The organism is Chryseobacterium gregarium DSM 19109, assembly GCF_000430845.1.
Taxonomy (GTDB): domain Bacteria; phylum Bacteroidota; class Bacteroidia; order Flavobacteriales; family Weeksellaceae; genus Chryseobacterium; species Chryseobacterium gregarium.
The window spans coordinates 1-115,343 of record NZ_AUMU01000006.1 but is presented as its reverse complement, the minus strand read 5'-3'; the positions used below and the strand labels follow the sequence as shown (position 1 = coordinate 115,343).

Below are 115,343 nucleotides of genomic sequence, written 5' to 3'. Positions count from 1 at the left end.
GAAAGAATGTTACCGTTACCAAACTTAAGGAAATCCAGCTTTTTTCCCATGTCATCCATATGGTGAGTGAAGTTACCGCCGATCTACCGGAAAACACGAAACCGTTTGAAATGGTAGCCACTACTTTTCCGCAGGGAACATTAAGCGGGGCACCCAAACATAAAGCGCTGCAGCTGATTGACCAATATGAAAAAGATTCCCGCGGATATTACGGCGGCTGTATCGGAATGATCGGGCTGAACGGTACCTGCAACCAGGCGATCATGATCCGGACTTTCCTGAGCAAAAACAATACTTTGTATTATCAGGCCGGTGCCGGCCTGGTGGCAAAATCGGATCCTGAAAGCGAACTGCAGGAAGTCAACAATAAACTGAATGCCCTGAAAAGAGCTGTGGAAAAAGCAGAAAAGCTGGTTGACAGTTATTAAAAAAACAAAACAATGAACAGCAATATAAAACAAATGAAAGTATTGGTCTTTGATAATTACGACAGCTTTACCTATAACCTTGTCCAGATTATTGAACGGGTGCTGCAAACCAAGGTCGATGTTGTGAAAAATGATGAAATAAGTCTGGAAGACATCGGGCGGTATGACAAAATCGTACTGTCGCCGGGTCCCGGGATTCCCGAAGAAGCCGGAATTTTACTGGATGTCATTAAAAAATATGCTCCTGAAAAAAGCATTTTGGGAGTTTGCCTGGGACAGCAGGCCATTGCAGAAGCCTTTGGAGGAACGCTGATCAACCTTTCGGAGATTTTTCATGGGGTCGCTACGCCTGCTGAGTTGGTAAAAGAAGATACTAAACTTTTCAGGAACCTGAAAAGCGGGCTTGAAGTGGGACGGTATCACAGCTGGGTGGTGAACCAGGACGGTTTCCCGGAAGAACTTGAAGTCACAGCAGTGGATAAAGACGGAATGATTATGGCCTTACAGCATAAAACCTATGATGTGCATGGAGTGCAGTTTCATCCGGAAAGTATTTTAACGCCGCAGGGTGCGGTGATCATTGAAAACTTCCTGCTGAATTAATTAAACCCTATTATTTATTAATCATGAAAATCATCAGCTGGAATATTGCTAGGCCAAAAGTGAATCAGCATTCCAAGATTTCTTTTATTAAAAATATCATTGAATCTCAGGAGCCCGATCTTATTGTCCTTACTGAAACCAGCCGCTGCCTTGAGTTTGGGAAAGCATATTATGAATTACACTCTGAGACGCTACCCGTTTTTCATGAAGATCAACTTTATGAAGAAAAAGAAAACCGGGTAAGTTTTTTCAGCAAGTATCCTATTGAAACGCAGTACAATACTTATGATTCCTATACAAGTATCTGCGGAAGTATTACTACAGATCTTGGCCCAATCATCATGTATCTGAGTATCATAGGAAGTTTCGGAGGCAGAGATTCTCATTTTACTCATGATCTGAATTATCAGAAAGAAGAAATAAAAAACATGAAAGGAAATATTTGTTATTCCGGCGACTTCAATATCTCATTTTCAGGATGGAAATATCCGAATAAAAAAGTGATTGAGGAAACAAAAGCATTTTTCAGCCACCACGATTTGGAGATTCTGACAGAAAAGAATGAGAACAGTGCCGTCCATATTGTTATGAACAGCAACTTTTTAAAAGATAAAACGGTAACACAGCACATGATCCCGATTGACCGGAAAATTTCTGATCATCATTTGGTAATCTGTACCATTGAACCTATAAACCTTTAGATATGAAAGACATCCTGCAATATTTATTTAATCATCACACTCTGTCTAAGTCCGAGGCCAAGGCGATTATGATTGAAATTGCCCAAAATAAATTCAATGATACGGAAGTTACGGCTTTTATCAGTATTTTCCTGATGCGGAATATCACGCTAAAAGAGCTTGAAGGGTTCCGTGAAGCCCTTCTGCAAATGGCAGTTCCCGTGCATATTGATGCCGGTGATGCGATTGATATCGTAGGAACCGGCGGTGACGGAAAAAATACGATCAACATTTCTACCTTGGCCAGCTTTGTCGTGGCAGGAACCGGGCAGAAAGTAACCAAACACGGCAATTACGGCGCTTCAACGGTTACGGGATCCTCAAACGTCCTGGAAGAGCTGGGCTATGAATTTAAAAACAATTCAGACCGGCTGCAGGAAGACCTGGACAAAGCCAATATCTGCTTTCTGCATGCGCCTTATTTTCATCCTGCGCTGCAATCCGTCGGAGCCTTGAGGAAATCCTTAGGGTTAAGGACTTTTTTCAATCTGTTAGGCCCTCTTGTAAATCCGGCAAAGCCGCAGTTTTCAATAATCGGAGTATACAATCTGGAAATTGCACGGCTGTACCAGTACCTGCTGCAAAAAGAAGAACGCCATTTTACACTCGTTCACGGGATGGATGGCTATGATGAGATCAGTCTCACGCATGACAGTAAGATCATCACTAAAGACGGTGAAGAAATGTATTCGGCTGAAGATTTAGGATTTGCTTCCGTTACACAGGAGAGCATACAGAGCGGTAAAACAACCCATGAGACGGCAGCTATTTTTAAAAATATCCTGCTCGGAGAAGGCACGGAACAGCAGAATTCCGTAGTGCTCGCCAATGCAACGGTAGCCCTTTCCCATACCGGGAAATTCGGGAGTTACAGCAATTGTGTGGCTGTGGCAAAGGAGAGTTTATACGGAGGGAAGGCTTTAAGAAGCCTGGAACTGCTGCTAAACTAAGAGCTTCATTAAAAGGTTCAATTTTAAAAAAAACACAATGAATATACTAGAAACCATCATACAGCGAAAAAGAGAAGAAGTTTCAGCATCAAAATCAACGGTTTCCGTTCAGCAGCTGAAAGATTCTGATTTGTTCGGACGGAAAAGTCTTTCTCTGAAAGAAAACATCATCACCGGAAGCGGAATCATTGCAGAGTTTAAAAGAAAATCGCCTTCAAAAGGGATGATCAATAATATAATTTCTCCGTTGGAAGTCGTTTCAGCCTATGAAAAGTCCGGGGCCAGCGGAATTTCGATTTTAACGGATCGTGATTTTTTCGGAGGAAGTTCTGAAGATATCATCAGGGTGAGGGAAAACATTGCGATCCCGATACTGCGAAAGGATTTTATGATCGATGAATACCAGCTGTATGAAGCCAAAAGCATCGGTGCCGATGTCATTTTACTGATTGCCGCCTGCCTGTCACCTTCCCAGGTCAATGATTTTACAGGTCTGGCACACGAACTGGGCATGGAAGTCTTGCTGGAGATCCATACTGAAGAAGAGCTGGGACATCTTAACCCGGATATTGACTTAGCCGGCATCAACAACCGGAATTTAAAGGATTTCAAAGTAGATCTACAGCATTCCGTTAATTTAAAGAACCAGCTGCCGGAACCTGTTTTATCCGTTGCAGAAAGCGGAATTTACAGCGTGGAAGATTTTAACTATTTAAAAGAACAGGGCTTTGACGGCTTCCTGATGGGTGAATATTTTATGAAGAACGAAAATCCGGGAGCAAAGTTTGCCGAATTTATTTCCAATGTATCAATATAATAATGTACCCGTTTAATAATGAATGAAACCCAACAAGCAAAACTCAAAGTTTGTGGTTTGACAAAACTGCATCAGATTCATGAATTGATTTCTATGCATGTGGATTTTCTGGGGTTTATTTTCTATGAAAAATCGCCGAGGTATGTTTTGAACCATTTGAACCTGAAGGAAATATCAGAAGTTCAGCATTATGGAAAAGTGGGTGTCTTTGTCAATGAACACTTGGATAAAGTAGTTGAAATATCAGAAAAGGCGGGCCTGAATTTTATCCAGCTTCACGGCGATGAAGATGAGTGTTTCATTGCTGAACTGAGAAAAAAATTACACCCGGGAACCGGAATAATCAAAGTGATCAGGATGGGAAACCGGGATATGGGAGATAAAAAATCCATACAACAACGTATGAATGACTTGCTACGTAATGTTGATTATCTTCTTTTTGATACGGATTCAAAAGCTTTCGGAGGGACCGGAAAAACTTTCGGCTGGACTCTGTTGAATGAAATTAATATTCCACTTCCTTATTTTCTAAGCGGCGGCATTTCGGAAGAGAATATTAAAAATATGGAAACCCTGAATCAAAAACCTTTTGCCGTAGATATCAATTCAAAATTTGAAACCGGGCCAGGAATTAAAGATGTTAGCCGGATACAAAAATTCAGAGGAAAATTTGAAATATCATGAGACTGAAATAAAATTTTAAGATATACCCTCAGTACAAAAATTGAATAAATCATTTAAAAAAATTACAAAATGAACTATAAAAACCCGGATCAAAACGGATATTACGGAGCATTCGGAGGGGCCTTCGTTCCCGAAATGCTCTACCCGAATGTGGAAGAACTTCAAAATAAGTATTTACAAATCATAGAATCCGAAGATTTCCAGGCTGAATATCAGGATCTGCTGAAAAATTATGTGGGACGTGCCACGCCATTGTATTTTGCGAAAAATGTAAGCGAAAAATATAAGACCAAGGTGTATTTGAAACGTGAAGACCTTAATCATACAGGGGCACACAAAATCAACAATGCTTTAGGACAGGTCTTGCTGGCTAAGCGTCTCGGAAAACATAGGATTATCGCAGAAACGGGAGCCGGACAGCATGGTGTCGCAACGGCAACGGCCTGTGCATTTTTAGGTCTTGAATGTATTGTATACATGGGTGAAGTCGATATTGCAAGACAGGCTCCGAATGTAGGAAGAATGAAAATGCTGGGAGCTGAAGTCATTCCGGCAACGTCAGGTTCGAAAACCCTGAAAGATGCCGTGAACGAAGCTTTGAGGGACTGGATTAACAACTCAACCACAACCCATTATGTGATCGGGAGTGTGGTCGGTCCACATCCGTTTCCTGATCTGGTGGCGAGATTTCAGAGTGTGATTTCAAAGGAGATCAAAGAGCAACTGTATGAACAGACGGGAAAAGAAAACCCGGATTACGTAATGGCCTGCGTAGGCGGAGGAAGCAATGCAGCAGGGGCTTTTTACCACTTCGTTGAAGAGGAAAATGTAAAGCTTATTGCTGCAGAGGCAGGAGGTCTGGGCGTAGCTTCAGGAAAGTCGGCAGCGACAACTTTCCTGGGGACTTTAGGGGTTTTACACGGAAGCAAAAGCCTAGTGATGCAGACCGGCGACGGCCAGGTCATTGAGCCCCACTCTATTTCTGCAGGACTGGATTACCCGGGAATCGGGCCTTTCCATGCGCATTTATTTCAGGAAAAGCGCGCGGAATTTTTCAGCATTACCGATGAGGAGGCTCTGGAATCTGCTTTTGAACTGACCCGGCTGGAAGGAATTATTCCCGCACTGGAAAGTGCCCATGCACTGGCGGTCTTAAACAAGAAAAAATTCAATGAAGATGATGTTGTGGTCATCTGCCTGAGCGGCCGTGGCGACAAGGATATGGAAACGTATTTAAAAAATTTGTAAAATGTAAAAAGTATTGATGTAAAATGATTTTAAATATTTTGCATACATTAATACAATAGATATGAAAAAACTAAATATATATTTCACCGCAGGGATTCCTGAATTGGAAGATACTGCCGATATTATACAACTGATCCAGGATTCAGGAGCGGACATGATTGAAATCGGCATGCCTTATTCCGATCCTGTAGCGGACGGACCGGTTATCCAAAAAGCGCATGAACTGGCCTTATACAATGGAATGACCATCGAAAAGCTGTTTTCCCAGCTAAAATCTGTGAAAGATCAAATCCGGATCCCGGTTATCTTAATGGGATATATCAATCCGGTTTTAAGCTTCGGTTTTGAAAATTTCTGCAGGGCATGTTCCGACAGCGGTGTTTCGGGACTGATCATCCCTGATTTACCGCCCGTGGAATTCGAGAAAAATTATCAGGCTTTGCTGGAACAATATAATCTGAACTTCACTTTTCTGGTAACCCCGGAAACGTCTGACGAAAGAATTATGTACCTTGATTCTTTAAGTTCCGGGTTTCTGTACGCGGTAAGCTCCTCATCCACCACCGGAAATACAAACGCCGTATTGAAAAATGACGGATACTTAAACAGGCTTGCATCATTACCTTTAAAAAATCCTCTGATGATCGGTTTCGGAATCCAATCTAAAGAAGATTTTGAAAATGTTACGGAAAAAGCAGACGGCGGAATCATCGGAACTGCCTTTGTGAATATTTTGCTGCAGGATAGAAACTGGAAGAACGAAGCTATAGATTTCATCCATTCCATCAAAGCGTAAAAATCACTAAATTTGTATCATTAAACAAAGGAATGAACACACATCAGAATAAGACCGTAGCATTTGAAGATCTGGGGATAAAAGAATATCAGCCGGCCTGGGATTATCAGGAACAGCTGATGAAAAATATCATCGATACAAAAATCAAAAACCGTGATCTCCCGGCTGAAGAGCATCTCATCACCTCTAACCATTTTCTTTTGGTGGAACATCCGCATGTGTATACTTTAGGAAAAAGCGGGCACGAAGAAAATATGCTGGCCGGAATGGAACAGCTCAAGGAAATCGATGCTACTTTTGTAAAGGTCAACCGCGGCGGTGATATTACCTATCACGGGTACGGGCAGATTGTGGGCTACCCTATCCTTGACCTTGAAAATTTCTTCACGGACATTCATAAATATATGAGGAACCTGGAAGAAGTCATCATCAGGACCATTGCCGAATACGGACTGAAAGGGGAACGTTCTCCCGGAGAAACCGGCGTCTGGCTGGATGTGGGAAAACCGTATGCGAGAAAGATCTGTGCCATGGGCGTAAAAGCTTCCCGCTGGGTTACGCTGCACGGTTTCGCACTGAATGTGAATACGGACATGCGCTATTTTGAATACATCATCCCCTGCGGAATCAAAGATAAACAGGTGACTTCTTTAAAAAGAGAACTGGAAAGAGAATTGACTCCCGAGGAAATGGAAGATATCAAAGCGAAGATCAGGAAGCATTTTGAGGAGGTGTTTGAGGCTGAATTGGAATTAAAATAAGCAATTTAGTTTATGCAGTAATTCAGTACTTTACAAATGATAATCCTTATTTGAAATTATATGAAAACCTCGTTATAAGCGGGGTTTTTAACATTTTCCATAGTGCCAATAACACTGATCTTAACATTAATTTAAATAAAATTAACACAATTAAATTGTACGCAATTCAATTTGGCAGCATTTTTGCATCATGGTATTTCAATAAAAATAATTAGAAAAATGTCATTAATAGAAGACCTGAACTGGAGACATGCCGTAAAAGCATATGACCCAACGAAAAAAGTATCTGAAGAAGACCTGAATAAAATTTTAGAAGCCGCAAGACTGGCCCCAACTTCATCCGGGCTTCAGCCGTTCCGTGTTGTTGTTGTGGAAAATCAGGAATTAAAGGAAAAAATGGTTCGGGGTGCGCTTAATCCTGAAGTGATGAGAGACTGTTCGCATGTTTTGGTTTTTGCCGCCTGGGACCGTTATTCTGATGAGAAAATTGATCAAGTATATGATCTTCATACCGATGTAAGAGATTTGCCAAGAGGAAGATTCTCAAGCTATACCGATAAGATCAAAGAACTGTATGGCGCACAGACGCCCGAAGAGCATTTTGCCCATACGGCAAGACAGACGTATATTGCATTAGGCCTTGCCATGGCTCAGGCAGCGGAACTGAAAATCGACACGACGCCTGCAGAAGGTTTCAGCAATGAAGTGGTTGACGAAATTTTAGGATTAGGGGAACTGGGGCTGAAAAGCGTTTCGCTCCTGTATATCGGATATAAGGATGCTGAAAACGACTGGCTTTCCCACATGAAGAAAGTACGGATTCCTATGGAAGAATTTATCATCAGGAAATAATTTTCACCTCATTTTTTTGAATTATGAAAGATCAGAACCCACCCAGATTAGGAAATCAGCTCTGTTTTCCGCTGTATGTCATTTCAAAAGAAATTACGGGACTCTACCGGCCTTTTCTTGATGAGCTCGACATTACCTATCCACAGTATCTGGTGATGATGGTTTTGTGGGAAAATGACGGACTGACCGTGAACCAGATCGGTGAAAAACTGTATCTCGACAGCGGAACGCTCACTCCCCTTCTGAAAAGGCTTGAAAGCAAGCACCTGATCATAAGACAGAGAAAAAAACAGGACGAAAGGGTGGTTCAAGTGTTTCTGGCTGATGCCGGAAACCTGCTGAGGAAGCAAGCCTGTGAAATCCCCGGAAAAATCCGGGATAAACTGGACCTTACAGAAGATGATCTGGCAGAACTTAAAGAGACCATTCAAAAAATATTAAGCAAAATAGAAAATAAATGAAGACCTTATACACCACAAAAGTAACTGCCAAATGCGGCAGAAACGGCCATTTGAAAAGTGAAAACGGCATCCTGGACCTGGATGTTAAAATGCCCAAAGCATTAGGCGGCGCCAATGATGATTTCACCAACCCCGAAATGCTCTTTGCAGCAGGATATTCTGCATGTTTTGACAGCGCACTGAACAGAGTGATCAGCTTATCGAAAGTAAAAACTGGAGAAACAACGGTGACTGCACAGGTCAGCATCGGACAGCTGGAAAACGGAGGTTTCGGTTTAGCCGTTGAACTGGATGTCAACATTCCTGAAGTTTCCATAGAGGAAGCCCAGTCTTTGACGGAAAAAGCCCATGAAATCTGTCCCTACTCCAATGCGACACGAAATAATATTGAAGTGAAGCTTTCGGTGACGAATCATTAAGCTTCCTTAGTTTAATTATATAAACTCTGTTTCTTTTGGGAACAGAGTTTTTTATTCAAATAAGTGAGAATTTAAGTTACTTTTTAAACAGAAATTTTTATTTTTGAAATTATTGATCTGTGAATTCAATGCTTAAACTTAATGACCTATGAAAAATATACTGATTCTCATATTAACATTGATTACCACTGTCTTCAAGGCTCAAAATAAAAACAAAACCGATGAAATAAATGTCCTGTTTATCGGCAACAGCCTGACTTATTTCCATGACATGCCGCAAACCGTCCAGAAAATGCTTAATGAAACAAACCCTAATATCAAAATTGATCAAAGTACCTTTCCGGGACAATCCTTATCCGGTCATTTATCGGAGATCATTACATCCAGAACGGAAAACGGAATTAATACCAGACCAAAAGAACCGGGCGAAATTACAGAAACAGAGAAAAAAATTGCAGCCAAAAGATGGGATGTAGTGATCCTGCAAACAGGGGGAGTCGGTATTTTAATTCCTGAAAACCGTGAGATGAAAGTGAATAAAGCCATTGCAGCAATTAGAAAATTGGTTAATAATCCTAAATGTGAGTTTATACTTTTCAGCACCTGGCCAAGTAAAAATCAATATCCTCAACAATATTGCTATCCATCCTCAATGATAGACGAATCGATAAAAAAAGATAAATGCTGCTCACCGGTTCTGGAAAATTTAACGCAGGAAGCCAGAGTAATTAATGAATCTTATGAACTGGTAGCAAAAGAAAATGATTTAATTAAATCAGATAACGGAAGTAAATTCTTTGAAATCCTAACCCGACATCCCGAAGTAGAACTGTATGAAGATGAAAGCCATCCCAATATATATGGAGCTTTTTTAAATGCCTGTATCTTTTATAAGATGCTAACAGGGAAAAAAGCATCTGATCTAAAATATATCGGAGCAATAGATCCTAAAACAGCGGAATTATTGAAAAATATTTCAGATTAATTATTAATACCCCATAATTTTTGCTACCTTCTCATATTTTAATAATAAATGTTCAAATTAAAAATTACCACACTTGTCATTACAATTTGTTTCTTTTTCAAGGCTCATTCACAGAAGACCTATGCTTTTTTCGGTTCATTCAACCGGGATAAAAATACGGAAGGAATTTATGTATATGAATTAGATACCATCAGCGGGAAATTATCTGAAATAACCACCTTCAAAGGCATTTTAAATCCATCATTCCTTACCTTATCTCCGGATGGAAAATACGTTTTTGCGTGTACGGAAAGCAAAACTCCCAATGGAGGAAAAGTAAGCAGTTTCGAATTCAAACCTGAAAATAAAACGCTGGCTTTTATCAACAGCCAGAAAAGTGGTGGCGAAAATCCGGTATATGTCACCGTTCATCAAAATGGAAAATGGCTCATTAATGCCAATTACACGGAAGGAAGTGTCTCCGTATATCCGGTTTCGGAAAACGGAGTCATACAGCCATATGTACAGAATTTTCATTTTTCCGAAGGAAGTATCAATTCTGACAGGCAGGACCGTTCCCATATCCACGCTGCTGTATTTTCACCCGATTCCAATTACCTCTTTTTGCCGGATCTGGGAGCTGATAAAATCAGAATGTATGCATTCGACAATAACAGGGATAGGCCGTTGCAGGTATCAGAGCCTTCTTTTATAAAAGCTCCTTTGGGGAGCGGGCCAAGGCATTTTACTTTTCATCCGAACGGAAAATTTGCATACTGTATCGAAGAAATGGGAGGAACTGTAAGTGCCTATGCCTATGAGAGCGGAAATTTAAGGTATATCCAGAGGATCAATACCCATTCTGAAAAATATAAAGACCATTTTGAAAGCTCTGATATTCACATTTCTCCGGACGGCCAATACCTCTACGCATCAAACCGAGGAGATGAGAACAATATTGCCATATTTTCCATTCTGAATGACGGTACCCTGAAAACAGTCGGCTATCAGTCTACCAAAGGAAAACACCCTAGGATTTTCGGTCTTGATCCCAGCGGAAAGTTCCTGATTGCCACGAATGCCGGAACCGATAATGTTGTCGTTTTCAGGCGGAACGCTGAAACAGGATTATTAAAAAGAGCAGGCAAGAAAGTGAAGATAAAAAATGTTTCATGTGTACAGATCAGGAAATATTAGTTACCTCGTCAGAGAATCACTGCTCTTATAAGCATCCACTTTTATATACTCACCACTTCCCTCTTTTCCTTTTTTATCTGAAATCAGAATGCCATACAGGTGGTCAATTTCATGCTGGAAAATAACGGCCGTAAAGCCTTCCACCATTTCAGAGTGCTTCTGCCCTTTCAGATCAGCATATTCCAGCTGGATGACTTGGCTCCGGTAAAACAGGTCCCTGAAATCAGGAATTGACAAGTCGCCTTCCGGACCGAGGTTCTGCAGTTCAGATTTCCAGGTGATCACAGGATTGAGAAAATATTCCAAAGGCTCGCCTATTTTATCAAAACGCTGAACCCAGATGACTTTTCTGTTGATCCCGACCTGTGGCGCGGCGATCCCTACGCCGCCGTCTGTTAAAAGAAGGGATTCTTTCATTCTGTTCACCAGTATTGCCGTGTTTTTATCAAGCGGATCAATATCTTTGGACAGGCTTAACAACGTCTGATGCTGATGTTCTTCCGTGGTCTGATAAACAGGCAATGCCGATGTTACATCTCCCTGGCTGATTAAAGAAATTTCAACTGAAGTCAGCTTTTGAGCATTAATAAAACCGGTAAAAAATATAAAGAGTAAAGAGATTTTTTTCATTCTTGCTGGAATCTTAAACAAAGATAAAAGATGTTTTTATGTTTCGGCTAAAGCCATTTGAATTATTCCATTAAAAACAGACCAGAGTTCTTTTCTAAGAATACATTCTTTATCTGTCTTATCCTGCTGGTTAAGCAGGTTGCTCCTATTTTTAAATAAATAATCTGTGAAAATCCGTGGGAAGAATTTTAATAGGTCTTCGTCATATCAGCCGGAATTATCAGATTAAAATCGGTTGGTTTATACTCTTTTTCCGGGATTTTCAGTTCAGGATCTTCCGATTCAAATACAGAGATTACCGCCATCTTCAGGGTTGGGTTTTTCTGCCTGATGTACCAGTAAATCCCGCCGAACTCTTTGCTGTGGTAGTTCCCGTTGTAATGAATAAACGTCTTACCGGCCTGAAAATTCTCCAGAATGGATTCTGCCATCGTAGCATCTTTGATGGCCTGGGCAGCAATAAAATTCATCGTTTTGGTTCCGTCGGCATGATCGCCCATCATGGTTTTCATTTCAGGATACCCCGGAGTATCCAGAGTGACTTTGACCGGTAACCGGGCCATATAGGCCTTGTCTTTTTCAGGAAGCTTATTAAGTGACTCTAATCCTTCTTTTGCGGTCTGGGAAGCATATCTTCTCGGGACATTCGTGGCTACAAAATTTAATTTTTTAGCTTTGGCAAAATCTACCAAAGGCTTGTAATCGGTCGGGAAATTATTCCACAAACGTGCTGAATCTTTCAGGGTCTTGGCATCCATTGTCCCGTTAAGGTATTGATTCAGCTGAGACTGGTTGTCCCTTTCAAACATTTCGGCCCCCAGAATAAGCTGCCCGTTTTTCTTTTGATGCAGGGCTTCCGTAATCTTCAGCTGAAGCCAGTGGTTGATCGAACTGTTATGGTTTTCTCCAAAAAAAACCACATCATAATCCACCAGTTCACTGATTAGTTTATCCGTTTTAATTTCCTTTCCTTTTTGATTGTAAAACTGATAGGCTTTGAAAGCCTGGGCATGTAATGAACAGAAAGTGGCGAGCAATATTGTTACTAAAATACTTTTCATTTTTATTTTACCATTTAATTAACCTTTTTTATCATCCGAAATAATCCGGCTTGGACCTTTCAGGCATTCTTTAATATACTTTGCTTAGATCCGCACAGGATGGCAGACTGAATGGATATTGATTGATTGAATCTAAGAGCCTGTTCAAATTTATTTTACAAAACAATTTCCCGAAGATGGTGGACATTACCCAGATGTTCATATGCATGTAAAAAATCAGCGATAATATTTCTCAACATAAACTTTAAAAGGTTTTATAAAGTTTTGATACTAACCTTTAAACCGGCTCTAAAATAAGTATTTATTAAAGATATTTTATAACCTCGACATTAAATAAAAAGCCGCCCTGCAAAAAACAAAGCGGCCTTAATAAAAAAACGATCTAACTATTATTTTTCCAATCCGGCTACCAGGTCTTTCCATTCCTGAAGCTCAGGGATTCCCGGCTTTCTTTTTCCAAAGAACTGAACGATGAAATCGCCTTCTTTGTTGAATACTTCGATAGCAGTTACTTCTCCATCCTCAGTCGGTTTTTTCACGATCCATGCCTCAGCGATTTTTGTCACATCAAGATGTAGGTTGAAATCAGGATCCATAACGTTGAACCACTGCTGATGCCAAAGCGTTTTCTTCACATTTCCCGTGTGGATCTGAATAATCCCTCTGTTTCCGACAAAGATCATGATCGGAAGCTGTTTTTCAGAAGCATCTTCCAGTACGTTCACTACTTTTGCATTGTCGATTTTTTTGGCAAAACCTTCAGGAGCAAGTCTCAGAGCCTGTGTTCTGCTTACCCCGAATTTTCTGGTCATCATGAAAAAGTCATGCGTATCTTTTAAAGAAGTCCATGCCTGCTGAAACCCTTCCACATCAATTTCCGAATCTGCTTTTTCAGGAGCTTTGGGAGCTACCGTCTCAAATTCGAAAGCCTGGTTCTGGTCTTCTGCCCTGAATTTTTCTACAGTAGCATCGAAAGCCGCTTCTTTGCTGTCTTTTGTTACATAAATCTTGTGTAATGCCAGGCCGTCTTTTCCAAAGAACTGAAGACTTTTCTTGTCACCTTCCACCACTGCAAAAGCAAACTTCCAGTGGTTCAGGAAAATCCTAAGGTCAATTTCTTCCCCTACGAAAAGCTGTGCATGCGGGCTGCTGAAATCCCCATTCAGGTAAGCCCCTTTTCTTTCATGAACACACTCGTCATTGCGGGTAAGGGCCATTACTTTTCCTAACTGTTCAGCTTCCGTCAGAATATTCTGAAATTCCGGTCTGAGTACGGTTACCCCTTCTCCGATACTGGTAGCCAGCAATTCCGCTTCGCTTACGGCAAGTTCCTGCGCCGCGTTTCTGATTCTCATATTCGGGTTTTCAGCTTTAAGAGCTTCCCATTTTTCTTTTAATTCATTTACTAATGTGCTCATTATTTTATTTTTTTATGGTTAGAATTGTATAATTTCTTGTTATGGTTTCGTCTGCGGTCTTGCTTTTTACCTGTTCTTCCCTTTCAGAGATTTTCATTCTCGTAAAACGGCTCTGTGATACGGTTTCTTCCATTTCTAAAGTACTGTATAGGGTAAAATCAAATTGGGTAAAGGGCAGCCTCTCCATGAATTCTTTCTGTCCGAAAGTCAGGACAAAGATTCCTTTGTCTTTCAGTACCCTGTATACTTCATTTAAATACTGAACAGGCTCTTCCCAAAAATAGACGGTATTTACCGTGAATATTTTATCAAATGTTTTATCTGAAAAAGGCAGTTTTTTTCCTTCATACCACACAAAATCCACCTGATCTTCATACTCCTGATTTAATCTTCCGGCTTCATGATGCATGGTTTCTGAAATATCAATACCTGTATACCTTAAGTTTCGGGCTTTCTTTATAAGATATTTAACATGCGCCGCATTGCCGTGACCGATTTCCAGGATCGTTTCATCATCTTCTATCAGAAGTGTTTTGATGCTTTCAATGGTCATCCCGATGTTGGTATCATTCATTATCCCGGCGATTTCAATCCCTTTTTCACCCTGTGGATTGGCCAACTGCCGTGCTAATTTCTTTAAATCTTCTTTTTCCATTTTATCCAAAAATAATCATCGGGTTATGAGTAATCGGATGCGCGCAGATGCTACACGGAAAATTATAGGCACTGCTGATATTTTCAGCGGTAAAAACTTCGTCCGGCGTTCCGAATGCGGCAACTTTCCCTGATTTCATCAGTAAAATTTTATCTGCATATTGTGCGGCTAAATTCAGGTCATGAAGCACGACAATCGCAGAATTGTTTTTTTTGGTGAATTTTTTAATGATTTCCAATGCTTTGTACTGGTGTTTAACATCCAGGTTGTTCAGGGGTTCATCCAGAAAAAGAAGTTTATGGGCAATCTCGTTCTGCAGCTGTGCCAAAACCCGGGACAGGTGTACCCGCTGTTTTTCACCGCCCGACAAGGTATTGTATTCCCTGTCTTTTAAATGAAAAATATCGGTTTCATACATCATATTGTTCATCGCTTCGTGGTCTTCCTGTCTCGGCCGGGACTCAAAGTATGGGTAACGGCCCATCATCACGACATCTTTTACCTCCAGCGGAATATCATTGCTGTTGTGCTGAGAAAATTTCGCCTTGTGTTTTGACAGTTCTCTTACTTCCCAGTCACTGATGTTTTTATTTTTAAATATAATCTCCTGCTTTGATTTTACTTCATTCGCCAAAATACTCAGCAGGCTGGATTTTCCGGCTCCGTTCGGACCTACGATGGCTAGAAACTCACCGTATTCCAGTGAAACATCGATTCCCTCCAGGATATGGAACTCTTTGTGCCGGTAACTGATCTGATGTGCCCTGATCATGCCAGTGATTTTTTGGATTTAATTAAGATGGCAATAAAAATCGGCCCTCCCATCAATGCCGTCAGGATCCCGATCGGCAGTTCCGAAGGTTCCACGATGCTTCTGCTGAACGTATCTGCCGTCAACAGCAAAATACTTCCGCAGACTGCTGATAACGGCAGGATAAATGCGTAGTTCGATTTAAATAAAAGCCTTAAAATATAGGGTACGATAAGGCCTACAAAACCGATGGTTCCCGAAAACGCTACACAGGTCCCGATCATCAAAGCCGTCATGATAATAATCTGTTTTTTTAACCTTTCTACATTAATTCCCAGATGCTGTGCATCTTTTTCGCCCAGCATCATGGCATTCAATGCTTTTCCTTTCGGCAGTAACATACTGTACGAAATTATTAAAACAATGACCAGGATGATATTTTTGGTCCAGGTTGCCGCTGCCAGGCTTCCCAAATTCCAGAACGTAAGATCCCTCAGCTGCTCGTCTTTCGAAATATAGATCAGAAATCCTGTAATTGAAAATCCGATGGCCGTAATAGCAACGCCGGTCAGCAACATCATGACCACATTGGTTTTCCCGCCGCTTGTGGAAATCCTGTACACCAGTAGCATGGATAGCAAAGAACCGATAAACGCAGAGATCCCAACCAATGAAAACTGCACGGCTTCGGGCACATACTGCTGAAAATGGCCTCCCAAGACAATCGCAATCGCGGCCAATAAAGTTGCTCCCGAAGTCAGCCCGATCAGGTCTCCCGTTGCGAGTGGGTTTTTAAACAATCCCTGCAGGCCTGTGCCTGAAACGGCAAGCATGCTCCCGATCAGGATGGCCATGATAATTCTGGCGGCACGCACGTCCCAGACTACATATTTATCGCTTAAGGGCAAATCCGGATCCTGCCGCATCAGTTTTCCCAACACATCGAAAGCAGATTTCCCTCCGAAGTCATATACTCCGGTGTTAAGTGACCATACTGCTATTATGACCAGCAGCAGGACACTTATGATTATATAAAAGTATAATTTATTTGGTGTTTTCAATTAACAGCTTGTTTAATCCTACAGCAGCCTCTCCCAGTCTCGGTCCGAAACCGGAAACCAGACCTCCGTCCATGGCAATGATTTTCTTATTTTTTCCTGCATTGGTTTGTGAAACACCCGGCATTTTCAGTGCACCTTCGTTTCCACCGGCACCTTCCAGTCCGCTCGTGAAGAAAAACAGGACGTCCGGATTGGCTTTTACTACAGCTTCAGGCGTTAACGGTTTGAAATCTTCGAAATCATTCACTGCATTTTCACCGCCGGCCAACTCGATTAATGAAGCCATCGGCGTATTTTTACCCGATACCATCAGCATCGGCCCTCTTGCATAGATGAACAGTACTTTCGGCTTTTTAGCGATCGGCTGGATTTGTTTTAAATCAGCATCGATTTTATCATTAAGTTTCTGATAATCGGTATTTCCGATTGCTTTTGCCACATTGGCAATCAGTTTTTTGGTTCCGTCAACGGAAAATTCCTGTTTGAAGACCTGTGTTTTGATGCCTGAAGACTTGATTTTCCCCATTAGTTCAGGGTTGATGTCTTTATCAGAAGCTAAAATCAAAGTCGGCTTCACCGCCATAATCGGCTCAATGGTTATTGATCTTACATGTCCCAGATCTTTAGCCGTTGCTTTCAGAGATTCCGGATAGGTGCTTGTTACATCAGTGCCTACGATTTCCTTTTCGTGACCTAAAGCAGCTACGATTTCTGTAATTCCACCGTTCAGCGTTACGATTTTATTATTGGATTTTGGGGTTTCCGAACTGACTTCCGTATTGTTTCCGGTTTTGGCACTTTGTTCTTTATTACACGAGTACACTGCCGCCAGCACAGAAACTGCGAGAATTATTTTCTTCATGATATACTATTATTTGATTTATTTATTATTTAAAAAAAATCTTACAAAGGCTTATATTCGAAAGAAGGAAAACCTCTTTCTCCTTTAATACCCTGATTGTCCGTTTCGGCTTTGACAAGTCTGGTAAATCTCAGTTTAAAATAATATCCGTTAGCATCTTTAATTACGTAGAACCGATCTCCATATACTTCAAGACCATTTACTCCTACGGGGTTTCTCCAATTTGCCCCGATGATACGCTGGTCATTATAGATGAGTTTTGACTGATCGATATCAGAAGCTTTAAAGTTATTATAGGCCTCTACTCCTGATGCCGGCGAAGGTATTACCACCTCATAAACACCTGTACCACCGACATTATTCGTTGTTGCAAAGTCTGCATAAATATAGCTTCCTGCCCCATTAATTGTATTTGTAAATACAGTAAAGCAAAGATCCCATTTTTTCTTTTCCGGCTGAATGGTGATTTCTTTCTTGTTTTTTAAACTGATAAAATTATAGTTATAGGCCGAATTTTTATTTACGACAATCTCATAGTAATTACTTCCATCAATATCAGCAGATTTTACTTTATATCCCTCTCCTGCAAGCAAAATTTGTACTTTTTTCCAACCTCTGCTGTCACCACCTGTAGAAACAGAACCATTAGGTACAGTACCTGTATAAATTTCTTTTCCCATATTGACAAGATAGATTCCGTTTTCAGAATCAACCGCTTTGATCCCTTCAATTGCAGTAGTTCCTGTAGGAAAGTCGCCTTTAACATCATCTATATAAATTTCATTCGCCGGGTTAAAATTTGCCACCTGCACCTGAGTTTTCAATGTAGAAACAGTAGCTTCTGTTACCTGATTGAAATCTGTAACATTAGGAATTTTGGCGGCAGCCATCATAATTGATGAATTTAATACAACCTTAAAAGCAGATCCTGAATAAAGAGCTAAGTCCCAATCAGTTCTTTTTGTAAGGGTTTGAACCGGTCCTTTTGTGGCGGGATCTATTTCACTTAAGTCAATCCAAACCTGATTCGGCTGTGTTGCTCCACCGACTTTAGGGTCTGCAATAGCCCCTTCAAAAGGTGCCACCGCTACGGGATCTTCATGGTCATTAATACAAGACTGAGATATAAAAGATGCTCCTACCAATAAGCAAAATAGTATTTTTTTCATTTCTAATTTATTTAAAAATTATAATTTAGTCTGGCAAAGTAACTTCTACCATAGAATAGATTCTGCTGATTGGCAGCTGCATTGTGACTGTTCCCGGATTGGATTGTATTGGTTACACTCGTCACGTCTAAGATATTTTTGACTCCTGCACTTATTTCAAAATGATTTTTAAAGAATGGCTGACTCACTGTGAAATTCAGCATATTGAAATCACCGATTTCCCCTAATATATATTGTCCCGGGTCTAAAGGATTATTTTTTTCTCCCTGATGCGTGTAACGCCTTTGCTTTCCGGTATATTTATAATAGAGTGCAAACAAAGTTTTTGACGACGGTAAAGTATAGTTAGCAGCAAGATTTGCTTCAGCATAATAATTATAGTTGTCAGGTGAAGTAATATTTCCTGTATTTAAAACCTGGGAAATCCCCATTACCGAAACACCTGCATTCAATGTCAGATCTCCTTTTTTTACATTAACGCCGCCGCCAAATAATAAGGATCTGTAATTATCTATATTCAGAAAAGTGATCTGCAGCGGGCTGTTATTGATAATTACATCTTCAATTCTGTTCTTTACATTCAGGTACATCCCTGACAGGCTGAAATTAAATTTCCAGTTATCAGAATCTGTTAATGCATAATCCCAAAATGCAGCTGCGGAATACCCTGTCTCCGGCTTTAAACTCTCATTTCCCCTTATATCATGATTGTTATCTACTACAAAAGTGTATAACTCATCGTAAGTCGGGAACCTATTGGCAGAACCGAAAACAGTACGAATGTCCGAATTCTCAGACGTTTTAAACCTTAAAGTCCCTGAATAATTATATTGTGAATTAAATCTGTTGCTTAAAGCCAATCTTACTCCCGGGCGGAATGACAGCCAGTCATTGATCTTCCATTCTGCTGATAAGAAATTGGCATAATTAAAGATAGAACGTTCAATACTCCTTCCGTTATTATTACTTTCAAAAGTTGTTGCATCGGCAAAACCTTTAGTCCTGTCTAATTCATATCCAAGCTGGAAATTAATCTTTTCATTATCTAAGAAATTACTGAACATTCCCCTTGAGTAGAGCACGTCGGATTTATAGAAAGTAATTTCGGAATCCCTTGATATTTCCTGCCTGTTGGGAATATCATAGGTATATATCTGTGATTTTCTTTCCTGACTCTGATAAGAAAAATCGCCATTATAATTGATCCTTCCCAATTTGCTCTGGATATTAAACTGATGAATCCATCTTTTGGTATTATAATCTTTATCGTTTGCAGTATATGTTCTATTACCACTGCCGAGAGGCAGTTCGCTGATTAAAGGATTGTAGTAGTTTATTTTCTCTGTAAGAAAATTTAATTTGTAAAAGAAACTTGTATTATTTTTACTGTACCGTATAGTCCCGTTTGTTGTAAGCTGATCTTTTGGTTGCCAATCATAGCCTCGCAGACCGTCATTGCTCTCGTTAAAATATTTATATCCTTGAAGAAAACCTTTATAACCCTGAAAATCATTATGATTAATATCTGCAGAAACAGACCAGTTTTCATTGATTCTATATCCCAGATTTAAAGACTGAATATGACGTCCATTTCCCTTTTTAAACCAATCATAGTCTTTTCCAACAGTTTCTTCCTGTAAAGATGCTAATACTGTAAATTTCTTATTATAGCTTTTCTTCGTAATAATATTTATCACTCCCGCAACTGCATTATTACCGTATTCAACTCCCATTGAACCTTTTACAACCTCAATTCGTTCAATATTATTAACGTTGATTTTTGTAAGATCAACGAGATTCCCCATCCCTTCATCGCTTACGACAGGAATATTGTCAATAAGAATCTTTGTATATTCACCACTAAGCCCCATAATATTGGCGCTGGAGTTTCCTGAGCTTTTATTCGGTTCTATTAATATATTAAGATTCTGATTCAGAACATCAGCTACATTGGTAGCGGCCATATTCTTAATTTGCTGCGCATCTATGACTTCAACTTTATAAATGGATTTATTGACAGACTGCTGGGTATATTGCCCGGTAAGGACAACCTCTTCTATCTTACTCTGACTAAGAGAATCTTTTTCCTGTGCATTCATCCATAGAACAGTGGATAATGATAGAATGGAAAGCACTTTCTTCTTCATAGATGCAAAAAATTTCGACAAATATAATGTTTTATTTAGAACAATTAAAAATAATTAATTAATTTTGTGGAATAATTCTAAATAAAAATAACGTTATGAAATTAAGACTACTTTTAGGGACTTTACTATTTACTGCTCTATCAGCACAAGCACAGGTGAACACAATTAATGAAAATTTTAACAGCTTTACACTAGGTCAGGGACAAACTGTTTTTCCACAAAATCAATGGACAACAATTTTTCCTGCGGCTGTGGGAAACCCTGCTCCAATGATGAATGTGATCGCTAACGGTTCATCAGATAATTTTATTCAGTCATATTCCGGAGCCAATCAGAATAGTCCGCAATATCTGATTTCGCCAATGATTGTTGCACCTACGGGAAATACTACCTTAAGTTTTAAAGCAAGAAGAAATACTGGCTCTGCACCAGGTACAGTGCAAGTAGGATTGGCTTCTAATCCTGCAGACATGACTACTTTTGTAGCTCTAGGAAATGCAACATTCCTCTCCAGTGATGTATTCCAAACTATTTCTGTTCCTGTAACCGCTTCAGCTTCCCAGTATATTGTATTCAGGTTTGTAGGTCCTCTTGCTCCCCATACGGTATTGGAAATTGATGATGTAGTATATTCAGCTTCAACCAGCTTGGCAGTTACAGATGCTTTAAAATCAAAAGATGACGTTCAGTTTGCGGTGACTTCTGATAATACCGCACTGCAGTTCGTTACCAAGAAAGATCCTAAAAATATTCAGATTTATTCGTCAGCAGGACAAAAAGTTACCGGCGGTAAGTTAAGCGGACAGAGATTTGATATCAGTGGGTTACATACCGGTGTTTATTATATCATTGTAGAAACAGCCGAAGGCTCTGCAGTAAAATCAAAATTCATTAAAAAATAATTGATCAGCACCCATATGCTGGCCGGCTTATGATTCTTTCATAAGCCGGCTTTTTATATACGGCATAACAGATAATAACTTACCCGAAATCTATCCTTAAAAGTATAAAACACGATAAAAATCATGTTTTTATTTAGAACAATTAAAAATAATTATATAGTTTTGTAGAATAATTCTAAATAATAAATAACATTATATCGGATGAGAACAAAATTACTTTTGGCAACAATGCTTGCTGCAGGCATTCAGCAGACGGTTTTTGCGCAGGTTGATGCAAACGGTTACAACACAGTAAATATGACGATGGGAGCAAACTATCAGAACCGTGTATTTTTTGACCTAAGCGCGAACAATATGATCTCCCAGCCTGCCAATACCTGGGATATTGCTTTCTATAGAAATTCAGGCATGAATTTTGGGACGAGGATCAATGATGCTCAAAATATAGAAGTATATCAGGCTTCAAACAACCCGGGCGACTGGAACGCCATTACGTCTAACAGTGTTTCTGCATACGGAGCGCCTTTATATAATCTTGATAATACGACAGCCATCCAGGAAGGTGCATTTGAGCAGGGAACTGCTACTTACGGATGGGGAGAATACAACCCCGGGAATCACCATGTAGAAGGAAAAGTAATCTTCATTTTAAAATATGCTTCAGGGATTTATTATAAATTTATGATTGATGATTATTTCGGAGGCTATACTTTTAAATATGCCAAATGGAATACCACCAATAATTCATGGGATGCCACCGTTTCAAAAACAATTGCTAACGGAAGCGATGATGCATTCTTCAATTATTTTTCTTTTGCAACAGAGGATAAAGTAAGCAATATGGAACCTTCCAAAACCAGTTGGGACCTGATGTTCACCAGATACTGGACCGATTATTCGTATACCAATCCGAATACAGGGCAGCCTGCAACCATGAAATACAGAATGGCCGGGGTGATTCAGAATTCAAATATTACGGTAGCTAAAGTACAGCCCGAAACACAGGCCACATCTACCTCATCGCTGCCTGCTTCCACAGCATTCTCAAATAATATTACAGCGATCGGGCACAGCTGGAAACCGACCATGGGTATTTACAGTGATGTAGTGTATTACATCAAGCAGGGTTCTGAATATTACAGGATATATTTCACATCCAATGAAGGAAGTACTACGGGAAATATGTACTTCAAGTACAAAAATATCACTTCTGTATTAGGTGTTACGGATATAGCCTCCAAAAAAGCATCATTCGGTATTTACCCGAATCCTGCACCAGCTGATCAAAAGGTTACGGTCTTGTTTGATATTAAAGAGAAACAGAACAGCAAAGGCTATGTAGAAGTGTATGACCTTTCCGGAAAACAAATATATACTTCGGAACTGACCAATCAGACCGGTTTCTATAAACAGGATCTCAACTTATCCCACCTTACTTCAGGAAATTACCTGGTAAAAATTACTTTCGGCGGTCAGACAGAGACTAAAAAGCTGATCATAAAATAAAATCTAAACTTTAATACTTTCTATTTTTTCTAAAGAAAGGCTGCTCATCATGATGAACAGCCTTTCTGTTTTTTTATCCGAACCCTTAAAGCGAAAGCTTTCTGCCATATGTCCCCTCCTTTATCTCAAGCTATAAAATTTTAGATCCTTTATATACCTGTGTGGAACTTTCCAGTATTTTTGAAACATCCCTGCGAAAATCCAGTAAGTGATCCTGCCCGTTGTGGCGGTTCAGGTGCTCTTCAGTTTCCCACAGCTCCACCATGAAAAAAGTCCCTTTCGTTACCTTATCTTCAATCAGGTCGTATTGCAGACAGCCTTCTTCTTTCCGGGTTTTCCTTACCAAAGCCTGAAAAAGTTCCACCGCTTCCATCAGATAGTTTTCATTGAATTTGAAAAGCGCGACAACATGTACGTTCATATGATTTTTTTAGAGTGTAAATGTAGAATATTTTCACACCAAAGATCTGTTTCATATCTGTATTTTTACAAAGGATCGTACATTCAATATTAAAATACAGATTTATAAACCGTTATGGAGCTCATCACAATGACAAGAGTTCCGATCAGAATAAACATTCCTTTTACAGGAAGCTTTGCAGTAAGCATAGCAGAAAACGGTGCGGTAACGATTCCGCCGAGCAGAAGCCCCAGTATAATATTCCAGTGCTGGATACCCAGGGTGAAAATAAAGGTAACGGCAGCCGTAAAGGTTAAAATAAATTTTGCTACTGTAGAACTTCCGACGGCAAATCGCGGGGTGAAGGAATTTTTAATTAATGTTCCCGTTACCAACGGACCCCAGCCGCCGCCGGCAAAAGAATCAATAAAGCCTCCGATTAACCCAAGCCTGGTCAGGTTGGTTTTCTTTTTCAGCTTTTTATCGTGTTTCGTTTTAAATGCATTCGACAGAATCTGAATACCCAGGTATAAAGTATAAAAAGAAATGAGGGTTTTGGTGATTTTGGAATAATATTCCCCGAGATAGGTTAAAGACAAGGCCCCGATCACCGCTCCGAATACAGCCGGTATTGCCAGTCTTTTCACCAGACTCTTACTTACGTTTTTCAATCTGATGTGGCTCAGGCTTCCTGCAGCAGTGGTAAAACTCTCTGCAGAATGGATGCTTGCGCTTACGGCGTGCGGCGGAATATTCAGGAATAAAAGCGTTGTGGTGCAGATTACTCCGTAACCCATGCCCATGGATCCGGCTACAATTTCAGCCAGAACACCTACCAACAGCATCCAGTAGAAAATGTAGCTGTCCTTTGCCAAAACAGTGAACAGTTCATCCAGATATCCAAATTCATACATGGACAAAACAGCAATCAGCAATACCGCCGCCGTTGTAAAAAACAGATTAAGCCTGAGTTGAACTTTCTTAGAGATGACCATTGCTGTTTGATGTTATTTGAGGTATTAAAAACAGTATGAAATTATACTGATCTTATGAATGAATATTAGTTTTGAGATTCTTCCCGGGGTTCTTAAGTATATAATGTATCCGGATTATAAAATCATGACTGCTCCTACGGTCGAATGGCTGGTTTCATCAATCAGAATGGCATTTCCCGTATTTTTACTCTCTTCAAAACGGTCAAAAACCAATGGAGAGGCTGTTTTAAGATGAACTTTGACGATTTCATTGAGTGTTATACCTTCTGAAACCGGTATCTTTTCCAGTGTATTGACATCAATTTTATATTCTATCTGTTTTATAATGGCTTTTAAGACCCTGCTTTTATGCTGGATGAAATATTTATTTCCTTCATTCAGGTTCTTGGTATCCAGCCAGCAGACCACAGCTTCAATCTCGTTTTCAACCTTCGGAAGGTCTCCGGACTGCACCAGAAAATCGCCCCGGCTGATATCAATATCATCTTCGGTATGTAAAACGGCAGGCTGGCCGGCAAATACGGATTCCACTTCACGGCCTCCGGTTTCAATCTTTGAAATCTGCGTCTGGATATTTTGGGGAAGCACCGTAACCGCATCCCCTTTCCGGTACATCCCTGAGATCACTTCTCCGGCATAGCCTCTGTAATCATGCAGCTCATCTGTCTGCGGACGGATAACATACTGTACCTGGAATCTCGGGCTTTCAAAATTACGGTCTGTATGGATGTTGACATTTTCAAGGAAATCCAGCAGCATCTCACCCTGATACCAGGGCATATGGTCTGATTTTTCCACGATATGGTCACCGTGAAATGCCGAAATCGGGAAATAGCTGATCTGCTCCAGACCCAGCTTCCTGGCCACCAGATCATACTGGGCCCTGATATCATTGAAAACCTCTTCGGAATAGTCTACCAGATCCATTTTATTTACCGCTACCGCTATATAGGGGATCCGCAGCAGAGAGGCAATGATTGAATGTCTGCGGGTCTGCTCAATTACTCCCTGTCTTGCATCAATCAGGATGATCATCAACTGCGAATTGGAAGCTCCGGTAACCATATTCCGGGTGTACTGGATATGCCCCGGTGCATCAGCAATAATAAACTTCCTTTTAGGGGTGGAGAAATAGCGATAAGCCACATCAATGGTAATCCCCTGCTCCCGTTCGGCTCTCAACCCATCGGTTACAATGGCAAGGTCTATCCCGTTTTCATTCCTGTTTTTCGATTGTTTTTCCAGGGTTTCGAGCTGGTCGATCAATATATTTTTACTGTCATACAGAAGCCTTCCGATCAGGGTGCTTTTTCCGTCGTCTACGCTTCCTGCAGTGATAAATCTTAATATGTCCACGTTTGGTTTATTAATAATGAGTAATTAGTAACGAGTAGTTTTTTCAAACCGCTCATCTGTTTATCATTCTATGTAAGCAATGAGTGAAATATACAGTAAGTCTTTTATTACTTATCACCTATTGCCGATTACTTATTTCATTTAAAAGTATCCTCCTTTTTTCCGGTCTTCCATGGCGGCTTCCGTTACCTTGTCATCAATCCGGGTCTCCCCTCTTTCTGAAATCCTCGAAGCCGTAATCTCACTGACCACCTCATCCAATGTTACCGCCGAACTCTCAACGGCAGCCGTGCAGGTCATGTCTCCGACCGTTCTGTAACGGACTTTTTTATTCACAACGGTATCATGTTCATCGATCCGGATAAAATCCGAAACCGCAATCAGCTGACCTTCAAATTCAATCACATCGCGGTCATGCGAAAAATAGATCGAAGGCAGTTCAATATGTTCCTTTTTAATATAATTCCATACATCCAGCTCTGTCCAGTTGGAAATCGGGAATACCCGCACATTTTCCCCTTTGCTGATTCTTCCGTTGTAGATATTCCAGAGTTCAGGGCGCTGGAGTTTCGGATCCCACTGCCCGAATTCGTCACGGACAGAGAAAAACCGTTCTTTGGCCCTTGCTTTTTCCTCATCCCTTCTCGCTCCACCAATACAGGCATCAAATTGGAATTCTTCGATCGTGTCTAACAGTGTGTGGGTCTGCAGCCAGTTTCTGGAAGCAAATTTTCCTTTAGGTTCTGTCAGGTTTCTGGCTCTGATCGTATCTTCGACTTTCCGTACAATCAGTTCCGCATTGATATTTTCCGCTATATAATCCCTGAATGCCAGTGCTTCCGGAAAATTGTGTCCCGTATCAATATGCACCAAAGGAAACGGGATTTTCATGGGAGCAAACGCTTTAATGGCCAGATGGACTAAGGTAATGGAATCTTTTCCGCCACTGAAGAGCAGGGCCGGCTTTTCAAACTGTGCCGCCACTTCACGCATCATATAAATACTTTCTGCTTCCAGCTGGTCCAGATAGTCTAGTGTATAGGTATTCATTATTTGAAATTTTAGAATTAATGGGTATGCAGTCCGCATTCTTTATGTGAGCTTTCCCACCACCAGCGTCCGGCACGGGGATTTTCACCTTCGGTAATTGCTCTGGTACACGGCTGACATCCCACGCTGATAAAACCTTTTTTATGTAAAGACAATTCCTGTACGTTATGCCGTTCCAGGTAATCGAGAACTTCCTGATAGCTCCAGTGCAGCAATGGATTGTATTTGTACAGCTTCCGCTCTTCATCCCATTCGATCACCGGCATCTGCTCACGGTTCTCCGACTGTTCCGAACGTAAACCAGTAATCCATATTCCGGCATGCGCAAGCGCTCTGTTTAAAGGTTTAACCTTACGGATAAAACAACACTCCTTCCTGTTTTCTACAGACTGATAGAATGCATTGATGCCTTTTTCATTGACATATGCCTCTACATCCGCAACAGCAGGAAAATACACTTCTGTTTTCGTTCTGTACCTTGAATTGTTTTGGGAGAGTAATTCATAATGCTCATTAAAGAGCCTTCCCGTATCTAATGTGAAAACCTTTACAGATAAGCCCGCCCTGAAAATCATATCGGTAATGACCTGGTCTTCCTGACCGAGTGAGGTGGAAAAAACAGCGCCTTCCGAAAATCTGGACGAGACCAATCTAAGCCCCTCTTCTGCCGGAAGCTGTTCCAATATGGCTGCATCTTCTTTTGAAATCATAATTTATTCATTTGAAGTGATGCAAATATCTGACAAAATAATTAGCCTACCAAATGAGTAGACTATTATTTGAGCTAATGCAAAATTAATCTACCAGATCCATCAGGCTTTTGCTCTCCAGGATACTGAGTGAGGCATCCCGAACCTCGATCAATACGTCATGTAAACCGCAATGGTCTTCATTACAGTCGTCACATTTTTCGTAAAAGTTCAGGCTTACACAGGGAAGTAAGGCAATGGGGCCGTTGACCAGCCGGATAATCCGGGCCAGGGTCACATTTTCAGGATTCTGCTTTAGCAGATAGCCCCCGCCCTTACCCTTTTTACTGTCCAGGATATCTGCTTTTTTAAGCTCAAGCAGAATATTTTCTAAAAATTTCAAAGGGATTTTCTTGCGGTCTGCAATTTCTGAAATAAGAACAGGACCGTCATTTCTCTTTTCTACAAGGTATGACAGTGCTTTAAAAGCGTATTGGGATTTTTTGGACAGCATTACAACAAAAATAAGAAAATTGTTTGGAATATGACAGAAGATTGATTATAAGATAAAAACACAGACTGGATGTTAAGGACAGAGATGGCCAGTTCTTTATTTTCGGCCAAATCACTATATTTGTTGTATGTTCAGTAAACAGGAAGCACAGCAGTTAAAAAAAGAATTTTGGACCGCTTTTGGAAAGTCTTTTCCGAGAAAATGGATTCTGTATGATACCAAAGTGAAAGATTTTTCATTCAAGTTTTATGCAGACAATAAAAAGGCGGAAGTTTCTTTGGAGATCGAAATGAAAGATGAGGTTTTACGGAATGCCTACTACGAGAAAATCTGGTCGCTGGAAGATATCCTGAAAGACTATGTCGGGGAATTTCAGAAAGATGAACATTTTACACTGGAGAACGGAAAGATCATCAGCAGGATCTGGGTAGAACAATACGGCGTTTCTATTTTCAATAAAAATACCTGGCAGCAGATTTTTGAGTTTTTTGTAGAAAAGATGGATGGTTTTGAAAGGTTCTATTATGAATATGAGGATTTTATAAAAGATGTTTAAGGATATACCTCAGATCTTGTTAAAAAAAGTTCCGATACCTGATTCCGAAGAAGGAAAAACCGCTTCAGAATGATAGAGCCTGCCTAAATTTATTTCAAAAATAACTTCACATAGGATTAGATAATCACTTAGATTTCATGGATACTTAAATCCGCAAATCGAAAAAAAAGAGGATATAAAAGAAAAATATACATAAAAGCTTCTATATTAATTCAAACTTCCGTTTAAATATTTTCCGTAATTTAGTAAACAAGAAAGTATGATTGAGTGCCTGATCATAGCATTTTCAGCAAGTTCAATCGTATATTTTTAAAAATCAAATCACAAAATATCTAAATATAATGGAAAATAATCCCGTATTTCTTGCAGACGGTGCAGATTCTGAAATGCTTGAAGCCTACCGAAAAGCTCAGCAAACATTTAAATATTTCTGGAGGGAACAGTCATGGGAATACAGGAGAATTATTCCGGCACTGGCCGTTTCCTGTGTGAAAGTTGCTTTTTCACAGGAGGATCCAGCATCTGAACATCCGATAGTGGAACACATGTGGATCAATGATATTGATTTTGACGGCGACTGTGTGAAAGGTTATCTTATTAACGAGCCGAATGACTTAACCAATATTCAGGTCGGAGATTATGTAGAAGTGCCGCTGAATGAAATCAGCGACTGGCTTTTTGCCATTACTCCTGCTGCAAAGAAATCAGCGGGACTTTCAAAATTATTTTCATCTTCCGCCGGCCCCTTACCGAAAGTATACGGAGGATTTACGATTCAGAAAATGCGCTCCGATATGTCGCCCGCTGAAAGGAAAGATCATGACAATGCATGGCAGCTTGATTTCGGAGATTTCAATGATATTGAAGTGGTCTACGAACAGAAAGAAAAGCCGGAAAACCTGGTTGAACATCCGATGAGCAGGAAGATGCAGGAAGATTTTATCAAGTTTTTAAAAGACTATCCCGATGAAATGACAAATGCAGATGAAAACGGATTAACAATTCTTCATAAGGAAACGATTGCCGGGAATTTAAGTTCCGTAGAGGTTCTGCTCAAAGCCGGAGCTGACAGAAGTTTAAGGACAAATAATGGCAAAACGGCTTTGGATTTTGCTCAGCAGCTGAATTGGGAACATCTGATTCCGGTTTTGGAAAATTATTAAAAACTAAATAATAAAATCGAATGATACCTGAATTTCTTAGTGAATTTAAAGACCAGCTTGAAAAATATAAACTTGAAACAATAAAAATTAATGCCGTACCGCTGGCAGACCATGAATCTCTTCAAATTCATAACAGCAAGTTTTTAGGTAAGCCGTATGTACCAAAAAGCATGGAATATCCTAAAGACAAACAGAATAATCCGATGATTCTTTGGGCACAGATTAATTTTGCAGAAACTCCTGAGTTTGCAGATTATCCTGATCATGGGATTCTTCAGTTTTTTGTATCTGCAGATTGGTTTGATATGGATGATTATAAAGTTATTTTTCATGAAAGCACTTCTGAAGAATTCCAAACCGATTTTTCTTTTCTAACAGAGGATATGTATGAAGAATCTCCGATATATTCTGAACATAAACTCATTTTCAAAAAAGAAACCGAATATGGAAGCTCTGAAGATTTCAGATTCGATATGCAGTTTAATGGTAAGGATCATTGGGACTTTTATGAAACCCTTGATAAAGCCCAAAAGAAACTCTTTGATAAAATCTTAAGCGGAGACGGTCATAAAATGGGAGGTTATGCTTACTTTACCCAGGCAGATATCAGGGACTATAATGAAAAACTAAAACAGGATGTGCTTCTGCTGCAGATTGACACAGATGAAGAAATTATGTTTGGAGACTCCGGCGTTGCCAATTTTTTCATTAATCCTGAAGATTTAAAAAACAGAACCTTTGAAAAAGCCTGGTTCAATTGGGATTGTTGTTAGCCAAAATTTTTAATTATTGAGCTATTGATTAAATAATCATCCTAAATCATTTTACCAAATGGCAAATGCTGAAAAAATTTCTTTCCTTAACTTGCATTCATGAAAGAATTGTTTGATTTTATTTTAAGATTCGGAAACCTTAATCAGCAACAGATCGATTTTATCGCAAGCAAGGCACAGGAAACAAATATTCCCAAAGATGAATATTTTTCTGAGGCAGGGAAAATTGCAAAACAGGTCGGGTTTATCGCAGAAGGAATTCTTAGAGTGTGCTATTACAACAATAAAAGTGAGGAGATCACCAAATACTTTATTGAAGAAAACAACCTGGTGGTAGATCTGGAAAGTTTTGACAATCAACTGCCTTCAGTTGCGTATGTAGAAGCAGTTACGGACTGCAGACTGATTGTATTTTCAAGAAAAGACTGGCTTGAGCTTCTCCAAACGATTGTCGGGTTCGATGCGATTGTCCATAAAATTATTTCGAGGGCTTTAATGCAAAAAGTGGAACGGAGAAGTCCGCTGGTTTCAGAAGACGCCACTACCCGGTATCTTAAATTTCTGGAGATCTACCCTACGGCTGCCAACCGTATCCCGCTTTCTTATATTGCTTCCTATCTGGGTGTAACCCAATCTTCTCTGAGCCGGATCAGAAAGAATATCAAATAGATGTAAAGATTTAGACTTCAGATGCAGAATTAAATCTATTTTGAATTAAATAATTCATGATTTCTAATCACTTTTTGCCAAATGGCAAATGTCATCCTGATTAATTGACGGAATTTTACACCATTAATTAAAAGAAATATGAAAACAGTATTAATTACAGGAGCCAACAGAAGCATCGGTCTTGAAACCGCAAAACAACTTTCCGAAAAAGGACTGTTTGTCTATCTGGGAAGCCGCAGCCTTGAAAATGGTGAAAAAGCAGTACAGGAATTGCATGAAAAAGGATTCCAAAATATCAAAGCTATTGAAATTGATTCCACTAAACCGGAATTGATTACTGCAGCTAAAAATACGATTGAAAAAGAACAGGGTAAACTGGATATCCTGATCAACAATGCCGGAATCCTGGGAATACAGCCTCAGACAGCTGCGGATACTTCAGTAGAAGGCATCAAAGAAGTTTTTGAGACCAATTTTTTTGGCGTGATCAGCGTTACCCAGGCTTTTCTGGACCTGCTTAAAAAATCGGACAGCCCGAGAATCAGCAACATCACTTCCGGACTGGGCTCATTGACCCTGCACAGCGATCCGGACTGGAAATATTACCACGTGAAAAATGCAGCTTACGGCCCTTCCAAATCAGCTTTGAATGCCTATACCATTGTTTTAGCGTACGAACTGAGGGATTTGCCATTTAAAGTAAATGCCATTGATCCCGGCTATACCGCAACGGACTTCAACCATCACAGCGGACCGGGTTCTATAGAAAGCGCGGCATCATTCATCATTAAGCACACCTTAACCGATGAAAATGCACCGACCGGACAGTTTTACAGCAATGATATCGAGGATGAAACGGGAGTCAGTCCGTGGTAAGAACTAATTTATATTAATCAGTAAAGAGAAGCTTCCGGGTTTCTCTTTATTTTTTTACCAAATGGTAAAGATTCGGAAATTAAGAAAAAGTATATTGCAGGAATGAAAGAGTTTATTGATTATCTGCTGAAATTCGGTGATCTGAACGAACAGCAGATCAGCTTTATTACCGGAAATGCCATTGAAACGCAACTCAGGAAAGACGCTTATTTTGCAGAAGCGGGGAAAGTGGTCAGGGAGATCGGATTTATGACTGAGGGTATTCTGCGGAACTATTATTACAACAGCAAAGGCGAAGAAATCACCAAATATTTTGTAGAAGAGAACAATATGGTGATCTGCAAAGCCAGTTTCGATAATGAGGTTCCTGCCACTTCCTATCTGCAGGCGGTTACCGACTGCAGGCTTATTACTTTTCCGAAAAGAAACTGGGAAGAAATCTCTGCTACGGTCATGATCTGGGACAGCCTAATGCAGAAAGTAGTTTCCAGGGCTTTAGTAAGGAAAGTGGAAAGAATCAGTCCGCTTATTTCCCAGGATGCCACAACCCGTTACCTGGAGTTTCTCGAAAATTATCCGGGCCTGGCCAATCGGGTCCCGCTTTCCTATATTGCATCCTATCTCGGGATTACCCAGCAGTCACTCAGCAGGATCAGAAAAAATATACGGTAACCAATTTTAATACAACTTTTACGATTTTTTATCTACAGCATTCATTACCGGTAAGGATGATCGTTCTGTAATGATACCATGAAGCAAATTCAGTAAAATAAAACTGTAATTAAGCATATAAAAGCTAAATTTATTATCTTTAAACAACAATTCGTAAAACTTCATTGTTCAACAAGCCACAGACCGTAAGTAGCGAATTGATTGAAACCGCCCCATGAAATCAAAGTCCCATTTTACCGCATTGCTGACCTATACTCCAATGGAAGAAGGAGGAAGACCTACGCCGGTGTCGTCAGGTTACAGACCCGGGTTCAAATTCCCGTTTGATGAAAACCTGTTTACAGGTATACAGAAATTCGCCGGAACAGACCTGGTTTTTCCCGGTGATACGGTAAATGCCGAGATCACCTTACTCAATCCGGAAAAACTTACAGGAAAAATTTATGAAGGAATGGATTTCGATTTTTTTGAAGGCCCGAAACGGATCGGCCACGGCACTATAACGAAATTGTATATCCAAATCTGAAAAATACCTGCAATGACCGATGGGCTGCCTTTGAAAACTTTAAAACTGTTTAAGCTTTCATTTAAATTGGGGATCCAGCCTAATTCAAAAAGTAAAAAATAGTATAATTATTTTAAAGCCTATTTAAAATTGTATACACTCAAGTTTCATTACAGCAATTTTTAAGAGTTATGGAAGAACACTTTAGATGAAACGATTTACCGGAAACTTAAAATAACTTAAATGTTTTTAAATAAGTTTAGACAGACTTATTTATTAAAAGTGCATTTCATAACACAATTCAATTGCTTTTTCACGATTCGCTTACATCATGTGTGGATTGGGCTACATTTCAAAATCAGGAACTTACCATCTTTGTACCATCATTTAAACAAAAAAATATTTAAAAAATGGAAACAAAAAAAGTATGGTTCGTAACAGGAGCATCAAAAGGTTTAGGATTAGCTTTGGTTAAAAAATTACTGGAACAGGGTTACCGTGTGGTGGCGACAAGCAGAAATTCCCAATCTCTAATTTCCGAAATCGGAGAAGCATCAGAGAATTTTTTACCGCTTAAAGTGAGTCTGACAGATGACCAGGATGTAAAATCTGCGATTGCAAAAAGTGCAGATTATTTCGGACAGATTGATATCATCGTTAATAATGCGGGCTACGGGCAGATCGGAACGCTGGAAGAACTTTCAGATGAAGAAGCCAGAGCCAATTTTGATATCAATGTGTTCGGGACACTGAATGTAATCAGGCATGCAATGCCTTACCTCCGTAAGCAAAGATCAGGACATATCTTCAATATCTCTTCGATCGGAGGATATTCGGGAAACTTTCCGGGCTGGGGAATTTACTGTGCGACAAAATTTGCCGTTGCCGGATTGACTGAATCGCTGGCAGAGGAAATCAGAGATTTCGGAGTGAAAGCCACCGTAGTGTATCCCGGATATTTCAGAACCGATTTCTTAAGCAAAGAATCAGTGAAAACGCCTGAAAATATAATTGCGGAATACGAAGCGGCAAGAAATTCTGAACAGGCCCACATGGATGAAATCAACGGAAACCAACCCAATGATCCTGATAAAGGCGCAGAAGCCATCATCAAAATCAGTGAAGAACAATATCCGCCTGTGCATTTCCTATTGGGAAGCGGCGCTTCTGAAGTTCTGGAGAAAAAATTTGAAACGATGAAAAGTGAAGCTGGCAGGTGGGAAAGTCTGACACTGTCTACGGTCATCTAATCGTTTTCTTTTGCCTTAACACAGAAAATCAAGACTGGGAAACTTCCGGTAAACATGAACTCTGTTCTCTAAAAATTCTAAAACCCGCATGGATTCTATATTTCTGCTTCGGTAAAATATTTTCCCCGCATTCGGACAGCATTTTTTTAACGCTAACAGAGTTCATTTTCTTACCGCTGCATTTTCCTAAGCCGAGGTAATAGTTTAGCATAAATACTTTTTACATTGTACTTTTCACAAAAACATCTAACTTAGTCATTATGAAAGAGACTTTCCGTTTTAATTCTATTTCTGATTTCCATGCTTTCTGCAACCTTCCCGGCCCGGAACATCCGCTGGTCAGCCTGATTGACTACAGTAAGATTAAATATCCGGTGGATGACAATGAACTGAAATGGATCCAGAATTATTACTCGATCGGGCTGAAACGAAATGTCAATGCCAAGTTTAATTATGGGCAGCAGGAATATGATTTTGATTCCGGGGTCTTATGTTTTGTTTCCCCGCTTCAGTTCTTAAGAATAGAAATGAAGCCTGAAGTTGAAATAGAACCTACCGGATACTTACTGCTGATCCACCCGGATTTTCTTTGGGGGACTTCCCTGATCAAAAAAATAAAATCGTATGAATTTTTCAGCTACCAGATCAATGAAGCGCTTTTCCTTTCTGATAAAGAAGAGAAAATCATTGTAGGACTGTTTAAAAATATTGAAAGGGAATACCAGAACAATATGGATAAATTCACGCAGGAACTGATTGTGGCCCAGCTCGAATTATTCCTGATTTATGCAGAACGTTTTTACGAGCGTCAGTTTCTTACCCGGAAAAAATCCAGCCATGAACTGCTGGTGAAATTTGAAGAAGTCCTGGACGGATATTTCAAAACCGGAAACCTCATTGAACACGGCATTCCTTCCGTGAAAACCATTGCCGGAGAAATGAATATCTCGGCCAATTACCTTAGCACCCTACTACGCATCCATACCCAGCAGAACACGCAGCAGCATATCCAGAATAAAATTATTGACACGGCAAAGGAACGCCTGAGTACCACTCATTTATCGGTCAGTGAAATCGCGTATGAGTTAGGATTTGAGCATCCGCAGTCTTTCAGTAAGCTGTTTAAGCAGAAGACGAACCAGTCGCCGGGTGAGTTTAGGAAGTTGTTTAATTAAATAATAATTTTTCCAACAAAAGAAAATATCTATAGCAAAAGAAATTATTAAAATGAAAGCCAAATAATTGATTCTTTATTATATTTAACGTCTAAGGAATATGAAGAGTTAAACTCAAAACTATTACAATGTATAGAGGTGATCACAAATTATTGCTTCTTTTAGAACAAGATAATAGCAAGTTAGATTCTATAAAATATATTCCTTTGAAAGAAATTGACAAATTTAAAAGACTATTTTTTAAACTTCATAATATATTATATCCTGCAATTTTGATTAATTGATATTTAAAATAGAAAATTAAAATTGATTGAGAAGTTCTGAGAGTTCAAAGTGAAGAATCAATTTCCAAACTTGAAAATGTTTTAATAAATAATACCGATAAAATATTTAGAAATCCAATATTACTATGAAAAAAATAGGCTTACTTTTTCTGATCCTGATCTTCGGAACCGGATTTGCCCAAAAAATAAAAAAAGAAGAAAAAGCAAAAGATAAATTTGAATCACGGCAGCCGCAGGATATGTCTGTTCCGCCTCAACCCATGATCACTTTTTCGGCCCAGTACCCTGGCGGAAATAAAACTTTCATCAGTAATGTTGGTAAAAACCTGAACATAGTTGCACTTAAGCCTTTGAATAAAGATTTAAAAACCAAAATTATCCTTAAGATCGGAAGTGACGGGAGTGTCATCAATATTTCCACTTACGGAGATGATGAAGTTTTTAACAGTGAAGTTAGAAAAGCGGCTCAAAAAGCGACCCAAGGTATTAAATGGGAAGCCGGGAAAAATAACAAAGGCGAAAAAATAATCGACATCGTCAGTCTCCCGTTTAAGTACTCAAATATTTAAAGCAAAATATATTTAGTCTTGTAGATTTTATATAAAAAAGAGAAACCTTACAGTTTCTCTTTTTTTCTTATTCAAACTTCCTCTTTCTTAACCAGAAGAACAATCCTCCCAAAATACCGATAATGGCTAAAGGAAGCAGCAAATTAAACCATTGCCAGTAATTTCTTTCTTCATTGATCAGGTAGCGGTCCAGCAGCCGTTCTTCGATATTGCGATTTCTCAGTTCCATAAGATTGCTGTCGTCCAAAAGGTAATCCAGTGCATTTTTTAAGAACTGTTCATTTCCGAAACGTTCCTGTGTCAGGACATCCATTCCCAAGGGCATCGGTTTTCCGTTCACCACTTTATTTCTTGCCACATCTCCGTCGGCGATCACGATCATTTTATTTTCAGGACTTGACACTTTAAAACCGGGATAGGATTTTCTTTCGATCCTTGAAGCATAGGCAGAAGTAAATTTACCCTGCAGGGCCACGGCGAAAATTTTAGGCGTGCTTGGTTTTTCCATCTGTCCCAGACTGTCGACACTGTTGATTTCCTCCAGGCTTACATAATTCGGGACCTGTTTCAGAGATGTTCTTTCACTCGACTCAAACAATACCGAAGTTTTAATATTTTTCCTTCCCAGGGTATCAATCGAAGTCGGGAACTCGAATTTTACAGGATTGATATTTTTAGTAATCGGATTTTCATCTTCTGCAATGCCTAAAGGAAAATATGGCCACGGCTGCGTCGAATACTGGGCATTCCCGGCGACTTCCCCGGCCACAAACTTCAGTTTGGCAAACTTCTTTACATCTTTTACCAGAGCAGGGTTGATCCTGATCCCGTAATTAAAGAAAAAATCCGTCAGATTCAGGTCAACCGGATAAGGCATCAGCTTTTCAGAACGCATTAAGGTATCCATTTCTGCATTCACGGCATCGATCATCCAAAGGGTTTTTCCGCCGTTCATGATGTATTGGTCAAGAATTACCTTTTCCCCATCAGTAAATGCTTTTCTGGGCTTTGCAATCACCAGGGCACTCATCTGTTTAAGCAATGGGACATCCGCTAATGAAAGTTCGGTCCGGTTTTTAGGAATAATCGGACCAGCATCATAATTTTCCAGGGCCAGATTCATAAATCCCTGGAATTCTCCCGGGCTTAATTCGTCCTGATTCACGAGAACACCCACTTTCCTGAAAGTGTCGTTGGTGGCTATTTTTAGTTTTGAAATAAAATTGTATTCCAGGTTTTCAATGGATTTGTTAAGCAATTCGGCATTATCCGAATAGTTCTGCTCTACAACCAGCGGCACGGTTACTTTTGTTTTCCCGTTTTTAATCAGGGCATACGGATAAATTTCGATCTGTGAAGTCTTCCCGCTTTTTCTGTCGTCCAGAACAGACGGGTATATTCCATGGGACAATAAACTGTCTTTCGGGATTTTTGTTTTAATCGGGTCAATGAATTTAAAATCCACATTTGAATTCACCTTCCTGAAGTTCTCCAGTATGAACTTAGTCTCGCCCTGAAGCTGTTTGAAATCCGCAGGGAAATCACCTTCCAGGTACACTTCGACCATGATCGGTTTTTTAACGGATTCCAGTACTTTAATACTGCTTTCAGAAAGCGTGTATCTTTTTTCTTTGGTTAAATCCAATCTGATTCCTGAAACCGCCAGGATTACGGCGAGCGGCAACACCACAAAAAGCAAAATTCCTAACGGGGATCTGAACTGTATCTTCTTCATACTTTTACTTCTTTTTATTGATAAAATGATTGGACAACACCAAGGTTACGCCGATGATCAAAACAAAATAAGCGACATCCTTAAAATCAATAAGTCCTCTGGTAAATCCCAGGAAATGCTGGTAAAAGCCGATATTCTGCAAAATAAAATCTGCACCGCCCAGTAATTTATAACTGGCCAGCTGTTCGATTCCGAAATACATGATGAAGCACATGAAAACCCCAAGCAGATAAGCCATAATCTGGTTCTGGGAAACAGAAGACGCCAGGATTCCGACACCGGAAAATGCGGCAATCAGGATCATCAGTCCGATATAGCTTCCGAATGTCATTCCCAGGTCAATATTTCCGGCAGGAACGCCTAAAACATACACGGTATACAGGTAAATCAATGACGGAATCAGACATAAAATCCCAACGATCCAGACCGAAAGAAATTTTCCGAATACCAGGTCTGAGACTTTCAGCGGCTGGGAAAACAGCCAGTTTAAAGTGCCGGTCTGCTGTTCCTCAGCGAAAGTTCTCATTGAAAGTGCGGGAATGATAAACATCAGGAACCAGGGCACCAAAACAAAGTAGCTTTGCAGAGAAGCAGTCCCGATCTCAAAAATATTGGAATCATTATCGAAAAAAAACAGAAACAGCGTCGCAATCAAGCTGAACGCCGCAATGATCAGCCAGGCGCTCCAGTTCCCGAAATAGCTCCAAAGTTCTTTTTTTAAAATTGCAAACATGTTTTATAGTTATGAGTTGTAAATCATAAGTTATGAGTGGTGATGAGCTTATCATTCATCACTCTTAACTTATCATTTTATTTATTTCTTTTTATTCTTATTCACCAGTTTAACCGTCATCATAATCAGAAATACCAGAACGAAAAATCCTAAAATTAATTGCCACCAGTATTCAATGACCTGAGATTTTAAGATCACTGTAAATACGACGAGAAACAGAATAAAGGTAGCGATCTCATTGGCCTGTCTCAGTTTGATATTTGCCGTATCGAGTTCAGTTCCGTTGAGTTTCTTTAATTCCAATACTTTTTTCCAGCACCAGTAATGGTAGATCGCAAGACCGATAAGAAAGGTAAGTTTCAGATGAAACCAGGGCATTTTCATCAATCCAGTATTCAAGAAAATCATGACCAGTCCGCAAACCGCCATGATGATTCCGGCCGGAACGGTAATGATGTTCCAAAGCCTTCCTGCCATAAAAATATACTGTTCTCTTAAAATCCTCTTCTTTTCCTCCGGAAATCCATCGGTATCTTTATAGTACACGAAAATCCTGACGAGATAAAAAATTCCCGCAAAATAACTGACCATAAAAATTATGTGAAGCGCTTTTATTATCGTATAAAGCATTTTACCTATTTTTTTAAAGAAATACTATCGGTTTTATTACCGTTAAAATATTTCTTAATGTATAAAAGTTCTCCTTGATCATTATAAAATTTCCAGTCTCCGAAATAAAACCAGTGGCGTTCTTCTTTTGAAATCTCGAATTTACTCTGACCTTGTTCCATCATTTTTCCGTTGGGAAAATATCTTTTGGTGTTTGTAATATTTTTTCTGATTTTATCTTTCTGGAAAAGTTGATGATTTGAGAAAGTCTTCCAGACACCAATTTTCTCTCCTTTCTTATATTTTCCGATGGAAATCAGAACCCCTTCATCTGAAGAGTATTCTTCTTCCCATTTTCCGTTTCTTTTATTGGTGTTGTTATCATCTTTTACATATTGATTAATTTTAGTTTTACATGAAACTGAAAATACACAATACAGTAAAAACAATAATTTTATTTTCATAGGTTACTGCACCACCGTAATATTGGATTTGTCCTGCTTTAACCTGATTTTTTTCGCTCCTAAATTGGTGTAATATTTTTCCAGTTTATTTAAATGATCGTCGCTTGTTTCCTTACCTTCTATCTGGTAGCCATAGTCGCTCCAGATGCGGATGTAAAATAAATCTTTTACTAAAACCCGGTAATTGGGCTGTTCAAAATTCTTGGTAAGATAATTATCCAGATCTTTTTTCGTATTAAACTGATATACATAAACCCCTCCGTCATTCAAATTATCTTTAGGATCATCATAAACAAAACAATAGATTTTTTTGATTTTAGAAGCAATTTCTTTATCTGCAATTTTAGAAATGACACTAGGGTTATCCGTTACAAAAGGAACTTTGGTAATCCCCGCAGCTTTCATTTCCTTATTTATTTTTACGGGTTGCATCCCTTGCAGCTCAACATTTTTAAGATCAAGATCCATAATGTTTTGTGCAAAAAAACTCTGAAAGCAGACAAAACCGAGAATCAGCAATAATTTTTTCATAAGACTCCTTTTAAGAAATTACATCAAGCTCCTTTCCTACTTTTTCAAATGCCGCAATGGCTTTATCAAGGTGTTCTCTGGTATGTGCCGCGGAAAGCTGGACCCTGATTCTCGCTTTTCCTTTCGGTACTACAGGATAGAAGAACCCGATCACGTAAATGCCTTCATCCATCAGCTTTTCCGCCATTTTCTGGGCTAAGGGTGCATCATACAACATCACCGGAACAATCGCAGCATCACCATCGGGAATATCAAAGCCTTTGGCTTTCATTTCCTTTCTGAAATATTCTGCATTTTCCATTACCTGATCACGGAGAGAAGTATCTTCGGAGATCATATCCAAAACTTTCAGAGCTGCCCCTACAATTCCGGGAGCCAGTGAATTGGAAAACAAGTAAGGTCTTGAACGCTGTCTCAGCATATCAATGATTTCCTTTTTACCGGAAGTAAATCCGCCCAGGGCACCGCCCAAAGCTTTCCCCAGCGTAGACGTAATGATGTCTACCCTGCCCATCACCTCATTGGCTTCATGGGTTCCGCGGCCTGTTTTCCCGATAAAGCCGGTAGCATGGGAGTCATCTACCATAACCAATGCATCATATTTATCTGCAAGGTCACAAACACCTTTCAGGTCTGCAACAATTCCGTCCATAGAGAATACACCGTCCGTTACAATAATTTTGAAGCGGTGGCTTTTTTCAGAAGCGGCAATCAGCTGAGCTTCCAGATCTTCCATATTGTTGTTTTTATACCGGTACCTTGCCGCCTTACAGAGACGGACCCCATCGATGATTGAAGCATGGTTCAGTTCGTCTGAAATAATCGCATCTTCTTCCGTAAACAAAGGTTCGAAAACCCCGCCGTTGGCATCGAAGCAGGCTGCATATAAAATAGTATCTTCCAGTCCTAAAAATCCAGCAATTTTCTGCTCCAGCTGCTTGTGGATATCCTGAGTCCCGCAGATGAAACGAACAGACGACATTCCGTACCCGTGGGACCCGATCATGTCCTGGGAAGCTTTCATTACTTCCGGATGGTTGGATAATCCCAGATAATTATTGGCACAGAAGTTCAGCAGCCTTTTCCCATTGGCTTCTATTTCCGCACTCTGCTGGGAAGTAATAATCCTTTCTTTTTTGTAAAGGCCGTCATATTCAATATTCTGCAGTTCGTTCTGTAAGTTTTCAAGATACTTTTTAGAGATCATTTTCTGATAAATTTTTGGTATGCTAATTTAATAAAAAAAAGCCGTTTCAAACTTATGAAACGGCTTGGTTATTTGATGATCGTAAACTTTGTTATTTCTTGATAAATTTAATGTTCCTCTCTTTTATCTTAAATACATAGATTCCGGGAACGAGCTCTGAAATATTAATGGCCTTTTCAGGTACGCATATTCCCTTTCTCACTAATTTTCCGTCGGTGAAGTAAATGGTGAAGTCTGCCGGTTTATCAATTCCTTTGATATACAGCTCGTTTTTCGCAGGATTCGGATATAATGCAAACGCTTCCTTAGCCGCCTCAGCAGTTCCTAAACTGGTGTCCATTGTCACCGTAGAATTTCTTTCCAGGATCTGATAATCATAATTGAATTCCACACTGGCAACCGGGAAGGTTACCGACTGTACGAAATACTGGTTATTCGTGGTATTATTCAAAGCAAAATAGGCGACTTGGCCTCCAGTCCCGTTGACTTTTACCGGCAACGGCATCTCGAAGAAACTTACCGTCGGACTGCTTTGGGTCTGGGATGCTCTGAAAGTCAAAGAATTTCCCGTCTGTTTCCATCGGATATCATAAACGGGATAGCCTTCCCCATAGATCCAGTCATTAAAGAACCCTGTAAAATCCTGTCCTGTCGACTGTAATAAAGAAGCATTGAAATCCTGTGTCTTTACATAATTATAGGCAAGAGCCGGTCTTGAGTGGTATTGCTGAAGAGCCTGATAAAAAGCGGCATCTCCCAAAATCCATTTCAGCATTCTCAATACATAGGCTCCTTTCGAATAGGATAGCCTCCCGTTGAAAATGGTGCCGGTACTTCCCAAATCGGAATCTGCAACATACACACTGCCGTCAGGTGCTCCTGTGACATAATTTTTCTGGATGAGCAGATAATCTAAAAATTCCGTATTGGACATTAACAATTTTTCATTGGCCACATGTTCGCCGAAAGTGGCGAAACCTTCATTCAGCCAGATATCATTCCATGCTCCGCAGGTGACTTTGTCGCCGAACCACTGATGGGCAAGTTCATGGGCAATCAGTCCTCTTCCCCAAGAACCCATTGAAGTCATGGTCTGGTGCTCCATTCCGCCTCCGGCCTGGAATTCCATATGCCCATATTTTTCATTCCTGAAAGGGTAAGGTCCGAAATAGGTTTCAAAAGTATTCATTACCGTTTTAGTCCATTCGATATTGCTCATGCTGGCCGTATCGGAAGCGGTGGAAGGAAATATATAATTGACAAAAGGGAAAGGAGGATTTCCCATCGTATCATTAAGCTTGACAAAATTGGTCACTGAAAGCGCAATCAGATAAGCTGCAGTGGGATATTGGGTCCTCCAGAACGTCCGTTTCTGTCCGTTGCCCAAGAGGGTTTCAGACATCAGTTTTCCGTTGGAAGCCACATTATACTGGGAAGGCGTAGTTACTTTAATATCGACTCTTTCAATCTTGTCATTCAAACTCTGTTTGGTGGGGAACCAATCCTGTGCCCCGTAAGGCTCATTTAATGTCGACAAAACAGCAGTTCCCCCCTGAGTGCCGTTGAAGAAAGCGTTGTTTGCCATTGAAGGCGCCCCGGAATAATATACCGTAAGAGAATCCAGCACATTGGCGGCAACGGATGCTGCAAAATTAATCTTCAGCTCTTTGGTGGAAAGCTGCTGAAAGCTGAGATTCTGACCATGATAGACGACCTGGGAAACCGGCATCTGATTATTGAGGTCAAAATAAATGCTGTTCATTACCTGATTCGGTTTGAAATGAGAAGTTACCGAACCGGAAATATTATATACGGAAGGATTGATGGTAACATCCATGCGCTGGTACTGAAGATCATAATTCAGGGTGTTGGGATTGGTATTGCCTGCATCCATTTTATGGGCAAAAGATTTCATCTCCTTTGCAATCAGTCCTTTTTTTTCCGGATTATCATTTTGAGAATACAATTGCTGAAAAACGACAGCACTCAAAAGAAAAAGGTATAATTTTTTCATATTTTAATAGAATTGGTTCAAAGATAAAAAAAACCTTATAATCATTGATTAAAAGGTTTTTATATTAATTAATTTTTAATTTTTCTAAAGATCGAGTGCGGGCTCCAGAATCTTCTCCATTCTCTTCTTCACCATATCTACAGATCCTGCATAATTATTGACCATCAGTGAAAAAACGAGTGTTTTTCCTGAGTTTGTTTTCATATACCCTGCCAGGGTTTTCACTTTATTCAGGGTTCCGGTTTTGGCAAAAACCTGCCCGTTTCCGGTACCGATAAACATTCTTTTCAAGGTTCCTGACTGCCCTCCTACCGGTAATGAACTGAAGTAAGTCTTATAATATTTTTCCTCCATTAAAGACGTTAAGAACTTGGCCTGGGCAATCGGGGTTACATTATTGCTTCTTGAAAGCCCGCTTCCGTCGATATAATTCAGTCCGATCATGTCAAAGCCTTCATTTTTCAGATGTTCCGTTACCACTTTCCTGCCGGATTCAGAGGTCTGGTCTCCCAAACTCTGGAATCCGACGGTTTTTAATAAAGCTTCTGCCAGACCGTTATCACTGTGCTGATTGGTATAATAAATAATGTCACTCAGGGTCGGAGACTTATACACTGAAACCAGTTTCCTGTTTTCCGGATGGGCATCCGTCATCCTGGGCGTTACTTTTCCGGTAACGGCAATTCCGCTTTTTACCAGGTTGGTTCTGAAAGAATTGGCCAGATAAGCCGGAGCGTCCGGCAGCTTTGTCGTCAAAATACCGTTTCCTTCATACATATCGGCATACACCATCTGGCGGTTGTACGGAGAAACATAGAAGAACTTCTTTTCAGTTGAGAAGTTATTAGCCTTCTTCACGATCAGTTTTTCATTGGCCGGATTGATTTCGCGGGTGGTTCCTGCAGGCAGATAGTAATTATTGTTTTCCAGCCAGACAACATTTTCCGGAAGCTTTGATAGATTGCCTTTGAAAAGCGCTGTCTGAATGATAATATCACCATTTACCTTTTTGATTCCCTCACGGGAAAGTCCGTCTCTGAAATCCGAAACAATATTGCTGTACGACCAGGCTCCTGCCTTGTTGGTCCCCAAAGAGGGGTCACCGCTTCCTACAATATACAGGTTTCCGTTTAATACGCCGTTTTCATCAACGCTTCCAGAATATTCTAACTGTGTATTCCAACGGTAATTTTCCCCCAGCAGACTCATCGCTGTCTCCGTGGTTAACAATTTCGTAGTGGAAGCCGGAACTAAGGGCGTATTTTCGTTATACGAAGAGATTACCTTCTTCGTTTTCGGGTCATACACTACGAATCCCCAGGTTGCATTTTTCAGCACCGGATCGGTCATCATCGTGTTTACATTAATGTCAACAAGTTCTTTAGGCGACAAAATAGCTTTTTCTGCCATCGCAGTGATGGGAGAAGGTAAGTTTAAACTGCTTTTCTGATTGTCGTAAGCCTGAGAATACAGAACTGTGGAAACGGTAGACTGTGCAAGGAAAAATCCTGAAGCCAACACCGCAACACTTGAAATATACTTTCTGAAATTTACCATCTATTTTTTCATTTTCTTATAATTTGGATAGGTTAAAAATCAATTGGTTAAATTGATCTTTAGATACCAAACATATAATCAACGGCCAAATGTAGAAAATATTGCGGTAGCTAGGTTTAGGGTAGTCTTATAAAAACTCCATAAAATTTGTTAAAAACTGTTAAAAGTCAACATAAATGTCTTTTTTAATACTTTGATAGGCTGTGATTTCTGAAAATTCATTCAAACTTAACAGAATCAGCTTTTTATATTCTTCATACTTTTTGCCGCGCGGAAGCTTCAGCATGATCTGAAACTGGTACAGGTTGTTAAGCTTTCCGATCTGTGCTTTTTCGGGGCCCAAAATACAGTCTTCCGGAAGGTATTTTCTGAGAACCGATCCTAAAAACTGGGAAGCCCGGTTGACCTTATCTTCTTTACGGTGCTTGAGCTCGATCATAATCAGTTTCGTAAACGGAGGGTAGTGGAATTTTTTCCGTTCCGTTAAAATATATTTATACACTTTTGCCGGATTGTTCATCTTGATCAGCTGGAACACAGAATGCTCCGGATTGAAAGTCTGGATTAAGATTTTCCCTTTCCCAGAAACCCTTCCCGCTCTTCCGGAAACCTGGGTAATCAGCTGGTATGCCCTTTCCTCCGCCCTGAAATCCTGAACGTACAGCATGGAGTCTGCTTTGGGAATGGCGACCAGTTCAATATGGTCAAAATCCAGCCCTTTGGAAATCATCTGGGTCCCGACCACGATATCGGTTTCGCCGTCTTCAATTTTTTCGTACAGTTTTTCGTAGGCAAATTTCTTCCGCATGGAATCCACATCCATCCGGTCCACTTCATGATCGGGAAATAATTTGGATACCTCTTCATGAATCTGTTCCACTCCTACTCCTCTTTCATTAAGATTTTCAGAATAGCATTTCGGGCAGGTCTTCGGTTTGGAAGCCCGCTGGCCGCAGTAATGGCATTTCATCTCATTGGCCGCTTTATGATAGGTCATCACCACATCACAATTGGAACAGTAATTTACGTAGCCGCAGGTCTCACACTCCACCACATTGGCATAGCCGCGGCGGTTATGAAGGACGATGGCCTGGTTTTTTTCTTCCAGGGTCTTTTTGAGCTCATCGATCAGATGTAAAGAGAAGTTCCCGGAAACTTTTTTGGAATCCTGCGCTTCCTTGAAATTAATCAGCTCATATTCAGGCAGGCTGACATTCCCGAAACGCTCATCCAGAAAGACATATTTTATTTTATCTTTACGGGCATTGTAATAACTTTCCACGGAAGGTGTGGCCGAACCTAAAATTACTCTGGCACCGTAGAAACCACCCATCACCAACGCTGCATCTTTCGCATTGAAATAGGGAGAAACCTCTCTTGGCCGGTAGGCAGAATCATGCTCTTCATCCACCACAACCAGCCCCAGGTTTTCAAATGGGAGAAATAAGGCATTCCGTGTCCCGATGAGGACTCTGATATCATTCTGCCTGATTCTCCGCCAGACTTCCACCCGTTCAAAATCGGTAAGCTTCTGATGATAGAATCCGAGCTGCCTTCCATATTTCTTTTCCAGTCTCTGGGTAATCTGCTTGGTTAAGGAGATTTCAGGAAGCAGAAACAATACATTTTTCCCTTCGCTAATGCATTCTTCAATTTTTTCTAAATAAATATGGGTTTTCCCCGATGAAGTTACGCCGTGAAGCAGCACGTTTTTTCCTTCTTCGAATGCTTCATCAACTTCAGCCTTTGCTTCTTTCTGGGCTTCGGAAAGTGCTTCCAGCACTTCAATTTCCCCTTCATAGCTTTCAATTCTGTCCTTCTGCATAGAATATTCTTCGACCAGATTTTTATCAGCCAGGGACTTGAAATGCGAGCTTGCAAAATATCCGTCTTCAAACAGTTCCGATTTCCTGATATGCCCTTCAGGATGTTCCGCCTGCTTTTCCAGAATATGAAGCAGAAGTTCTTTCTGCTTCTGTGCTCTTTTCAGACTCAGAAGAATATCCGTAAGGGTCTGATTGTTTACAACCTCTTCTTTGATTTTAACGTATGCAATTTCTTTCGCTTTGTATTTCTCAGCAATTTTTTCGTCAATTTCAATATACTGCAGATCAATCAGCGAATTGATGGTTTTAATAATATCTTTTTTCGGAATAAACGCTTCAATATCCGTCAGGTTAATCAGCTGCCTGATTTCCAGCGCCTGGATCAGGTACATTTCATTCACGTCCAGATTTTCAAAATCAACCGTTATATGGGGTTTCAGCTTTAAATAGGTTTCACTTTCGAGTTTGAGGGAAGAAGGGAATGCAAAACGGTAAATCTCTCCTAAACTGCACAGGTAATACTCTGATAGCCAGTTCCAGAACCTGATCTGTTCATGCGGAACAATCGGTTTATCATCCAGAATGCTGATCACTTCTTTTGCCACAAAACTTTCAGGTGTATTATCGTGAAGCTCAAATACAATTCCGGTGTAAATTTTCTTGCCTCCGAACGGAACGAGCACCCTCATCCCGATCCGGATTTCAGGCTGTAGCTCTTCCGGGATTTTATAAGTAAAAGATCCTTTAAGATTTAACGGTAAAACAATTTGGGCGTATTGCAAAAGAAATATTTTAAAATGTAAAATTAGATTTTTCTTAAGAGAACTGCAATTTTTTCTACTTTTACAGATGTAATATCAAATAAAACATCAACCATGAAAAGGATCGTTTCTTTATTCCTCCTGTTTTTCATCATGACTGTTCATGCTCAGGAAAAGACATTGTTGAAAAAAGGAGCAATTACCATTCCGCTCGGCAAAAAAGTTATTTTAAAACCTGCATTTGAAAATGATAAAATAACAGACTTTGAGATTGTATCTGAGAACAGTACAGAGAAGAAAGATATGTTTGATATGCTTGAAAACTTTAAAAAAGACGATACAGAAGACAATAGCATTGAGTTTATATTTTCCGAGGCAAAAATGATGAACGATTCTGTAATCACCTTGTTCACCGTGCAAAAAACAGGGAAAAAGATGAATTTCAAAGCGAAAATCAGATTAAAAGGAAGTTCTCTGTATCATTCAACTTCAATTATGCCCGCTCACAGCAATGCTGCTTCCGTAGAACAGTGGAGAGATGCTATTGATTCTATTTTCCTTTATGATTTTGAGCTGGTGAATTAAAGCCATTTATCTGATTGGCCCTAACTAAAGATAAAAACGGTCCTTCATCCTAGCCCCGATTGCAGTGGAAATCCTTTTTTTAAGAAAAAGATTGCATCGGAAAGCGGGAAACAGCTCCTAAATATTAGTAATAGGCAATAGGTAATAATGAATGCTTCACTTCGTTCAGTGTGATTTATTTCAGAACAGGAATTCAATAATCTGGTACCAGAATGTGGAAGTAAACAGTCCAATTATAATACTGAATCCGATGGTTAAATTGGCCAGTTTGGTGTTTAGCCTGAACTGTTCTGCGATGATGCTTGACGTTAAAACGACCGGCATTGCGGATTCAAAAACAGTAATTCTGGCGATATTCCCTTTTATCCCGAAAAGCAAAGCGAGCAATAACGTTATGGCAGGTGCCAAAACTAATTTGTACAGCATGGAAACAGACATTTGCGGAAGTAATTTTTTCCATCCACTGAATTTCAACTGTAAACCGACTGAAAATAGAGCCAGCGGGCTTACCGTTGCGGCCAGTTTATCAAAAAAAGGTTCTGCCAGAGTGAAATCGATGAACTGAGATAAAATCAATGCGGCAATACATCCCACCAACGGCGGAAAGGTCAGCAGCCGTTTTAAGATCAGCTGTGCACTCACTTTCCCAGATTGGCTTCCGCCCTTTATGGCTGCTATGATCCCTAGTGTGGAAAGGGCAAAAAACATGGTTTGGTCACAGATGACGGCGATGCTCAACAGACTTTCCCCATAAAATGCGGAAATGAGCGGAAAGCCTAAGAATGAAGTGTTGCTGTAACCGCTTACCAGTTCCAGGGTACTTCTAGAACGCCTTGAATAGCCTCTGCTCCTGCTATAAAACATCATAAAGAAAAAACAGAAAACCGAAGTCAGAAAGGTCGCTATGATCGGAAAAAGCATTTCATTCGTCCAGTGAAGTTTCGGTAAATATTTGAATGAAACGGCTGGTAATGCCAGGTAGAGAATCCAGGTATTGATGCCTTTGTGCGCATCATGATGGATGGATTTTGTTGCTTTGAAAACCATTCCTGCGATAATGCATACTGCGATCAGAACAAAATTTACCATCGTTTTTATAAATGTTTTGCAAATTTACGGCTGATTTTTCAGTTGGCGGACGAAAATTTTTTTTTTAATGTGAAGTATAATGTGATTTTTAATACAACGGTTGATTTGTCATTCTTCTGAACGACTATTCTTTAGATGAACTGTTAAGATCTATTTAGGTTTTAAGAATATTATGAAACTGTTTATATTTATTTCACGCAGATTTTCATGTGCATTAAGAAGGCTTTGAAAGTTTTTACAAAACTCACAAAACAGAATCTATACAGAGATTCTTCACTGCACTTCGTTTTGTTCAGAATGACAAGATCGGAATTGCTAATTTATCGTATCCCAAAGGCTTATTGCCTCAACTTTTCCCAAAGGTTTCGAAAGGATGATTCTTTTTGACGTTTTCGGAAGCAGATCAAAAAAATTGTCGCTGAAATGCACCTCTCCCATCAGATAAACATCTTTCGCCAGGACATCGGTAGAAATTTCGATTTCCGTAGAAGAGATTTTTCTGACTTTAAGATTGGGTTTTGTGAGCTTCAAATCTTTCGGTTTTGCAAAGAAATGGGTATTTCGGGCAATGGTTTTTTGATTTTTATCTTTAATGGAAATATCGAGAACAATCTCATTTCTGTCTGCATCCCCGATGATCTCTTCAAGTGAAAACGGATCAAACTTCACGATACTGTTATCATTCAAATCCTTGCTATCCGAAGTTCCTGCTGAACCCAATTTTTCCCCGTTGAATTTAATAATATCGAAACTCACATAGACATCATTAAACTTCCGGAAATCATCATTAATCCCGTAAAAACTCAGGATCCCGTCTTTCTCTTCCGTTAAAATTACCTGATTTTCGAAACTTCTCTTAACCTGATAATGCAATGCTTTCCAGTTTCCCAGATAATCAATCGATGACCACGAAATCACCGGCCAGCAGTCATTCAGCTGCCAGTACAAAGTTCCCATATTGTAAGGTTTTGCCCGTCGGTGCGCTTCAATTGCGATCTGCATTCCACGGGCCTGGAGCAACTGCGAAACGTAATTGTATTTCACAAAATCTTCCGGGACAATATAATCACGCTTCATGTATTCATCAATAATATGGAAGCCCCGTACATTTTTTTCGTGTGCTTTTATGGTTGGGTGTTCCAGATTTAATTCCGGTTTTTCTGAAAACATAGATTTTACAGCTTCCAGGCCTGGCATTCCCTGAAAACCATATTCCGAAGCAAATCTCGGAACTTTTTCGTTATAAATTTCAAACGGCTGTTCGCCCCACCAGACACCCCAGTAATGAGAATCGCCTTCGGTTAAGCTTTCCTTATGTCCCCACCCGATTGATGGGGAACTCGGCCAGTAGATCACCTGATTTTTCCCGGCAACTTCATCAATTGCATTGGGAATCACTTCATGGAAAAGCTTTTTATAATCTTTCCAGACCTGTAATGAATCTTCTTTTGAATATTTGAACTGCTTCTGATAACCCCAGTTGAAAATGGCTTCATCAATTTCATTGTTCCCGCACCACAAGGCTATTGAAGCATGGTTCTGAAGCCGATTCACCTGATCTTTTACTTCCTCTTTTACATTGTTGAGAAAATCTTCATCGGACGGATAAAAACTACCTGCAAACATAAAGTCCTGCCAGACCAGAATTCCGTTTTCGTCGCAGGCTTTGTAGAATTCTTCATCCTCGTAAATTCCGCCACCCCACACACGGATCGTGTTCATATTGGCTTCCTTACAGTCTTTGATCAGCTTCCGGTATTTTTCTTTCGTAATCCTTGGGCTAAAACTGTCGGACGGAATCCAGTTAGTTCCTTTTGCATACATGGGCCGACCATTGACTTTAAAGTAAAAAGATTTTCCGTTTGCATCTTTCTCCTGAATTAATTCGATGGTTTTTAAACCAATCCGTTCCACTTTATCGGCTAGAATTTTTGAATCTTTCAGTAAGGAAATTTTTAAGTCGTATAAATTCGGCTCACCCCAGCCATTGGGCTGCCAGAGCTTGGGATTTTTAATCTGATAAGGGATTGAGATCCTGTTTTTTCCTAGTTTTAAAGAAACATTCTGAACATTACCGTTTACTGCAACACTGTACTTTCCGGCTTCCTGTGCAAAAATTTCAGTGTGGATCTGTAATTCTGCCTGTTTCCCAGTTACTGCTTTCTGCTCTATTCTTACATTTTCTATTTTAGCGCGGTTCCAGAAATTCAATTGTACGTCTTTCCAGATTCCGGCTGTCACTAATCTCGGACCCCAATCCCACCCGAACTGGTACTGTGCTTTTCTAATAAAGCTTCTTGGGGATTCAGGCATCGTGAACGGAACTTTTTTCGCCAGCTCTTTTCCGGCATTTACCGAAGATTTAAATTTAATCTGTAATACATTATCTCCAACCTTTAAATCCTTCTTAACCGGAATTTCCCATTTCCGGAACATATTATCTGTTTTTGTCAACAGCTTTCCATTCAGATAAATTTCAGAAAAAGTATCCAGTCCATTAAAAACCAGATCAATATTTTGATTCTCCAGTTCTTTTGATGAAATTTTAAATGAAGCCTGATAATCCCAGTCTTCATTCTCTATCCATTGCGCTTTTTTCTCATTTTCATCTTTGTAAGGATCGGAAATGATTTTATTATTCATTAAATCCAAATGAACCGTCCCCGGCACCGTGGCAGTAAGCCAAGAGTTCTCTTTCGTATTTTTGAACTGCCATTTCTCAGAAGACAGGCTCCGCTCTGAAAACTGGGCATTGATTGATATCTGAATGAAAAGGAAAGCAAAAAATATCGATTTGTTCATCTACAAATGGTTTATGATTCTGTGAATTCCATCTTTTATAAGAGGTATATTAAAATTAATAAGAAGTCCAAGCTTTAAATAAGTCAGCTTTAAATAAGTCAGCTTTAAATAAGGCATTTTTAATGTATATTTCTTTGTATTTTAATGGACATAATGGTTGTTTATATCAAATCCTGATTTTTTCAACTCATATGCCAAAGCCTGTTCATATGTATTTTCTAATAATCCTATTCCCAGATTTTTGTGAACTTCCAATGCTGATCCTATGATTTTATAGGATAATTCATTTTCTGTCATTTGTGCTTGTTTATTTTTTAAACGCAAAGTTTTATTTTTAATATCGTTATATTTTAGGGATCAAAGATAAATCAATACATTGATTTGATTAAGCGTGTGTTATATTCAAGCTTAATCAGCGACATTGTCGCAACTCTTTGCCTTCTTAAAATTATATCAGATTGTAATAAAACTTTGCAATTTAAGATTAAGCTATTTATTCTTTAAAGCAACAACCTCATCCGCATTGGCAAAAGCACCGCCATCGGTAATTGCTGAAGAATGGAAATATCCGGCTTTAGTAAATTCTCTAAGCTCCTGAATATTGGTTGAACGCAAGCCGCCGCCGACTAAAATTTCGATTCTTCCGTTCGATCGCTCCACCAGTTTTTTCAGGTTTTCTTTTCCTTCTGAGACATTGGGTTTCTGCCCAGAGGTAAGAAGGGTTGTAAAGCCGCATTCAATTACTTTCTCCAAAGAATTTTCCAAATCCTTTGCCTGGTCGAAAGCCCGGTGAAATGTACATGGATACGGTTTTGCCAACTCAATTAACTCTTTATTCTGCTCCCTGTTCACCTCATCTTTTTCATCTAAAATTCCGAATACAAAACCATTAACCTGTAAAGTTTTTAACTGGGTCAGGTCATGTTTCATCTGTTCAAATTCGGCATCAGAATAGGTAAAGTCTCCGCCCCGGGGACGGATCATCACAAAAACCGGAATGTCTATTTTTTCCCGGAGCTGTTTTACCGTTTCAAAATCAGGCGTTGTGCCACCTTCGGCTAATCCGTCGCAGAGTTCTATCCTGTCGGCACCGTTTTTAAAGGCGATCATTGCAGATTCGGGGTTGAAGCAGGCGATTTCTATTTTTGACATTTGAATTTAGGGGAATTAATTGATAATTATTTTAATGCAAATTCAGGTTTTTCCAGGCGGTTTCCTTTCTGGTCATGTACGGCAAAATTAAATCCGTCCTGAATACAGTATGACCCATATTCCCCTTTTTTATTGATGGCAATAAAACCGACCTGGATGTCTTTCAGGTTTTTATTTCTTGTTTTGGTAATCCGGACAATCCTTTCCACAGCTTCTTTACAGGCCTGCTGCGGATGTTTTCCCTGCCTCATTAATTCTACGACCAGATGTGTTCCCACCATCCGGATCACTTCTTCACCATGACCGGTTGCCGTTGCCGCACCTACTTCATTATCTACAAATAATCCTGCACCGATAATCGGAGAATCCCCTACTCGTCCGTGCATTTTAAAAGCCATTCCGCTCGTCGTACAGGCTCCGGAAAGGTTCCCTTGGGCATCCAGGGCTATCATTCCGATAGTATCATGATTTTCAATGTTTACAATAGGTTTGTACTTGCTGTCTTTCAGCCATTCTTTCCACTCTTTTTCAGATTCGGCTGTCAGAAGGTTTTCTTTTTTAAAGCCCTGTGAAAGCGCAAACTGTAAGGCGCCATCACCAACGAGCATCACATGAGGCGTTTTTTCCATCACCCCTCTTGCGACAGAGATCGGATTTTTAATCTGTTCGAGGCATGCTACCGAACCGATGTTGTAATTTTCGTCCATAATGCAGGCATCCAGCGTTACTCTGCCGTCTCTGTCGGGACGCCCACCATACCCGACGCTTCTTTCAGTCGGGTCCAGCTCTACTAAACGCACCCCTTTTTCAACAGCATCCAAAGCTCTTCCGCCTTTCCCCAAAATGGTCCACGCTTCTTCATTAGCCCGCAATCCGAAATCCCAGGTAGAAAGGACGATGGGCTTGTTGATCGCTGCATTATTCTGAGGAGTGTTCTTAGCAATCAGATCCAGAGGATTTAAAAGAAGTGCGGATGACAATATCCCTGTTGTTTTTATAAATTTTCTTCTTGAAGACATTTTTATGGTATTAGATTGTATTTTTTAAGATTCAATGTTTATGCTTTGGAATTTAAATTATTTCGCTCCGATTTCATCCACAAACAGCCATGCTTTAGAATCTGCTCCCGGATTTCCTGCCGGAATAATCCCGGCATTTTCTATTTTGATTCTGATATATTCTGAATTTTGATTTCCTACGTTAAGTTTAATGTTACCATTTGAACTCTTAATTTCATTTTTCCCGATTTCTTTGATCAGTTTAAAATCTTTATTATCATCAGAAACAAAAACCTGAGCAGATTTTGCCAAATGGATCCAGCTTCCCTTATTATCCAGCGTATTAAAATACAATTCTGAAAATTGGGTTTTATGTCCGAAATCAATGGTTGCCACTACATCTTTTCCCTGGAAACCGAGCCAGGTTTTCCCTAACTGCTTTCGGTTCCCAATAATTCCGTCAACCAGCGTAAAAGAGCCTCCGAATGAATAATTTTCACTGGGCTGATATTCTAAAGTGATTTTTTTTCCGGTCGTTTTTGATGTTGTAAAAGCCTGAGAAGAAACGGCAGATTTTAATTCTCCATTTTCGAAATAAGCAGATTTTAGGGTCATTGACTTTGAAACTGATATCGGATTCTGATAGGTTGCCGAGTTTGGTGTTGGCTCGCTTCCGTCAATCGTAAATTTAATCCCATCTGGATTTTGAGAGGTTGACAGCTCATAAGCCACACCATCAGAAGCTGAGATAACTTTTCCATTGATATTGTAAATGCTTTTTGCATAATTAATCTTCATTGCATCCAGCACTTTAAACTCGTTAATCACACGGCTTTCAAATTCTTTATAGTTTTTAGGATCTGAGGTTCCCCAACCCACCTCAGAAAGAGCAAATAACCTTGGAAAAATCATATACTGAACCTGCTTAAAATCAAGGATATATTCCGTCCATAAATTGGCCTGTACCCCCATGATGTATTTTGACTGTTCGGCATTCAGCTCTTCAGGAACCGGACTGTAAGAATATACTTTATCCAGAGGCGTAAAACCTCCGAAAGCATTCGGCTCCGTCTGCGGATCGCCCTGATAATGATCAAAATAACAGTAGGAACCCGGAGTCATCACCGCAAAATGATTTGATTTGGCAGCTTCTACTCCGCCTTTGATTCCGGTCCAGCTCATAACAGCCGCATTCGGAGCTAATCCGCCTTCTAAAATCTCATCCCAACCGATGATTTTCCTGCCTTTGCTGTTTACATATTTTTCAATTCTCTGGATGAAATAGCTTTGCAGGCCGTGTTCATCCTTCAGGTTATTTTTCCTGATCAGTTCTTGGCAGTGTGCACACTCCTTCCATCTTGTTTTAGGGCATTCATCGCCACCGATGTGAATGTATGGTGACGGAAAAAGCACCATCACTTCATCCAGAACATTTTCTAAAAATGTAAATGTTTCTTCTTTCGGACAGAAAACATCATCAAAAACGCCCCATTTCGTAGCCGGTTCAAAAGGCCCTTTCGTACAGGCTAATTCGGGATATGCTGATAAAGCAGCCAGTGCATGGCCGGGCATCTCAATTTCAGGAACCACGGTAATATATCTTTCCTGCGCATATTTTACCACTTCTTTGATCTGCTCCTGTGTATAGAAATACGGTCCGTATGGTTTTCCGTCAAAAGTATGATCAACATACGCTCCGATCATGGATTCTTTACGCTTTGAGCCGATTTGCGTCAGTTTCGGATATTTTTTAATCTCAATTCTCCAGCCCTGGTCATCGGTTAAATGCCAGTGAAAAGTATTGAGTTTGTACATGGCCAGATAATCAATGTATTGTTTTACTTCTTCAACAGTGAAGAAATGGCGGCAGACGTCAAGGTGCATCCCTCGCCAAGCAAACTTGGGTGCATCCTCAATCTTCATGGCCGGAATCTTTTTACTTTCTTTAAATTCTTCAAACAATTGAATCAAAGTTTGAAGCGCCAGAAAATAACCCTGCTTTGTATATGATTGAATTGAAATCTGTTTGGAAGTAATTTCCAGGGAATAAAACTCGTCATTTTGTTTTGGGTTTTTTGAGTCTGGCAATTGAGAATATACCAGATGTGCGTTTGGCTTACCGGAATTTTGAAATTTCAAAATTGAATTCGATTTCTTTTTAAGGTATTCGGTTTCTTCTCTTGGAAGCCCATTATCCAAGGACATTATTTCAGGAATAATAAATTCGCCCTGTAAAAAATCAACTTTTTGTGGATAAGGAATTAAATTCAGCTTTGTCTGAGATAAAAAACAGGTTGAAATCAATAAAGAAAAGACCAAAAGAATACGCAGCATCTTGTTAAGTTTAGATTTTAGCGAATATAATTATTTTCTGAAAAATTTGAGGCTACTATTAAAAAGATCTTAACCTGGATAGAATAAACCATTTTTTATGGTGTCTTGAAACAGAAATTCGAGACACAGAAACTTCCGCTAAAAATTAATGCTGTACCTTCCTGTGTTGACCAATAAAAGTATAAAATAACCTTGTCGATGGACAAGGTTATTATTTTATTAAAACTGCATTTCAGGAATTTCACCTTCAATAATCAGTTCTGCTTCAGTAGACTTTATGATATGTTCCACGGAAACTCCTGGCGCCCGTTCCACAAGTCTGAAACCTGCAGGCGTAACATCCAAGACGGCTAATTCAGTCACTACTTTTTTAACACAGCTGATCCCGGTTAAAGGAAGTGTACATTTCTTAAGGATTTTGCTTTCTCCGGCTTTGTTGACATGCATCATCGCGACGATGATATTTTCTGCCGAAGCCACCAGATCCATGGCGCCGCCCATTCCTTTGACCATTTTTCCAGGGATTTTCCAGTTGGCAATGTCTCCGTTTTCTGAAACTTCCATGGCTCCGAGGATGGTAAGGTCTACTTTCTGGCTTCTGATCATCCCAAAACTGAATGCAGAATCGAAAAATGAACCTCCGTCTAAAATCGTGATGGTCTGTTTTCCGGCATTGATGATGTCTGCATCTTCCTCTCCTTCGAAAGGAAAAGGGCCCATTCCCAAGACTCCGTTTTCGCTCTGGAATTCTACAGAAAGATGGTCAGGAACATAATTGGCCACCAAAGTCGGGATTCCGATTCCCAAGTTTACGTAATATCCGTCTTTAACTTCTCTGGAAATACGTTTTGCTATATCTTCTTTACTTAACATATTTGTAATTTGAAAATTTGATGATGCGGCAATCTGAAAATTGCTGCTGTCTGTTTATTTTTTGAAATAATTTCATGAATATCCGTTAGCTGAAAACGAATCGTTCAATTAAAAAATTTATTCTGAAAATTATTTTGTTAATGATCTATTATAAAACTCTGCAATGTCTATTGGCCTTGATATTTTTTATTAACAAATTTTCAAATTAATCTTTCTTTCTGACCGTTCGCTGTTCAATCCTTTTTTCAAATTTCTCACCCTGGAAAATCCTCTGGATCATGATTCCCGGAATATGAATCTGGTTAGGATCCAATTCCCCCGGCTCTACCAGTTCTTCTACTTCGGCAATGGTAATTTTCCCGGCACCGGCCATCGGATGGTTGAAATTTCTTGCCGACCCTTTGAAAATAAGGTTTCCGGCATGGTCGCCTTTCCATGCTTTTACAATAGAATAATCTGCTTTGAACGCGTGTTCCAGAATGTGAGGTTTGCCGTCGAAGTCTTTTACCTCTTTGCCTTCCGCCACTTCAGTACCAAAACCGGCAGGCGTATAGAAGGCCGGAATTCCTGCCTGTGCCGCCCTGCATTTTTCCGCCAGAGTTCCCTGTGGAGTCAGTTCAACATCCAGTTCACCGGAAAGCATCTGTCTTTCAAATTCCGCATTTTCGCCAACATAGGAGGAAATCATTTTTTTAATCTGCCGTTTATGAAGCAATAATCCCAAGCCGAAATCATCAACTCCTGCATTGTTTGAAATACAGGTAAGATATTTTACATCACTTTCTACCAAAGCATTAATTGAATTTTCAGGGATCCCGCAAAGTCCAAATCCGCCCAGCATCAGCGTCATTCCATCAGTAATCCCATCGATGGCTTCCTTTGCATTTTTTACTCTTTTATCTATCATGAAATATTAGATTTTTCTGTTGGCCTAATTTAATACTTTTTCCTTTATCTAAAAGAACGGGAATCATTTTACTGCAAGATAATTCCAGGTTCAGGGTTATGACTGATTTAAAGAGTCCTGAAATGACTCATCCAGCATTTATGATATCGTGGTCTGAATTTTGGTTACTAGTTACTACACCAATTAATACAATTAAATAAAATATTATGGAAACGAAAGACATTTCAAGAATTGCGCTCGGTGCATTTCTTATTACCGCAGGGATCGGACATCTCACCTTTGCAAGAAAAGAATTCCAGGCCCAGGTTCCAGAATGGGTTCCGCTGAAAAAAGATGACACTGTGGTGTATTCGGGAATTGCAGAGATTGCACTAGGTACGGCCATGATTGCCACTCCAAAAAAATACAGAAAAACCATGGGAAAAATTGTTGCCGGATTTTTTGCAGCCGTTCTGCCCGGAAATATTGCCCAATATAAAAACCGAAGAGACTCATTTGGACTGAATACAGATAACCAGAGGTTCGCGAGGCTTTTTATGCAGGCTCCATTGATTGCGTGGGCATTGAAATCTACGGATGACTAATATATCATACAAAAAAGGCGCGGGAAAATTAAAATTTTCCCGCGCCTTTTTTGTAATCTATTTTTAAAGGACTTTATAAATTCTTATTTAATCGTCCTTTAGAAACCCTCTCTTTCAATCAATTCTTATTGAATGATCAGTTTCAAAGTGAATAATTTTCTGGTATGGACTTTTACGAAATACACTCCTTTCGGAAGATTTTCATTTACCAGAGAGAACCGCTGGTTGTTGATGTTTTTAGATTCATACAGCAGATCTCCATTGGCCGACAGCAATTCTATTTTTTCAATAGGATAATCACTTTTAATGAAGGTCGGTTCGCCCGGTTTGCTTGGGTTCGGATATAAAACCACATTCTTTTCCGTGCTCTTCACTTCTCCCGTTCCCAGAGACGTCCCTGAAACCTGGAACTGAACCCGGTTTGAAACTTCCGTGTAGGAATCATTGGTAAACATCACCATGTAATAATTGCCCGGCGTTGTGGGAACTGCAGTTCCCTGAATTGTTTTTGTTCCTTCGGTAACTCCGTCAAAATAAGTATATGAAACGAAATTGTCATCAGGTGTTGTAACGCTTTGCGGATAAATCCCCAGCCAGTCTTTGATAATTCCCGGGGAATCCGTCCAGGAAGCCGTAATATTTTCACCTAAGGTATAAACCGGCTTATTCGTCCAGAGCTCAGTAACAATATCCCCTACTTTAAAGAAAACTTTTTCCCCTACAGATGTATATCCATCTTCAAGGAAGTATTGGGCATAATAATATCCTTTCGGAAGCCCTGTAAAGTTAAGTATTCCGGAAGCAGTAGTTACATAACTCCATTTTATGGAAGGGGTCGGTCCGGGAACCTGTCCCATTTTATAAATCCCGACCCAGTCTTTTGTTAGGTTTGGACCATTATTAAAATTAACGGCCACAGTCCCGCCCACAGGATACGCATCTGCAGTTGTGCTTAAAACAACTTTCGGTCCTACATAAAAGCTTTTTCTTGGAGCAATATCCGTATACCCATTATTGGCGAAAAATCCTGCAAAATACTGGCCTTTGTTCGGTAAGCCATTGTTAATCGTAACGGTTCCCGAAGTCTGCCCGTTGGTATATGCATAAGCCTGTGAAGTTACAGAGGCCGGAGTCTGATCTTTTTTATAAATCCCTACCCAATCCTGGTTATTTCCGGGACCGTCTGTAAAAGTTGCTGTAATGGGTTCGTTCTGAAGGTATTCAGTTTTATTTAACGTAAAAGTCGGGTTAGACACTACGCTGCCGGTCACTTCAAACTGTTTTGCATCGCTCCAGTCGCTCCATTCCAGATTCCTGTCCCGGTAGCGGACTTTTACATAATAGATCCCGTTGGTAATTGAATTGGCTGCAATGTCTGCTTTTGTAATGTCAACGTTTGCGTTCAGGTTTTTTGTAATATCGGGCGTTCCGTTTCCGTCTTTTCCGAACCAGTTTTCATAATCGCGGTACAGTTCTTTTTCAATAACAGAAAAATCTGCCGCTTTGCTGATCAGGAATTGTGTGGTGTTCAATAATTCCCCGTTTGCTGCGGAAAAAGTACTCCCGTTTAGAGTTAAAGGTAAAGTTACCGGAGCCGTAAAGGTATTGGTAACGGATGGCTTGGCAGGCTTCGGCTGGTTTTTATACCGATGAAAAGTATCAACCAGTTCATTGTATTTCTTATGGTAAACACCTCCGATTGAATACGATTCGATATCGACTTTTCCTGTGTTTACATCCACTTCAACAATCTGATATGTCCAGTCGGTCAGGGTTTTCTGAACATCGTCAAAATCCTGTTCATTGGACATTCCCCAGTACTGATCCCAGGCCGTACCGCCTGAAATAATCTGGTAATTCGGGGTATTTTTCAGCTGTCCCCTATGGTATAAATGATGATGGGCACCGACATGCATCAGGTATTTATTGGATGTTGTCAGAAGCGGCACGGCAGTATTTCTAACCCACGTCGAAATATCGCCTACATATTGTTCCGCCTGATAAGGCCTGTGGCTTAAGGAAATAATCCAATCTACCGTAGGGTCATTATTTGCCTCATTTAAAATCTGCTGAAGCCAGGTCTGCTGTGCCGCGCCCGTGTGTTCTGAGCTCAGGCTTACAAATAAAACATTTCCTGCCTGCTGCGCGTAATAATTCTCATTTCCCGAAGAAATATTTTTGTATTTGATTTCATCAATATAAAAATGAGCGTAATAGGAATTCATGCCCAGTGTTCCGTAGGTTTCGTGATTTCCCACCGTGGTCTGGATCGGAAGATACGGTGAAAGCTTGATGTTCTTTTTGAAGTGTACGTTTTCATAATGGTCCAGCGTTCCTACATCTACCTGGTCTCCTACCATAAACGTCAAGGCAATATTATCTGAAGGATCTGAATTCTGTCCAAACTTCTCCTTTAATTTTTTGTAGGCATTTAATGTTAAGGTATCATATCTCGGTTCAGCCTTGATCTGGTTGTCTCCCATGATCAGGAACCGGATTTTTCCGTTGGCTGTGGCAGCCTGCCCCGATAAGGGGAGCGTACGGAAATTATACACTGCAGATTCGCTTGTGCCGGTCTTAATTTTGTAATAATATTTTGTATTCGGCTGCAGGCCGGTAATCTTTGCCGTATGATAATAGTAATTGTTATTGTATCCGGTATCTGAAAAAATATTAGTGGTTCCGGTAACGGTAACATTCAGATTGGTAGGTGAAGTTCCGTACGTAACTGTGGTTTCATTACTGGATGCCGTTTTCCAGTTAACGATCATTGAATTAGGCGTTGGATTTTGAAGATAGGGAAATAAAGACTGTCCAAATGCCATCTGGACGACAAAAAAGAAAAAGATAAGGTAATGTTTCATAAATTTCAGTTTTAAATTGAGTTATATTTAAATTGCGGGTGACAGAATATGGAAGCCTGAACAGGGCTTTTATCACCGGGCAAAAGTATAACTGCCATATAAACTGAGCCTGATGGTAACATAAAGGAAATGTTAATTTTCAGTAAGAATAATGACTGAAATTCTGCTATTTTTAATAAACAATTGTTTTGAATATTTAAAAAGTATTTATATATTTGCAACCTGTTATTCAACCTCTGACGAAGTCCGTGTAAGTTGCTTAGCCTAAATATTTTATTTATTAATAATGGATTTATTAAAGTACGTACAAGACAAGTACATTACAAAAAAAGAATTCCCTGAATTCAAAGCTGGTGACACCATCACTGTGTATTACGAGATTAAAGAAGGCCAGAAAACAAGAACCCAGTTCTTCAAAGGGACAGTGATCCAGTTGAGAGGTGCAGGATCTACAAAGACTTTCACCATCAGAAAAATGAGCGGTGATATTGGTGTAGAAAGAGTTTTTCCGATCAACATGCCCGCTTTACAAAAAATTGAAGTTGACAGAAGAGGTAAAGTTAGAAGATCAAGAATCTACTACTTCAGAGATCTTAGAGGTAAAAAAGCGAGAATTAAAGACGCTGCTTACAAAAAGAAATAATTCAGACAACAATACATACGAAAAGAGACTGTTCAAATATGAGCAGTCTCTTTTTATTTAAATAATTTTAAGAAGCTGTTCCCGCTTTCCGCTGCAATCTTTTTCTTCAAAAAAGGATTTCCACTGCAATCGGGGCTAAGATATTGGCTCAATATTTCACTACTTTATAAAATCATACAGTGCATTCCAGAACTGATCATATACTTCAATATGCGGAAGGTGGCCCACATTTTCAATTTCAACCAGTTTCGATCCGGAGATCTGCTGCTGAGTTTTTTTACCTAATTCCTGATACTGTCCCATTTTCGCCTGCAGCTCCTTAGGCGCTCTGTCTTTTCCTATTGCCGTTCGGTCTCTGGTCCCGATAATCAGTAAGGTTGGCGTCTTAATATTTTTAAACTCATAACACACCGGCTGGTTATAGATCATGTCTGAGGTCAGGGCCGCATCCCAGGCTACTTTCGGATAATCGGGATGGATCGTCCAGCCTGCAATCAGGTCCAGCCACGGCTGATATTCAGCCTTCCATTGGTCATTATAATAAAATTTCATCTGATAGTTTTTGTATGACTCAGCTGTATTTTTCAATTCTGATTGATACGCCTCATCTATGGTCTGATAGGATGCAAAAGTCTTATAATCTTCTAGTCCGATCGGATTTTCCAAAATTAATTTCTGAACTTTTTCGGGATACTGTAAAGTAAACCGTGTGGCCACCATTCCGCCCATAGAATGCCCTAATACGATTGCTTTTTCAATTTTCAGTTCATCTAGAACCGCTTTTGTATTTTCTGCCAGCTGGGAAAAAGAAAACTGATAACTCTGCGGCTTTGAAGATTTCCCGAAACCGATCTGATCCGGAATAATCACCCTGAATCCTTTATCTGAAAGATCCCGCGCGGTTTTCTCCCAATTGGCTCCGTTAAAATTTTTCCCGTGCAGGAGCACAATGGCTTTCCCATTGGATACTTTTGGTTTTACGTCCATATAGGCCATTTTCAGATTATTATTCTGAGATTTAAAACTGAGAAAATGTACGGTGTAAGGATATTGATAATTGGTAAGCTCTGCGTCCAGAGGCTTTATCTGTGAAAAAAGACCATTAGAACCCATTGACAGCATAATGATCACAACAGTATTCTTTATATATTTCATACTCCGTATTTTAAGATCTATAAAATTAAAAAAACCGCTTCAAAAGAAACGGTTTTCATTATTATTTTTTACAGCTTTTATGATATTTCTGAAACAGCCGTTTCTTTTCTCGAAGGCAAATTCATCAGAACAATCGCAAAAAGTATCAGAGCAATGCCTACCCACTGGATAAAAACCACTTTTTCCCCCAGCAAAATAAAAGCCATGGTGACAGAAACCGGAAGTTCCAGTGAAGAAACGATGCTTCCCAAACCCAGTCCTGCATTGGGAAAACCGATGTTAAATAAAATCGGAGGGATGATGGTCCCGAACAAAGCCAGGACAAAGCCGTATTTCCATAAAATAGAATACCGGAACGTATGGATATGTTCAGTATTATCCGTAAAATTTAAATAGACTGATTTTAATCCTTCAAAATGCAGCGGCCCGATCTGAGCAAAAAACAGGAAGACAAAAATAATGACGGAACCTCCGCAAAGCATGATAATACTCTTTCTGAATACAGGCAAATGCGTTGCTAACTTATTGGATGTAAACATGGTCATGGTATAAGAAGCCGCCGCCATAAGCCCCCAGAAAACACCTTTTATATCAAGATTGATTTCCGTATTGATAAGGTTTGTTGCTAAGACGGTTCCTGTCAAAACAATAGTTACAGATATGATCTTTCTGATATTAGGCAGCTTTTTAATGATGAAACTTTCCACCACAACACTGAACCATACCGACTGCATCAGTAAAACAATCGCAATCGAAACATTGATGTATTGAACTGACAGATAATAGAATAAGCTTGTACAGCCTAATGAGGTTCCTGCCAGCATCAGATTCCTCACCTCTTTTGAGGTAGGAAAAGGTAATGGTTTCTTAGATGTCATGGTCCGGATAAAATTCAACAGCAAGAGTCCTATCAAACCCAGAACAAATTGAGAGGTGGTAACTTCCGAAGTGGTATACCCTTCCTGATAAGCGAGCTTCACAAAAGTTGCCAGCATACCGTAGATGCTTGCCCCGATGCCTACAAATAAAACCCCTTTCAGTATATTCTTCTTCATAATTCTTATTTCAGCCTGCAAAGGTACAACTTTTCATTAAGAATTGTTGTTGCTGCAAAGCTATAAAGAAACCCGGCACAAGCTTCGCTTGTGTCGGGTTTAGATTATCTTATGGTATTTATTTATTACTTTTTGATAAGAAGTTTAGTCGCAGCATCAATACCAATTCCTTTTACTTTTACCATATAGGTTCCGTTAATCAGTTTATCTGTAGAAATGGCTTTCTTACCATCCGGAGAAATTTTGTCTTCGGAAGAAACCAGTTTTCCGGACATATCATAAATTTCCACACTTGCTTTCCCTAACGTTTTATCCGGGAAGTTAATAAAGAATTCGTTTTTGGCAGGATTCGGATAAATTGAAATGGTAGTATTTTTTACTCCATTCACTTCATCCGTTGCCAGTACGCAGTCTGCCGGTACACTAAGATCCTGTACCTGATCATTGATGTTCGTTTTAGATCCGGCAGAAGCATTTACCCCTAATCCTCTTTTTGCGAAGGTTCTCCAGATCATACATCGGTCTGCTCCTTGAGTGGTTGCCAGTTCAGCTTGTAAAATCGCATCTCTACCATTGATAAAAGTAGGATTACAGACCTGCAGCTTTAATGCATCTGTAACCAGCTGAAGTACTCTAGAACTTCCGTTTGTTGTATTTGCGGTAACATCTGAGGAATATCCGTACTTGGCAACATACTGCCAATGAAGATCCCATAACATCGTGGCCCAGATAAACCCTATCGAATGAACATCAGGAACAACTTGACCGCTTGAGTTAGTATATTGCATACCATTTGTATCAGTATAAGTATAGTCATTAACAGCAAAATCCGGAGAATATTTGGCAGGTCTGATACCTTCCCCGGAAGATAGCTGTCCGGCAGCATAGGTAGCCATTCCTCTCGGAACTGATGCATTGTCTCCTGGCTTATTAGTCAGCATTAAAGCAAAAAAGTCTGACCAACCTTCTCCCATCTGTTCTTTATCTGCTGCAGAATTTAGACAACCCGCACCGGTACCTGTCAATCGATTGGATATTCCATGCCCATATTCGTGAACTACAATACCGTTATCAAAACTTCCATCCGGAGTAACACTGGTGGCAGGATCATCTTTTAATGTAACATTAACGACTGTATTGGCAGAAAGCTGGTTTTTGATATATTCGCCTTCTGTATTTGTGATAAGCACGGAAGGTATGGTTATAGTGGCATCAACACCGGACATCCCACCTATTGTATTGCCATTGGCCGTATTGTTATAAATAATTACGGCATTTGCACCGGCATCCTGTGCATTTTTAACTTTCACTGTAAACGAACAGATTCCCCTCTCTACCAAGCCTATTTTCCCAGTAAGTGATCCTGCCGGTATTGCTGTGCATCCATCCAACACTGAAGACAATTGAACATTCCCTGTAACACCTGTAGCGTCAAGAGCATTACCAAACTGAGCAACCCCTACAGCCGGCTGGCGCGGTACGGCTATACTTGGTGCATTGTAGAAAAATAATCTGTTTACAGTACTCCAAATATACATCTGCATTCTTGGCCTAGTACCATCTTGTGGACTCGAAAAATTTGCATTATTCATATCTGTACCGTCTTGTGCTTCCGCTAATACATAATCTCCTTCAACCCCACCTAATCCGAAGTTTTTGTTCTGAAAGTTCCTTGCTGCAGAAGTAAATCCAAATTTGTAAAATACATCATGAACCTTATTATTTATATAAAATAAATTTGTAATCGATGCATTTTGATTAGTAAATGTATCTCCATTAATACTAAAAGGAAAATTAAAATTTCGTAAACTTCCACCATCAGGAGAAATACCCGGCAGATTCGAGGCTGCAGTATCTTCATAAGCATATACATTATTACCTCTTGTAGTTGTATAATGAGTTGTTCCGTCATAATGCCATCCTTCTGGTGATGATGCAAGAATCCAAGGATTATTAACCACAGATCTTGACCCGAATGTAGGAGCTTCTATCGGTAACGGAAAGATATTATATGATGCATTATCGGGGGCTAAAAATGAAGCTGTTTGCTGAACCTGATTTATGGGTCCAACAAAATCATTATGGGCATGGGAATAATCATGAGAATAAGCATCATGATGGAAATTACACGATAAGTTCAAATCAAGTTTGCTGATTATATTTCCGTTAGCAGCATCTACTAAAATATCCCAGTAGCTCGGAGAATCCGGCTCAGGAAGAGAAAACTGATAGGCCAATTTTAAAATGCCTGCATCTTCCACATATACGAGTCTTTGTTTAGCAAATTTTGCATTTTCCAGTTCAGGATCATTAAAACCCAGAATCGGATAGGTTTCTACTTTTTGTTTTTGCAGATTTTGTGCAATTTTCTGTAAGGCTGTCATTTTATTGACAGAAACATTATTTGATCCTGCTGACTGATAATCTTTTAAAAAGGTATCTGCATAATAGATTACTTTATTATCCCTAATTAATACAGTTCCTTCGGCATTATACACAGGAAAACCATTATAGATCTGCTGAAATTTCACAACATTACCGTTAAGGGATTTTGACGCATCCACATTTCCTAAGATGAAATTGGTAAGATCAGATTTTTTATATTCCCTGATTTTATTTTGAGAAATATAATCTTTAATCAACTTCTCATTGTCTTGTCCGAATAAAACTGAAGGAATGATTGTAGAAACTACAAACAGAAGGGGTAAAACTACTTTTTTCATATACATTAATAAAGGCGCTAATCTACAAATATTTAATAATAAAATAATATTTTATTTAAAAATAACTCTACTTTATTTTATTCATAAGTAATTGTTATATGATAATGATTATTTTTTTCCTTGTCAGCATATTTATATATAATGTAAGTATCTAAGCTTTTCAAATAAAAAAGCCACTCAAATAAATGAGTGGCTCGGTATTATAAATGGATTAAAGATTATTTACCTTCTTCCATTTTTCTTTTCAATTCTGCTAATGCATCGATATCTCCAAGAGTTGATCTTTCTTCATTATTTGATGAAGATGACATGTTATTGTTGTTAGATCTGTTGTTGTTATTTTCTCTAGCATTCTTTTTCTCTTCGTCTCTGAAGATTCCTGTGTGAGAAACGACTACTCTCTTAAATTCTTTGTTGAATTCGATTACTTTGAAATCGGCTTCTTCACCTTTTTTGATTTTGGATCCGTCTTCTTTCTCTAATAATCTTGAAGGGCAGAATGCCTCAACCTCAACATCTTCAAACTGTACGGAAGCACCTTTATCATGTACTTCTACCGCTTTACCTGCATGGATTGTTCCTTCAGCATATTTAGTTTCGAATGCATCCCACGGGTTATCCGTCAATTGTTTGTGACCTAAAGATAATCTTCTTGCCTGGATATCCAGTTCAAGAACGATAACATCTAATTTATCACCAACTGCACAGAACTCAGAAGGGTGCTTGATTTTCTTAGTCCAAGAAAGATCAGAGATGTAGATCAATCCGTCGATACCTTCTTCTAGTTCTACAAATACACCGAAGTTGGTAAAGTTTCTTACCGTTCCTACATGCTTGGATCCTACAGGATATTTAGCTTCGATATTTTCCCATGGATCTTTGTTCAATTGCTTGATACCAAGAGAGATCTTTCTGTCTTCTCTGTCTAAAGTCAATACTTCAGCTTCTACTTCATCCCCTACTTTTACAAAGTCACCTGCAGATCTTAAGTGAGTAGACCAAGACATTTCAGAAACGTGGATCAATCCTTCTACACCTGGAGCGATCTCAACGAATGCACCATAGTCAGCAAGAACTACTACTTTTCCTTTTACTTTATCACCAACTTTCATATCAGCAGAAAGAGCATCCCAAGGATGAGCCTCTAACTGCTTCATACCTAACTGGATTCTTGTTTTCTCGTCATCAAAGTCAAGGATAACCACTTTCACAGTCTGTCCGTCCTCAAGGATTTCAGACGGGTGGTTCACTCTAGACCAAGAAAGGTCTGTAATGTGGATCAATCCGTCTACACCACCAAGGTCTACGAATACACCATAAGAAGTAATATTCTTAACAGTACCTTCAAGAACCTGACCTTTTTCAAGTTGCGCGATGATTTCTTTTTTCTGACCTTCGATATCGGCTTCGATCAATGCTTTGTGAGATACCACTACGTTTTTGAACTCAGGATTGATTTTCACAACTTTGAACTCCATCGTTTTACCTACAAACTGATCGTAATCTTTAATTGGCTTAACGTCAATCTGAGAACCAGGTAAGAATGCTTCGATTCCATGTACGTCAACGATCATACCTCCTTTAGTTCTTGATTTTACAAAACCGTTTACGATTTCTCCAGTTTCGTGAAGTTCGTTTACTCTGTCCCAAGCTTTAAGCGTTCTTGCTTTTCTGTGAGACAACTGTAATTGTCCGGTTTTGTCTTCTCTTCTGTCAACCATTACTTCTACCTCGTCACCTACGCTAAGGCCCTGGTTGTAACGGAATTCGTTAAGAGAGATAACACCTTCAGATTTGAAGTTGATGTCTACGATTGCTTCTTTGTCAGTTAATCTTACAACTCTTCCCACCAAAACGTCATTATCGCTCAGGTTATTAAGAGATCCGTTGTAGATTTCTTCTAAATCGCTTTTTTCTTTTCTCGCATCTGCATCAAGACCAGATTCGAAAGAATCCCAGTCAAATTGTTCCGGTGCTACGTTTTGGTTTAATAAAACCTCTGCTGAATTTGTCTCTTTTGACATTTTCTAATAAAATTTGTATTCCTTCTTTTTTAATGGTCTGAATCAATGTGGATGTAAAAAATACGGAAGTAATTAATTTATAATAATTTACCTTTTCAAACCTCGCCCACAAAAAGTGGTGCAAAGATATGAAAAATTACCATAAGTCGTTTTATTTTTCAAATGTACTTTCTAAAATGTCTTTAAATTCATTTTCATTTCCATAATTATAGAATGGCAATGCGGTAATCTCGTATGTATTGGTATGGATTTTCTCTCATTTCCTATAAGATATGTCCCTTTAGGCTCTATGAATACCTAAAATGTTAATTTTTGATTATGAAATTTCATTGAAAATTATCATTATATGAATCCGTTATTTCCCGTATTGTACGGCGGATCAATATAAATCAGCTTTACCTTTCCGGCAAATTCTTTCTTTAGGGAGTGCAGTGCAAGGAGATTGTTTCCTTTAATGATTAGATTATCGGTGATGGTTCCGTTTTTGTTCCGTTTGAAAATAGATTCTTCATTTTCTTCAGAATGACAGCTCTGATTTTCGCCGTTTTTATCAAATCTTTTGGCGTTAGTAAGAACTTTCGGATCCAGCAATTCAGTGATTTCATCCTGTGCCAGGGTTTCGTTAAAGAAAATCTCTTCTCTTTTATCCTCTTCCCGGCTTTGTCCGCCTTCTAAAACACAGTCTTTAAACGGCCAGACCAATGCCACTTCATTTCGCTGTTTTAAATATTTGCCGTCAATGGCCAGACCAACTTTATTTTTAAATTGAGTGTAACTGTCGTTAAGATAATTTTTCTGCTCAAGAAACTGGATGAAAAGGTTTTGTTTGAAAACCAGAGTATCTTTCAGCCTAATGAAAAACTTTTCTTTCAGATCAGGATCATCCAATAATAAGCTGATCAATTCCTCATCAAAATTCTGAGCTTTATTGAACAGTACCTATTTTTTGATTTTGCTGTTATCTGTAACATAATTGGGATCTTTTCTGAGTTGGATTCGAGGGTTTGATAGAGTTTCATTTTTTCCGGTTATTAGAAATTAATAATCCCAAATGTACTATTAGTAGGTAGCCGATTATGACGGGTTCCCGTAATTCAAATAAATAGTGAATGTAATTTCTATAAAAAACAAAATCAATTACCTTTGCAAAATGGAATTAGAATCAATTTATCAGAAACTGCAGATTCAGGATATGAACCAGATGCAGAAATCTACCTATAAAACCACTGAGAATAATCAGGATGTCGTTCTGCTCTCTCCTACCGGATCGGGGAAAACGCTTGCCTTTTTATTTCCTGTTCTCCGAACCCTTAAAAAAGAGGCTTCAGGAATCCAGGCATTGATTCTGGTTCCTGCAAGAGAGCTGGCTCTGCAGATTGAGCAGGTTTTCAAATCGATGGGAATGGATTTTAAAGTTTCTGTAGCTTATGGAGGCCATGATAAAAAGATTGAAGTCAATAACCTAATTGAAGCGCCGGCGGTTTTGATCGGAACTCCGGGAAGAATCGTCTATCATTTAAGAAATAACAATTTTGATCCTAAAACCATCCAAACTCTGGTACTGGATGAGTTTGACAAAGCACTGGAACTGGGTTTCCACGAAGATATGGAATTTATTTCCAACTCCCTGAAAGGCCTTTCACAAAGAATTTTAACGTCTGCCACGGCGATGGATGAAATTCCAAAATTTACAGGCCTTAAAAATGAAAAAATCATTGATTTTTTAAAATTAAGTGAAGTAAAACCGGATATTCAGCTAAGAAAAGTAATGACGATTTCTGAGGAGAAATTGGATACTCTATTTAATCTGATCTGTAAAATAGGGAATAAAAGAACGTTGATTTTCTGTAATCACCGCGAAGCTGTTGACCGTATTTCTGATCTTTTAGCTGAAAAAGGAATCGACAGGGAAACCTTCCACGGCGGAATGGAACAGGATGAAAGAGAACGTGCCCTATTGAAGTTCAGAAATGATTCAGCGAGAATCCTCATTACTACCGATCTGGCTTCAAGAGGCCTGGACGTTCCGGAAGTAGAATCAATTGTTCATTATCAATTGCCGTCAAAAGAAGATGCTTTTATCCACAGGAACGGCCGTACAGCCAGAATGAATGCAAAAGGGTTCGCTTATTTAATTATGACTGCGGAAGAGAATTTCCCCTTTATCAAAAACGATACGCCGGAGGAAAGTGTTGAAGGCTTTACTAAAATTCCGGAGAAAACGCCGTTTCAGACGGTGTACATCAGTGCCGGAAAGAAAGATAAAGTAAATAAAGTGGATATTGTAGGATATTTAATTAAAAAAGGGGAGCTTCAGAAAGAAGATATAGGCCTGATTGAAGTGAAAGACACCACTTCCTATGTTGCGGTTTCCAGAGACAAAGTGAATGCCCTATTAAGAAAGCTGAGCCATGAGAAACTGAAAGGCAAAAAAATAAAAATGGAAGTTGCGTATTAATCAGATGACGGATTTTTATAACTGTCAGGATTATTTAAATGTTGTCTGAAGGCAATGTTTATTTTAATAAAAAAAGCGGGCTAAAGCCCGCTTTTTTTATTATCTTTTATTGATAATATATTATTTATTATTTGGTACCTTTTACTTTTGTGGGTAAGGTATATACTGATTTTGATGCCGTAATAAAGAGAACTTCATTATGTTCCCCTCCGAACGTCACATTGGAGGTCCAGTCTTCTTTGATCGGAATATGATAGATCTTTTTTCCTTCCCGGTTAAAAACGTGAACGCCGTCCCCTGTTAAATAAAGATTTCCGTGTTTGTCCAGCGTCATCCCATCTGAACCCATTTCACAGAACAGTTTCTTTTCCGATAATTTACCTTCTTCTAAAATATCATATTCATAGGTCTTTCCGGCATCGATATCAGAAACATACAGCTTTTTGAATTTTTCGCTTCCTACGATTCCGTTAGGCTGTTTAAAGGTTTCAATTTTCTTCACTTCGCCTTCTTTGCTTCTGTAATAAAGGCTTTTATGCAGCGTTTCCTGTTTAAAATCTATCCAGTAGTCTCTTTCGTACAGCGGATCTGTAAAATACATCCCGCCATGGGCATCGTTCCAGATGTCATTAGGGCCATTCAGCCTTTTACCTTCAAAGTGGTTCAGCAGAACTTCTGTTTTTTTATCTTTTGAAATTTTCCAGATTTCTCCTTTATGGTCAGAGCAGGTAATAAGATAACCGTCTTTGTCGAAATGCATCCCATTGGCACGGCCTGTCTGGCTCATGAACTCGTTCACCGTATTGGTTTTCCAGTTCCAGTAATAAATCTTGTCATTGGGCTGGTCGGTAAAATATACATTTCCTTCTTTATCCGAAGTCGGACCTTCTGTAAAGCTGAATTTGTCCGAAATTTTCTCCGGCTGACGATCTTCATAAAACATATTGCTTGTATTTACTGATTTGCAGTTAAGCAATACGAAAACCAAACCAATATAACCCGTACGCAGGATATTCTTCATACTCCATTCTATTTGAGATGTAAATTTACGATTATTTCTTATTTTGAAATCGGAAACAAATTAAAAATTCCATAAGCTGTAATTTTAAGTAAGCAAGATTGTTTCGGTTTAATATTTCTATAGACCCGTCGGTTTGCCTTTTATGATCAGCTGAAACCCACTTTTTCCATGCCTTATTGATCCTTAAATTTAAAAAATATTTATCTTTGGGGATTAGATTCCAACAATGAAGATCAATTTACCCGATAAACTGTATTATTCCATAGGAGAAGTGGCAAAGGCATTTGATGTGAATGCTTCACTGATACGGTATTGGGAGCAGGAATTCCCGATCATTAAACCCAAAAAAAACAAAAAAGGCAATCGGTATTTCACTCCGGAAGACATTAAAAACCTTCAGATGATCTACCATCTGGTAAAAGAAAAAGGCTACACCCTGGACGGAGCCAAAGTTGCGCTTACCACTAACAGCAGGATCTCGGAAACCATTACACTGATTGACAGGCTGGAATTTGTTAAGGCCGAACTGCTCAAACTGAAGGATTCCTTGGTAGAGAAAGATCGTGAATAGTTAAAAATTTTAATCCATTATCTTTTAACAGTTTATTTTTTAAAGTATTTAAACTGAATGTATAGATTGAAATAATTCAATTACTGTTGACTTATTGCTTAATATTTTATAAAATGATTAAGTTTAGGCAATGAAAAAGATCTATTACCAAAAGCTGGCCTTTATGGGAATGATTCTGGTCATTCTCTTTGCCTTTCAAAATTATACCGGTACGGAAAAAGAAGATTTTTCCGAAGTGAAATTTATAACGTCCAGCCCTGTTCTGTTATCTCTTACAGAATTCGACCCGAATGAACTGGATGAAAAACAATGGCAGAACTTAGGATTTACCGAAAAGCAGACGGCAACCATCCTTAATTATAAAAAGATTGTCGGCGGAAAGTTTATTTCCAAAGAGCAGTTCAAAAAATGTTTTGCGGTTTCGGAAGAAAAATTCGGTGAACTTAAGACGTTTATTATGCTTCCGGAAACCAATAAGGAAGCTAAATCGAAGAATTTTAAAGCCTTCCGGAAAACATCGATCACCATTCCCGGAACATTCAATCCTGATGATTATACTGAAAATGACTGGATGAAAATGGGCTTCAGTGAACGACAGGCCTCAGCAATTTTAAAATATAAAAGTTTCCTGGGAGGAAGTTTTGTAAGCAAAGAAAAGTTTAAGGAATGTTTTATCATTAATGAAGAAAATTATAAAATGCTTGCCCCTTATCTGATACTCCCGGAAAAAACGCCTAACACCTTCAGAAAGTATTCAAAATCTTTCGAATCGAAAAAAACAAAGGTTCAGTATCATGCATTTGATCCCAATACAACAGACCTTGACGGATGGAAATCTTTTGGATTTTCCGATAAACAGGCGCAGACTATTGTCAATTACAGGGACCGGAACCTGAAAGGCAGCTTTAAAAACCTGGAAGATATTCAGAAATGCTTTGTGATTTCTACTGAAAAGTTTGAGGAACTGAAACCGTATATACAACTGAATCCATCCACTGCCAGCAGGAGTAACAATGTTCAGAAAGCTGAAATCCAACAGGAAAAAACGGATTTTTCAAAAACAGATCTTAATACCATTACGTTTAAGCAGCTTCTGGAATTCGGTCTGGATGAAAGGAGCGCGGGTTCTATAATCGGGTTCAGGAAAAAGCTGGGTGGGTTTGTTAATAAAGAACAGATCCTGACCACTTACAATATTGATATTGAACTGGTCAAAAAACTGCTATCCACAGCACCATTGAATACGGCTGATGTCCCGAAATATACGTTAACAGAGGCCCCGGAAGAATGGCTGAAAAATCATCCTTATTTTAAATATTCCGCCGATAAAATTATTTTTTACCGCCTAAGCGAAAAAGATGAAAGGAAAATCTGGAAGTTGCTGAAAGTAAAGCCGGAATATGAAGCGAGAATGAAACTGTATTTAAAATGAAACCTTGTCAGGGTTTAGAACCCTGACAAGGTTGTTCCTCTCAGTTAAAGGTTTTGCTTGAGCCTTCCAGCATTTTATTCAAAGCGGCAAGCTCTTCTTCGGTAAGGTCCCGCCATTTTCCAACAGGAAGGTCTAGTTTGATATTCAGAACCCGGATGCGTTTCAGTTTTTTCACTTCATAGCCTAGGTATTCGCACATCCTGCGGATCTGGCGGTTCAGTCCCTGGGTCAGTACAATCCGGAAATTCATTTCATCAATTTTTTCCACTTCACATTTTTTGGTGACCGTATCTAAAATCGGGATGCCATTCCTCATCTTATCCAGAAATTTCGGAGTGATCGGTTTGTCCACTCTTACAATATACTCTTTACCGTGGTTGTTTCTTGAGCGTAGAATCTTGTTTACGATATCACCGTCGCTGGTTAGAAGAATCAGCCCTTCACTCGGCTTATCCAGTCTTCCGACCGGAAAGATTCTTTTTGGATGGTTAATATACTCAATGATATTATTTTGTTCACGCTTGATGTCGGTCGTACATACAACACCTACAGGCTTATTGAAAGCAATGTATACATGCTTTTCTTCCGGGTCGCGGATGGGTTTCCCGTCCACTTCTATGACATCTTCATCTGAAACTTTCGTTCCCATTTCCGGAACTGTTCCGTTGATGGTGATTCTCCCCTCCTCCAGCAGTTTGTCTGCTGCCCTTCTGGAGCAGTACCCTGCTTCCGATAAATATTTGTTAATCCGTGTTTTTTCCATTAATCTTCTCCGTAACCGGTATAATTTTTATTGCTGAAAATAGTAATTCCGTAGCTCAGTCCGATAAAAAAAGGATTGACCCCACCTAATTTATAGCCTTCCAGAACCACGCCGCCTTCCTGACTCAGCCTTTTGGAATAAGACACCTGGATTCCCAGCCTGGCTCCCCAGAATTCAGAATCGGAAACAACCGCATTATTAAGCTGTTTGCCATAATTCAGCTCAATGAAAAACGGACGGTCTCCCGGATTAAAAATAATCTTAGGTTGTATGACAGCATAGACCAAATGATAATTATTCTCTATAAAACTGTATCTGAAGCCGCCTCCCAAAGCAAAATTCGGAAGAAAATGATACCCTCCGATAGCAGTCACTCCATAGGTAAGCTTTTTCGGGGGCTGAGGCTGAATGTATTGGGTTGTATTCGGAACTTCTTTTTCTCTGGCTAAATTGAATCCGACATGTGCTGACGGATTAAAATAAAATCCCATCATCGGCTTTGTTGCCTGCTGTGAGAAAAAGACCAGGGAGCTGCAGAAAAACATCAGTAAAAATATTTTTTTCATTTTCAATTTTTATCGTTTTCAAATCTGAAGTCATTTTCCAGGAAATCCGCGGTAGCATCTTCAATGGTGTACTCTCCGATTTTTGTCCTTCTTAACTGGATCAGGTAAGCACCCACGCCCAGCTCCTGCCCGATGTCATGGGCCAGACTTCGGATATAGGTTCCTTTGGAGCAGCCTACCGTAAAACTTATGAACGGCGGCGCAACGGTAATATCATTAATATAAAGAATTGTTGTTTTGCGGGATTTCATTTCCACTTCGGTTCCGGCCCTTGCCAGATCATAGGCCCTTTTACCGTCAATTTTAATGGCAGAAAAAACAGGCGGTGTTTGGTCAATTTCCCCGATAAATTTTTCAAGCGCTGTTTTAATCTGATCTTCTGTGATATGAGAAATATCCTGATGAAGGATTTCCTGTTTTTCCGTATCATAAGATTCGGTCTGTGCCCCGATTTTGATCTCGGTCCAGTATTCTTTGGGAGCATCCTGAATTTCAGGGATTTTTTTAGTAAACTTTCCGCAGCAAACGATTAAAAGTCCGGTTGCCCTGGGATCCAGTGTTCCGGCATGTCCGATTTTGAATTTTTTAGGAAGGTCAAATTCTCTCCTGAGCTTATATTTCATTTTATTGACCGCCTGAAAAGAGGTCCAATCCAAAGGTTTGTCCAGTAAAAATAGGTGTCCCGATTGCAGTTCTTCAGCTGTCATGAATTGATGAGTGATGGGTTGATAAGTAATTGAATACTTATAATTTAATAAATTTATTTGAAAAAATAGAAGTAGATCAGTAAAGCCACCCCTACGAAAATACGGTACCATCCCCAGGGTCTGAAACCATATTTATTAAGAATTCCGATAAATGCTTTGATGGCAATCAACGCTACGATAAATGCTACCACATTGCCTACAATAAAAATAGTAATGTGGTCCTGCGATGCCATGATCATTTCATATCCTTTCTGTGGATTTCCGGTCCCCTTTCCCCAGGTTTTCACGAAAACCGAATACACCGTAACGGCCAGCATCGTAGGAACAGCCAGAAAAAACGAAAACTCTGCAGCGGCTTTTCTCGTAAGGCCCTGAGACATTCCGCCGATAATGGATGCAGCACTCCTGCTGGTTCCGGGCATCATAGCCAAACACTGCCAGAAACCGATGGTAACCGCTTTTTTTATCGTAACGCCCTTTTCATCATCAATCTTCGGATTTTTGAACCATTGGTCTGCAAATAACAGGACGACTCCACCAAGAACCAAAACGGAAGAAATAGCAATTTGATTCCCCAGAACCGCTTCAATGGTATCGTCGAATAGGTATCCCAGTACCAAAGCCGGAATAACCGCGAAAGCCAGCTTGAAATAAAACTGTATGTTTTTTAAATCAAAGAACTTTTTCCAGTAGGCTACCACTACCGAAAGTATGGCCCCAAACTGAATGGAAACCTGAAACATCTTCAAAAATTCATCTTCCGGCAATCCCAGCAGGCTGGCTGTAAAACCCATATGCGCTGTGGAAGAAATGGGAAGATATTCTGTAAGGCCTTCGATAATGGCAATAAGTATTGCTTTGAATAAATCCATAATGATGTATAAAAATAAAGATTAAGAAATCGGGAAACTTAGACTGTATATTCTAAACTTCCGAATTTCTTAATCTCTAAAAAATTGTATTGATTATTTTCTTTTTAAAATCGCGTACACTTCAATTGCAAAACCCAGCACCACGAACATCGGCGCAATTCTGATTCTGCGGATGGAAAAAATACCGTCATTCCAAGAATTCGGATCAAATTTTCCGTCTACCGTATTGGCATCAGGGCCCATCATAAGAAGGAAACCCACTACGATGCATGCAAAACCGATCAGCATCCACTTAAAGTTTTGTTTTCCGAAATAAAACGTGTTTTCCTTCGGAACTTCAGTCGTATGTTTTCCGAAGCTGTCAGCGGAAAATTTATTTGTTTTTTTGCTCATTGTTAAGAATAGTATAAGTCGTCAACATTTGATCTCAAGAACCTCCAGGTTGCCACAATTGTACTGAGAACGGTAATAAAAATACCTATCCCGATGATCAGCAAGACCAGCCAGAAATATTGATTGGTATCCTGTACGAAAGCAGATCCTATCTGGCTCGTAAAATAGTACCACACGCCGAATAAAGCCAAAAGCCCTATTCCGGAACCGATAGCGCCCAGAATAACGGCCTCTATGATGAAGGGTTTAAGAATGAATCTTCTTTTTGCCCCTACCAACTGCATGGTTTTAATGATAAATCTTTTGGAGAATATCTTCAGGCGGATGGAATTATTGATCAGTACCACCGCCAGGATTAAAAATAATACAGAAAACCCTAAGATCCATTTAAGGATTCTGCTCAGGTTATTGTAAACATCTACCATTAAGGTACTGTCATTTTTTACATCAATAACGCCCGGAACGGCCTTGATTACCTTCAGAGCTCCATCAATTTTCGCAGGATCTACATATTCGGGTTTAAGGGCAATCTCTATGGATGAAGGGAAGATATTTTCTTCGAAAAGCGCATCCGTATCGATCCCCATGCTTTTTTTCGCTTCCTGTGATGCCATTTCCCTTGTAATATACGTGGCTTTCTTTACAGGAGCCAATGTCTGGATTTCTTTGTATACCTCAGCTTCCATTTTAGCGATCTTTACGGAATCTTTTGCATCATAGTTTTCGTCAAAATACGCATTTACCACAAGCTGTTCCTTGATATAATCGGAATATTTCTGGGCATTAATCAGGATAAGTCCCATTAATCCTAGCAAAAATAACACTAAGGCAATACTTATTACTACTGTAATATTGCTAGACCTCAGCCTTTTCTTATTGAACTCATCTACAGATTTAGCCATTAATATTAAAATTTTTGGCTAAAATAGAAAAAAACTTCCGAAATTTGGGAACGAAAAAGAGAAAATCACTGTTAATAAAATCATAAAGATATTGAGTGTAAAAGCAAAAAAGCATCTTGGTCAGCACTTTCTGACGGATGAAAACATCGCAAAGAATATTGTAGAAGGCCTAAGTCTGGAAGGCTACCGTAATACCATGGAAGTAGGCCCCGGAATGGGTGTCCTGACCAAATACCTGCTGGATAAAGACCAGCATATCCATCTTGCAGAAATCGATAATGAGTCTATTGAATACCTGAAAAAAAATTACCCTGAAATAACGGAAGAAAGTTTCGTAGGCGATTTTTTAAAACAGGATTTTCAGTTTACCCATGGAGAGCAGATCGCCATTATCGGGAATTTCCCCTATAATATTTCTTCACAGATCCTGTTTAAGATCGTGGATTATTATGAGCTTATCCCTGAAATGGTAGGCATGTTCCAGAAGGAAGTTGCCGAAAGAACTGCCGCCGTTCCGAGGACGAAAAACTATGGCATCCTGACCGTTTTGATCCAGGCATATTATGATACTACCTACCTGTTTACCGTTCATGAGAACGTATTCAATCCGCCGCCGAAAGTAAAGTCAGGGGTGATCAGACTGACAAGAAATCCAAAAGAAGGACTGGCAGGAAATGAAGTGTTATTCAAACAGATTGTAAAGGCCGGGTTTAATCAGAGAAGAAAAAAACTTTCCAATGCCTTAAAGATTTTACAGATCCCCGAAGCCTTGAAAGATCATGAGTTTATGGATAAAAGAGCGGAAGAGCTGAGTGTTTCTGACTTCATTTCTTTTACACAGCTTTGGAAAGAGAATCAGTAATATCGCTTTTAAAAGATTTTTCCATTAGTCATTAAGAAATTCAGCGGTCAGAAAGTAAAAAACTGAGATTTTTGTAATCTGTTTTCAATGTCTTGACTATAATCTTACATAAGTTCTAAAAACAAATATGATCAAAACAAAAGCCCTTCAGAAAACTGAAGGGCTTTTAAAATTGCATTATCAATTAGTATTATTCTCTGTTCTTAAGCATGATCCAGCCGGACTGGCTCATATTGGCTTTTGATTTAGGATACTGGAAATTGAATTTATACCAGTAAGTTGCTGTTGACAATCTTCTGCCTACCAATGTTCCGTCCCAGATAGGGTTCTCTTTTGAGAATCTGAAGATTTCCGAACCATACCGGTCATAAACGGATCCCGTAAAGTTGCTGAATGCTGCCAGAGCCGTAAGGTCCAATGTATCATTGATTCCATCCTGATTCGGAGTGATGACATTGGCCAAATGCAGGGTAAAGAATTCCAGTGCTCCGACACAGTGGGTCCCTACCGTTCTTACCTGGATCTGGTATGTGGCATTGTTCTGAAGACCGGTAAACACATTCGACGGTTGCCATGAGATCCCTCCGTCAACAGAATATTCTGCCGTCTGCGGAATATTGTTGATCATAGGAACTTCTGCCGTTATTGTTAATGTGTTATTACTGTAATCTACATGCGTTACAAACGGAGATGCTGCACCCATCACCTTAGCGGTGAACGTTCTTTCACAATATCCGTTTTTAATCGTTACGGTATAAATGCCCCATTGGTCTACATTGATGGTCTGAGTAATAGCACCCGTGCTCCATAAATAAGTATAATTAGGTCCGGCTCCTGCATCAAGGGTTACCCGGTCTCCTTCGCACATTTCTACATCCATTAAGGGAGAAGTAAGTTCCGGAACAACCTCCACAGTTATTTTAGCAGGCTGTAATGATTTGCATCCTTTCGGTCCCAAAGCATATACTGAAAAAGTGGTGGTCTGAGTTACTGTGGCTGACTGGGTGTTTCCTGTACCCGAAAAATTAGCCCATTCATACGTTGTGCCTCCTGTAGCGGTAAAGTTTACCGTCTCTCCCGGGCATACCTTTATTTTTGAAGCTACTACGCTTGCTACAGGGGTCGCTTCTTTTGATAAATCCAGTTCTATCATCTTGCTGCAGAAACCTCCGTTCGAAACAACGACATATAGCGTCTGACCGTCATTTCCGTTGAAATGCAAAATATCCTGAATGTAATCATCATTCTGAGCGATGGCATCAGCCTGATCTACATAAAAATGGAAGATGGCACCCGGAGTCGTACTGATCGACGGTATTGCATCACTTAAGTCAAACCAGGTGATATCAGGCGTAGTGCACAGAAGCAATGATGCATCCACTGCTGAAGGTGTTGTCCCCCCGTTGATTTTAATATTTGCTTTTCCGGGGCAGGGATTCCCCGGAAACATCACCTGAATCTCATAGTTCCCCGGCTGTGTAGCGGTTATAGTAGGCGTTGTAGCTCCCAGAACGGCCACTCCGTTGAAGTACCACTGGTAATTCATATTCGGGTCGCTTACTGAGGCTGTAATCACTTGGGGTACGTTATCACAGACATTAATTTCTTCCGGTAAAGTACCGCCCGAAGGATCTAATAATTCAACACCGATGTTGAAAGACCCTCCTTCTAGGAAAACGGCAGAATCGAAGCTTGTATCCGATGCATCGCCCAATACCATTTTGAAATGATAAGACTGCCCGGGAGTCACCGTTGCCGTGGCAGTAAAAGGAATTGTTCTCCCGTTAAAATTGGTTTCAATATTTGCAGAATTATACCCGCTGAAAAATGCTACATTGGGAGCACCGCATCCCATATCAAATCCACTGTCACTATTTTGAGGGTGAATATTTGTCACACTCACAGGGCCTGTTCCCGGTGTCGGCACAATTGCCATATTTACATAAGGTCCGCCTGAAGTAGGTTTCAGCAATAAGGCAAAAGCATCAGAGAAACTGCAGGGAAAGAATCCTGTATATTCTTCTGAAGCAAATAAATAATTGAATTTTACCTGGCTTGAAGTCGGTACGAAGTCAAATTCTAAAATAACTGCATCATTGATATTGGTTGCCGGGCTGGTTGCCGCTACAAGATCAGGATCACTTCCCGACTGTAAAGCATCTCCAAGCGTTGAGCTGATAAAATTGTTACCGGCCTTGTTCACATAGCCTGTTGCTAAAACAATTCCATCGGTGAAGGGAAAATTGGTAGTTCCTTTGTGAAAATACCCCCAAGATCTGTTGGCACTGGTTGCAGGAAGATTCGGGCTTACCTGAACATTCGATACGTTGGGTGTCACACATGAATTGGTGCCTGATGATATTAATACATCTTTAACCAACTGTAAAGGATCAAAAGCCGATGGTGCATATCCCGGTGCATTAACGTCAATAAACGCTCCCGCTTTCATGGTAGCAGCAGATGCTTTTTCTTTTTGAAGTTTTCGTGGTGTAATTTTTTGTGCGTAAAAGAGACTCGGCGAGGAGGCCATTAATAAGGAAAATAACAGTAGATATCTCTTCATAATATTTTTGTTTCAACAAATTTAATTTTTTTTTACAAATCCCCTATAAATATTTACCCTTTTTATGCAGAAAAAGTAAAAAACCTCCCAGATTGAGAGGTTTTAATAAGGTAAAGTTAATTTCTGTTTTTTAATAAAATCCAGCCGCTTCTGAGTTCGAGTTTTTTACTTGCCGGGTTTTCCCACTGCACCCTGTACCAGTAGGTAGCTGTCGGAAGTACAATGCTTCCCCTCAGCAGGCCGTTCCAGGATGTCTCATTTTTCCCGGCCTTGAATACTTCCTGACCATACCGGTCAAAAATAGAAGCTGCAAAATTATTATACTTGCTGATTCCCGTAAAGTCTACCATATCATTTTTACCATCCGAGTTAGGCGTAATCGCATTGATGACGATAAAGGTAAAGTAAGTTAAGGAAGTGCTGCATTTTGCCCCTTTTGCCCTTACCAGGAGATTATAATTGGTATTATCCAGAATATTATAGAATATGTTGGAAGATTGCCATGTAACACCTCCGTCTATGGAATATTCCAATATGCCTCCGCCCGGATTTGTTGTGGATAATGTCAGTACATGATTGTCATAGACTACATTTGTGAACTGCGGCAATGCAGGATTGATCAGCTGCGCAGAAAATACCTTAGAACAGGTTCCGTTGCTGATGGTTACTGAATAGGTTCCCGGTGTATTGACAGAGATGGTCTGGGTTGTGGCCCCTGTACTCCAAACATAAGTATAAGTTGGGCCGGATGGTGCAGCTCCTGCATCTAAAACGCCGAAGTCTCCTGCGCATACATAGACATCCTGTAATGTTGAAACAATGGCTGGTACGACCTCAATAGTAATTGAAGTAGGATTTAACACTTTACATCCGTTTCCGCCTAAGGCAAATACTGAATATATTGTGGTGGTTGTAGGGCTTACAACTTGAGTATTTCCATTTCCGGGTAAACCTACCCATTCATATGTAACACCGCCTGATGCAGTCAATGTCACAGACTCTCCTGCACAGATTTTGGATTTTGATGCTGCCAACACGGCTACGGGAGGTCCCACAACAATGGTAATAGTAGCAGGATTTGCCGAAACACAGCCATTAGCCCCTACTGCATATACTGAATAGGTTGTGGTCTGTGATGGAGAAACCACCTGGGTATTTCCATTTCCCGGGAGGCCGCCACCCCAATTGTAGCTTACTCCGCCGGAAGCCGTTAAGGTAACCGATTCTCCCGAACAGATCTGTAAAACAGGGGCGGTTACGGTGGCTACCGGAAGTGTTGTATTCTGAGTTACCGTAACGTTTGCGGTATATGAACAGTTTAAGTTCCCGGGTTGATTAACATTGGTTACCGTCAGGGTATAAACGCCTCCCGCATTAACGACAGGAGTTAGGGTATTGGCTCCCGATACAATCGTTCCGCCGGTGGTCGTCCATGCAATGGAAGAACCTGCAGGGATTACAGATGCAGAAGCATTTAAGGTAATATTCGGTGTATTACAGGTAATCTGTTGCGGAGGAGCAATCGTCAATGTCGTAGCCGGTGTTGACAGTAACTGTAAGGTCACAACATATTTACATCCCCCGTTTGAAACCAGCACATAAATGGTCTGCCCGCCTGCACTGTTAAATGATGCAGGAGCAGCGATAGTATTGGAATTTCCGGCATTGGCATCAGCCACATTTAAATAATAGGCAAAAGTAACCCCTGCTGCAGAAGTAATCTGCGGCTCGGCTTCCGTTAAATTATAGTTAATGCCGCCTGTCTGGTAACATTTAAACAAAGTAGCATTCTGTACCGTGATCGGTTGGGATACCTGAATTATAATGGTTGCTGCAGTTTGAGAAACACAACCATTTGCTCCTACAGCTGTTACCGTGTAGGTAGTTGTAGCTGTTGGTGAAACAGTCTGGGTATTTCCGGTTCCCGGTAAACCGGCCCAGTTGTAGGTCGTGCCACCGGAAGCTGTTAAAGTTACGGATTCTCCTGAACAGATTGATATTTTTGAAGCTGTTAAACCTGTAGTTGGAGGAGCACTGTCTCCTGTAACCGTAACACTGGCTGTTCCCGTACATGTCAAATTTCCGGGCTGATAAATGCTTGAGATGGTTAAAGTGTACACTCCCCCTGCATTGATGACAGGGTTTAATGTATTGGCTCCTGAAACAATATTTCCCCCTGTAGTTGTCCAGCTGAATGTTGCTCCGGCAGGAAAAACAGAAGCAGAAGCATTCAGTGTTATTTGTGAATTTGTACAGGTTAAAACACCCGGAGGCGCAATAGCAGCCGTAATCTGAGGTGCTTTTATCAACTGCAATTCAGCAACCTTAGAACAGAATCCGCTTTTCACTAAAACATATACGGTCTGTCCCGGGCTTGGAAAAGCAGTCGGAGTGGCAATGGTATTGGCATTTCCTGCCAAAGCATCTGCCTGATTGATATAATAGGCAAAGGTTGCTCCCGAAGTTGAACTGATTGCCGGTTGCGCTGATGTTAAATTAAACGTAGCATTTCCCTGGGTATAGCAGGTGGTAAGGGTGGTATCCTGAACCGTGGGCGAAGTTCCCCCGACCACTGTTATGGAAGCTGTTCCGGGACATGTATTTCCCGGTAAAAATACCTGAACGGTATAAACACCCGGCTGAGTCGCTGTATAGGAAGCATTCGTAGCTCCCGGAATAGGGGTACTTCCTAACAACCACTGATAGGTAGCTCCGGCACTCTGAACTGAAGCCGTAAAAGTCTGAGGTGCATTATCACATACATTGATCGATGAAGGAAGTGCCACCCCGGCAGGATTTAAAAGCTGAACCCCGATATCAAAAGACCCAGCCTCAAGGAAAACAGCCGAATCAAAGTTTGAATCCTGGTAATCGGCCAACACCATTTTAAAATGGTAGGTCTCCCCCGGGATTACGGTTGCTGTTGCCGTCAGAGGAATCGTACGACCATCAAAATTAGTCTGTATCTGAGGGTTATTGATTCCTGCGAAATACTGCACGTTTTGTGGTCCGCAAGGTAAGTTGGCAGGGATTATATTGGTAACACTTACAGGTCCTGCTCCTCCTGGAAGAAGGGCGAGATTCGTATAAGGATCCCCTACTTTTTTCAGCAATAAGGCGAAACCGTCGGAAATATTACAGGTAAAATTGCTTTGATATTCTTTGGAGGCAAATAAATACCGGAATGAAACTTTTGTAGAAGCCGGTACAAAATCAAATTCTATATAGGTTGCATCTTTCAAGTTTGTATTGTTAACATTTAACGCAACCGCTAAATCAACATCGCCGGTAGTAGGAAGAGGGTCACTTAAAGTTCCCTGCAGATTGTTCCCTGTTTTTCTTGCATATCCGGTTGTCAGGACAATACCTTTGGCAAAAGGGAAATTGGTCGTCGCTTTATTAAAATAGCCCCAGCTTCGGTTTTGATCGGTAACCGTTAAATTGGGAGAAACAACGACGTTGCTTACGTTGGCTGCGGAACACGTGGATCCGCCACTGATCAGAACATCTTTAACCAACTGCGTGATGCTGAAACTTGATTCCGGATATCCAGCCGCATTCACATCGATAAAAGCACCCGCTTTCATACTTTCAGCTGCAGGTTTTCTAACAATGCCTTTGCTCTGTCTGTCCTGAGCAAATACAAAGCATCCTGCAAAAACTAAAAATAAAGCCAAAAATATACTTTTTGTCCTCGTATTTAACATTTTATATTATTTTAAACAAAAATACTATTTTTTTTGATTGAATGATTACATTATCACTTATACAATCCATTCCGTTACAGAAATATCAGTTTCAATTGTATTAAAAACAAAAAGGCCGACAAACTGCCGGCCTTTATTGATGATATTTAAATTTTCTTACTCTATATTCTTAAGCAATATCCAACCTGTTTTCAAGGCAGGCTTTTTACTGGCCGGATCTTCAAAAGTTATCTGATACCAGTAAGATGCGGTAGGCAGTCGTTTCCCCTGGAAATACCCGTCCCAATACGGCTGCAGACTGCTGGCTTTATACACTTCTTTTCCGTAACGGTCAAAAACAGAGGCTTTAAAGTCTTTATTCTTAATAATTCCTCTGAAATCGATCATATCATTAATATTATCCCCGTTCGGTGTGATAACATTCTGCATAATAAAGGTAAAATATTCCAGGAACCCAACACAGCTGGTATTTTTCACCCTTACTCTAATGGATACAACAATATTTCTCGGCACATTTGAGAATGTATTGGAATTCTGCCACGTTAAACCGTTGTCTATTGAATATTCCAGCGGTCCGTTGCTTGGGTTACTTGCCGTGATAACCATAGTTCCGTTTTCATTATAGTTCACATTAATGATTTCAGGTATAACAGCCTGAACAACCTGTGTGGTAAATACTTTTGAACAAACTCCGTTATTAATCGTCACCGAATAAGCCCCAGGTGTTCCTACGGATATCGTTTGTGACGTATCTCCTGTATTCCATAAGTAAGTATAGTTCGGACCAGCACTGGCATTCAATGTAATCACATCACCCTGGCAGATCATCCCCCCGGAAAGATTTGATGTAATTGCCGGTACAACTTCCACTGTAAGAGAGGCAGGCTGTAAAGATTTACACCCCTGTGCTCCGATGGCATATACGGAATATGTAGTTGTTTGTGTTGGTGAAACAGTATGTACAGCACCGGTTCCCGGCACTCCTGTCCATTGGTATGTCACTCCGTTGGCAGCAGTTAAAGTAGTGGATTCACCTACACAGATTTTCACTTTTGTCGCAGTAAGCTGTGCTATGGGAGTTGCTTCTTTTCTTAAAGTTAACGTAACCATTTTACTGCAAAAAGCCCCGTTGGAAACCACAACATAAAGAATCTGCCCGTCTGTACCGTTATAGCTGCTTAATGCTGTTGTACTAAGGTAATTGTTATTTTGCGCAACAGCATCAGCCTGGTTTACATAATAATGCACTACCGCTGTGGTTGCAGTAGTAATTAAAGGAGTGGCATCATTTAAATTAAATGTCGAAACAGAAGGGGTTGTACAAAGCTTCAACGTAGCATTCTGAGCAGGAGGGGTTGTTCCTCCTACAATCGTGATCACGGCTGATGCAGGACACTGATTTCCTGGAACGGCAACTTTCACTTCATATGCACCCGGCGAAGTAGCTGTATAGGAAACACTGGTTGCACCATTGATAGCCGCTCCGTCTTTAAACCATTGGAAAGTCATTCCGGGAGCCACCGTAAGCAATGCTGTTAAAACCTGAGGCGTATTGTCGCACATATTTACCGTATCCGGCAGAACTACGCCGTTGGCATCTACAATTTTAATTCCGATATCAAAAGATCCCCCTTCAAGGAATACAGCAGAATCCAAGGTCTGGTCATTATAATCGGCCAATACCATTTTAAAATGGTAGGCAACTCCGGGAGTTACATCAGCAATTGCCGTTAAAGGCACTACCCTCCCGTTAAAATTGGTTTCGATACTCGTTGTATTGTATCCTGCAAAATAAGTAGGATTTAAAGCCCCACAAGAAAGCGTGCTACCATCAAACTGATTAGCCGGACGTATATTCGTAACACTTACAGCGCCTGCAGTTCCGGGAAGTATGGCCACATTCGCATAAGGGCCACCGGCCACCGGCTTGATTAACAAAGCAAATGCATCTGAATAATTACACGGGTATCCGAGTGTATATTCTTCCGAGGCGAATATATAATTAAACTTTACCTGATTGGAATTCGGTACAAAATCAAACTCCAATGCTACGGCATCATTCTGATTATTGATATTGGTACTGGTCGCTGCCGCAAGATCGGCGTCTCCGTTATCTGAAATTGTTCCGTGTAAATTTTCGGATATTGCTGCATTACCGGCTTCCCTGGCATAACCTGTTGTTAAAACAATCCCGTTGGCAAAAGGGAAATTTGTGGTTGCTTTATTGAAATATCCCCAAAAACGGTCATTATCAGTTACCGGTTGATTAGGACTTACCGTTACATTCGTTACACTGGGTGTCGCACAACTGGACTGTCCGTTAATAAGGACCTGCTGTAAAAGCTGCTGGATATTAAGGCTGGATTCGGGATAAGATGCAGCATTTACATCAATAAATGCCCCGGCTTTCATACTTTCAGATGTCAGTTTTACTTTACCGTTTTTTCTGGAAGCATTTTGTGCGGATGCCGACCCTGAAATCAATAGTAATACTAAAAAAAAGAAATAGTTTTTCAGTCTATAATTTAACATTTTTTTATTGTTTGTCCAAAAATACTAAATTCTAGATTAGAATTAAATAAAAATGACGGATATTCATATGAAAAATTTCATTTATTCTGAATATTTACGAATAACAGATAATATATCTGGCTAAAGGAAAAAGACTAAATAAAAAAACAACTCCATTTGTGAATTATTTATTAATTCAGGTAAGATAACAAGACCATTTCATCATCATTCGCTTTTAAGCTCCTCAATTTTATTCTGAAGTTCTTCAATTTTATCTTTTAAAGCCTTTATTTCATTTTTATTGGAGCTCACATTACTTTTAAGCATCACATTTTTTGCTCTCTCGCTGTGGTCTTCATCATCTTCCTCTTCATTGATTTCTTCGATATCCTCCTGGATATCTTCAATATCCTCGGTGATTTCTTCAATATCTTCACTGATTTCCTCAATGTCTTCACTGATCTCTTCGATATCTTCCTGAATGTCTTCAATATCCTCCTGGATATCTTCAATTTTTTCGTGGCTTTTATTTACGGACATCTGGATGAAAATAGCAAGGTAAATAGCCTCAAGAGAAACGACTGTGGTAAGGATCAGCAGCATTTTATCAAATTCGACAAGATGAAGCAGAGGCAGTAAAAACGAAATGATAAAAAACAGGGTATGGGCGATTAATGACGGGATAGAGCCAATCCACCAGGTAATTCCATTGGCTATTTTTTCTAAAGTCTCTATTTTATCTTCCTGTTTTTTCATTGGTGTTTTTATTTTATACTATTTCTTTTGTTACGCCTAAGCCGAACAGGGCAAAATCATATTTTGCAGGATCTGCTTTATCCAGTTTCCTGATCACCAGATCCAGTTCTTCTACGGTCTTCCAGTCATTTTGTGTTCTGGAAATCAGGCCCAGTTTCCTCGAAATATTTCCCGTATGCACATCCAGCGGAATGGAAAGATGCTTCGGGTCTATATTTTCCCAGAGGCCGAAATCTACCCCGCGCCTGTCATTACGTACCATCCATCGGAGAAACATGATGATTCTTTTGGTGGAAGAATTTTTATACGGTGAGCTTACATGCTTATGGCTCCGATGTTTTTCAGTACCTAAAAACCGGCTCCTGAACCTTTCGATGGCATGATGGAAATTGGTTTCAGGATCATTTACTGTGAATAAATTTTCCAGGCTTTCATTTTCTTTATATATTTTATTGAACTGCTTTATAAAATAAATAAAATCTTCACCGTTAAAAGTCCTGTGGATGCTCTTCCCCTGAATTTCCTGCAAATCTTTTTCAGAATAATTCATGACAAAGTCATACGGAGAATTCCCCATAACCTCAAGCATCTTTTCAGCCGATTTAATGATGGCTTTCCGGTTGCCCCACGAAATGGTCGCTGCCAGAAAACCTGCAATTTCAATATCCTGCTTCAGGGAAAAGCGGTGCGGAATCTGGATCGGGTCGTTTTCAATGAAATCAGGACGGTTGTACTGATTGGCCTTTTCATCCAAGAATATTTTTAATTCTTCAAACTTCAACATCATTTTTAAATTTTCACACCTTCTAACGCCTTCGGTAAAAAAGTATTAGGGAAAACGGTTCTGGCTTCATCCGTAAATACCGTTAAATCTGCATACCTGTTGGAAAAATGCCCCAGAATAAGTTTTCCGACCTGAGCTTTTTGGGCAATGGCAGCTGCCTCTAAAGCTGTGGTGTGTCCGGTGTAATCCGCCATTTCCTTCAGGTCATGTAAAAACGTGGACTCATGGTAAAGTACGGTTGCATTTTTAATAATGGGAATGACACTTTCCAGATATCTCGTATCACTGCAGAATGCATAAGAAACGGGAGCGGCCGGCTCAGTGGTAAGAATTTCATTTTTAAGAACATAGCCATCACTCAAAACAAAATCTTTTCCCGCTTTAATATTGTGGTAATCACAGGTTTCTATCTCATCGTATTTGGCAATTTCATTCATATTCAAATGCCTGTCTTTAGGTTTTTCCTTAAACAGATATCCGTTGCAGTAAATCCTGTGGTCTAGAGGAATGGTATAAACCTCTACCCTGTTGTCTTCGTAGATTTTTTCGGACTCCTTTTTATCCAACTCATGATACACCACTTCAAAACCGCGGTGGGTTTCCGTAATGGTAAAAATAGTTTCTAGCATTTTTTTAATGCCTTTCGGGCCATACACATGAAGCGGATTATCCCTTCCGAGCAATCTGAAAGAAGCGATCAGTCCCGGCAAACCGAAACAGTGATCCCCGTGAAGGTGCGAAATAAAAATATGATTGATCCTGGAAAATTTTGCTTTTGCTTTTCTCAGCTGAACCTGCGTACCCTCTCCGCAATCAATCAGAAAGGATCTTTCTTCCATTTCCAGAAACTGTGCGGTAGGAGAAGAATTAATGGTGGGAATCGCTGAATTAAAGCCTAATATCGTTAAGTAAGTACTCAAATCAAGGTTTGTTATAAAGACAAATGTACGACAGAAAATCTGAACTTGAATGCAAGGCCTTCTTATACTTTTATCCGGTTTGAAAGTACCTTAATCCAAATTTTCTGCCACTTTGCGGTTTCCTAATCTTTTATTTTCAAAAAATCCAGGAAAAGATCCAGAGCCTGTTTTCTGTGGCTGATTTTATTTTTATCCTCAGGGTTCATTTCTGCAAAAGTCATTTCATATCCTTCAGGAACAAAAACAGGATCGTAGCCGAAACCTTTGAACCCTTTATTTTCAGTCAATATGTTCCCGTGAACCCTTCCTTCAAAATATTGAGGCCCGTTTTCATCATAGTAGCACAATACGGTAATAAAATAAGCCTTTCGGTTTTCCACATCCTTCATTTCGCTCAGTACTTTTTCAATGTTCTTTGCAAAATCATGATCGCCGGCATACCGTGCAGAAAAAATACCGGGTCGCCCGTCTAAAGATTTAACTGCCAAACCGCTGTCGTCCCCAAGACTCGGAATACCGGTTTTTTCAAAACAATATTTCGCTTTGATCAAAGCATTGGCATAAAAGGAATCTCCGTCCTCTATAATTTCTTCATGAATATTATAATCGGTAAGGCTCTTTACTATAAAATGATCTCCCAGAATCTGCTGGATTTCTTCCTTTTTATGGATGTTGTGTGTGGCTACCAATAATTCCATATCCGTTTTCATTTTTAAATTTTTATTTAACAGGTCTCAAAAGTCCCTGATTCTACATCTCCTTATAATGCACTTTATTTTTTACCGTAAACAGATAGCAAAACAGCGAAAAAACCACTATTCCCACGACCAGTATTATCCATTCTGAAACTTGAAACGCTTCTGCAAAGCTTTCATTTTGGGTATAGGTAATCAATAAGGTTGAACATAAATTATTAAAACCGTGAAGCAGCATGGGCAACAGCAGGGATTTGGTTTTCTCATACACCAGCCCTAAAACACAGCCCAATAAAACCGCCCCGACAAACTGCCAGGGATTTGCGTGAACCAGCCCGAAGATAACAGAGGCTATAACAATGGCTTTCCACGGCTCCATGCCTTTATTGATAAGGCCTTTCTGAATAATTCCCCTGAAAATAATTTCCTCAAAGATCGGGGCACAGATTACTGCCGTAATGATCATCACTACCGTATTATCAGTGAGCTGCTCCATCAGCTGTGAGAAAAATTCATAATATTTCCCGAAAAAAGGCCCTGTTGTAGGAATCTGAGCCGCAATAAATTCAGCAATGAACATCATACCGGCCATCATGGGGAAAATCAAAAGATAGGTATAAAAATTGGTCGGGGAGAAATTGAAATTAAGCTTTTTCCCTGTCGTTCTTCTTACAATAAAAAAATCAAAGAATGCGATCGCTGTAAGAAATCCGGCTGCATTGGAAACCATCAGGAACCAATCCTTGTATTGAAGGTTCTCCTTGAAAGTAAACATCCAGAAAACGTTGAAAAATGATGTAACCATTGTGCCGGCGAACAGTCCTGCCAACAGAACGACACCTCCGATCCATGTAAACGTAAACTTGGGATATCTGCTGTTTTCCATTATTTCCAGTTAAAATTATGCTAACAAAGATAAGTATTTTGAATGACTGACCGTAAATAAGTCATCGCCGAATGTTTAAACTTTCTCATGAACAGATGGTATTTAAACACTTAAGATGAAGCTGAAATTCCATTCCTGGTAATTTGATTTTTAATTTCCATTAAAAATCACGATTTTTGCAAGTTCAAAACAGGATATGTCAGACTTAATCAAAGAAATAGAGAAAAGAAAAACTTTCGGGATTATCTCTCACCCCGATGCCGGGAAAACCACCCTTACAGAAAAGCTGCTGCTTTTCGGAGGTGCAATTCAGGAAGCAGGTGCGGTAAAATCCAATAAAATAAAAAAAGGAGCCACCTCCGATTTCATGGAAATTGAAAGACAGAGAGGGATTTCCGTAGCAACTTCCGTGCTGGCTTTTGAATACAAAGGCCACAAAATCAACATCCTGGATACTCCGGGACACAAAGATTTCGCAGAAGATACTTACCGTACGTTAACCGCTGTTGATTCGGTAATCGTAGTGATCGATGTGGCAAAAGGGGTTGAGGAACAGACGGAAAAACTGGTTCAGGTATGCAGGATGAGAAATATCCCGATGCTGGTTTTTATCAATAAGCTGGACCGTGAAGGTAAGGATGCCTTCGATCTCCTGGATGAAGTTGAACAGAAATTAGGATTAACCGTTTGTCCGCTTTCCCTGCCTATCGGGATGGGAAGTGATTTCCAGGGGATTTATAATATCTGGGAAGACAATATCCAGTTATTTTTAGAAGAAAAAAAACAGAAAGTCGGAGAAGCGATTAAGTTTGATGATATTAACGACCCTTCGATTGATGAAGTGATCGGTGAAAAAGCAGCCGGTACATTAAGGGAAGAACTGGACCTGGTACAGTCGGTTTACCCTGAATTCAACCGTGAAGATTATATGAAAGGTGATCTTCAGCCGGTTTTCTTCGGTTCTGCCCTGAATAATTTCGGGGTGCGTGAATTGCTGGATGCATTTATCGATATTGCTCCGATGCCTCAGCCGAAAGAAAGCGCTACCCGCGTGGTAAAACCTGAAGAGAATGCCTTTACAGGTTTTGTTTTCAAAATCCATGCGAATATGGATCCTAAACACAGGGACCGCCTGGCTTTCGTGAAAATTGTTTCCGGAACCTTCAGGAGAAATGAAAATTACCTTTTGGTAAGAGAGGGCAAGAAAATGAAGTTTTCTTCGCCGAACGCATTCTTCGCGGATAAAAAGGAAGTGGTGGACGAAAGTTTCCCGGGGGATATCGTAGGCCTTCATGACACGGGAAGTTTCAGGATCGGTGATACGCTGACGGGCGGTGAAAAGCTGAGCTTTAAAGGAGTGCCGAGCTTTTCTCCTGAACATTTCAGGTATATCAACAACAATGATCCGCTGAAAGCAAAACAACTGGCCAAAGGAATCGACCAGCTGATGGACGAAGGGGTTGCGCAATTGTTTACGCTTGAAATGAACAACAGAAAAATTATCGGAACGGTGGGGGCGCTTCAGTATGAGGTAATCCAGTACCGCCTGGAGCATGAATACGGTGCAAAATGCACATATGAGCCACTTTCAATGCATAAAGCCTGCTGGATAGAAGCGGACGAGAAATCAGAGGAATTTAAAGAGTTTGCCAGATTGAAGCAGCGGTTCCTGGCCAGAGACAAATACAACCAACTGGTATTCCTGGCAGATTCGTCTTTTACGATTCACATGACCCAGGAAAAATTCCCGAATGTGAAGCTGCATTTCATCAGTGAATTTAAACAAAATCAGGATTTGATTTAATAATAAAAGAGACCGTTCAATATAAACGGTCTCTTTTATTATGCAATTATCTGATTGTCGGTTTTTTATTCCTTAATCCATTTAATTGATTTAGTTATATCCTTCGATTTAACGGTAACCAGATAATCTCCTTTAATTAAGTGCGTTAAATTAAACGTACCCACTTTATCATGGTCCAGTTTATTATTCGTTTTATTAAATACCAATCTTCCGCTGACATCATGGACAGCAACATCATAGCTATCATTTTGTCTACCGAATCTGATATTTAAAAGTCCCTTGCTTGGATTAGGATATATAACAAATACATCTTTATTACCATTTGCTTCATCAACCGCCAATACCTGGGTAATGGTAAAATTAACAGGATTGATGTTATAAAATACATTTCCTACCCCTGCCACCATAATCCTGGCTTGCGTTGTCCCCACACTTGGAATGGTAATCGATTCAGAACCATCATTTGGAGTGGACGCAATGATAGTAATCGGATAGGTAAGACCTCCATCCGTAGACAGTAAAATACTTACGTTGGCACAGTTAACAGGAGCAGTGGTGGTATTCGCAACATTCCATGTTATCGTCTGAGTGGTATTTCCTGTCCAGTTTACGGCTGTAGTAGGCGCCGTTACTGTGAACGGCCCTGAATTACCGTCAACCGTAACCGATGCGTCATCGTTGGCAACACCTGCACAACCCGCATTATTATCCCTCACTGTCAACCTGAATTCCATAGTCCTTCCGTATGATGGCAAAATTTCTCCTTTGGTTACTGTGTTATTGATCACATCTGTAATTTTCGGGAAATATCTGTAAGGAACGGTTACGGGTAAAAATGATCTGAACAGAGGAGCATTTCCGGTCGGGGCATTCCAGTTTCCTGCGGGACCAGTGTCGTTTTGTTCCCAGCAGTAAGTCAATCCGCTGTTTTCAGCATCTGTTGCAGTACCTGTTAATCTAAACGGCGTGCTTTTAGGGATCGTAAAGTTATTTCCCGCATTTACAACCGGAACGGTATTGGAAACAGGCGTTGTCACCTGGCAGCTTGTCGACTGAACTTTTGCTGTAATCGATTGAAATGAACGGGTATGGAAAATAGCAATACTGTTGGAAGCCAAATTATTTGTATTGCCGCAGATTCCTGCGTAAGCCATAATGGTGATTCCGCTTCCGGGCTCTACAGCATTATTGGCACTACGGTTTCCGCCGCCGCAATTGACTGTCGTCGCATTAAAAGTATGTGGACCTCCAAACTGATGCCCTACTTCATGTGCCACATAATCAATATCATAAGGATCACCGACAGGGTTTGGCGAGCCGGTAATACCGCTGGCTTTGCCCGAGTTGTTACATATAACGCCCAATCCAGCCAATCCGCCGCCGCCGGTACTGAACGTATGGCCTATATCATAATTAACCGTTCCGATGATTGCATCAATCTGGTCCTGGCTTTCGTCAATTAAGGTGTTTGCATCGTCATTCCCGTTAAAAGGATCTGTAGCAGGATTTGTAAAAATAACGGAAGCTTCATTGGCAACCAATACAAGCCTTACTGCTACTTCTTGTTCATATACTCCATTGACCCTGTTTACAGAGGTAACAATAGCTGACAGGGTTTGGGCAACGGAAGGAGAAGCCAATCCCGTAGCAGCCTGCGCATATTCGCCTGTACAGGCTACAACAAAGCGGAAAATCCTAATTTGGGTACCTACGCTTGGAGTGACGGTTTTTTGAACGCTTTTTTTTTCCGATCCGGACTCGTCATCCTTCGTTCCGCAGACTCTAGGGTTTTTATTAATTAAATCAGTTTTCTTATAAATAATATAGTTATCAATGGCATTTTTCACATACGGATCAATATATAAATCACCCGTTACAACCGATTTTATCTGGGCATGAAAACCCAATTCCGTAAAATCCAGTTTTAGAGTGGCATACCGATCATCAATTCCCTGTCCTGTAAAGGTAACCAGCTGGGGAAATTGCTGAGCTAGTTCCGGAGCCATTACCGAAGATTTCCAGATTCTGAATTTAGCCTTCGTTCCATCAGGCATAGGCAGCACAATAATGGGCGCTTTATCTTTAGGATCATTATCCTTCAATTCAGGAACTGAGCTAAAATAGTTTTTCATTCCGGCCACATCCAAAGTATAGGTAAGGAACTTTTCGGGCCGAACGGTTCTGTTTCCGGGCTCTGCCTTAATAGATCTTTCACTGATCACCGTAAAAAAATCCTGCGCTTTGCCTAAAGAAAAGGATAAGATAAATATCCCCAGATAAAGTAGTTTTTTAATATTCATATTGATGTTTTTATTTTTTGCTGCAACTTCCTTTCATCAAGTCTGTCATGATGAATAATCAGACCTAAATAAATGAAATTTACCTACAAAGATTCACAATTAACAAATATATAAAAAACACAGACATAAACTTAGAAATCATAATTAAATACACAAACTAAGATACTGCTTCAGTTATAAATTAAATTATTTTTTAAAGAAAAAGCAATACAGAGCCTGTGATAAGTTTTATTTTTCTAAAGAATAAGATGAAAAACCAAGATAATACACATAATCTATTTGATATTCAATATTACTAACAAGGGATATACAAACTATTGAGTCAGATATTGGTATATATATTTTAACTTTTTTTCGTAAAGTTTGTGATCAAAGTATTTTTATTATTTCCTATTCCTGTTATGGATATTGTTTTTAATATTGATAATGATTTCTTTTGTCCTCGTATAAAGATCATGATGTTACCGGCTCAAGAGCCTTCTTAAACAATACATTTCTCCCTGATCATCACAAAGGAAAATACAGTTTTTCTATAATGGGTTAAAAACCATTAAAAATAAAGTTAAAAAATTAACTTTGGTCGTCATCTATTGTATTCTACTTCTTTTTTTGTAAAAATAATACCCGATTCCTGCAATTAAAAACAGAGGCCAAAGCGGCAGGATAAACAGAAAGACAGAAGTAATGACGTTCCACCCTGAAGAAACGGCAGCAAAGGATTTTTCACCGAACGTTTCAGGCTTGTCACTTTGTGCATAGCTCCCGTCTTTTCCGTAGAGCGTGATATCAACCTCGCACATGGTATTCTGTACAAAATCCTGTCCGGAGATATCAACGCTTTTATTTTCAACTTGTCCAAGGTTCTGACTGAGATCATCCATCAGATAATCAAATTTCTGAATCGGGATCTTCACTTTTAAATAGGCTATTTTCTTATCATTGTTATTTAAAGAAATATTTTCACTTCTTATCAATCCGTCATATTTGGCAACCTCTTCTTTTACTATTTCTTTTGCGGTTTCAGCATCATCAACGGTGAGCTCCAAAACTCCGGACTTTACTAATTTGTTTGCAGGAACATTCAGTTTATTGTTTTCTTTTTTAGGATTGTTTTGATACACAATCCTAGTTTCCCTGATCACTTTCGGAGCTGGGACATTCACCACAATTTTTTCATCTTTTTTTACTGAATCTTTCTTCCCGGCTTTTGTTTCCAGTTTTACTGATGAAATTTTTTCAGATAAGGAATCTACCATTTTGGATGTGCTTTCGATCCTGTCTTTTACTTCATTTCTTGTGCCTTCAAACTCTTTGATCCGGACATTTGCGGAATCCATTGCGGCATTGGCTTGGTCATTAGCCTGGCTGATCTTTTCAGGTGCTGTAGCAACAATGCTGTCGGCTGATTTTAAAGTATCTTCCAGTCCGGATGCAGTAGCTTCTCCTTTTTTACACATGATAAATGTACTTGATACAGCGATCAGTAATATGAATTTTCTCATAAGTTTAATTTTTTGTTGGAGTAAAATTAGACGTGAAATTCCTATAGCGCTTGTAAAAGAAATGTATTGTACTGGTAAATATATAACGTTCTTATAATCAATACTATAAATCTAATTTACAATTATTTTACAAAATATTTATTCACTTTTTTAATAGATAGTTAGATTTTATTTATACTTTTTGTAAATGTTCCGTTTTGAATATCATTTGGCGCTGCCAAATAATTTGGTTATTGAAAAATAAAAGAATCGTTGACCGATTTTGAACTGTTAACTGTATAGTTCTATATTCTCTCGGAACTGCTTGGATCCTGTTCTGAAAAAATATATTTTTTCCGAGATACCTGTAGAAGGAATAATTTTAGACAATACAACTTCTCATTATATGAAGCTTCACAAATTCAATACTAACACAAAAGATACAGACTCTGTGTTTATATAAAAATAGTAATGCCCCAGGTAAAAAAAAGTATATGAATACTAATATGATCAGAGAAATTAGGGACCATCAGCTATACTCTAAATCAACTGATAAAACAGAATGGAAACCTTAAATTCAAATATACATTTGATAATCAGTTATTTTATATAAAATACTATGCATAATAATGTCAATATTGTTCGATTCCAGATCCTGTCTACATAATATGGTCAATATGTCAATTCAAAAATTATTTCCTCATCCTTCAGAGATTGGCTTTGTTTTTGTGAAGCAAGGGTATGAAAACTATTTTTATCCTTGAAGATGAGACAGGCATCAGAGATGCATTGCAATTGCTCCTGTCATTTGAAGATTATGATGTAAGGTCTTTTTCTACCGTGGAGGCCTTTAACAACAGAGACCGCGCTTCGGTACCGGATATTTTTATTCTGGATGTTATGCTGCCTGACGGTTCAGGTACAGAAGTATGCAATCAGCTTAAAGAAGAACCCGCTACTTCTGATATTCCCGTAATTATTATCAGTGCCCATGCAAAAGCAGAACATGTGATCAATTCCTGTAAAGCAGATGAGTTCATCAGCAAACCTTTTGATATTGATGATGTTCTTGTTAAAATTGAAAATCTGACTAAATAATCCTGTTACATTTATCTTTACGTGCATGATAACAGAAGGTTAAGATCATAGCTGACCTTTAATTGTCGACTGTTTATTATAGAATATGATATGCTGATTAAGACATTACATAAATTGATCATCTATGAATATCATAATCAATTAAAGATACTTTAAACAAGAACTCCGGAGCCTTACAGCTCCGGAGTTGTCTTTATGTTCTATCGGTTCTTTTATTTTATTATTTAGTGGAACTCTCAGATCCTGCCCCTTCCAGGTATTTCCTGATACTCTCTTTCGGAAACAGATCAAGGACCTTATTTACATCGATGATCTTATGTTCATTGATAATGCTGTCGATTGATTTTGCAGCATCCGGTGCATTGACAAGACGCTCCAAAAGACCATAAGTATTGACCATTTTCTTATGTGTATTCTCTTCGTCGCCCCCAAACCAAGAACCGTTAAAATGATGGCTCACATAATTCTTCGGCAGATCCTGGGAGAAATATACCGAGGGATACAGCGTTACCTCATGTTTAAGCTTCTGAATGGTATCACTGTAGCGGTCTGCACCGTACTCTTTTTCAAGCATTTCAGAAAAAATATCGGTATTGATCCGTTCTACAAAACCTTCCTGCTTATTGTAATAGGCTACAAAATCTTTTGAAAGCTGATGCCTGGGTTCAGCCATCCAGAATGCAGAATAAGGAACCCCTTTTACCTCGAAACCGCATACGGCTTTTTCATTGAGAAATTCATCAAGAGGCAGTTTCAGTTCCATATCCGTATCCATGTAGATACCGCCATGCTCATACATGACTTTAGAGCGCACATAATCCGATACGAAAGCCCATTTTTTCTGGGCGAATGCTTCTTTTACATAATTATTATCTTCAAGAGGGGCATTGCTTTCATTCCATTCCACGAATTCAAAATCAGGATGGATTTTTTTCCAGGAAGCGATGCAGTGTTCTGCCAATTCATGTTTTGCCTGTCCGCCGAACCAACAATAGTGTATTTTTTTCGGAATCATATTTTATTTTTTTATGTTTGGTATCATATAAAGGCATCCGAGCGATGCTTTTTACTTCCTGCAAAAATTAAACCTTACCGGGTCTTAAGAGAAAACTTTCAATGTTGCACCTTCATTATGAACTATTTACAATCTTATATTATTTGTCATTATACATGATGTAACAATAAAATTACTGTCGGAATAACTGAATATCCTTTAAGCACAATTATTTTCACTATTAAATGGTACATTTATTTCTTATCATCATATCAGTGATTGATTTTTATATTGAAGTTGTTTAAAGTTTCCTGATTATAATGGAGACAAAAGCTAATAGATGTAAATCTCTCCAGTGTTTTTCCTTTGTCTCATATCTGATTAATAGTGCTTTGAAGCCGTCTATCCATGCATTCATCCGCTCAATAACGAATCTTCTTTTGTAAAGTTCTTTATCAAAAATTTCTTCTCTATCGGAAATATTTCCGTTTCTTTTATTGAAATCAATATTGGCAAACAGGTCTTTCTTCATACAAAAGTTTCTCAATTCCCACGCATCAAAACCTGCGTCAGCATTTAGAAACAGATAATCTGTTCCGATATTGGATTTTTTGATGTCTTCCAACATCATATCCAATTGTTTTTCGATTTCAAAAACATCATGATGATTCCCGGAAGTAACTTCCGAACAGCTTAATGGAAGCCCATTATTATCACAAATAAAAAGCATATTGCTTGTCTTTGCTCTTTTTCTTCCCTGATAACCAACGCTTTCACCTCCTCTTTTTGACAGGGTATGGGAGCCATCCAATTGAATACTGCTCATATCCAAAAATGTTTTGTATTTTCCTAAGAGTTTCTGCTTGATCTTTTCCCAGCTTCCATTTTTACTCCATCTTGAAAAATGTTGGTAAACACTATTCCAGCTATATGCTACTTCAAAAAACTGTTTCAAAGGAAGTTCACGCCATTGACACCCTGTCTTCAGACGGTATAGAATGGCTCTTACAACATCTTCCAACAATACTTTGGCGTTATTCTTCTTCAAGCCTAAGGATAAATACGGACAAATCTCTTTTTTATAATATCTTTGCTTAACAAACTTTTTTTGAAAGAATGATACAACTTTTTTATAAAGTTTTCATTCTTTCTTTTACTTTAAACAACTTCATTAAATACTTATGGAAGAACAGACTGACCACCGCTACCGGCCGAAAAAATATGTGCATATTACCAGCCCCGACTGGGTAAAAAACGCCACGATTTACGAACTCAACATCCGGCAGTTTTCAGAGGAAGGCTCCTTTAAGGCGATTGAACAACAGCTGCCGCGGCTTAAAAAGATGGGAATCGATATCATCTGGCTGATGCCGGTGCATCCTATCGGGGAACTTCACCGTAAAGGCACGCTGGGCAGTTATTATTCCGTGAAAGATTATTATGGCGTCAGTCCCGAATTCGGTACTGAACAGGATTTCAGGAACCTGATCAGTGCAATCCACTGTGAAGGCATGCAGGTAATCGTAGATTGGGTAGCCAACCACACCAGCTGGGACAATGAGATCTTCACCAAACATCCCGAATGGTACAGGAAGTCAAGGAAAAACACCTTCCAGTCTACGCGCTGGAGGGATTATGATGATATTATTGAACTGGATTACAGCCATCCGGAGCTGCGCGAATACATGACCGAAGCCCTGAAATTCTGGGTCAGGGAGTATGACATTGACGGGTACCGCTGCGACATCGCAAGCTTTGTCCCAATTGACTTCTGGGAAAATGTAAGAACCGAACTGGAACTCATCAAGCCTGTTTTTATGCTGGCCGAAGCTGAAGACCGTGAGCTTCACCGCAAAGCCTTTGACGCTACCTACAACTGGACCCTCTGGAATATCCTTCACCAGATTGCCCTGAATGAAAGAAGCGTGAAGACCCTGACGGAAGCTTATATTGCAGAACATGTTTCTATTTTCCCGAAGGAAGCCATCCGGCTGAACTTCATCGACAATCACGATAAAAATTCATGGGAAGGAAACCCGTACAGCAATTTTGGCGATGCTCTCAATGCAGCAACGGTTTTTACGGTGATGATGGACGGAATGCCGCTTGTCTACAACGGACAGGAAGCGGGACAGGACCGTTCACTGGAGTTTTTTGAGAAAGACCCGATCGAGTGGAAACTCCATGAAAATGAAGCACTCTATACTACCCTTTTTATGTTGAAACACAAGAATCAGGCACTCTGGAACAGTGGCCACGGCGGGGAAATGGTAAGAATAATGAATGACCGGATGGACCAAGTGATTTCCTTCGTTCGGGAAAAAAACGGCGATAAGGTAATGACCTTCATCAATTTCAGCAAAGAATCTCTGATTGTACAGTTTGATACTTCTTTTGATATGGGCAGGTACACGAACCTTTTTACCGGAGAACAGCAGGGTGTTTCTGATACCCTGATATTAAATATGAACCCATGGGAATATGTCGTGCTTTACCATCCTGAATAATACCGGCTTTCAAGGTTCATAAAAAGCTGCTTTAAAAAATTATTACATCTTTTACAGTACATTTATACATTGTACTAACGGAAGTATTAAATTAAAGCCGATATATAATTGAAAGAAACCGGAATACGATAAGTAATCCGGTTTTTAATTTTGGTATGGATACGATTTCAGTAGGCCTCTTTTAAGAGGCTTACTGTTTTTCCAGTCCTGTATTTCATCATTTCAGAAAATGCTGCCGCTAATTCGTGTTATTTCAACGATCCATTTTGCCCGTTCACCGAAAACCGTCTCCGTTTAGCAGGATTATTACTGACCTTTACATCAGAAAACAGAGCAATAATGCTCAGAAACTTAAATCCTGTTATTATGAAAACAAACATCGGACTTACAGAACAGAACACAGATGCTGTAGCAGCACAATTGGCAAAACTTTTAGCTGACGAATTTGTACTCTACACCAAAACAAGAAATGCACACTGGAATGTGACCGGAGAGAATTTCCATGCCAACCACATCTTTTTTGAAGAACAGTACAGGCAAATAGACGAATTGATCGACAGCGTTGCAGAACGTATGCGTAAAATCGGGCATTATGCACCTGCTACCATGAAAATTTATCTTGAGCTGACGCACCTTACAGAGTACAGCGACAGAACAAACGACGGCCTTGGCTTTATGAAAGATCTTTTAAAAGACCACGAAAGCATCATTGATTTTCTGAGAGGAAACATCACACCATTTGCTGAAGAATACAAAGATTACGGCAGCAGCGATTTCATTACCGGACTGATGGAAACGCACGAAGAAATGGCCTGGATGATCCGTTCATATTTCAGATAATTAAGATTCCGGAGCATCAAAAATAAAAAAGGAATAATTATATTTGTGTCAATCATAAATTACTATTCCTATGAAAGCTTTAATCGTTGACGATAATGACATTGCAAGAACCACTCTGGCCCATCTCGCAAAACAGATTCCGGACCTTACCATTGTTAATGAATATTCCAATGCGATTGAAGCTTACCATCATTTACAGAACAATCACATCGACCTGATATTTCTGGACATCGAAATGCCGGAAATGACCGGAATCGAACTTACAAAGAATCTTTCCGGGAAGGATATCATCATCATTTTCACCTCTTCCAACAAAGAATATGCACTCGAAGCTTTCGAACTGAATATTGCAGATTATATCCTGAAACCGGTAATACCTGCAAGATTTTTACAGGCCGTAAGCAAAGCACAGTCAATCCTTGAAAGCAGGAAAGAAAATGTAGAAATGACCAATGATGAATTTCTGTTCGTAAGGGATTCCAATATCACAAGGCGTTTGAAGCTGGACGATATCTTTTATGCAGAGGCCATGGGCGATTATGTAAAATTCTACACCAAAGAGAAGATGTTTGCGATTCACGGCAAGATGAAAACTGCTGAAGAACGTCTCCCGAAGGATAATTTTATCAGAGTTCATCGCTCATACATCGTTTCTGTCGGCAAGATTGACACCTTACAGGACGGCGGGATTATGATTGATGGAAAATTTATCCCCGTTGCAGATGCCTACCGGAAAGCACTCAACACAAGAATGAATGTTTTTTAAAGCATTTTTATTGGGGCAGCTTTATCCGCCTTCCGCTCCCAATCTTTTTTGTAGATGTTTTCGTTTTAAGCAGAATCCGAAGACCACGCAAAAAAGGATTTCCGCTCAAGTCGGGCTGCTGTAATTCAGCGTTCAGGGGCGATCTCAAAAATTCCAATCCTTTTGGAGGAGTGGCGGAAATTCAGAGAATATTTGACGGGGCGGTTAATAACAGTTTGACATCAAGTATAAAACTTATGATACATAAATCTTCTGTAATGAACAACAAGCGTTTCAGTTATTTTATAATACTGACCTTCATTGCAGGCTCTCTCCTGTTGATCGCTGTACAAATCAATTCAGCTAAAAATACGAAAGAACTCATCAAAAACAATAACAGGCTTTTGAATGAGCTGCGTTCAAACAACCATTTGAGAGAAATCGACCGTGATATTTTAGGTGTTGAAAGCCGGATCAGGGCATCCATCGCCACCAATGACACCACCCATCTGGAAGGGATTGACCAGAAAATAAATCAGATCGAAAATTTCCTCGATTCACTTTCCAAAGACAATACAGATTCCGTAGAAGAAAAGCTCATCCACCGGCTCAGCATTCTTGCCATGGAAAAGAAAACAACCAAAGAAAAATTACTGCGCCGCTACTTTTCTTTAGGGAATATGGACGATCAGACTTCCATTGCCAATCCTCGGGCCAGAAAAATTTCGAATGAAATCACTTCCATTACTGCCAAAATCTATGAAAGCCGCCGGCTGCATATGGTTGAGCTTAGCAAACGAAGCGAAGAAATGGGGCAGAAAGCAAGAATGTACGACCTTTCTTTACTCATTTTATTGATATTAAGCGGCGCTGTTGTCGGATATCACATCCTGCGTCAGTTCAAACGTCAGCGATTACTAATACAGGAACTGGATGTTGCCGAAAAAAAAGCATCGGTTGCCGCACAAACCAAAGAAAACTTCCTGGCCAATATGAGCCACGAAATCAGGACACCGCTCAGCGGAATTTTGGGCTTTACCAATCTTTTGCAGAAAAGACCTCTGGACGCCACTTCTGCCGAATTTGTATCTTCAATCCAGCGGTCGGGAGAAAACCTGATGGCGATTATTAATGATATTCTGGATCTGTCTAAAATCGAAGCAGGAATGATGCGCATCACGCCCGGAATATTCAGTATTAATGGGTTGGTAAATTCGGTAGAAACATTTTTCGTAGAGCGTGCAAAGGAAAAAGGACTGACAATTTCCAGCAAGATAGAAGCATCCATTCCGGATACACTCAAAGGTGATGCAACGAGATTAACCCAGATATTGGTCAACCTTATCGGGAATGCCATAAAATTTACAAATCACGGAAGCATCAATATTGAAATTTATAATAAACGGCAAACTGAAAATGAAGTCATTGTCGGTTTCAAAATTTCAGATACAGGGATTGGAATTGATAAAGAAAAACTGAGTGCGGTTTTTGAAAGATTCAACCAGGGTGAAGATTCCATCACCCGAAATTACGGAGGAACAGGATTAGGTTTATCCATCGTGAAAAGCCTGATTTTATTGCAGAACGGCAATATCGAAGTCAGCAGCGAACAGGGAAAAGGGACAACGTTTCACTTTTATATTCCTTACGGCATTGCAGAAGAGCAGCTCAGTACAGTTCCTGCGGTAGATACCGATTATTTTAAAGATAAATCAAATACGCCTTTACGCGTTTTGGTCGTAGATGACAATGGAATCAACCAAAGCCTGATGAAACATTTACTCTTACAGTGGAATATCAATTTTGAAACGGCCTCCAATGGTTTGGAAGCCGTAGAATATCTCAGAGCTAACGATTGCGACCTGGTTTTGATGGATATCCAGATGCCACAAATGGACGGTTATGCTGCAACTCAACAGATTCGGGAAGAACTGAAATTAAATGTTCCGATCATTGCCATGACCGCACACGCTTTGGCAGGAGAAAGAGAGAAATGCCTGAGCCGCGGAATGAACGAGTACATCTCAAAACCGATCAAAGAAGAAGAATTGTTTAAACTGATTTCAGATTTCGGATTGAAGGAAGGAAATCATAAAGAGACAAAAACAGAAGAACAACCGCCTGTTTATCAATACATCGACCTTACTTATATGCAGTCGGTAAGCAGCGGCGACAAAAGTTTCGAAACAATTGTCACCCAACAGTTTATCGGTAATGTCCCCAATCACCTGAAACAATTAATAACAGCATATCAAAATAAAGACTTTACAACCGTAAAATTACGCGCACACGATCTCAAATCCAGTGTGGCGATCATGGGACTGCTCCCCCTATTACAGGAAAAACTGGATGGGCTTGAGATGGCCGCTGAAGATCAGCCGGCGCTGGAGCAGACCCTCACTGAAGTACAAAACATCATTGATAGGGCTGTTGAAGAAGCAAAGATATTTTCACAATCACTCTCACATTAAAAATTATTATCATGAATTTATTCTCACCTATAACCCTTCGCGAACTTACTCTGAAAAACAGAATAGTGGTATCCCCGATGCAACAATACAGCGCAAAAAACGGCATTCCCGGCAACTGGCACCTGGTACACCTCGGAAGCCGTGCCGTGGGCGGCGCAGGCCTGATCCTTACGGAATGCACAGCGGTTTCCCCGGAAGGCCTGGCAACCCTGAGTGATGTAGGGATCTGGAATGACGAACAGAAAAATGCATGGAAAAACATCGTGGGTTTTGTTCATGAACAGGATGCCAGAATAGGCATCCAGCTCTGGCATTCCGGAGGCAAAGGAAGCCTGAAACATCCCAATGAACGGATGAAACCGCTTACCGCCGAAGAAGGTGGCTGGGTGGTAAAATCATCATCTGCCACTGAAATGAACGGTGTGGTTCCTCAGGAATTAACGGTTAATGAAATCCGGGAGCTGAAGATTAAATTTGTAGAAGCTGCCCTCCGCGCGGTTGAAGCCGGTTTTGATATAATAGAGCTGCACGCCGGCCACGGGTACCTGTTTCATCAGTTTTATTCTGCCGTCATCAACAAAAGACAGGATGAGTACGGCGGCAGTCTGGAGAACAGAATCAGGTTTCTGGTGGAAACCGTTGGCGAAGTAAGAAAAGTAATTCCGGACGGGATGCCCTTATTCGTCAGGATTTCCGCTGTTGACTACCTGGAGACCCCGGATGCCTGGACCCTGGATGACAGCCTTATACTTTCAAAAGTCCTGAAAGAAAACGGCGTAGACCTAATAACGGCTTCCGGCGGCGGGTTTGCCAATGTGAGCAAAGACCGCGTTTTCCCGAACTACCAGGTTCCGTTTGCCGCTGTTATAAAACAACAGACCGTTATGGCAACAGGAGCCGTAGGAATGATTACCGAAGCCGTACAGGCCAATGATATTATTGTGAATGACCAGGCAGATCTGGTATTTATTGCCAGAGAACACCTGCGTGACCCTTATTTCGCCCTTCATTCCGCACAAGAACTGGGAACGGATGTCGAAATCCCTTGGCAGTATAAGAGAGCTTTTTAATCAACAAAGACATTAGTAATGGAAAAACAAGGCGCATCCGTTGTGATAACCCACCATATTTTGGACGGAAAACGACAGGAATACGAAAGATGGCTGGACGATATTGTTCCCGTTACGAAACATTCGGAAGGCTTTATCGATCTGCAGATTGTAAGGCCGATTCCTGATCTGACTTTTGTATATACCGTTATTATCCGGTTTGATACCATCAGCCATCTTAAACACTGGATGGAATCCGACAGCCGGAAAAATCTGATTGAAAAAGCAGCTCCGTTATTCCGGAAAAACGATCATTACAAAATAAAATCCGGCCTCGATTTTCTTTTTGAATCTGAGAATGAAACCAAAATTCCCGTTCGCTGGAAGCAATTCCTGGTGACTTGGTCTGCCATTTATCCGCTGTCGCTTCTGATTCCGTTATTTGTACTGCCTATTTTAAGGTTTTTACAAATACCTGTCAATCATTATTCTGATGGGCTGATCGTTTCGGGATGTATTGTTTTCCTGATGGTATTTGCAGTGATGCCCAATTATACTAAGCTGATCAGAAAATGGCTGTATAAATAGAGATTATGACGAATTTATAAATTACAGTCCGCTTCAATTTGATATTGGGGTGGATTTTTTTGTTAAAATTATTTTCTGAAAGCTGGACCCACTGAAGATCAGCATCCTCATTTTTTCCGAATTCAACGAGCCATTTTGCCTATTTATCGAATGGCAGCTGATTTTAAATTGATCTGATTATAGCTTTACCTTCAAATTAATACAAACAATCAAAATTCTAAACATTATGGAAATTATTCAGACACCGGAAAACGCATTGTCCCACTCTACCGCAACAGCGATCATCAATGCACCTATCGAAAAAGTAAACATTGCAGAGTGGTTATTGAACCTTCCCGATGCGGAATATCAAAGATGTTCTACGCAGCACATCGGAGCGGCCATCTCTTCAACGTATGATGGACAGCCTGTTTCATTAAATGTCGAAACCATTGGTGATGCACTGATGGTTCAACATTATGTAGCGGTTATTCACCGTCCGGATTATTGCCGCATGCTTTCAGTCTCAGATTCTATTACCCAGGGCGGCAGAACGAAAGTCCAGGTTTTATGGGAACTGAAAGCGACAAAAATTGACGACAATACAACCTTGTATACCAACGAAATTCACGCAACCGCCACGCCCGAAATGTTCGAATATCTTAAAAGACATAACCTGAACCTTGCTGATGCTGCCGCTTCCAGACAGGCTGCCTCCGATGCCCACAACCATGAAGAAACGCCTAATTTTGCAAAAAGCATTGAGAACAAAGCACTGACGGGAAAATACAATCAGCCTTTCTAAGCAAAACAGACCATGAGCGTAAAACTCATAAGAACCGGGCTTTAGCCGAATTAATCGGAGTTTCTGTAAACGGCGGAAAAATTACCCTCGCGTGGTCAAAAATCCAAAGATTCTCATCCTTTATAATCGTGATGGGTAAATGTCGGCATAAATTATGAATGCTAACCGTGACCTGTTTTATCAGGAATATGGAACGGAGGTCCATCCGGAGAATATACATGGGAAAATGCAAACTACCCTGCTTATCCGGGACTATTTAAAACGGACGATAAAAATCAGATTGTTGTCATACCATGTATAGCTCTTGGTCAAACGGGCGGACTATATACTGCACCGGATTGTGTTTTTTAAAACCGATTCCTGCACTAAAAATCTGTTGAAAGCAATCCAAAACCATTGATTTATTAACTCGCCTGGAAAAGAGTTCTAATTTAATCTAAAATAAAAAAATGGAAGCAATAATTATAACAAAACATGGCGCTCCTGAAGTATTGAAATTACAGGAATGCCCGACTCCCGAAATATCCGGGGACCAGGTATTGATTGAAGTTAAAGCCGCCGGGATCAACCGTCCCGATGTTTTTCAGCGTGAAGGTAATTATCCTGCGCCGGAAGGCGTCCCGGCAGATATCCCGGGGCTGGAAGTTTCCGGAATCGTTGTACAATGCGGACCGGATGTCGTTGATTTTAAAACAGGCGATAAAGTATGTGCCCTTTTGGCTGGCGGTGGCTATGCAGAATTTGTGAGCGTACGTGAAGGACAGTGTTTACCGATTCCTGCAGGCCTTAGTTTTATTGAAGCGGCAGGCTTGCCGGAAACTGTATTCACGGTCTGGTCAAACGTCTTTCAGAGAGGAAGACTTCAACCTGGTGAAACCCTTCTGATTCATGGCGGAAACAGCGGAATCGGCATCACGGGAATTCAGATTGCCCGCGCTTTGGGTTCAAAAGTAATGGTTACCGTAGGTTCGGACGAAAAAGGCCGGAAATGCATGGAACTTGGTGCAGAGGCATACATCAATTACAAAACTCAGAATTTTGAAACCGAATTACAAAATAAAGGTATTGACGTTATTCTGGATATGATAGGCGGTGATTACCTAAGCAAAAACATAAATATCCTGAATCCGGAAGGCCGTCTGGTCCATATCAATGCCGTAGGGGGCAGCCATGTTGATCTTGACATCCGGAAAGTGATGCTGAAACGCCTTACGATTACAGGAAGCACCCTGAGAAGCAGAGAATATAATTTCAAAAAACAACTGGCGCAGGAAATCAGGAAGAAGGTATGGCCTCTGATAGAATCTAAAAAATTCACACCTGTTATCTTTAAAACGTTTCCTTTTTCAGAAGCTGCAGAAGCGCATCGGCTGCTTGAAGACGGTACTCATACAGGCAAGATTATTCTTGTTAGGTAAGACAAACTTTAATTAAAAACTATGAAAAGAATAGAATAAAGATTTCTGATAATTTAACACCTGCAATTTAAGCCTTCCCAAATCAGACCGGGAAGGTTTTTTGTTTTTAAAATTATTTTAATAAAAACAATGATTAAGATTCTTTTAAAATAAAAAATGAATTCAGAGATCTTATCTTTCATCTATTTTATTTACGTCAAAGGCATCAACTATTTGTTTTAATTTCTCAACGACTCATTTTGCCCGTTCACCGAAAACCGCTTCCAAAACGGATGATTCCTCAGTAGCTTTACAGTAGAAATAAAGACAAACTCTAATAATCAAACTAAAAAACTACTGTAATGAATACCGAAAATTTAAGCTTCAGATACGAATTAGAAAAAAAAGCCCCCCGAACCAATGACGGCGGAACCACAAGAGGCGCATCAGTAACCGATTTCCCTGCTTCTATCGGCATTGCTGGAGTTTCCATGAGACTGCAGCCGGGAAGCATGAGAGAACTGCACTGGCACGCCAACGCTGCAGAATGGGCTTACGTAATCTCAGGAAATGTGCGGACAACCATTATTCATCCGGACGGACACAGCTATACTGATAATTTTGAACCGGGTGATGTATGGTACTTCCCGAAAGGTTATGGGCACTCGATCCAGGCAACCGGAACGGAAGAATGTCATTTCATTTTAATTTTCGATAACGGTAATTTTTCCGAAGACCACACCTTCAGCGTAACCGATTTTGTTTCGTCTGTACCGCCTGAAATCGTTGCACAGAATTTAGGTTTAACGCTTGAAGAAGTTGCTGCCTTACCACAAAAAGAAGCGTATTTCGCAGCCGGAATTGTTCCGGATGAAATGTCGTTCGTTGCAGAGGCCCGTCCGAATGAATCTGATATAGAATTAACCAGTTTTCACCGTTATCCTTTGCATTCTCAACAGCCGAGAATTGTTCCGGGCGGAGGGTTGCAGAGATTGGTTACCAGCAAGGAATTCCCGATCAGCAGTACCATGTCCGGTTCTGTTTTGGAACTGCAGCCGGGCGCTCTGAGGGAAATGCACTGGCACCCGAATGCTGACGAATGGCAGTATTTTATTTCAGGGCAGGCGGAAATGTCAGTCTTCCTGGCAGAATCTACTTGCATCACGGAACAGTTTAGTGCCGGAGATGTGGGATATGTACCGATGGGAGCCGGACATTACATCAAAAATACGGGAGACACCGTATGCAAAATATTAATCGGCTTCAACAGCGGCGTTTATGAATCAATCGATCTGAGTGAATGGCTTGCCGGAAATCCGAAAGATGTGGTGGTCACCAATTTTAAACTGGCCGCAGGTGAAATAGAAAAATTCCCTTCCAAGAAAGTGTTTATCCAGCCTGAAAAATAAGAATTTCTTTCAGCAATAAAATTTTACAGGATGAAAAACATAATATAAAAAAGTAGAGATTCTTCATCCGTGAATGTAAAACAAAAAACCTAACCTCTCAAAATGGAACAGCCTAAAGTTTCTTCAGCAGTCATCTCAGTCTTGCCTGACCCAATCAGGAAACAGGAAAGACTGGCGGTATTCTTAGCCCTGGTTGCAGGATACATCGATGCGGCAGGTCTCATCAAATGGAAAACCTATGTTTCTTTTATGAGTGGAAACACAACACAGTTGGGTGCCGCACTTTCTGCTGATAAATCAGGAGTAGTCATAACATCAGTTACAGTGATCGGTTTTTTTCTGCTGGGAATTTATACAGGGATCTGCCTGTCGGTGTGGAAGAGAATGAAGAACCAGGAATTAACATTTTACATCGTTTCGGGAATTCTTATTTTTTATACGATAATTTCTTATTTTTATACTATCAATTCCATTTCCTCTATTGCGATGATCGGCTTTTCGATGGGATTAATGAATACGATTGTGACTTCCGTAGGCAACCAAAAAATAAATACGGATTTCGTAACGGGAACCTTGAACAGCCTGGCAAGAAACACCGCAATGCTGAGTATGACGAAAAATAAAGCGGAAAAAGAAGAATATAAATCAAATGCCATTCATCTTTTACTCTTGTGGATCGGCTTTTTATCCGGTGCGTTTACCGCTCCTTCCCTACTCGGTTATCTGGGAAAATGGACTTTTATTCTTCCTGCTGTTTTATTACTGATGTGCGGTTTACTGATTTCAAAAATTAACTATAAAAACTCATATTATGTTACAGAAAAATGATGTTGCCCCTGATTTTACTTTATTTGCAACGCCCGACCAGAAAATTAAACTCTCAGAATTCAAAGGAAAAAATGTCATCCTTGCTTTCTACCCTGTCGACTGGAGTCCGGTATGCAGCGACCAGATGGCTTTATACAATGAAACATTGAAGTTTTTCAAACAATATGATGCAGAGCTCTTCGGAATTTCTGTGGACAGCAAATGGTGCCACCTGGCATTTTCACAATCCAGAAACCTACATTTCCCTTTATTGGCAGATTTTGAAGCCAAAGGAGAAATTGCCAGAAAATACGGAGTCTATGATGAGGAAGAAGGAGAATGCAAACGGGCCCTGTTCGTCATCAATAAGGATGGCATCATCGAATGGAGTTATCTGTCGCCCACGGCCATCAATCCCGGAGCAGACGGAATTTTAGAAGCTTTAGAAACCCTTAAAACAAAATAATTATGTCATTAAAACCAAACGTCAGCAAAACTGACCACGCACAGGGCAACTTAGATGCCGATTTAGTTATCGTAGAATATGGAGACTATCAATGTCCGTATTGCGGAGCTGCTTATCCTGTTCTGAAAGAACTGATGAAAGAATTCGGAAGTCAGATTAAATTTGTTTTCAGAAACTTCCCATTGTCAGAGATGCATCAATATGCAAGGCCGGCAGCACTTGCAGCAGAAGCCGCCAATCTGCAGGGGAAATTCTGGGAAATGCACGATGCCATCTATGAAAATCAGCAGGATCTGAATGAAAGTTTCCTTGTAAAGTTAGCAGAACAACTAAAACTGAATATTCCTCAATTCGAAAAAGACAGGGGAAGCACCGAACTGGCAAATAAAGTTGATGCACATTTTGAAAGCGGAATCGTGAGCGGAGTGAACGGAACGCCTTCTTTCTTTGTTAACGGAAATAAATTCAACGGAGGCGCAGAGGATTTAGTGCAGCTTTTGAACGAAAATGCTGAGTAATTTCACCAGCTTAGTTAAATACATGTAAAGCGTGAATGATTTTAACTTAGGACAAGATACGCTGAACCTTCAACAATACATCTACCAAGAATAAAGACAATAAAATAATTTAAATAAATAACAACATTAAAAAATCTACAACAATGAGTACACTGCAATTAAAAGACGGAACCGAAATTTTTTACAAAGATCAGGGAAAAGGACCGATATTGATGTTCCACCACGGATGGCCGTTGTCATCAGACGACTGGGATGCCCAGGTCATTTTCTTCTTACAAAAAGGGTACCGAGTAATCACGCATGATAGAAGAGGTCACGGAAGATCAAGCCAGGATATCTACGGCCATACCATTGAACAATACGCTTCTGACGCTGCGGAACTGGTAGAATTCCTGGACCTGAAAGACGTAGTTCACATCGGGCACTCAACAGGAGGTGGCGAAGTGATCCGTTATGTAAATAAGTATGCCAACGGAAGAGCTAAAAAAGCCGTATTGATCAGCGCCGTTCCACCCGTTATGGTGGCAAGCGAAAGCAATCCGGATGGGGTACCGATGGAAGTTTTTGACAACATCAGAGACCAGACGCTGAACAACAGGCAGCAGTTTTATATCGATTTGACTTTCCCTTTCTATGGCTACAACAGAGAGGGTGCCAATGTGAAAGAAGGGATACAGAGAAACTGGTGGAGACAGGGAATGATGGGCGGAATCGTTGCGCATTACGAAGGCATCAAAGCGTTTTCTGAAACTGATTTCAGAGAAGACCTGAAAGCAGTTGATATTCCTGTTCTGGTTCTTCACGGGGAAGATGACCAGATCGTGCCTTACCAGAATGCCGCATTAAAATCAATTAAACTACTGAAAAACGGGACGATAAAAACCTATCAGGGTTTCCCACACGGAATGCCGAC

The 115,343-nt window shown here is 39.9% G+C and carries 104 protein-coding genes and 1 pseudogene (1 of these 105 running past the window's edge); 48 read left to right on the top strand and 57 right to left on the bottom strand.

Translation table 11 applies throughout. From position 1 onward, the window contains the following. From H561_RS0107215 to H561_RS0107150, 14 genes are all read left to right on the top strand, one after another. On the top strand, positions 1-428 hold the final stretch of the coding sequence (locus H561_RS0107215) for an anthranilate synthase component I family protein (RefSeq protein ID WP_034761610.1). 1,000 nt of this gene lie to the left of the window's left edge; 428 of the gene's 1,428 nt are visible here — the last part of the coding sequence; the start codon falls outside the window, past its left edge; the stop codon is at positions 426-428. Positions 429-461: 33 nt separating this feature from the next. Further along, entirely contained in the window at positions 462-1,031 is a 570-nt protein-coding gene (locus H561_RS0107210; protein WP_027386397.1) for an anthranilate synthase component II, read from the top strand. A gap of 23 nt (positions 1,032-1,054) precedes the next feature. Beyond that, positions 1,055-1,732 carry an endonuclease/exonuclease/phosphatase family protein gene (locus H561_RS0107205; protein ID WP_027386396.1) on the top strand — a complete coding sequence of 226 codons (678 nt, stop codon included), beginning with the start codon at positions 1,055-1,057 and terminating at the stop codon, positions 1,730-1,732. A gap of 2 nt (positions 1,733-1,734) precedes the next feature. Continuing rightward, a complete protein-coding gene (gene trpD, locus H561_RS0107200) occupies positions 1,735-2,721 on the top strand; it encodes an anthranilate phosphoribosyltransferase (protein WP_027386395.1) in 987 nt (328 codons plus the stop codon). A 37-nt stretch (positions 2,722-2,758) separates the two neighbouring features. Continuing rightward, positions 2,759-3,538, top strand: a complete 780-nt coding sequence (trpC, locus tag H561_RS0107195) for an indole-3-glycerol phosphate synthase TrpC (protein WP_027386394.1) — start codon at positions 2,759-2,761, stop codon at positions 3,536-3,538. A gap of 18 nt (positions 3,539-3,556) precedes the next feature. After that, positions 3,557-4,222, top strand: a complete 666-nt coding sequence (locus H561_RS0107190; RefSeq protein ID WP_034761607.1) for a phosphoribosylanthranilate isomerase — start codon at positions 3,557-3,559, stop codon at positions 4,220-4,222. A gap of 69 nt (positions 4,223-4,291) precedes the next feature. Next, complete coding sequence (gene trpB / locus H561_RS0107185) at positions 4,292-5,470, top strand: tryptophan synthase subunit beta (protein WP_027386392.1); 1,179 nt, start codon at positions 4,292-4,294, stop codon at positions 5,468-5,470. Between the two features lie 61 nt (positions 5,471-5,531). After that, positions 5,532-6,266: a tryptophan synthase subunit alpha gene (gene trpA, locus H561_RS0107180; protein WP_027386391.1), complete on the top strand. Its 735-nt coding sequence runs from the start codon at positions 5,532-5,534 to the stop codon at positions 6,264-6,266. Positions 6,267-6,298: 32 nt separating this feature from the next. Next, the gene (gene lipB / locus H561_RS0107175) at positions 6,299-7,027 is read left to right on the top strand and encodes a lipoyl(octanoyl) transferase LipB (RefSeq protein ID WP_027386390.1); all 729 of its coding nucleotides are present in this window, start codon (positions 6,299-6,301) and stop codon (positions 7,025-7,027) included. 219 nt (positions 7,028-7,246) lie between these two features. Next, positions 7,247-7,879, top strand: a complete 633-nt coding sequence (locus H561_RS0107170; protein ID WP_027386389.1) for an NAD(P)H-dependent oxidoreductase — start codon at positions 7,247-7,249, stop codon at positions 7,877-7,879. A 23-nt stretch (positions 7,880-7,902) separates the two neighbouring features. Then, positions 7,903-8,340 (top strand): MarR family winged helix-turn-helix transcriptional regulator, encoded by a 438-nt coding sequence (locus H561_RS0107165; protein WP_027386388.1) that lies wholly within the window; start codon positions 7,903-7,905, stop codon positions 8,338-8,340. Continuing rightward, positions 8,337-8,759, top strand: coding sequence for an organic hydroperoxide resistance protein (locus H561_RS0107160; RefSeq protein ID WP_027386387.1), 423 nt, complete (start codon positions 8,337-8,339; stop codon positions 8,757-8,759). Before H561_RS0107165 ends, H561_RS0107160 begins: the two co-directional genes overlap by 4 nt. Before the next feature lie 148 nt (positions 8,760-8,907). Beyond that, on the top strand, positions 8,908-9,744 hold the full coding sequence (locus tag H561_RS0107155) for an SGNH/GDSL hydrolase family protein (protein ID WP_027386386.1): 837 nt from the start codon (positions 8,908-8,910) through the stop codon (positions 9,742-9,744). A gap of 48 nt (positions 9,745-9,792) precedes the next feature. Beyond that, positions 9,793-10,920, top strand: a complete 1,128-nt coding sequence (locus H561_RS0107150; protein WP_027386385.1) for a lactonase family protein — start codon at positions 9,793-9,795, stop codon at positions 10,918-10,920. Here H561_RS0107150 and H561_RS0107145 read toward each other — a convergent pair whose 3' ends face one another. The 9 genes from H561_RS0107145 to H561_RS0107105 form a co-directional block, all read right to left on the bottom strand. Further along, a complete protein-coding gene (locus tag H561_RS0107145; protein WP_027386384.1) occupies positions 10,921-11,550 on the bottom strand; it encodes a peptide deformylase in 630 nt (209 codons plus the stop codon). Positions 11,551-11,738: 188 nt separating this feature from the next. Then, on the bottom strand, positions 11,739-12,611 hold the full coding sequence (locus H561_RS0107140) for a ChaN family lipoprotein (RefSeq protein WP_027386383.1): 873 nt from the start codon (positions 12,609-12,611) through the stop codon (positions 11,739-11,741). A 389-nt stretch (positions 12,612-13,000) separates the two neighbouring features. Beyond that, positions 13,001-14,029: a hemin-degrading factor gene (locus tag H561_RS0107135; protein ID WP_027386382.1), complete on the bottom strand. Its 1,029-nt coding sequence runs from the start codon at positions 14,027-14,029 to the stop codon at positions 13,001-13,003. Between the two features lie 4 nt (positions 14,030-14,033). Continuing rightward, complete coding sequence (locus H561_RS0107130) at positions 14,034-14,684, bottom strand: class I SAM-dependent methyltransferase (protein ID WP_027386381.1); 651 nt, start codon at positions 14,682-14,684, stop codon at positions 14,034-14,036. A 1-nt stretch (position 14,685) separates the two neighbouring features. Further along, complete coding sequence (locus tag H561_RS0107125; protein WP_027386380.1) at positions 14,686-15,456, bottom strand: heme ABC transporter ATP-binding protein; 771 nt, start codon at positions 15,454-15,456, stop codon at positions 14,686-14,688. Then, positions 15,453-16,496, bottom strand: a complete 1,044-nt coding sequence (locus tag H561_RS0107120; RefSeq protein WP_027386379.1) for a FecCD family ABC transporter permease — start codon at positions 16,494-16,496, stop codon at positions 15,453-15,455. Before H561_RS0107120 ends, H561_RS0107125 begins: the two co-directional genes overlap by 4 nt. Beyond that, positions 16,480-17,358, bottom strand: coding sequence for a heme/hemin ABC transporter substrate-binding protein (locus H561_RS0107115; protein WP_027386378.1), 879 nt, complete (start codon positions 17,356-17,358; stop codon positions 16,480-16,482). The genes H561_RS0107120 and H561_RS0107115 overlap by 17 nt, the downstream gene beginning before the upstream one ends. A 41-nt stretch (positions 17,359-17,399) precedes the next feature. Next, positions 17,400-18,527, bottom strand: coding sequence for an HmuY family protein (locus H561_RS0107110; protein ID WP_027386377.1), 1,128 nt, complete (start codon positions 18,525-18,527; stop codon positions 17,400-17,402). A gap of 11 nt (positions 18,528-18,538) precedes the next feature. Further along, positions 18,539-20,674, bottom strand: a complete 2,136-nt coding sequence (locus tag H561_RS0107105) for a TonB-dependent receptor plug domain-containing protein (RefSeq protein WP_027386376.1) — start codon at positions 20,672-20,674, stop codon at positions 18,539-18,541. Positions 20,675-20,769: 95 nt separating this feature from the next. Between H561_RS0107105 and H561_RS0107100 the strand changes: the two genes are divergently transcribed. Both H561_RS0107100 and H561_RS0107095 read left to right on the top strand, forming a co-directional pair. Continuing rightward, the gene (locus H561_RS0107100; protein ID WP_081411645.1) at positions 20,770-21,576 is read left to right on the top strand and encodes a T9SS-dependent choice-of-anchor J family protein; all 807 of its coding nucleotides are present in this window, start codon (positions 20,770-20,772) and stop codon (positions 21,574-21,576) included. Positions 21,577-21,777: 201 nt separating this feature from the next. Then, complete coding sequence (locus tag H561_RS0107095; RefSeq protein ID WP_027386374.1) at positions 21,778-23,082, top strand: T9SS type A sorting domain-containing protein; 1,305 nt, start codon at positions 21,778-21,780, stop codon at positions 23,080-23,082. 130 nt (positions 23,083-23,212) lie between these two features. On the opposite strand, the gene H561_RS0107085 is transcribed toward H561_RS0107095, so the two are convergent. The 6 genes from H561_RS0107085 to H561_RS0107060 all read right to left on the bottom strand — a co-directional run bounded on the left by H561_RS0107085 (position 23,213) and on the right by H561_RS0107060 (position 28,086). Further along, the gene (locus tag H561_RS0107085) at positions 23,213-23,503 is read right to left on the bottom strand and encodes a putative quinol monooxygenase (protein ID WP_027386373.1); all 291 of its coding nucleotides are present in this window, start codon (positions 23,501-23,503) and stop codon (positions 23,213-23,215) included. Between the two features lie 89 nt (positions 23,504-23,592). Further along, positions 23,593-24,477: a sulfite exporter TauE/SafE family protein gene (locus H561_RS0107080; RefSeq protein ID WP_027386372.1), complete on the bottom strand. Its 885-nt coding sequence runs from the start codon at positions 24,475-24,477 to the stop codon at positions 23,593-23,595. Between the two features lie 114 nt (positions 24,478-24,591). Beyond that, complete coding sequence (locus H561_RS0107075; protein WP_027386371.1) at positions 24,592-25,833, bottom strand: sulfate adenylyltransferase subunit 1; 1,242 nt, start codon at positions 25,831-25,833, stop codon at positions 24,592-24,594. Between the two features lie 141 nt (positions 25,834-25,974). Next, on the bottom strand, positions 25,975-26,883 hold the full coding sequence (cysD, locus tag H561_RS0107070) for a sulfate adenylyltransferase subunit CysD (RefSeq protein WP_027386370.1): 909 nt from the start codon (positions 26,881-26,883) through the stop codon (positions 25,975-25,977). A gap of 17 nt (positions 26,884-26,900) precedes the next feature. Continuing rightward, positions 26,901-27,593: a phosphoadenylyl-sulfate reductase gene (locus H561_RS0107065; protein WP_027386369.1), complete on the bottom strand. Its 693-nt coding sequence runs from the start codon at positions 27,591-27,593 to the stop codon at positions 26,901-26,903. 85 nt (positions 27,594-27,678) lie between these two features. Continuing rightward, entirely contained in the window at positions 27,679-28,086 is a 408-nt protein-coding gene (locus tag H561_RS0107060; protein ID WP_027386368.1) for an RrF2 family transcriptional regulator, read from the bottom strand. A gap of 127 nt (positions 28,087-28,213) precedes the next feature. On the opposite strand from H561_RS0107060, the gene H561_RS0107055 reads away from it, so the two are divergent. The 10 genes from H561_RS0107055 to H561_RS0106995 all read left to right on the top strand — a co-directional run bounded on the left by H561_RS0107055 (position 28,214) and on the right by H561_RS0106995 (position 36,578). Continuing rightward, positions 28,214-28,642 (top strand): DUF4268 domain-containing protein, encoded by a 429-nt coding sequence (locus H561_RS0107055; RefSeq protein ID WP_027386367.1) that lies wholly within the window; start codon positions 28,214-28,216, stop codon positions 28,640-28,642. 341 nt (positions 28,643-28,983) lie between these two features. Further along, positions 28,984-29,805 carry a DUF2314 domain-containing protein gene (locus H561_RS0107045; RefSeq protein ID WP_027386366.1) on the top strand — a complete coding sequence of 274 codons (822 nt, stop codon included), beginning with the start codon at positions 28,984-28,986 and terminating at the stop codon, positions 29,803-29,805. Positions 29,806-29,825: 20 nt separating this feature from the next. Further along, on the top strand, positions 29,826-30,578 hold the full coding sequence (locus H561_RS0107040; RefSeq protein ID WP_027386365.1) for a YwqG family protein: 753 nt from the start codon (positions 29,826-29,828) through the stop codon (positions 30,576-30,578). 99 nt (positions 30,579-30,677) lie between these two features. Then, a complete protein-coding gene (locus tag H561_RS0107035; RefSeq protein ID WP_027386364.1) occupies positions 30,678-31,247 on the top strand; it encodes a Crp/Fnr family transcriptional regulator in 570 nt (189 codons plus the stop codon). Positions 31,248-31,385: 138 nt separating this feature from the next. Then, positions 31,386-32,123, top strand: a complete 738-nt coding sequence (locus H561_RS0107030; RefSeq protein ID WP_027386363.1) for an SDR family NAD(P)-dependent oxidoreductase — start codon at positions 31,386-31,388, stop codon at positions 32,121-32,123. 102 nt (positions 32,124-32,225) lie between these two features. Continuing rightward, complete coding sequence (locus H561_RS0107025) at positions 32,226-32,795, top strand: Crp/Fnr family transcriptional regulator (protein WP_027386362.1); 570 nt, start codon at positions 32,226-32,228, stop codon at positions 32,793-32,795. Positions 32,796-33,009: 214 nt separating this feature from the next. After that, positions 33,010-33,321 (top strand): hypothetical protein, encoded by a 312-nt coding sequence (locus H561_RS22185; protein WP_155845757.1) that lies wholly within the window; start codon positions 33,010-33,012, stop codon positions 33,319-33,321. Between the two features lie 389 nt (positions 33,322-33,710). Continuing rightward, positions 33,711-34,550 carry an oxidoreductase gene (locus H561_RS0107010; protein ID WP_027386361.1) on the top strand — a complete coding sequence of 280 codons (840 nt, stop codon included), beginning with the start codon at positions 33,711-33,713 and terminating at the stop codon, positions 34,548-34,550. Positions 34,551-34,810: 260 nt separating this feature from the next. Continuing rightward, on the top strand, positions 34,811-35,725 hold the full coding sequence (locus H561_RS0107000) for a helix-turn-helix domain-containing protein (protein ID WP_027386359.1): 915 nt from the start codon (positions 34,811-34,813) through the stop codon (positions 35,723-35,725). A gap of 409 nt (positions 35,726-36,134) precedes the next feature. Then, positions 36,135-36,578 (top strand): hypothetical protein, encoded by a 444-nt coding sequence (locus tag H561_RS0106995; RefSeq protein WP_027386358.1) that lies wholly within the window; start codon positions 36,135-36,137, stop codon positions 36,576-36,578. 67 nt (positions 36,579-36,645) lie between these two features. Here H561_RS0106995 and gldG read toward each other — a convergent pair whose 3' ends face one another. From gldG to priA, 9 genes are all read right to left on the bottom strand, one after another. Next, positions 36,646-38,313, bottom strand: coding sequence for a gliding motility-associated ABC transporter substrate-binding protein GldG (gene gldG / locus H561_RS0106990; RefSeq protein WP_027386357.1), 1,668 nt, complete (start codon positions 38,311-38,313; stop codon positions 36,646-36,648). Between the two features lie 4 nt (positions 38,314-38,317). Continuing rightward, entirely contained in the window at positions 38,318-39,046 is a 729-nt protein-coding gene (locus tag H561_RS0106985) for an ABC transporter permease (protein ID WP_027386356.1), read from the bottom strand. An 81-nt stretch (positions 39,047-39,127) separates the two neighbouring features. Next, positions 39,128-39,676 carry a CopD family protein gene (locus tag H561_RS0106980; RefSeq protein WP_027386355.1) on the bottom strand — a complete coding sequence of 183 codons (549 nt, stop codon included), beginning with the start codon at positions 39,674-39,676 and terminating at the stop codon, positions 39,128-39,130. Positions 39,677-39,681: 5 nt separating this feature from the next. Further along, on the bottom strand, positions 39,682-40,119 hold the full coding sequence (locus H561_RS22180) for a toxin-antitoxin system YwqK family antitoxin (protein ID WP_051349325.1): 438 nt from the start codon (positions 40,117-40,119) through the stop codon (positions 39,682-39,684). A 3-nt stretch (positions 40,120-40,122) separates the two neighbouring features. Further along, entirely contained in the window at positions 40,123-40,650 is a 528-nt protein-coding gene (locus tag H561_RS0106970) for a hypothetical protein (protein ID WP_027386354.1), read from the bottom strand. A gap of 10 nt (positions 40,651-40,660) precedes the next feature. Beyond that, entirely contained in the window at positions 40,661-41,857 is a 1,197-nt protein-coding gene (gene kbl, locus H561_RS0106965; RefSeq protein ID WP_027386353.1) for a glycine C-acetyltransferase, read from the bottom strand. Between the two features lie 91 nt (positions 41,858-41,948). Beyond that, entirely contained in the window at positions 41,949-43,871 is a 1,923-nt protein-coding gene (locus tag H561_RS0106960; protein WP_027386352.1) for a M1 family metallopeptidase, read from the bottom strand. A gap of 84 nt (positions 43,872-43,955) precedes the next feature. Beyond that, positions 43,956-45,428, bottom strand: a complete 1,473-nt coding sequence (dacB, locus tag H561_RS0106955) for a D-alanyl-D-alanine carboxypeptidase/D-alanyl-D-alanine endopeptidase (protein ID WP_027386351.1) — start codon at positions 45,426-45,428, stop codon at positions 43,956-43,958. Positions 45,429-45,588: 160 nt separating this feature from the next. After that, entirely contained in the window at positions 45,589-48,036 is a 2,448-nt protein-coding gene (priA, locus tag H561_RS0106950) for a replication restart helicase PriA (RefSeq protein ID WP_027386350.1), read from the bottom strand. 93 nt (positions 48,037-48,129) lie between these two features. Here priA and H561_RS0106940 point away from each other — a divergent pair, with 93 nt between their 5' ends. Then, positions 48,130-48,600 (top strand): hypothetical protein, encoded by a 471-nt coding sequence (locus H561_RS0106940; RefSeq protein WP_155845756.1) that lies wholly within the window; start codon positions 48,130-48,132, stop codon positions 48,598-48,600. 180 nt (positions 48,601-48,780) lie between these two features. On the opposite strand, the gene H561_RS0106935 is transcribed toward H561_RS0106940, so the two are convergent. The 8 genes and pseudogenes from H561_RS0106935 to H561_RS0106900 form a co-directional block, all read right to left on the bottom strand. After that, complete coding sequence (locus H561_RS0106935; protein WP_027386348.1) at positions 48,781-49,689, bottom strand: AEC family transporter; 909 nt, start codon at positions 49,687-49,689, stop codon at positions 48,781-48,783. Between the two features lie 315 nt (positions 49,690-50,004). Continuing rightward, positions 50,005-52,491, bottom strand: a complete 2,487-nt coding sequence (locus H561_RS0106930; protein ID WP_027386347.1) for a beta-mannosidase — start codon at positions 52,489-52,491, stop codon at positions 50,005-50,007. Then, a pseudogene (locus H561_RS23610) lies at positions 52,492-52,788 on the bottom strand (GxxExxY protein). 192 nt (positions 52,789-52,980) lie between these two features. After that, entirely contained in the window at positions 52,981-53,643 is a 663-nt protein-coding gene (locus H561_RS0106920; RefSeq protein ID WP_027386346.1) for a copper homeostasis protein CutC, read from the bottom strand. A 26-nt stretch (positions 53,644-53,669) separates the two neighbouring features. Beyond that, positions 53,670-54,662, bottom strand: coding sequence for an isoaspartyl peptidase/L-asparaginase family protein (locus H561_RS0106915; protein ID WP_027386345.1), 993 nt, complete (start codon positions 54,660-54,662; stop codon positions 53,670-53,672). Between the two features lie 57 nt (positions 54,663-54,719). Further along, positions 54,720-56,975 carry a beta-N-acetylhexosaminidase gene (locus H561_RS0106910; RefSeq protein ID WP_027386344.1) on the bottom strand — a complete coding sequence of 752 codons (2,256 nt, stop codon included), beginning with the start codon at positions 56,973-56,975 and terminating at the stop codon, positions 54,720-54,722. A 219-nt stretch (positions 56,976-57,194) separates the two neighbouring features. After that, a complete protein-coding gene (locus tag H561_RS0106905; RefSeq protein ID WP_027386343.1) occupies positions 57,195-57,848 on the bottom strand; it encodes a 3-oxoacid CoA-transferase subunit B in 654 nt (217 codons plus the stop codon). A gap of 205 nt (positions 57,849-58,053) precedes the next feature. Further along, positions 58,054-58,755: a CoA transferase subunit A gene (locus H561_RS0106900; RefSeq protein ID WP_027386342.1), complete on the bottom strand. Its 702-nt coding sequence runs from the start codon at positions 58,753-58,755 to the stop codon at positions 58,054-58,056. A gap of 206 nt (positions 58,756-58,961) precedes the next feature. Here H561_RS0106900 and H561_RS0106895 point away from each other — a divergent pair, with 206 nt between their 5' ends. After that, positions 58,962-59,339 (top strand): DoxX family protein, encoded by a 378-nt coding sequence (locus H561_RS0106895; RefSeq protein ID WP_027386341.1) that lies wholly within the window; start codon positions 58,962-58,964, stop codon positions 59,337-59,339. A gap of 125 nt (positions 59,340-59,464) precedes the next feature. Here the strand turns inward: H561_RS0106895 and H561_RS0106890 are convergent, their stop codons facing one another. Beyond that, entirely contained in the window at positions 59,465-62,203 is a 2,739-nt protein-coding gene (locus H561_RS0106890; RefSeq protein ID WP_027386340.1) for a fibronectin type III domain-containing protein, read from the bottom strand. A 286-nt stretch (positions 62,204-62,489) separates the two neighbouring features. On the opposite strand from H561_RS0106890, the gene rplS reads away from it, so the two are divergent. Then, complete coding sequence (gene rplS / locus H561_RS0106885) at positions 62,490-62,846, top strand: 50S ribosomal protein L19 (protein ID WP_027386339.1); 357 nt, start codon at positions 62,490-62,492, stop codon at positions 62,844-62,846. A 159-nt stretch (positions 62,847-63,005) separates the two neighbouring features. On the opposite strand, the gene H561_RS0106880 is transcribed toward rplS, so the two are convergent. The 5 genes from H561_RS0106880 to H561_RS0106860 all read right to left on the bottom strand — a co-directional run bounded on the left by H561_RS0106880 (position 63,006) and on the right by H561_RS0106860 (position 70,706). Continuing rightward, entirely contained in the window at positions 63,006-64,001 is a 996-nt protein-coding gene (locus H561_RS0106880; RefSeq protein WP_027386338.1) for an alpha/beta fold hydrolase, read from the bottom strand. Positions 64,002-64,078: 77 nt separating this feature from the next. Continuing rightward, complete coding sequence (locus H561_RS0106875; protein ID WP_027386337.1) at positions 64,079-65,059, bottom strand: EamA family transporter; 981 nt, start codon at positions 65,057-65,059, stop codon at positions 64,079-64,081. A gap of 122 nt (positions 65,060-65,181) precedes the next feature. Continuing rightward, positions 65,182-67,779: a T9SS-dependent M36 family metallopeptidase gene (locus tag H561_RS0106870; protein ID WP_155845755.1), complete on the bottom strand. Its 2,598-nt coding sequence runs from the start codon at positions 67,777-67,779 to the stop codon at positions 65,182-65,184. A 218-nt stretch (positions 67,780-67,997) separates the two neighbouring features. Beyond that, on the bottom strand, positions 67,998-69,803 hold the full coding sequence (rpsA, locus tag H561_RS0106865) for a 30S ribosomal protein S1 (protein ID WP_027386335.1): 1,806 nt from the start codon (positions 69,801-69,803) through the stop codon (positions 67,998-68,000). 342 nt (positions 69,804-70,145) lie between these two features. Next, positions 70,146-70,706, bottom strand: a complete 561-nt coding sequence (locus H561_RS0106860; protein ID WP_228372237.1) for a site-specific DNA-methyltransferase — start codon at positions 70,704-70,706, stop codon at positions 70,146-70,148. A gap of 247 nt (positions 70,707-70,953) precedes the next feature. Here H561_RS0106860 and H561_RS0106855 point away from each other — a divergent pair, with 247 nt between their 5' ends. Further along, complete coding sequence (locus tag H561_RS0106855) at positions 70,954-72,261, top strand: DEAD/DEAH box helicase (RefSeq protein WP_027386333.1); 1,308 nt, start codon at positions 70,954-70,956, stop codon at positions 72,259-72,261. Positions 72,262-72,388: 127 nt separating this feature from the next. On the opposite strand, the gene H561_RS0106850 is transcribed toward H561_RS0106855, so the two are convergent. Beyond that, positions 72,389-73,282, bottom strand: a complete 894-nt coding sequence (locus H561_RS0106850) for an SMP-30/gluconolactonase/LRE family protein (RefSeq protein ID WP_027386332.1) — start codon at positions 73,280-73,282, stop codon at positions 72,389-72,391. 226 nt (positions 73,283-73,508) lie between these two features. Here H561_RS0106850 and H561_RS0106845 point away from each other — a divergent pair, with 226 nt between their 5' ends. Together H561_RS0106845 and H561_RS0106840 are read left to right on the top strand one after the other, a co-directional pair. Then, positions 73,509-73,853, top strand: coding sequence for a MerR family transcriptional regulator (locus tag H561_RS0106845; RefSeq protein WP_027386331.1), 345 nt, complete (start codon positions 73,509-73,511; stop codon positions 73,851-73,853). A 130-nt stretch (positions 73,854-73,983) separates the two neighbouring features. Continuing rightward, positions 73,984-75,285, top strand: coding sequence for a helix-hairpin-helix domain-containing protein (locus tag H561_RS0106840; protein ID WP_027386330.1), 1,302 nt, complete (start codon positions 73,984-73,986; stop codon positions 75,283-75,285). Positions 75,286-75,325: 40 nt separating this feature from the next. Here H561_RS0106840 and rluF read toward each other — a convergent pair whose 3' ends face one another. The 6 genes from rluF to H561_RS0106810 form a co-directional block, all read right to left on the bottom strand. Beyond that, a complete protein-coding gene (gene rluF, locus H561_RS0106835) occupies positions 75,326-76,048 on the bottom strand; it encodes a 23S rRNA pseudouridine(2604) synthase RluF (protein ID WP_027386329.1) in 723 nt (240 codons plus the stop codon). Beyond that, a complete protein-coding gene (locus H561_RS23260; protein ID WP_051349324.1) occupies positions 76,048-76,614 on the bottom strand; it encodes a hypothetical protein in 567 nt (188 codons plus the stop codon). Before H561_RS23260 ends, rluF begins: the two co-directional genes overlap by 1 nt. A 2-nt stretch (positions 76,615-76,616) precedes the next feature. After that, positions 76,617-77,321 carry a tRNA pseudouridine(55) synthase TruB gene (truB, locus tag H561_RS0106825; protein WP_027386328.1) on the bottom strand — a complete coding sequence of 235 codons (705 nt, stop codon included), beginning with the start codon at positions 77,319-77,321 and terminating at the stop codon, positions 76,617-76,619. A gap of 53 nt (positions 77,322-77,374) precedes the next feature. Then, positions 77,375-78,193 (bottom strand): undecaprenyl-diphosphate phosphatase, encoded by an 819-nt coding sequence (locus H561_RS0106820; protein ID WP_027386327.1) that lies wholly within the window; start codon positions 78,191-78,193, stop codon positions 77,375-77,377. Between the two features lie 93 nt (positions 78,194-78,286). Beyond that, positions 78,287-78,586, bottom strand: a complete 300-nt coding sequence (locus H561_RS0106815) for a DUF3098 domain-containing protein (protein ID WP_027386326.1) — start codon at positions 78,584-78,586, stop codon at positions 78,287-78,289. Positions 78,587-78,588: 2 nt separating this feature from the next. Next, on the bottom strand, positions 78,589-79,488 hold the full coding sequence (locus H561_RS0106810; RefSeq protein ID WP_027386325.1) for a cell division protein FtsX: 900 nt from the start codon (positions 79,486-79,488) through the stop codon (positions 78,589-78,591). Positions 79,489-79,579: 91 nt separating this feature from the next. Here H561_RS0106810 and rsmA point away from each other — a divergent pair, with 91 nt between their 5' ends. After that, entirely contained in the window at positions 79,580-80,350 is a 771-nt protein-coding gene (gene rsmA, locus H561_RS0106805) for a 16S rRNA (adenine(1518)-N(6)/adenine(1519)-N(6))-dimethyltransferase RsmA (RefSeq protein WP_027386324.1), read from the top strand. A gap of 190 nt (positions 80,351-80,540) precedes the next feature. Here the strand turns inward: rsmA and H561_RS0106800 are convergent, their stop codons facing one another. The 8 genes from H561_RS0106800 to H561_RS0106765 form a co-directional block, all read right to left on the bottom strand. Next, positions 80,541-82,913: a T9SS C-terminal target domain-containing protein gene (locus H561_RS0106800; RefSeq protein ID WP_027386323.1), complete on the bottom strand. Its 2,373-nt coding sequence runs from the start codon at positions 82,911-82,913 to the stop codon at positions 80,541-80,543. 116 nt (positions 82,914-83,029) lie between these two features. Then, the gene (locus H561_RS0106795) at positions 83,030-86,620 is read right to left on the bottom strand and encodes a choice-of-anchor L domain-containing protein (protein WP_027386322.1); all 3,591 of its coding nucleotides are present in this window, start codon (positions 86,618-86,620) and stop codon (positions 83,030-83,032) included. 156 nt (positions 86,621-86,776) lie between these two features. Beyond that, entirely contained in the window at positions 86,777-89,152 is a 2,376-nt protein-coding gene (locus H561_RS0106790) for a T9SS C-terminal target domain-containing protein (protein WP_027386321.1), read from the bottom strand. Between the two features lie 204 nt (positions 89,153-89,356). Further along, positions 89,357-89,887, bottom strand: a complete 531-nt coding sequence (locus tag H561_RS0106785) for a DUF1003 domain-containing protein (RefSeq protein ID WP_027386320.1) — start codon at positions 89,885-89,887, stop codon at positions 89,357-89,359. Positions 89,888-89,900: 13 nt separating this feature from the next. Next, positions 89,901-90,671 carry a TIGR02757 family protein gene (locus H561_RS0106780; protein ID WP_027386319.1) on the bottom strand — a complete coding sequence of 257 codons (771 nt, stop codon included), beginning with the start codon at positions 90,669-90,671 and terminating at the stop codon, positions 89,901-89,903. Between the two features lie 5 nt (positions 90,672-90,676). Beyond that, a complete protein-coding gene (locus tag H561_RS0106775; protein WP_027386318.1) occupies positions 90,677-91,591 on the bottom strand; it encodes a ribonuclease Z in 915 nt (304 codons plus the stop codon). 122 nt (positions 91,592-91,713) lie between these two features. Next, a complete protein-coding gene (gene rdgB / locus H561_RS0106770; protein WP_185095973.1) occupies positions 91,714-92,301 on the bottom strand; it encodes an RdgB/HAM1 family non-canonical purine NTP pyrophosphatase in 588 nt (195 codons plus the stop codon). A gap of 40 nt (positions 92,302-92,341) precedes the next feature. After that, positions 92,342-93,172: a CPBP family intramembrane glutamic endopeptidase gene (locus H561_RS0106765; RefSeq protein WP_027386316.1), complete on the bottom strand. Its 831-nt coding sequence runs from the start codon at positions 93,170-93,172 to the stop codon at positions 92,342-92,344. A gap of 196 nt (positions 93,173-93,368) precedes the next feature. Between H561_RS0106765 and H561_RS0106760 the strand changes: the two genes are divergently transcribed. Further along, a complete protein-coding gene (locus H561_RS0106760) occupies positions 93,369-94,976 on the top strand; it encodes a peptide chain release factor 3 (protein ID WP_027386315.1) in 1,608 nt (535 codons plus the stop codon). Positions 94,977-95,041: 65 nt separating this feature from the next. On the opposite strand, the gene H561_RS22165 is transcribed toward H561_RS0106760, so the two are convergent. Both H561_RS22165 and H561_RS0106750 read right to left on the bottom strand, forming a co-directional pair. Next, complete coding sequence (locus H561_RS22165) at positions 95,042-97,276, bottom strand: reprolysin-like metallopeptidase (protein WP_051349323.1); 2,235 nt, start codon at positions 97,274-97,276, stop codon at positions 95,042-95,044. A 587-nt stretch (positions 97,277-97,863) separates the two neighbouring features. Further along, positions 97,864-98,778 (bottom strand): DUF4349 domain-containing protein, encoded by a 915-nt coding sequence (locus tag H561_RS0106750; protein WP_027386314.1) that lies wholly within the window; start codon positions 98,776-98,778, stop codon positions 97,864-97,866. Positions 98,779-99,498: 720 nt separating this feature from the next. Here H561_RS0106750 and H561_RS0106745 point away from each other — a divergent pair. After that, complete coding sequence (locus tag H561_RS0106745; RefSeq protein ID WP_027386313.1) at positions 99,499-99,855, top strand: response regulator transcription factor; 357 nt, start codon at positions 99,499-99,501, stop codon at positions 99,853-99,855. Between the two features lie 220 nt (positions 99,856-100,075). Here H561_RS0106745 and H561_RS0106740 read toward each other — a convergent pair whose 3' ends face one another. Then, entirely contained in the window at positions 100,076-100,870 is a 795-nt protein-coding gene (locus H561_RS0106740) for a glycosyltransferase family 32 protein (RefSeq protein WP_027386312.1), read from the bottom strand. Positions 100,871-101,150: 280 nt separating this feature from the next. Continuing rightward, entirely contained in the window at positions 101,151-101,897 is a 747-nt protein-coding gene (locus tag H561_RS22160) for an IS5 family transposase (protein WP_228372236.1), read from the bottom strand. Positions 101,898-102,030: 133 nt separating this feature from the next. Between H561_RS22160 and H561_RS0106730 the strand changes: the two genes are divergently transcribed. The 13 genes from H561_RS0106730 to H561_RS0106660 form a co-directional block, all read left to right on the top strand. Continuing rightward, complete coding sequence (locus H561_RS0106730; RefSeq protein ID WP_027386311.1) at positions 102,031-103,356, top strand: alpha-amylase family glycosyl hydrolase; 1,326 nt, start codon at positions 102,031-102,033, stop codon at positions 103,354-103,356. Between the two features lie 366 nt (positions 103,357-103,722). Beyond that, complete coding sequence (locus H561_RS0106725) at positions 103,723-104,196, top strand: Dps family protein (RefSeq protein WP_027386310.1); 474 nt, start codon at positions 103,723-103,725, stop codon at positions 104,194-104,196. Between the two features lie 70 nt (positions 104,197-104,266). Further along, on the top strand, positions 104,267-104,962 hold the full coding sequence (locus H561_RS0106720; RefSeq protein ID WP_027386309.1) for a LytR/AlgR family response regulator transcription factor: 696 nt from the start codon (positions 104,267-104,269) through the stop codon (positions 104,960-104,962). A gap of 257 nt (positions 104,963-105,219) precedes the next feature. After that, complete coding sequence (locus H561_RS0106715; RefSeq protein ID WP_228372235.1) at positions 105,220-107,412, top strand: hybrid sensor histidine kinase/response regulator; 2,193 nt, start codon at positions 105,220-105,222, stop codon at positions 107,410-107,412. Positions 107,413-107,423: 11 nt separating this feature from the next. Beyond that, the gene (locus H561_RS0106710) at positions 107,424-108,482 is read left to right on the top strand and encodes an NADH:flavin oxidoreductase/NADH oxidase (protein WP_027386307.1); all 1,059 of its coding nucleotides are present in this window, start codon (positions 107,424-107,426) and stop codon (positions 108,480-108,482) included. 18 nt (positions 108,483-108,500) lie between these two features. Continuing rightward, on the top strand, positions 108,501-109,049 hold the full coding sequence (locus H561_RS0106705; RefSeq protein ID WP_027386306.1) for an antibiotic biosynthesis monooxygenase: 549 nt from the start codon (positions 108,501-108,503) through the stop codon (positions 109,047-109,049). Positions 109,050-109,275: 226 nt separating this feature from the next. Beyond that, the gene (locus H561_RS0106700) at positions 109,276-109,833 is read left to right on the top strand and encodes a hypothetical protein (protein ID WP_027386305.1); all 558 of its coding nucleotides are present in this window, start codon (positions 109,276-109,278) and stop codon (positions 109,831-109,833) included. A gap of 449 nt (positions 109,834-110,282) precedes the next feature. Then, positions 110,283-111,251 (top strand): NAD(P)H-quinone oxidoreductase, encoded by a 969-nt coding sequence (locus tag H561_RS0106690; RefSeq protein WP_027386304.1) that lies wholly within the window; start codon positions 110,283-110,285, stop codon positions 111,249-111,251. A gap of 341 nt (positions 111,252-111,592) precedes the next feature. Then, complete coding sequence (locus H561_RS0106680) at positions 111,593-112,639, top strand: cupin domain-containing protein (protein WP_027386303.1); 1,047 nt, start codon at positions 111,593-111,595, stop codon at positions 112,637-112,639. A gap of 102 nt (positions 112,640-112,741) precedes the next feature. Next, the gene (locus H561_RS23255) at positions 112,742-113,467 is read left to right on the top strand and encodes a YoaK family protein (RefSeq protein ID WP_027386302.1); all 726 of its coding nucleotides are present in this window, start codon (positions 112,742-112,744) and stop codon (positions 113,465-113,467) included. Continuing rightward, positions 113,451-113,912, top strand: coding sequence for a redoxin domain-containing protein (locus H561_RS0106670; protein WP_027386301.1), 462 nt, complete (start codon positions 113,451-113,453; stop codon positions 113,910-113,912). The genes H561_RS23255 and H561_RS0106670 overlap by 17 nt, the downstream gene beginning before the upstream one ends. Positions 113,913-113,914: 2 nt before the next feature. Next, positions 113,915-114,430 (top strand): DsbA family protein, encoded by a 516-nt coding sequence (locus tag H561_RS0106665; protein ID WP_034761594.1) that lies wholly within the window; start codon positions 113,915-113,917, stop codon positions 114,428-114,430. 143 nt (positions 114,431-114,573) lie between these two features. Next, on the top strand, positions 114,574-115,343 hold a 770-nt coding region (locus H561_RS0106660), incomplete at its 3' end, for an alpha/beta fold hydrolase (RefSeq protein WP_027386299.1).

What these genes read in the sequence shown, in the direction of transcription:
- H561_RS0106970 (WP_027386354.1), bottom strand. Translation starts at nt 40,650, where the DNA reads ATGAAAAAATTATTGCTGATTCTCGGTTTTGTCTGCTTTCAGAGTTTT.
- H561_RS0107210 (WP_027386397.1), top strand. Translation starts at nt 462, where the DNA reads ATGAAAGTATTGGTCTTTGATAATTACGACAGCTTTACCTATAACCTT.
- H561_RS0107205 (WP_027386396.1), top strand. Translation starts at nt 1,055, where the DNA reads ATGAAAATCATCAGCTGGAATATTGCTAGGCCAAAAGTGAATCAGCAT.
- H561_RS0107045 (WP_027386366.1), top strand. Translation starts at nt 28,984, where the DNA reads ATGGAAAATAATCCCGTATTTCTTGCAGACGGTGCAGATTCTGAAATG.
- H561_RS0107000 (WP_027386359.1), top strand. Translation starts at nt 34,811, where the DNA reads ATGAAAGAGACTTTCCGTTTTAATTCTATTTCTGATTTCCATGCTTTC.
- H561_RS0106880 (WP_027386338.1), bottom strand. Translation starts at nt 64,001, where the DNA reads ATGAAATATATAAAGAATACTGTTGTGATCATTATGCTGTCAATGGGT.
- H561_RS0107055 (WP_027386367.1), top strand. Translation starts at nt 28,214, where the DNA reads ATGTTCAGTAAACAGGAAGCACAGCAGTTAAAAAAAGAATTTTGGACC.
- H561_RS0106850 (WP_027386332.1), bottom strand. Translation starts at nt 73,282, where the DNA reads ATGAAGAATATCCTGCGTACGGGTTATATTGGTTTGGTTTTCGTATTG.
- H561_RS0106800 (WP_027386323.1), bottom strand. Translation starts at nt 82,913, where the DNA reads ATGAAGAGATATCTACTGTTATTTTCCTTATTAATGGCCTCCTCGCCG.
- H561_RS0106750 (WP_027386314.1), bottom strand. Translation starts at nt 98,778, where the DNA reads ATGAGAAAATTCATATTACTGATCGCTGTATCAAGTACATTTATCATG.
- H561_RS0106870 (WP_155845755.1), bottom strand. Translation starts at nt 67,779, where the DNA reads ATGAAAAAAGTAGTTTTACCCCTTCTGTTTGTAGTTTCTACAATCATT.
- H561_RS0107190 (WP_034761607.1), top strand. Translation starts at nt 3,557, where the DNA reads ATGAATGAAACCCAACAAGCAAAACTCAAAGTTTGTGGTTTGACAAAA.
- dacB (WP_027386351.1), bottom strand. Translation starts at nt 45,428, where the DNA reads ATGGTAAATTTCAGAAAGTATATTTCAAGTGTTGCGGTGTTGGCTTCA.
- H561_RS0106705 (WP_027386306.1), top strand. Translation starts at nt 108,501, where the DNA reads ATGGAAAAACAAGGCGCATCCGTTGTGATAACCCACCATATTTTGGAC.
- H561_RS0106915 (WP_027386345.1), bottom strand. Translation starts at nt 54,662, where the DNA reads ATGTCTTCAAGAAGAAAATTTATAAAAACAACAGGGATATTGTCATCC.
- kbl (WP_027386353.1), bottom strand. Translation starts at nt 41,857, where the DNA reads ATGATCTCTAAAAAGTATCTTGAAAACTTACAGAACGAACTGCAGAAT.
- H561_RS0106810 (WP_027386325.1), bottom strand. Translation starts at nt 79,488, where the DNA reads ATGGCTAAATCTGTAGATGAGTTCAATAAGAAAAGGCTGAGGTCTAGC.
- H561_RS0107105 (WP_027386376.1), bottom strand. Translation starts at nt 20,674, where the DNA reads ATGAAGAAGAAAGTGCTTTCCATTCTATCATTATCCACTGTTCTATGG.
- H561_RS0107025 (WP_027386362.1), top strand. Translation starts at nt 32,226, where the DNA reads ATGAAAGAGTTTATTGATTATCTGCTGAAATTCGGTGATCTGAACGAA.
- H561_RS0107035 (WP_027386364.1), top strand. Translation starts at nt 30,678, where the DNA reads ATGAAAGAATTGTTTGATTTTATTTTAAGATTCGGAAACCTTAATCAG.
- H561_RS0106940 (WP_155845756.1), top strand. Translation starts at nt 48,130, where the DNA reads ATGAAAAGGATCGTTTCTTTATTCCTCCTGTTTTTCATCATGACTGTT.
- rluF (WP_027386329.1), bottom strand. Translation starts at nt 76,048, where the DNA reads ATGGAAAAAACACGGATTAACAAATATTTATCGGAAGCAGGGTACTGC.
- H561_RS22180 (WP_051349325.1), bottom strand. Translation starts at nt 40,119, where the DNA reads ATGAAAATAAAATTATTGTTTTTACTGTATTGTGTATTTTCAGTTTCA.
- H561_RS0107080 (WP_027386372.1), bottom strand. Translation starts at nt 24,477, where the DNA reads ATGGTCATCTCTAAGAAAGTTCAACTCAGGCTTAATCTGTTTTTTACA.
- H561_RS0107010 (WP_027386361.1), top strand. Translation starts at nt 33,711, where the DNA reads ATGGAAACAAAAAAAGTATGGTTCGTAACAGGAGCATCAAAAGGTTTA.
- H561_RS0106845 (WP_027386331.1), top strand. Translation starts at nt 73,509, where the DNA reads ATGAAGATCAATTTACCCGATAAACTGTATTATTCCATAGGAGAAGTG.
- H561_RS0107130 (WP_027386381.1), bottom strand. Translation starts at nt 14,684, where the DNA reads ATGGAAAAAGAAGATTTAAAGAAATTAGCACGGCAGTTGGCCAATCCA.
- gldG (WP_027386357.1), bottom strand. Translation starts at nt 38,313, where the DNA reads ATGAAGAAGATACAGTTCAGATCCCCGTTAGGAATTTTGCTTTTTGTG.
- H561_RS0107125 (WP_027386380.1), bottom strand. Translation starts at nt 15,456, where the DNA reads ATGATCAGGGCACATCAGATCAGTTACCGGCACAAAGAGTTCCATATC.
- H561_RS0106905 (WP_027386343.1), bottom strand. Translation starts at nt 57,848, where the DNA reads ATGTTAAGTAAAGAAGATATAGCAAAACGTATTTCCAGAGAAGTTAAA.
- H561_RS0106710 (WP_027386307.1), top strand. Translation starts at nt 107,424, where the DNA reads ATGAATTTATTCTCACCTATAACCCTTCGCGAACTTACTCTGAAAAAC.
- H561_RS0106785 (WP_027386320.1), bottom strand. Translation starts at nt 89,887, where the DNA reads ATGAAAAAACAGGAAGATAAAATAGAGACTTTAGAAAAAATAGCCAAT.
- H561_RS0106895 (WP_027386341.1), top strand. Translation starts at nt 58,962, where the DNA reads ATGGAAACGAAAGACATTTCAAGAATTGCGCTCGGTGCATTTCTTATT.
- H561_RS0106765 (WP_027386316.1), bottom strand. Translation starts at nt 93,172, where the DNA reads ATGGAAAACAGCAGATATCCCAAGTTTACGTTTACATGGATCGGAGGT.
- H561_RS0106740 (WP_027386312.1), bottom strand. Translation starts at nt 100,870, where the DNA reads ATGATTCCGAAAAAAATACACTATTGTTGGTTCGGCGGACAGGCAAAA.
- H561_RS0106700 (WP_027386305.1), top strand. Translation starts at nt 109,276, where the DNA reads ATGGAAATTATTCAGACACCGGAAAACGCATTGTCCCACTCTACCGCA.
- H561_RS0106715 (WP_228372235.1), top strand. Translation starts at nt 105,220, where the DNA reads ATGAACAACAAGCGTTTCAGTTATTTTATAATACTGACCTTCATTGCA.
- H561_RS0107115 (WP_027386378.1), bottom strand. Translation starts at nt 17,358, where the DNA reads ATGAAGAAAATAATTCTCGCAGTTTCTGTGCTGGCGGCAGTGTACTCG.
- H561_RS0106760 (WP_027386315.1), top strand. Translation starts at nt 93,369, where the DNA reads ATGTCAGACTTAATCAAAGAAATAGAGAAAAGAAAAACTTTCGGGATT.
- H561_RS0106995 (WP_027386358.1), top strand. Translation starts at nt 36,135, where the DNA reads ATGAAAAAAATAGGCTTACTTTTTCTGATCCTGATCTTCGGAACCGGA.
- cysD (WP_027386370.1), bottom strand. Translation starts at nt 26,883, where the DNA reads ATGAATACCTATACACTAGACTATCTGGACCAGCTGGAAGCAGAAAGT.
- H561_RS23255 (WP_027386302.1), top strand. Translation starts at nt 112,742, where the DNA reads ATGGAACAGCCTAAAGTTTCTTCAGCAGTCATCTCAGTCTTGCCTGAC.
- H561_RS22165 (WP_051349323.1), bottom strand. Translation starts at nt 97,276, where the DNA reads ATGAATATTAAAAAACTACTTTATCTGGGGATATTTATCTTATCCTTT.
- H561_RS0106960 (WP_027386352.1), bottom strand. Translation starts at nt 43,871, where the DNA reads ATGAAAAAATTATACCTTTTTCTTTTGAGTGCTGTCGTTTTTCAGCAA.
- H561_RS0107170 (WP_027386389.1), top strand. Translation starts at nt 7,247, where the DNA reads ATGTCATTAATAGAAGACCTGAACTGGAGACATGCCGTAAAAGCATAT.
- H561_RS0106910 (WP_027386344.1), bottom strand. Translation starts at nt 56,975, where the DNA reads ATGCTGCGTATTCTTTTGGTCTTTTCTTTATTGATTTCAACCTGTTTT.
- H561_RS0106730 (WP_027386311.1), top strand. Translation starts at nt 102,031, where the DNA reads ATGGAAGAACAGACTGACCACCGCTACCGGCCGAAAAAATATGTGCAT.
- H561_RS0106820 (WP_027386327.1), bottom strand. Translation starts at nt 78,193, where the DNA reads ATGGATTTATTCAAAGCAATACTTATTGCCATTATCGAAGGCCTTACA.
- H561_RS0106745 (WP_027386313.1), top strand. Translation starts at nt 99,499, where the DNA reads ATGAAAACTATTTTTATCCTTGAAGATGAGACAGGCATCAGAGATGCA.
- H561_RS0106920 (WP_027386346.1), bottom strand. Translation starts at nt 53,643, where the DNA reads ATGTCAAAAATAGAAATCGCCTGCTTCAACCCCGAATCTGCAATGATC.
- H561_RS0106780 (WP_027386319.1), bottom strand. Translation starts at nt 90,671, where the DNA reads ATGTTGAAGTTTGAAGAATTAAAAATATTCTTGGATGAAAAGGCCAAT.
- H561_RS0107135 (WP_027386382.1), bottom strand. Translation starts at nt 14,029, where the DNA reads ATGAGCACATTAGTAAATGAATTAAAAGAAAAATGGGAAGCTCTTAAA.
- H561_RS0106935 (WP_027386348.1), bottom strand. Translation starts at nt 49,689, where the DNA reads ATGGTAAATTTTGTTCTGATCGCAGTATGCATTATCGCAGGAATGGTT.
- H561_RS0107150 (WP_027386385.1), top strand. Translation starts at nt 9,793, where the DNA reads ATGTTCAAATTAAAAATTACCACACTTGTCATTACAATTTGTTTCTTT.
- H561_RS0106680 (WP_027386303.1), top strand. Translation starts at nt 111,593, where the DNA reads ATGAATACCGAAAATTTAAGCTTCAGATACGAATTAGAAAAAAAAGCC.
- trpA (WP_027386391.1), top strand. Translation starts at nt 5,532, where the DNA reads ATGAAAAAACTAAATATATATTTCACCGCAGGGATTCCTGAATTGGAA.
- H561_RS0107095 (WP_027386374.1), top strand. Translation starts at nt 21,778, where the DNA reads ATGAGAACAAAATTACTTTTGGCAACAATGCTTGCTGCAGGCATTCAG.
- H561_RS0106840 (WP_027386330.1), top strand. Translation starts at nt 73,984, where the DNA reads ATGAAAAAGATCTATTACCAAAAGCTGGCCTTTATGGGAATGATTCTG.
- trpC (WP_027386394.1), top strand. Translation starts at nt 2,759, where the DNA reads ATGAATATACTAGAAACCATCATACAGCGAAAAAGAGAAGAAGTTTCA.
- H561_RS0106720 (WP_027386309.1), top strand. Translation starts at nt 104,267, where the DNA reads ATGAAAGCTTTAATCGTTGACGATAATGACATTGCAAGAACCACTCTG.
- trpB (WP_027386392.1), top strand. Translation starts at nt 4,292, where the DNA reads ATGAACTATAAAAACCCGGATCAAAACGGATATTACGGAGCATTCGGA.
- H561_RS0106980 (WP_027386355.1), bottom strand. Translation starts at nt 39,676, where the DNA reads ATGCTTTATACGATAATAAAAGCGCTTCACATAATTTTTATGGTCAGT.
- H561_RS22185 (WP_155845757.1), top strand. Translation starts at nt 33,010, where the DNA reads ATGAAATCAAAGTCCCATTTTACCGCATTGCTGACCTATACTCCAATG.
- H561_RS0106725 (WP_027386310.1), top strand. Translation starts at nt 103,723, where the DNA reads ATGAAAACAAACATCGGACTTACAGAACAGAACACAGATGCTGTAGCA.
- H561_RS23260 (WP_051349324.1), bottom strand. Translation starts at nt 76,614, where the DNA reads ATGAAAAAAATATTTTTACTGATGTTTTTCTGCAGCTCCCTGGTCTTT.
- H561_RS0106690 (WP_027386304.1), top strand. Translation starts at nt 110,283, where the DNA reads ATGGAAGCAATAATTATAACAAAACATGGCGCTCCTGAAGTATTGAAA.
- trpD (WP_027386395.1), top strand. Translation starts at nt 1,735, where the DNA reads ATGAAAGACATCCTGCAATATTTATTTAATCATCACACTCTGTCTAAG.
- H561_RS0107110 (WP_027386377.1), bottom strand. Translation starts at nt 18,527, where the DNA reads ATGAAAAAAATACTATTTTGCTTATTGGTAGGAGCATCTTTTATATCT.
- H561_RS0107155 (WP_027386386.1), top strand. Translation starts at nt 8,908, where the DNA reads ATGAAAAATATACTGATTCTCATATTAACATTGATTACCACTGTCTTC.
- H561_RS0106930 (WP_027386347.1), bottom strand. Translation starts at nt 52,491, where the DNA reads ATGAACAAATCGATATTTTTTGCTTTCCTTTTCATTCAGATATCAATC.
- H561_RS0106795 (WP_027386322.1), bottom strand. Translation starts at nt 86,620, where the DNA reads ATGTTAAATACGAGGACAAAAAGTATATTTTTGGCTTTATTTTTAGTT.
- H561_RS0107065 (WP_027386369.1), bottom strand. Translation starts at nt 27,593, where the DNA reads ATGATTTCAAAAGAAGATGCAGCCATATTGGAACAGCTTCCGGCAGAA.
- truB (WP_027386328.1), bottom strand. Translation starts at nt 77,321, where the DNA reads ATGACAGCTGAAGAACTGCAATCGGGACACCTATTTTTACTGGACAAA.
- H561_RS0107145 (WP_027386384.1), bottom strand. Translation starts at nt 11,550, where the DNA reads ATGAAAAAAATCTCTTTACTCTTTATATTTTTTACCGGTTTTATTAAT.
- H561_RS0107140 (WP_027386383.1), bottom strand. Translation starts at nt 12,611, where the DNA reads ATGAAAAGTATTTTAGTAACAATATTGCTCGCCACTTTCTGTTCATTA.
- H561_RS0106670 (WP_027386301.1), top strand. Translation starts at nt 113,451, where the DNA reads ATGTTACAGAAAAATGATGTTGCCCCTGATTTTACTTTATTTGCAACG.
- H561_RS0106985 (WP_027386356.1), bottom strand. Translation starts at nt 39,046, where the DNA reads ATGTTTGCAATTTTAAAAAAAGAACTTTGGAGCTATTTCGGGAACTGG.
- H561_RS0106890 (WP_027386340.1), bottom strand. Translation starts at nt 62,203, where the DNA reads ATGAAACATTACCTTATCTTTTTCTTTTTTGTCGTCCAGATGGCATTT.
- H561_RS0106665 (WP_034761594.1), top strand. Translation starts at nt 113,915, where the DNA reads ATGTCATTAAAACCAAACGTCAGCAAAACTGACCACGCACAGGGCAAC.
- H561_RS0106790 (WP_027386321.1), bottom strand. Translation starts at nt 89,152, where the DNA reads ATGTTAAATTATAGACTGAAAAACTATTTCTTTTTTTTAGTATTACTA.
- H561_RS0106855 (WP_027386333.1), top strand. Translation starts at nt 70,954, where the DNA reads ATGGAATTAGAATCAATTTATCAGAAACTGCAGATTCAGGATATGAAC.
- H561_RS0106815 (WP_027386326.1), bottom strand. Translation starts at nt 78,586, where the DNA reads ATGAGCAAAAAAACAAATAAATTTTCCGCTGACAGCTTCGGAAAACAT.
- H561_RS0107040 (WP_027386365.1), top strand. Translation starts at nt 29,826, where the DNA reads ATGATACCTGAATTTCTTAGTGAATTTAAAGACCAGCTTGAAAAATAT.
- H561_RS0107085 (WP_027386373.1), bottom strand. Translation starts at nt 23,503, where the DNA reads ATGAACGTACATGTTGTCGCGCTTTTCAAATTCAATGAAAACTATCTG.
- rplS (WP_027386339.1), top strand. Translation starts at nt 62,490, where the DNA reads ATGGATTTATTAAAGTACGTACAAGACAAGTACATTACAAAAAAAGAA.
- H561_RS0107100 (WP_081411645.1), top strand. Translation starts at nt 20,770, where the DNA reads ATGAAATTAAGACTACTTTTAGGGACTTTACTATTTACTGCTCTATCA.
- lipB (WP_027386390.1), top strand. Translation starts at nt 6,299, where the DNA reads ATGAACACACATCAGAATAAGACCGTAGCATTTGAAGATCTGGGGATA.
- rdgB (WP_185095973.1), bottom strand. Translation starts at nt 92,301, where the DNA reads ATGAAAACGGATATGGAATTATTGGTAGCCACACACAACATCCATAAA.
- H561_RS0107160 (WP_027386387.1), top strand. Translation starts at nt 8,337, where the DNA reads ATGAAGACCTTATACACCACAAAAGTAACTGCCAAATGCGGCAGAAAC.
- H561_RS0107030 (WP_027386363.1), top strand. Translation starts at nt 31,386, where the DNA reads ATGAAAACAGTATTAATTACAGGAGCCAACAGAAGCATCGGTCTTGAA.
- rpsA (WP_027386335.1), bottom strand. Translation starts at nt 69,803, where the DNA reads ATGTCAAAAGAGACAAATTCAGCAGAGGTTTTATTAAACCAAAACGTA.
- H561_RS0107165 (WP_027386388.1), top strand. Translation starts at nt 7,903, where the DNA reads ATGAAAGATCAGAACCCACCCAGATTAGGAAATCAGCTCTGTTTTCCG.
- H561_RS0106900 (WP_027386342.1), bottom strand. Translation starts at nt 58,755, where the DNA reads ATGATAGATAAAAGAGTAAAAAATGCAAAGGAAGCCATCGATGGGATT.
- H561_RS0107060 (WP_027386368.1), bottom strand. Translation starts at nt 28,086, where the DNA reads ATGCTGTCCAAAAAATCCCAATACGCTTTTAAAGCACTGTCATACCTT.